This window comes from Pseudomonas sp. NPDC087615 (assembly GCF_044743445.1).
Classification (GTDB): domain Bacteria; phylum Pseudomonadota; class Gammaproteobacteria; order Pseudomonadales; family Pseudomonadaceae; genus Aquipseudomonas; species Aquipseudomonas baetica_A.
Genome location: NZ_JBIUWM010000006.1, coordinates 1 through 111842 on the forward strand (window position 1 = coordinate 1; position 111842 = coordinate 111842).

Annotated in this window: 109 protein-coding genes and 1 pseudogene (1 of these 110 running past the window's edge); 63 read left to right on the forward strand and 47 right to left on the reverse strand. The window is 58.3% G+C overall.

Features of this window, described 5'->3' with window-relative positions:
* The 18 genes from ACIOU6_RS04880 to fabF form a co-directional block, all read left to right on the forward strand.
* Window positions 1-608, forward strand: a 608-nt coding sequence (locus ACIOU6_RS04880) for a S1 RNA-binding domain-containing protein (protein WP_401134303.1), incomplete at its 5' end; no start/stop codon positions are given.
* A 215-nt stretch (window positions 609-823) separates the two neighbouring features.
* Window positions 824-1102, forward strand: coding sequence for a hypothetical protein (locus tag ACIOU6_RS04885; RefSeq protein WP_339431149.1), 279 nt, complete (start codon window positions 824-826; stop codon window positions 1100-1102).
* 153 nt (window positions 1103-1255) lie between these two features.
* Window positions 1256-1552, forward strand: coding sequence for an integration host factor subunit beta (ihfB, locus tag ACIOU6_RS04890; RefSeq protein WP_003189779.1), 297 nt, complete (start codon window positions 1256-1258; stop codon window positions 1550-1552).
* 27 nt (window positions 1553-1579) lie between these two features.
* Window positions 1580-1819 carry a lipopolysaccharide assembly protein LapA domain-containing protein gene (locus tag ACIOU6_RS04895; protein ID WP_339538256.1) on the forward strand — a complete coding sequence of 80 codons (240 nt, stop codon included), beginning with the start codon at window positions 1580-1582 and terminating at the stop codon, window positions 1817-1819.
* A gap of 226 nt (window positions 1820-2045) precedes the next feature.
* Window positions 2046-3122 carry a dTDP-glucose 4,6-dehydratase gene (gene rfbB / locus ACIOU6_RS04900; protein WP_401134307.1) on the forward strand — a complete coding sequence of 359 codons (1077 nt, stop codon included), beginning with the start codon at window positions 2046-2048 and terminating at the stop codon, window positions 3120-3122.
* The gene (gene rfbD / locus ACIOU6_RS04905) at window positions 3119-4012 is read left to right on the forward strand and encodes a dTDP-4-dehydrorhamnose reductase (protein WP_401134309.1); all 894 of its coding nucleotides are present in this window, start codon (window positions 3119-3121) and stop codon (window positions 4010-4012) included. The genes rfbB and rfbD overlap by 4 nt, the downstream gene beginning before the upstream one ends.
* On the forward strand, window positions 4009-4899 hold the full coding sequence (gene rfbA / locus ACIOU6_RS04910; RefSeq protein ID WP_339431153.1) for a glucose-1-phosphate thymidylyltransferase RfbA: 891 nt from the start codon (window positions 4009-4011) through the stop codon (window positions 4897-4899). Before rfbD ends, rfbA begins: the two co-directional genes overlap by 4 nt.
* A gap of 49 nt (window positions 4900-4948) precedes the next feature.
* Window positions 4949-5872, forward strand: coding sequence for a glycosyltransferase (locus ACIOU6_RS04915; protein WP_339431154.1), 924 nt, complete (start codon window positions 4949-4951; stop codon window positions 5870-5872).
* Complete coding sequence (locus ACIOU6_RS04920; RefSeq protein ID WP_401134312.1) at window positions 5869-6828, forward strand: UDP-glucose 4-epimerase family protein; 960 nt, start codon at window positions 5869-5871, stop codon at window positions 6826-6828. Before ACIOU6_RS04915 ends, ACIOU6_RS04920 begins: the two co-directional genes overlap by 4 nt.
* The gene (locus tag ACIOU6_RS04925) at window positions 6825-7850 is read left to right on the forward strand and encodes a glycosyltransferase family 4 protein (protein WP_401134314.1); all 1026 of its coding nucleotides are present in this window, start codon (window positions 6825-6827) and stop codon (window positions 7848-7850) included. The genes ACIOU6_RS04920 and ACIOU6_RS04925 overlap by 4 nt, the downstream gene beginning before the upstream one ends.
* Window positions 7851-8045: 195 nt before the next feature.
* Complete coding sequence (locus ACIOU6_RS04930; protein WP_401134317.1) at window positions 8046-9143, forward strand: acyltransferase family protein; 1098 nt, start codon at window positions 8046-8048, stop codon at window positions 9141-9143.
* Between the two features lie 71 nt (window positions 9144-9214).
* Window positions 9215-10003: an ABC transporter permease gene (locus ACIOU6_RS04935; protein ID WP_401134319.1), complete on the forward strand. Its 789-nt coding sequence runs from the start codon at window positions 9215-9217 to the stop codon at window positions 10001-10003.
* Window positions 9922-11262 (forward strand): ABC transporter ATP-binding protein, encoded by a 1341-nt coding sequence (locus ACIOU6_RS04940; protein ID WP_401134321.1) that lies wholly within the window; start codon window positions 9922-9924, stop codon window positions 11260-11262. Before ACIOU6_RS04935 ends, ACIOU6_RS04940 begins: the two co-directional genes overlap by 82 nt.
* 3 nt (window positions 11263-11265) lie before the next feature.
* The gene (locus ACIOU6_RS04945) at window positions 11266-15126 is read left to right on the forward strand and encodes a glycosyltransferase (RefSeq protein ID WP_401134323.1); all 3861 of its coding nucleotides are present in this window, start codon (window positions 11266-11268) and stop codon (window positions 15124-15126) included.
* A 285-nt stretch (window positions 15127-15411) separates the two neighbouring features.
* Window positions 15412-17406 (forward strand): nucleoside-diphosphate sugar epimerase/dehydratase, encoded by a 1995-nt coding sequence (locus ACIOU6_RS04950; protein WP_339431271.1) that lies wholly within the window; start codon window positions 15412-15414, stop codon window positions 17404-17406.
* A 111-nt stretch (window positions 17407-17517) separates the two neighbouring features.
* Entirely contained in the window at window positions 17518-17853 is a 336-nt protein-coding gene (locus ACIOU6_RS04955; RefSeq protein WP_401134325.1) for a ComEA family DNA-binding protein, read from the forward strand.
* A gap of 211 nt (window positions 17854-18064) precedes the next feature.
* Window positions 18065-18859: an SDR family NAD(P)-dependent oxidoreductase gene (locus tag ACIOU6_RS04960; protein WP_401134328.1), complete on the forward strand. Its 795-nt coding sequence runs from the start codon at window positions 18065-18067 to the stop codon at window positions 18857-18859.
* Between the two features lie 32 nt (window positions 18860-18891).
* Window positions 18892-20166 carry a beta-ketoacyl-ACP synthase II gene (gene fabF / locus ACIOU6_RS04965; protein ID WP_339431163.1) on the forward strand — a complete coding sequence of 425 codons (1275 nt, stop codon included), beginning with the start codon at window positions 18892-18894 and terminating at the stop codon, window positions 20164-20166.
* Window positions 20167-20278: 112 nt separating this feature from the next.
* On the opposite strand, the gene ACIOU6_RS04970 is transcribed toward fabF, so the two are convergent.
* Both ACIOU6_RS04970 and eat read right to left on the reverse strand, forming a co-directional pair.
* Window positions 20279-20446 carry a DUF2897 family protein gene (locus ACIOU6_RS04970; protein ID WP_064503201.1) on the reverse strand — a complete coding sequence of 56 codons (168 nt, stop codon included), beginning with the start codon at window positions 20444-20446 and terminating at the stop codon, window positions 20279-20281.
* Between the two features lie 129 nt (window positions 20447-20575).
* A complete protein-coding gene (eat, locus tag ACIOU6_RS04975) occupies window positions 20576-21940 on the reverse strand; it encodes an ethanolamine permease (RefSeq protein WP_401134331.1) in 1365 nt (454 codons plus the stop codon).
* A gap of 425 nt (window positions 21941-22365) precedes the next feature.
* Between eat and kdpF the strand changes: the two genes are divergently transcribed.
* The 7 genes from kdpF (at window position 22366) to ACIOU6_RS05010 (ending at window position 31216) form a co-directional block, all read left to right on the forward strand.
* Window positions 22366-22455 (forward strand): K(+)-transporting ATPase subunit F, encoded by a 90-nt coding sequence (gene kdpF / locus ACIOU6_RS04980; protein ID WP_221729235.1) that lies wholly within the window; start codon window positions 22366-22368, stop codon window positions 22453-22455.
* Window positions 22456-22463: 8 nt separating this feature from the next.
* Window positions 22464-24173, forward strand: a complete 1710-nt coding sequence (gene kdpA / locus ACIOU6_RS04985) for a potassium-transporting ATPase subunit KdpA (protein ID WP_401134334.1) — start codon at window positions 22464-22466, stop codon at window positions 24171-24173.
* Window positions 24174-24183: 10 nt separating this feature from the next.
* Complete coding sequence (gene kdpB / locus ACIOU6_RS04990; protein WP_401134337.1) at window positions 24184-26241, forward strand: potassium-transporting ATPase subunit KdpB; 2058 nt, start codon at window positions 24184-24186, stop codon at window positions 26239-26241.
* 130 nt (window positions 26242-26371) lie between these two features.
* Window positions 26372-26917 carry a potassium-transporting ATPase subunit KdpC gene (kdpC, locus tag ACIOU6_RS04995; RefSeq protein WP_401134340.1) on the forward strand — a complete coding sequence of 182 codons (546 nt, stop codon included), beginning with the start codon at window positions 26372-26374 and terminating at the stop codon, window positions 26915-26917.
* A 129-nt stretch (window positions 26918-27046) separates the two neighbouring features.
* Window positions 27047-29698 (forward strand): DUF4118 domain-containing protein, encoded by a 2652-nt coding sequence (locus tag ACIOU6_RS05000; protein WP_401134342.1) that lies wholly within the window; start codon window positions 27047-27049, stop codon window positions 29696-29698.
* Window positions 29699-29746: 48 nt separating this feature from the next.
* Window positions 29747-30463, forward strand: a complete 717-nt coding sequence (locus ACIOU6_RS05005; protein WP_401134345.1) for a response regulator — start codon at window positions 29747-29749, stop codon at window positions 30461-30463.
* A 162-nt stretch (window positions 30464-30625) separates the two neighbouring features.
* Window positions 30626-31216: an Ig-like domain-containing protein gene (locus ACIOU6_RS05010; protein WP_401134347.1), complete on the forward strand. Its 591-nt coding sequence runs from the start codon at window positions 30626-30628 to the stop codon at window positions 31214-31216.
* A gap of 83 nt (window positions 31217-31299) precedes the next feature.
* On the opposite strand, the gene ACIOU6_RS05015 is transcribed toward ACIOU6_RS05010, so the two are convergent.
* The gene (locus ACIOU6_RS05015; protein ID WP_401134350.1) at window positions 31300-32337 is read right to left on the reverse strand and encodes a patatin-like phospholipase family protein; all 1038 of its coding nucleotides are present in this window, start codon (window positions 32335-32337) and stop codon (window positions 31300-31302) included.
* A gap of 216 nt (window positions 32338-32553) precedes the next feature.
* Here ACIOU6_RS05015 and ACIOU6_RS05020 point away from each other — a divergent pair, with 216 nt between their 5' ends.
* The 3 genes from ACIOU6_RS05020 to ACIOU6_RS05030 all read left to right on the forward strand — a co-directional run bounded on the left by ACIOU6_RS05020 (window position 32554) and on the right by ACIOU6_RS05030 (window position 34612).
* A complete protein-coding gene (locus ACIOU6_RS05020) occupies window positions 32554-32832 on the forward strand; it encodes a hypothetical protein (RefSeq protein WP_221729228.1) in 279 nt (92 codons plus the stop codon).
* 79 nt (window positions 32833-32911) lie between these two features.
* Window positions 32912-33676, forward strand: coding sequence for a CHAD domain-containing protein (locus ACIOU6_RS05025; RefSeq protein ID WP_221729227.1), 765 nt, complete (start codon window positions 32912-32914; stop codon window positions 33674-33676).
* A 141-nt stretch (window positions 33677-33817) separates the two neighbouring features.
* A complete protein-coding gene (locus ACIOU6_RS05030; protein ID WP_401134354.1) occupies window positions 33818-34612 on the forward strand; it encodes an acyl-CoA thioesterase in 795 nt (264 codons plus the stop codon).
* A 19-nt stretch (window positions 34613-34631) separates the two neighbouring features.
* On the opposite strand, the pseudogene ACIOU6_RS05035 reads toward ACIOU6_RS05030, so the two are convergent.
* The 3 genes and pseudogenes from ACIOU6_RS05035 to ACIOU6_RS05045 all read right to left on the reverse strand — a co-directional run.
* A pseudogene (locus tag ACIOU6_RS05035) lies at window positions 34632-34862 on the reverse strand (terminase); the annotation flags it as partial.
* A gap of 213 nt (window positions 34863-35075) precedes the next feature.
* On the reverse strand, window positions 35076-36557 hold the full coding sequence (locus tag ACIOU6_RS05040; protein ID WP_401134357.1) for a methyl-accepting chemotaxis protein: 1482 nt from the start codon (window positions 36555-36557) through the stop codon (window positions 35076-35078).
* 198 nt (window positions 36558-36755) lie between these two features.
* Window positions 36756-37562 (reverse strand): TatD family hydrolase, encoded by an 807-nt coding sequence (locus tag ACIOU6_RS05045; protein ID WP_401134360.1) that lies wholly within the window; start codon window positions 37560-37562, stop codon window positions 36756-36758.
* 236 nt (window positions 37563-37798) lie between these two features.
* Between ACIOU6_RS05045 and ACIOU6_RS05050 the strand changes: the two genes are divergently transcribed.
* The 3 genes from ACIOU6_RS05050 (at window position 37799) to ACIOU6_RS05060 (ending at window position 40320) form a co-directional block, all read left to right on the forward strand.
* A complete protein-coding gene (locus ACIOU6_RS05050) occupies window positions 37799-39220 on the forward strand; it encodes a transglycosylase SLT domain-containing protein (protein WP_401134362.1) in 1422 nt (473 codons plus the stop codon).
* A 108-nt stretch (window positions 39221-39328) separates the two neighbouring features.
* Window positions 39329-39763 carry a DoxX family protein gene (locus ACIOU6_RS05055; protein ID WP_221729222.1) on the forward strand — a complete coding sequence of 145 codons (435 nt, stop codon included), beginning with the start codon at window positions 39329-39331 and terminating at the stop codon, window positions 39761-39763.
* A gap of 248 nt (window positions 39764-40011) precedes the next feature.
* Window positions 40012-40320, forward strand: coding sequence for a class I SAM-dependent methyltransferase (locus ACIOU6_RS05060; RefSeq protein WP_339431177.1), 309 nt, complete (start codon window positions 40012-40014; stop codon window positions 40318-40320).
* 5 nt (window positions 40321-40325) lie between these two features.
* Here the strand turns inward: ACIOU6_RS05060 and greB are convergent, their stop codons facing one another.
* Genes greB through ACIOU6_RS05075 form a run of 3 tightly spaced genes read right to left on the reverse strand, consistent with a single transcriptional unit; the run spans window position 40326 to window position 44045 of the window.
* Complete coding sequence (gene greB / locus ACIOU6_RS05065; protein WP_003226818.1) at window positions 40326-40823, reverse strand: transcription elongation factor GreB; 498 nt, start codon at window positions 40821-40823, stop codon at window positions 40326-40328.
* Window positions 40824-40857: 34 nt separating this feature from the next.
* A complete protein-coding gene (locus ACIOU6_RS05070; RefSeq protein WP_401134367.1) occupies window positions 40858-43362 on the reverse strand; it encodes an ABC transporter permease in 2505 nt (834 codons plus the stop codon).
* On the reverse strand, window positions 43362-44045 hold the full coding sequence (locus ACIOU6_RS05075) for an ABC transporter ATP-binding protein (RefSeq protein ID WP_221729218.1): 684 nt from the start codon (window positions 44043-44045) through the stop codon (window positions 43362-43364). Before ACIOU6_RS05075 ends, ACIOU6_RS05070 begins: the two co-directional genes overlap by 1 nt.
* A gap of 10 nt (window positions 44046-44055) precedes the next feature.
* Here ACIOU6_RS05075 and ACIOU6_RS05080 point away from each other — a divergent pair, with 10 nt between their 5' ends.
* From ACIOU6_RS05080 to ACIOU6_RS05090, 3 genes are all read left to right on the forward strand, one after another.
* Window positions 44056-44661, forward strand: a complete 606-nt coding sequence (locus tag ACIOU6_RS05080) for an arylesterase (RefSeq protein ID WP_339431181.1) — start codon at window positions 44056-44058, stop codon at window positions 44659-44661.
* 57 nt (window positions 44662-44718) lie between these two features.
* Window positions 44719-45012 (forward strand): hypothetical protein, encoded by a 294-nt coding sequence (locus ACIOU6_RS05085; RefSeq protein ID WP_007955656.1) that lies wholly within the window; start codon window positions 44719-44721, stop codon window positions 45010-45012.
* Window positions 45013-45147: 135 nt separating this feature from the next.
* The gene (locus tag ACIOU6_RS05090) at window positions 45148-46119 is read left to right on the forward strand and encodes a L,D-transpeptidase family protein (RefSeq protein WP_221729216.1); all 972 of its coding nucleotides are present in this window, start codon (window positions 45148-45150) and stop codon (window positions 46117-46119) included.
* A 124-nt stretch (window positions 46120-46243) separates the two neighbouring features.
* On the opposite strand, the gene ACIOU6_RS05095 is transcribed toward ACIOU6_RS05090, so the two are convergent.
* On the reverse strand, window positions 46244-46495 hold the full coding sequence (locus ACIOU6_RS05095) for an Lpp/OprI family alanine-zipper lipoprotein (RefSeq protein WP_401134371.1): 252 nt from the start codon (window positions 46493-46495) through the stop codon (window positions 46244-46246).
* Between the two features lie 637 nt (window positions 46496-47132).
* Here ACIOU6_RS05095 and ACIOU6_RS05100 point away from each other — a divergent pair.
* Window positions 47133-47414, forward strand: coding sequence for a GNAT family N-acetyltransferase (locus ACIOU6_RS05100; RefSeq protein ID WP_003226804.1), 282 nt, complete (start codon window positions 47133-47135; stop codon window positions 47412-47414).
* Between the two features lie 63 nt (window positions 47415-47477).
* On the opposite strand, the gene ACIOU6_RS05105 is transcribed toward ACIOU6_RS05100, so the two are convergent.
* Complete coding sequence (locus ACIOU6_RS05105) at window positions 47478-48554, reverse strand: 3-deoxy-7-phosphoheptulonate synthase (RefSeq protein ID WP_221729215.1); 1077 nt, start codon at window positions 48552-48554, stop codon at window positions 47478-47480.
* A gap of 142 nt (window positions 48555-48696) precedes the next feature.
* Window positions 48697-49140, reverse strand: a complete 444-nt coding sequence (locus ACIOU6_RS05110; protein ID WP_221729214.1) for a PilZ domain-containing protein — start codon at window positions 49138-49140, stop codon at window positions 48697-48699.
* Between ACIOU6_RS05110 and ACIOU6_RS05115 the strand changes: the two genes are divergently transcribed.
* From ACIOU6_RS05115 to cysB, 5 genes are all read left to right on the forward strand, one after another.
* Entirely contained in the window at window positions 49139-49525 is a 387-nt protein-coding gene (locus tag ACIOU6_RS05115; RefSeq protein WP_401134375.1) for a thioredoxin family protein, read from the forward strand. The two genes, ACIOU6_RS05110 and ACIOU6_RS05115, sit on opposite strands and share 2 nt — an antisense overlap.
* Entirely contained in the window at window positions 49526-50479 is a 954-nt protein-coding gene (locus tag ACIOU6_RS05120) for a putative 2-dehydropantoate 2-reductase (protein ID WP_401134378.1), read from the forward strand.
* Between the two features lie 27 nt (window positions 50480-50506).
* On the forward strand, window positions 50507-51412 hold the full coding sequence (locus ACIOU6_RS05125) for a 5'-nucleotidase (RefSeq protein WP_401134380.1): 906 nt from the start codon (window positions 50507-50509) through the stop codon (window positions 51410-51412).
* Between the two features lie 98 nt (window positions 51413-51510).
* Window positions 51511-52014: a universal stress protein gene (locus ACIOU6_RS05130; protein WP_221729210.1), complete on the forward strand. Its 504-nt coding sequence runs from the start codon at window positions 51511-51513 to the stop codon at window positions 52012-52014.
* A 113-nt stretch (window positions 52015-52127) separates the two neighbouring features.
* Window positions 52128-53102 (forward strand): HTH-type transcriptional regulator CysB, encoded by a 975-nt coding sequence (gene cysB / locus ACIOU6_RS05135; protein WP_401134383.1) that lies wholly within the window; start codon window positions 52128-52130, stop codon window positions 53100-53102.
* A gap of 9 nt (window positions 53103-53111) precedes the next feature.
* Here cysB and ACIOU6_RS05140 read toward each other — a convergent pair whose 3' ends face one another.
* Both ACIOU6_RS05140 and ACIOU6_RS05145 read right to left on the reverse strand, forming a co-directional pair.
* The gene (locus ACIOU6_RS05140) at window positions 53112-53594 is read right to left on the reverse strand and encodes a GreA/GreB family elongation factor (RefSeq protein ID WP_221729208.1); all 483 of its coding nucleotides are present in this window, start codon (window positions 53592-53594) and stop codon (window positions 53112-53114) included.
* A 2-nt stretch (window positions 53595-53596) separates the two neighbouring features.
* A complete protein-coding gene (locus tag ACIOU6_RS05145) occupies window positions 53597-54004 on the reverse strand; it encodes a hypothetical protein (RefSeq protein WP_221729207.1) in 408 nt (135 codons plus the stop codon).
* A 123-nt stretch (window positions 54005-54127) separates the two neighbouring features.
* Between ACIOU6_RS05145 and earP the strand changes: the two genes are divergently transcribed.
* Both earP and ACIOU6_RS05155 read left to right on the forward strand, forming a co-directional pair.
* Complete coding sequence (gene earP / locus ACIOU6_RS05150) at window positions 54128-55270, forward strand: elongation factor P maturation arginine rhamnosyltransferase EarP (protein ID WP_221729206.1); 1143 nt, start codon at window positions 54128-54130, stop codon at window positions 55268-55270.
* Window positions 55271-55318: 48 nt separating this feature from the next.
* Window positions 55319-55888: an elongation factor P gene (locus ACIOU6_RS05155; protein ID WP_028619992.1), complete on the forward strand. Its 570-nt coding sequence runs from the start codon at window positions 55319-55321 to the stop codon at window positions 55886-55888.
* 187 nt (window positions 55889-56075) lie between these two features.
* On the opposite strand, the gene ACIOU6_RS05160 is transcribed toward ACIOU6_RS05155, so the two are convergent.
* The 3 genes from ACIOU6_RS05160 to ACIOU6_RS05170 all read right to left on the reverse strand — a co-directional run bounded on the left by ACIOU6_RS05160 (window position 56076) and on the right by ACIOU6_RS05170 (window position 58220).
* Window positions 56076-56495: an organic hydroperoxide resistance protein gene (locus ACIOU6_RS05160; RefSeq protein ID WP_401134388.1), complete on the reverse strand. Its 420-nt coding sequence runs from the start codon at window positions 56493-56495 to the stop codon at window positions 56076-56078.
* 240 nt (window positions 56496-56735) lie between these two features.
* Window positions 56736-57191 carry a MarR family winged helix-turn-helix transcriptional regulator gene (locus ACIOU6_RS05165; protein WP_221729204.1) on the reverse strand — a complete coding sequence of 152 codons (456 nt, stop codon included), beginning with the start codon at window positions 57189-57191 and terminating at the stop codon, window positions 56736-56738.
* A gap of 72 nt (window positions 57192-57263) precedes the next feature.
* Window positions 57264-58220: a LysR family transcriptional regulator gene (locus tag ACIOU6_RS05170; RefSeq protein WP_401134391.1), complete on the reverse strand. Its 957-nt coding sequence runs from the start codon at window positions 58218-58220 to the stop codon at window positions 57264-57266.
* A 110-nt stretch (window positions 58221-58330) separates the two neighbouring features.
* Between ACIOU6_RS05170 and ACIOU6_RS05175 the strand changes: the two genes are divergently transcribed.
* The gene (locus tag ACIOU6_RS05175) at window positions 58331-59080 is read left to right on the forward strand and encodes a sulfite exporter TauE/SafE family protein (protein ID WP_401134394.1); all 750 of its coding nucleotides are present in this window, start codon (window positions 58331-58333) and stop codon (window positions 59078-59080) included.
* Here the strand turns inward: ACIOU6_RS05175 and ACIOU6_RS05180 are convergent.
* A complete protein-coding gene (locus tag ACIOU6_RS05180; protein WP_339431273.1) occupies window positions 59070-59924 on the reverse strand; it encodes a LysR substrate-binding domain-containing protein in 855 nt (284 codons plus the stop codon). The genes ACIOU6_RS05175 and ACIOU6_RS05180 overlap by 11 nt on opposite strands.
* Window positions 59925-60021: 97 nt before the next feature.
* Between ACIOU6_RS05180 and ACIOU6_RS05185 the strand changes: the two genes are divergently transcribed.
* Both ACIOU6_RS05185 and ACIOU6_RS05190 read left to right on the forward strand, forming a co-directional pair.
* The gene (locus tag ACIOU6_RS05185; RefSeq protein ID WP_221729201.1) at window positions 60022-60237 is read left to right on the forward strand and encodes a DUF1127 domain-containing protein; all 216 of its coding nucleotides are present in this window, start codon (window positions 60022-60024) and stop codon (window positions 60235-60237) included.
* 64 nt (window positions 60238-60301) lie between these two features.
* Complete coding sequence (locus ACIOU6_RS05190; RefSeq protein ID WP_401134396.1) at window positions 60302-61528, forward strand: winged helix-turn-helix domain-containing protein; 1227 nt, start codon at window positions 60302-60304, stop codon at window positions 61526-61528.
* A gap of 111 nt (window positions 61529-61639) precedes the next feature.
* Here ACIOU6_RS05190 and ACIOU6_RS05195 read toward each other — a convergent pair whose 3' ends face one another.
* The gene (locus ACIOU6_RS05195) at window positions 61640-62986 is read right to left on the reverse strand and encodes a class II 3-deoxy-7-phosphoheptulonate synthase (protein ID WP_401134399.1); all 1347 of its coding nucleotides are present in this window, start codon (window positions 62984-62986) and stop codon (window positions 61640-61642) included.
* Between the two features lie 151 nt (window positions 62987-63137).
* Between ACIOU6_RS05195 and ACIOU6_RS05200 the strand changes: the two genes are divergently transcribed.
* Window positions 63138-63893 carry a spermidine synthase gene (locus tag ACIOU6_RS05200; protein WP_401134401.1) on the forward strand — a complete coding sequence of 252 codons (756 nt, stop codon included), beginning with the start codon at window positions 63138-63140 and terminating at the stop codon, window positions 63891-63893.
* A 109-nt stretch (window positions 63894-64002) separates the two neighbouring features.
* Here the strand turns inward: ACIOU6_RS05200 and ACIOU6_RS05205 are convergent, their stop codons facing one another.
* Complete coding sequence (locus ACIOU6_RS05205; RefSeq protein ID WP_401134404.1) at window positions 64003-64794, reverse strand: crotonase/enoyl-CoA hydratase family protein; 792 nt, start codon at window positions 64792-64794, stop codon at window positions 64003-64005.
* Window positions 64795-65215: 421 nt separating this feature from the next.
* On the opposite strand from ACIOU6_RS05205, the gene ACIOU6_RS05210 reads away from it, so the two are divergent.
* Window positions 65216-66889 (forward strand): DEAD/DEAH box helicase, encoded by a 1674-nt coding sequence (locus tag ACIOU6_RS05210; protein ID WP_221729196.1) that lies wholly within the window; start codon window positions 65216-65218, stop codon window positions 66887-66889.
* A 115-nt stretch (window positions 66890-67004) separates the two neighbouring features.
* Here the strand turns inward: ACIOU6_RS05210 and ACIOU6_RS05215 are convergent, their stop codons facing one another.
* Window positions 67005-67772, reverse strand: coding sequence for a DODA-type extradiol aromatic ring-opening family dioxygenase (locus ACIOU6_RS05215; protein ID WP_401134408.1), 768 nt, complete (start codon window positions 67770-67772; stop codon window positions 67005-67007).
* Between the two features lie 103 nt (window positions 67773-67875).
* Here ACIOU6_RS05215 and ACIOU6_RS05220 point away from each other — a divergent pair, with 103 nt between their 5' ends.
* On the forward strand, window positions 67876-68532 hold the full coding sequence (locus tag ACIOU6_RS05220) for a thiopurine S-methyltransferase (RefSeq protein WP_401134411.1): 657 nt from the start codon (window positions 67876-67878) through the stop codon (window positions 68530-68532).
* Window positions 68533-68661: 129 nt separating this feature from the next.
* Here ACIOU6_RS05220 and htpX read toward each other — a convergent pair whose 3' ends face one another.
* Together htpX and ACIOU6_RS05230 are read right to left on the reverse strand one after the other, a co-directional pair.
* On the reverse strand, window positions 68662-69549 hold the full coding sequence (htpX, locus tag ACIOU6_RS05225; protein ID WP_221729193.1) for a protease HtpX: 888 nt from the start codon (window positions 69547-69549) through the stop codon (window positions 68662-68664).
* A gap of 304 nt (window positions 69550-69853) precedes the next feature.
* A complete protein-coding gene (locus ACIOU6_RS05230; protein WP_042560257.1) occupies window positions 69854-71065 on the reverse strand; it encodes a pyridoxal phosphate-dependent aminotransferase in 1212 nt (403 codons plus the stop codon).
* A 224-nt stretch (window positions 71066-71289) separates the two neighbouring features.
* On the opposite strand from ACIOU6_RS05230, the gene msrB reads away from it, so the two are divergent.
* The 3 genes from msrB to ACIOU6_RS05245 all read left to right on the forward strand — a co-directional run bounded on the left by msrB (window position 71290) and on the right by ACIOU6_RS05245 (window position 72793).
* Window positions 71290-71685, forward strand: a complete 396-nt coding sequence (msrB, locus tag ACIOU6_RS05235) for a peptide-methionine (R)-S-oxide reductase MsrB (RefSeq protein WP_221729192.1) — start codon at window positions 71290-71292, stop codon at window positions 71683-71685.
* 164 nt (window positions 71686-71849) lie between these two features.
* The gene (locus ACIOU6_RS05240; protein ID WP_401134416.1) at window positions 71850-72335 is read left to right on the forward strand and encodes a glutathione peroxidase; all 486 of its coding nucleotides are present in this window, start codon (window positions 71850-71852) and stop codon (window positions 72333-72335) included.
* Entirely contained in the window at window positions 72332-72793 is a 462-nt protein-coding gene (locus ACIOU6_RS05245) for a MarR family winged helix-turn-helix transcriptional regulator (protein WP_221729190.1), read from the forward strand. The genes ACIOU6_RS05240 and ACIOU6_RS05245 overlap by 4 nt, the downstream gene beginning before the upstream one ends.
* On the opposite strand, the gene ACIOU6_RS05250 is transcribed toward ACIOU6_RS05245, so the two are convergent.
* Window positions 72777-75098: a response regulator gene (locus ACIOU6_RS05250; RefSeq protein WP_221729189.1), complete on the reverse strand. Its 2322-nt coding sequence runs from the start codon at window positions 75096-75098 to the stop codon at window positions 72777-72779. The genes ACIOU6_RS05245 and ACIOU6_RS05250 overlap by 17 nt on opposite strands.
* A gap of 166 nt (window positions 75099-75264) precedes the next feature.
* Between ACIOU6_RS05250 and ACIOU6_RS05255 the strand changes: the two genes are divergently transcribed.
* Both ACIOU6_RS05255 and ACIOU6_RS05260 read left to right on the forward strand, forming a co-directional pair.
* Window positions 75265-76155 (forward strand): ATP-binding protein, encoded by an 891-nt coding sequence (locus ACIOU6_RS05255; RefSeq protein ID WP_221729188.1) that lies wholly within the window; start codon window positions 75265-75267, stop codon window positions 76153-76155.
* Complete coding sequence (locus ACIOU6_RS05260; RefSeq protein WP_221729187.1) at window positions 76152-76634, forward strand: GAF domain-containing protein; 483 nt, start codon at window positions 76152-76154, stop codon at window positions 76632-76634. Before ACIOU6_RS05255 ends, ACIOU6_RS05260 begins: the two co-directional genes overlap by 4 nt.
* Here the strand turns inward: ACIOU6_RS05260 and ACIOU6_RS05265 are convergent, their stop codons facing one another.
* From ACIOU6_RS05265 to ACIOU6_RS05300, 8 genes are all read right to left on the reverse strand, one after another.
* Window positions 76635-79580 (reverse strand): HD domain-containing phosphohydrolase, encoded by a 2946-nt coding sequence (locus ACIOU6_RS05265; protein ID WP_221729186.1) that lies wholly within the window; start codon window positions 79578-79580, stop codon window positions 76635-76637. It abuts the gene before it with no gap.
* Window positions 79581-79627: 47 nt separating this feature from the next.
* Window positions 79628-83272: a transporter substrate-binding domain-containing protein gene (locus ACIOU6_RS05270; protein ID WP_401134421.1), complete on the reverse strand. Its 3645-nt coding sequence runs from the start codon at window positions 83270-83272 to the stop codon at window positions 79628-79630.
* Between the two features lie 8 nt (window positions 83273-83280).
* Complete coding sequence (locus tag ACIOU6_RS05275) at window positions 83281-83907, reverse strand: response regulator transcription factor (RefSeq protein ID WP_103304761.1); 627 nt, start codon at window positions 83905-83907, stop codon at window positions 83281-83283.
* Window positions 83908-84291: 384 nt separating this feature from the next.
* Window positions 84292-85620 carry a deoxyguanosinetriphosphate triphosphohydrolase gene (locus ACIOU6_RS05280; protein ID WP_221729184.1) on the reverse strand — a complete coding sequence of 443 codons (1329 nt, stop codon included), beginning with the start codon at window positions 85618-85620 and terminating at the stop codon, window positions 84292-84294.
* Between the two features lie 70 nt (window positions 85621-85690).
* Window positions 85691-86854, reverse strand: a complete 1164-nt coding sequence (locus tag ACIOU6_RS05285; protein ID WP_221729183.1) for an EAL domain-containing protein — start codon at window positions 86852-86854, stop codon at window positions 85691-85693.
* A gap of 126 nt (window positions 86855-86980) precedes the next feature.
* Entirely contained in the window at window positions 86981-87319 is a 339-nt protein-coding gene (locus tag ACIOU6_RS05290; protein WP_221729182.1) for a hypothetical protein, read from the reverse strand.
* Entirely contained in the window at window positions 87316-87702 is a 387-nt protein-coding gene (locus tag ACIOU6_RS05295) for a phage holin family protein (protein WP_221729181.1), read from the reverse strand. Before ACIOU6_RS05295 ends, ACIOU6_RS05290 begins: the two co-directional genes overlap by 4 nt.
* Before the next feature lie 2 nt (window positions 87703-87704).
* Complete coding sequence (locus ACIOU6_RS05300; protein WP_221729180.1) at window positions 87705-88019, reverse strand: YqjD family protein; 315 nt, start codon at window positions 88017-88019, stop codon at window positions 87705-87707.
* Window positions 88020-88324: 305 nt separating this feature from the next.
* Here ACIOU6_RS05300 and ACIOU6_RS05305 point away from each other — a divergent pair, with 305 nt between their 5' ends.
* The gene (locus ACIOU6_RS05305) at window positions 88325-89533 is read left to right on the forward strand and encodes an ammonium transporter (protein ID WP_401134428.1); all 1209 of its coding nucleotides are present in this window, start codon (window positions 88325-88327) and stop codon (window positions 89531-89533) included.
* Here the strand turns inward: ACIOU6_RS05305 and ACIOU6_RS05310 are convergent.
* Entirely contained in the window at window positions 89530-91242 is a 1713-nt protein-coding gene (locus tag ACIOU6_RS05310) for a cation:proton antiporter (protein WP_401134431.1), read from the reverse strand. The genes ACIOU6_RS05305 and ACIOU6_RS05310 overlap by 4 nt on opposite strands.
* Window positions 91243-91450: 208 nt before the next feature.
* Between ACIOU6_RS05310 and ACIOU6_RS05315 the strand changes: the two genes are divergently transcribed.
* The 3 genes from ACIOU6_RS05315 (at window position 91451) to ACIOU6_RS05325 (ending at window position 93079) form a co-directional block, all read left to right on the forward strand.
* Window positions 91451-91687, forward strand: a complete 237-nt coding sequence (locus tag ACIOU6_RS05315; protein ID WP_221729177.1) for a glutaredoxin family protein — start codon at window positions 91451-91453, stop codon at window positions 91685-91687.
* Between the two features lie 112 nt (window positions 91688-91799).
* Window positions 91800-92117 carry a transcriptional regulator gene (locus ACIOU6_RS05320; protein WP_003226726.1) on the forward strand — a complete coding sequence of 106 codons (318 nt, stop codon included), beginning with the start codon at window positions 91800-91802 and terminating at the stop codon, window positions 92115-92117.
* A 71-nt stretch (window positions 92118-92188) separates the two neighbouring features.
* Complete coding sequence (locus tag ACIOU6_RS05325) at window positions 92189-93079, forward strand: pseudouridine synthase (protein WP_401134434.1); 891 nt, start codon at window positions 92189-92191, stop codon at window positions 93077-93079.
* 81 nt (window positions 93080-93160) lie between these two features.
* On the opposite strand, the gene ACIOU6_RS05330 is transcribed toward ACIOU6_RS05325, so the two are convergent.
* Together ACIOU6_RS05330 and mobA are read right to left on the reverse strand one after the other, a co-directional pair.
* Window positions 93161-93382: a YgdI/YgdR family lipoprotein gene (locus tag ACIOU6_RS05330; protein ID WP_221729174.1), complete on the reverse strand. Its 222-nt coding sequence runs from the start codon at window positions 93380-93382 to the stop codon at window positions 93161-93163.
* Between the two features lie 78 nt (window positions 93383-93460).
* Complete coding sequence (gene mobA, locus ACIOU6_RS05335) at window positions 93461-94063, reverse strand: molybdenum cofactor guanylyltransferase MobA (protein WP_401134436.1); 603 nt, start codon at window positions 94061-94063, stop codon at window positions 93461-93463.
* Window positions 94064-94144: 81 nt separating this feature from the next.
* Between mobA and moaB the strand changes: the two genes are divergently transcribed.
* A complete protein-coding gene (moaB, locus tag ACIOU6_RS05340; RefSeq protein ID WP_401134438.1) occupies window positions 94145-94684 on the forward strand; it encodes a molybdenum cofactor biosynthesis protein B in 540 nt (179 codons plus the stop codon).
* Window positions 94668-95894 carry a gephyrin-like molybdotransferase Glp gene (glp, locus tag ACIOU6_RS05345; RefSeq protein ID WP_221729171.1) on the forward strand — a complete coding sequence of 409 codons (1227 nt, stop codon included), beginning with the start codon at window positions 94668-94670 and terminating at the stop codon, window positions 95892-95894. Before moaB ends, glp begins: the two co-directional genes overlap by 17 nt.
* A 61-nt stretch (window positions 95895-95955) precedes the next feature.
* Here the strand turns inward: glp and ACIOU6_RS05350 are convergent, their stop codons facing one another.
* Entirely contained in the window at window positions 95956-96264 is a 309-nt protein-coding gene (locus tag ACIOU6_RS05350) for a hypothetical protein (RefSeq protein ID WP_221729170.1), read from the reverse strand.
* Window positions 96265-96577: 313 nt separating this feature from the next.
* On the opposite strand from ACIOU6_RS05350, the gene yegS reads away from it, so the two are divergent.
* Window positions 96578-97495, forward strand: coding sequence for a lipid kinase YegS (gene yegS / locus ACIOU6_RS05355; protein ID WP_401134442.1), 918 nt, complete (start codon window positions 96578-96580; stop codon window positions 97493-97495).
* On the opposite strand, the gene ACIOU6_RS05360 is transcribed toward yegS, so the two are convergent.
* From ACIOU6_RS05360 to ACIOU6_RS05370, 3 genes are all read right to left on the reverse strand, one after another.
* On the reverse strand, window positions 97479-98138 hold the full coding sequence (locus ACIOU6_RS05360; RefSeq protein WP_160058885.1) for a response regulator transcription factor: 660 nt from the start codon (window positions 98136-98138) through the stop codon (window positions 97479-97481). The genes yegS and ACIOU6_RS05360 overlap by 17 nt on opposite strands.
* Window positions 98135-99028 (reverse strand): sensor histidine kinase, encoded by an 894-nt coding sequence (locus tag ACIOU6_RS05365; protein ID WP_221729419.1) that lies wholly within the window; start codon window positions 99026-99028, stop codon window positions 98135-98137. The genes ACIOU6_RS05360 and ACIOU6_RS05365 overlap by 4 nt, the downstream gene beginning before the upstream one ends.
* A gap of 488 nt (window positions 99029-99516) precedes the next feature.
* Window positions 99517-99987 (reverse strand): hypothetical protein, encoded by a 471-nt coding sequence (locus ACIOU6_RS05370; protein ID WP_221729168.1) that lies wholly within the window; start codon window positions 99985-99987, stop codon window positions 99517-99519.
* A 453-nt stretch (window positions 99988-100440) separates the two neighbouring features.
* Here ACIOU6_RS05370 and ACIOU6_RS05375 point away from each other — a divergent pair, with 453 nt between their 5' ends.
* Together ACIOU6_RS05375 and ACIOU6_RS05380 are read left to right on the forward strand one after the other, a co-directional pair.
* Window positions 100441-101376: a chemotaxis protein CheV gene (locus ACIOU6_RS05375; RefSeq protein ID WP_221729167.1), complete on the forward strand. Its 936-nt coding sequence runs from the start codon at window positions 100441-100443 to the stop codon at window positions 101374-101376.
* Window positions 101377-101467: 91 nt separating this feature from the next.
* Entirely contained in the window at window positions 101468-102274 is an 807-nt protein-coding gene (locus ACIOU6_RS05380) for an MOSC domain-containing protein (protein ID WP_401134446.1), read from the forward strand.
* A 72-nt stretch (window positions 102275-102346) separates the two neighbouring features.
* On the opposite strand, the gene ACIOU6_RS05385 is transcribed toward ACIOU6_RS05380, so the two are convergent.
* The 8 genes from ACIOU6_RS05385 to ACIOU6_RS05420 all read right to left on the reverse strand — a co-directional run bounded on the left by ACIOU6_RS05385 (window position 102347) and on the right by ACIOU6_RS05420 (window position 111604).
* The gene (locus ACIOU6_RS05385) at window positions 102347-102631 is read right to left on the reverse strand and encodes a pyrimidine/purine nucleoside phosphorylase (RefSeq protein ID WP_221729165.1); all 285 of its coding nucleotides are present in this window, start codon (window positions 102629-102631) and stop codon (window positions 102347-102349) included.
* Between the two features lie 71 nt (window positions 102632-102702).
* Window positions 102703-103245, reverse strand: coding sequence for an exonuclease domain-containing protein (locus tag ACIOU6_RS05390; protein WP_401134449.1), 543 nt, complete (start codon window positions 103243-103245; stop codon window positions 102703-102705).
* A gap of 70 nt (window positions 103246-103315) precedes the next feature.
* Window positions 103316-105277 carry an acetyl/propionyl/methylcrotonyl-CoA carboxylase subunit alpha gene (locus ACIOU6_RS05395; protein WP_401134451.1) on the reverse strand — a complete coding sequence of 654 codons (1962 nt, stop codon included), beginning with the start codon at window positions 105275-105277 and terminating at the stop codon, window positions 103316-103318.
* 52 nt (window positions 105278-105329) lie between these two features.
* Window positions 105330-106127 carry an enoyl-CoA hydratase/isomerase family protein gene (locus ACIOU6_RS05400; RefSeq protein WP_221729162.1) on the reverse strand — a complete coding sequence of 266 codons (798 nt, stop codon included), beginning with the start codon at window positions 106125-106127 and terminating at the stop codon, window positions 105330-105332.
* Window positions 106124-107281, reverse strand: a complete 1158-nt coding sequence (atuD, locus tag ACIOU6_RS05405; protein ID WP_401134454.1) for a citronellyl-CoA dehydrogenase — start codon at window positions 107279-107281, stop codon at window positions 106124-106126. Before atuD ends, ACIOU6_RS05400 begins: the two co-directional genes overlap by 4 nt.
* Window positions 107282-107311: 30 nt before the next feature.
* On the reverse strand, window positions 107312-108928 hold the full coding sequence (gene atuC / locus ACIOU6_RS05410) for a geranyl-CoA carboxylase subunit beta (protein WP_401134457.1): 1617 nt from the start codon (window positions 108926-108928) through the stop codon (window positions 107312-107314).
* A 3-nt stretch (window positions 108929-108931) separates the two neighbouring features.
* Complete coding sequence (locus tag ACIOU6_RS05415; protein ID WP_401134460.1) at window positions 108932-109801, reverse strand: SDR family oxidoreductase; 870 nt, start codon at window positions 109799-109801, stop codon at window positions 108932-108934.
* 12 nt (window positions 109802-109813) lie between these two features.
* Window positions 109814-111604 carry an acyclic terpene utilization AtuA family protein gene (locus ACIOU6_RS05420; protein WP_401134463.1) on the reverse strand — a complete coding sequence of 597 codons (1791 nt, stop codon included), beginning with the start codon at window positions 111602-111604 and terminating at the stop codon, window positions 109814-109816.
* A gap of 184 nt (window positions 111605-111788) precedes the next feature.
* On the opposite strand from ACIOU6_RS05420, the gene ACIOU6_RS05425 reads away from it, so the two are divergent.
* Window positions 111789-111842, forward strand: partial view of a TetR/AcrR family transcriptional regulator gene (locus tag ACIOU6_RS05425; RefSeq protein WP_221729157.1) — the 5' portion only. 570 nt of this gene lie beyond the right edge of the window; 54 of the gene's 624 nt are visible here — the first part of the coding sequence; its start codon is at window positions 111789-111791; the stop codon falls past the right edge of the window.

Genomic DNA, 111842 nt, shown 5'->3' on the forward strand with positions numbered 1-111842 from the left:
TCTCTGGCCAGTTCAACAAGGGCGATAAAATCTCCGGCACCATCAAGTCGATCACCGATTTCGGTATCTTCATTGGTCTGGACGGCGGCATCGACGGTCTGGTTCACCTGTCCGACATCTCCTGGAACGAAGTGGGCGAAGAAGCCGTACGTCGTTTCAAGAAGGGCGACGAGCTGGACACCGTTATCCTGTCGGTTGACCCAGAGCGCGAGCGTATCTCCCTGGGTATCAAGCAACTGGAAAGCGATCCGTTCTCCGAGTACGTCTCGGTTAACGACAAAGGCGCAATCGTTACTGGCACCGTGAAAGAAGTTGACGCCAAAGGCGCCATCATCGTTCTGGCTGACGACATCGAAGCGACCCTGAAAGCCTCCGAAATCAGCCGTGACCGCGTTGAAGACGCGCGCAACGTGCTGAAAGAAGGCCAGGAAGTTGAAGCCAAGATCATCAGCGTTGATCGTAAGAGCCGCGTGATCCAACTCTCCATCAAGTCGAAAGATGATGCTGAAGAGAAAGAAGCTATCCAGAGCCTGAACTCTGTTCAGGAAGCTCCAGCCGATACCACTATGGCTGCTCTGCTGAAGCAAGCAATGGCCAAACAGAACTAAGTTCTGCTTGATCATTAAAAAGGGCGACTTCGGTCGCCCTTTTTTGTGTCTGTGATTTGATGAGTCCTGGTTTTCTTCTGCGCGAATCAGTGCTGCCTGTGAAACCAATCCAATCGCCAGATTGTCTGTTTCTTTAATGGGATCAATCGCCTATTCGCGACTAAGCTTGGTCTTAAGCGTGTAGTAGTCGGGCGTTGCCTGGCATAAGGAAATGGATGAACAAGTTTATTGTCCTCATAGCGGTACTGGTTTTTGCAGGCTGTACTACAAATGCCAAGACCCATGCGGTGCGTGGTGTCAGCGGCATTGAAGTTGATTGCTCTGGGCTGGGTTCTGGCTGGGAGAGGTGTCAAAAGCGAGCGGCGAAGGAGTGTAAGGGGGCGGGTTACAAGGTGATCACTCGATCTGATGATGCCAAAGACGAAGATGAGTTTCCGTTTGGTTTCAATCCTGCTGGGTACGTGACCCGGACCATGCTGGTGATATGCCGTTGAGCGTGGGGTGATCCTGGCGAGTTAGTTTATGCCCTGAAAGCGGGCGTTTCAGCGCTGAAGAAGATATGTCAATCCCTGGGCTGTTCAAAATCTTCCGGGCATGCTAAAACCTTTCAAGCGCTGATCTAGCTGCTTGAAAAAGAAGGGAAAAATATGACGAAGTCGGAGTTGATCGAACGAATTGTCACCCATCAAGGGCTGCTCTCATCCAAGGATGTGGAGTTGGCCATCAAGACCATGCTTGAACAAATGTCCCAATGTCTGGCCACCGGTGATCGCATCGAGATCCGTGGGTTCGGCAGCTTCTCCTTGCACTACCGTGCGCCGCGCGTTGGTCGCAATCCAAAGACCGGCCAGTCTGTAAGTCTGGATGGTAAATTCGTTCCGCATTTCAAGCCGGGTAAAGAATTGCGTGATCGAGTGAACGAGGAAGAGGAGGAGGGGGTTTGACAGTCGCTATCTCTCAAGGAGTTACTCATGCGTAACCTCAAGCGCATACTTCTTGGCGTTTTTATTCTTTTGCTGGTGTTGGTGATTCTCGCGTTTGTTCTGGAAAATCAGCAATCGGTGTCGTTATTGTTTCTAGGCTTTTCCGGGCCTCAATTGCCGGTCTCGCTCGTAGTGGTTTTGGCATTGCTCATCGGTATGTTGATTGGCCCGATACTAGGCTGGTTTCTGGGACGTTCGTCCAGGGCCGCACGCAAGCGAATTGTCTGAAAACGACAGGTGCATGGCATCTGTCGAAATTGCGCCTCAGCCTGTCTATATCCATTAGTAAAACGTTCATTAAGCTGTAAAATGCAGCCCTTGTTCGATAGTGGCACATTCCCACATCGATTCAGACTGACTCTGACAGAAGCCACAGGTTTTGATGGCTTCTGCATTCATGGATTAGGCGGTGATCGTTGGTGTCACTGTCCGCAGCTCAAGGGTATGGTTTCGCGTGAAAATTCTAGTTACCGGCGGCGCCGGGTTCATCGGCTCGGCAGTCATTCGCCATATTATCTCCAATACCGCCGATTCTGTCGTTAACGTCGACAAACTGACTTACGCCGGTAACCTCGAGTCCTTGGCTGAAGTCAGTCAGGATTCGCGTTATGCGTTTGAGCGAGTTGATATCTGTGATCGTGATCAGGTCGACCGTGTTCTGCGTGAGCACCAACCAGATGCAATCATGCATCTGGCGGCAGAGTCCCATGTTGATCGTTCGATCTCTGGTCCATCCGAGTTCATCCAGACCAATATCATCGGAACGTACACTTTGCTCGAAGCCGCGCGCCATTACTGGGCTGCACTGGATGATGTACGTAGAGCCAACTTCCGCTTTCACCATATTTCGACGGATGAAGTTTACGGAGACCTCGAAGGTCCGGAAGAGCTCTTCACTGAAACCACGCCGTATCAGCCAAGCTCGCCATACTCGGCCAGCAAGGCCAGTTCTGATCACTTGGTGCGAGCATGGGCGCGCACTTATGGTTTGCCGACACTGGTCACCAACTGCTCGAACAACTACGGTCCATGCCACTTCCCGGAGAAGCTGATCCCACTGATCATTCTCAATGCGCTGGAAGGAAAACAGTTGCCGGTCTATGGCAAAGGTAATCAGGTGCGTGACTGGTTGTATGTCGAAGATCACGCGCGAGCACTGTACAAAGTCGTGACCGAAGGCGTCATTGGCGAGACTTACAACATCGGCGGACACAACGAAAAGCAGAACATCGAGGTAGTCCATACCCTGTGTGCATTGCTCGATGAATTGCGACCAGATTCCGCTCACCGTCCGCACGCAAGTTTGATCACCTATGTACAGGATCGCCCGGGCCATGATCAGCGCTACGCGATCGATGCCAGCAAGATCCAGCGCGAGTTGGGCTGGACCCCAGAGGAAACCTTCGAGACGGGTATTCGCAAGACTGTCGAGTGGTACCTCAGCAACTCTGAATGGGTTGCTCATGTGAAGAGCGGCAGTTACCAGCAGTGGATCGACCAAAACTACACCGGTCGTTCGGATAAGGCATGAAGATTCTCCTGCTGGGAAAAAACGGCCAGGTCGGCTGGGAGTTGCAGCGCTCCCTTGCACCGCTAGGGGAATTGGTTGCCCTCGATCGGCACCTAGTCGATGGTTTGAGTGGTGATCTGTCTGACCTCGATGCACTGCGCGCCACGATCCGCAAAGTAAGGCCCGGCGTTATCGTCAATGCTGCGGCCTACACGGCGGTCGATAAAGCCGAGTCCGAAACCGAACTGGCTGACCGTGTAAACAGTGAGGCCAGTCGAGTCATGGCGCAGGAGGCCGCATCCCTGGATGCCTGGCTGATTCACTATTCGACCGATTACGTATTTAGCGGCGAAGGCTCGACGCCTTGGCAGGAATCCGATGCCGTCGCACCTGTGAACCACTACGGCGCCAGCAAGCTGGCAGGTGAACAGGCCATTTCGGCCTCCGGCTGTAAGCATCTGATCTTTCGTACCAGCTGGGTCTATAGCGCTCGCGGCAACAACTTTGCCAAAACCATGTTGCGTCTGGCCAAGGATCGCGAATCACTGGGCGTCATTGCCGATCAGGTAGGCGCCCCGACCGGTGCTGATCTCATTGCTGACGTGACCGCACTGGCGATCCAGCAGGTCGTGCATCGCCCGGCGCTGTCCGGCGTCTATCATCTGGCGGCTGCCGGTGAAGTATCCTGGCACGGTTATGCGAGCCTGGTGATCAGTTTTGCCAAGGCTCATGGCGAAGAGCTCGCTGTCACGACAGTCAATCCGATTGATACCACCGCCTATCCAACACCGGCGCGCCGCCCGTTGAATTCACGTTTGAGTACACAAAAGCTGCGCGACAATTTTTCTCTACACTTGCCGGATTGGCAAAGTGGTGTAATCCGAATGCTTAGGGAAGTTCTGAATAAATGACCACGACAAATCGTAAAGGCATCATTCTCGCCGGTGGCTCGGGCACACGCCTGCACCCGTTGACCCTTGGCGTCTCGAAGCAGATGTTGCCGATCTACGACAAGCCGATGATCTTTTATCCGCTGTCGGTTTTGATGCTGGCTGGGATGCGCGAAATTCTGATTATTTCCACCCCGGAAGATTTGCCTTGTTTCCGCAAGTTGCTGGGCGACGGCAGCGTTTATGGCATCAAGCTCAGTTACGCCGAGCAGCCGAGCCCAGATGGTCTGGCGCAAGCCTTTATCATCGGCGAAGAGTTCATTGGTAAGGATCCGTGCTGTCTGATCTTGGGTGACAACATCTTCTACGGTCAGCACTTCTCCGACAATCTGCGCGCAGCGACTGTACAGGAGCAAGGTGCCACGGTATTTGGCTACCACGTTTCCGATCCCGAACGTTTCGGCGTGGTTGAGTTCGATGCCACGGGCCGGGCGCTAAGCATTGAAGAGAAGCCGCTGAAGCCGAAGTCCAACTATGCGGTGACCGGGTTGTATTTCTATGACAACCAAGTGGTCGATATTGCCAAGAGCATCAAGCCTTCACCACGCGGCGAACTGGAAATCACTGATGTCAATCAGGCTTACCTGGCGCAGAAGTCGTTGAATGTTGAAATGCTTGGGCGTGGATTCGCCTGGCTCGATACCGGCACCCACGATTCCCTGCTGGAAGCCAGTCACTTCGTGCACACCATTGAGCAGCGTCAAGGCTTGAAAGTCGCATGCCTGGAAGAAATCGCCTTCAATAACGGCTGGATTGACGCCAAGCAGTTGGCAAAACAGGCCGAAAGCCTTAAGAAAACCGGCTATGGACAGTATTTGCAGAAACTCCTTGATTCCAGCACTCGCTGAAAACCCGTTGTCTCGCTCACTTTGTCAGAACCGTGCAAGCAGGAATGGAATGCCAGTAACAACTCCTCAGGTTGCGGTTTTGCTGGCTGCCTACAACGGAATGCAGTGGATCGAAGAGCAATTGGCTTCGATCCTCGGACAATCGATGGTGCAGGTCACCGTTCATATCAGTGTTGATGCCTCCACCGATGGTACGGAAGCTTGGTGCACGGATTTTGCAGCCAGGCATTCGAATGTCTTCCTTTTGCCCTCGGGTACTCGCTTCGGCGGAGCATCGCGCAACTTTTTTCGCCTGATCCGCGATGTCGATTTGCAGGCCTATGATTACGTCTCCTTTGCCGATCAGGACGATGTCTGGCATCAGGACAAACTGCAGCGCGCGATCACTTCTATTCGCGAGCGGGGAGTCGATGCGTGTTCCAGTAACGTGACTGCGTTCTGGGAGTGCGGCAGGACTCAACTGCTGAACAAGGCGCAACCGCAGACAAGCTGGGATTTCCTGTTTGAGGCTGCTGGCCCCGGCTGTACCTACGTGCTGAGTAGGGCTTTGGTGCAAGCGATGAAACAGTCGATGTTGGCTCAATGGGGAAACCTGCAAAATGTCAGCCTGCACGATTGGTACTGTTATGCCTTCGCTCGCAGCCATGGTTTTCGTTGGTATATCGATCCGCGCCCTTCGATGGATTATCGGCAGCACGAAAGTAATCAGGTCGGGGCGAACACAGGCCTCAGCCCGATGATTGCCCGCTATAAAACCATTCACGATGGCTGGTGGTTTAACCAGGTGGCGTTAATCGCGCGTCTGACGGGGCAGGCTGGTGATCCCTTCGTCGGGTCCTGGCTTGCGTTGCGTCGCTGGCAATTGATCAAACTTTCGTTTTCCGCTTGGCGCTGTCGGCGCCGAGTCAGAGATCGTGTCTTGTTTTTCCTGATCTGCTGGGCGACTGCCTTTGTCGGGAAGTCTGCCCAATGAATGTGCCAAAAGTATGGATCACCGGGGCGAGCGGTTTTGTCGGTGAGGCGCTGGTCTTGCGTTTGCTGCTTGGGCGAAAGTTTGCACCTGTAGCTGCTGTACGGAGCGCCACTCGACTTCTGGGATTGTGTCCTGTTGCCCGTTTTGAATTGGGAACAAACTCGGCCTTGCAGTTGGCTGGCGTGCAGATTGTCGTGCACGCGGCGGCCCGGGTGCATGTCATGCGCGAGACGGCGCAGGACGCTCTGGCCGAATTTCGTCGTGTGAATGTCGACGGCACATTGCAGTTGGCTCGCTCGGCTGCACAGGTCGGGGTCAAGCGCTTCGTTTTCATCAGCTCAATTAAGGTCAATGGCGAAAGCACGCCTTTCGGGCGTCCTTTTACGGCGCATGACGTACCGGCACCACAAGATCCTTACGGGATCTCCAAGCACGAAGCGGAGCAGGCGCTGCGCTTGCTTGGCAGTGAAACAGGCATGGAAATCGTGATTATTCGCCCGCCGCTGGTTTATGGGCCGGGCGTAAAGGCCAACTTTCTTAGCCTGCTCAAATGGCTGGAAAAAGGTGTGGTGTTGCCGTTGGGCGCCATTCGCAACCAGCGCAGCATGGTCGCAATCGGCAACCTCGTCGATTTGATCGAAACCTGTCTGGAACATCCGGCAGCGGCAGGGCAAACCTTTCTGGTCAGCGACGGCGATGATCTGTCGACACCTCGCTTGCTGCGTCGTTTGGCCTCGGCGCTGGGGAAAAAAGCGCGGTTGCTGCCCGTTCCTTCGAAACTGCTGCTGATCTGTGCGGCTGTTGCCGGTAAGCGCGCGATGGCTCAGCGAGTCTGTGAGTCGTTGCAGGTCGATATCAGCAAAAACCGCGAAGTGCTGGGTTGGGTTCCTCCGATTGATGTAGACACCGCCATGCGTCGTACCGCAGGCCATTTTCTGGATACGCAAAAATCATGATTGCTGGTGGGTTGCTTCTTACCGTTTTTCTGTTGTCCTGGGCTTTGACTTGGGGGGGGCGTCACTACGCGCTCTCCAAAAGCTTGATGGATATTCCCAATGAGCGCAGTTCGCACTCGGTGCCAACGCCTCGCGGTGGCGGTGTGGCGATCGTTATAGGTTTTTTGTTGGCCCTGCCTGTTTTGGGTTGGCTTGGGCTGATGGATCGCTCTGCACTGTTCGCGCTGTCTGGCAGCGGAATGTTGGTGGCGCTGATCGGATTTGCCGATGATCACGGGCACATCGCCGCGAGATGGCGTCTGCTGGGGCATTTCGCTGCGGCCATTTGGGCGTTGTTCTGGTTGGATGGGCTGGCCCCGATTGCCCTGTTCAATGGCACCCTTGATCTTGGCTGGCTGGGTCATGCGCTTGCGGCGGTGTATCTGGTATGGATGCTCAATCTTTATAATTTTATGGACGGCATTGACGGGTTGGCGAGCGCTGAAGCTCTCTGTGCCTGCCTGGGCATCACGCTGATTTACTTGTTGGTGCGTCAGATTGAGCCTGTCTGGGGCGTGTTGGCGCTGAGTGCTGCGGTTGGCGGTTTCCTTTGCTGGAACTATCCCCCGGCACGAATCTTCATGGGTGACGCCGGCAGCGGTTTTCTGGGTATTGCGTTGGGCATTCTGTCGCTGGACGCGGCGACCCATTCACCAGAGCTGTTGTGGAGTTGGGTCATTCTCCTTGGCGCGTTTGTGGTTGATGCAACGTGGACACTGTGCCGGCGACTGCTCAACGGTGAAAAGGTCTATCAGGCCCATCGCAGTCACGCTTATCAGTACGCATCGCGACAATTCAAAAGCCACAAGGCTGTCACGCTCGCGGTGGTCGGTTTGAATCTTTTCTGGTTATTGCCTTGGGCCGCCGTGGTTGCCTTGGGCGTTGTACCGGGAGTCGTCGGACTGATCGTCGCTTATGTTCCGTTGCTCTGGCTGGCCGCGAGGTTCAAGGCCGGTACCCGGGAAGCGCCGCCAATCCCTTGAGGCTTGGCCAAGCGTGGGAGGCGGTATCGGATAATGCTATGATTCGCGACCCCGCGCGCGCGTTACGCGTTACGCGTCGGGAGCGAAGTTGTCGGGCATCGTGAATGTCGATGTCTGAATCCGCATCCGGTGTCTTTCGTAGCAACCCGGTCAATTTTATTGTGATCAGTTCAATCAGCGTTGGAGCGCTATTACATGCAGCATAGGGATAACAATTTAAACCTGCTTCGGCTGATTGCTGCGCTGATGGTTCTTTACGCACACTCGTTTGCTTTTTATGGCAATCCACCAGCCGGCTTCCTGGGATTGACCTCCTATGGAGGGCTAGGTATCGATATCTTCTTCATCATCAGCGGTTATCTGATCGTCAAGAGCTGGGATTTCACTCCCTCAGCTGCCAACTTTCTGATCAAGCGGTCCTTGAGGATTTTTCCAGCGCTGATCGTGGTTGTTCTGATCTGTATGTTTATTCTTGGGCCGATGTTTACGACTTTGACGGTAAGCGATTACTTTGCGCATCCGCAATTCTGGCCTTATCTGAAAAATATCATCTTGAGCCCGGTGTTCTATCTGCCCGGTGTGCTTGAGCATGCCAGGGTGGCCAACGCTGTCAACGGTTCGTTGTGGAGCCTGCCCGTCGAATTCTTTATGTACCTTGTGGTCATTGGGCTGGGGCTGCTCTTTCGGAGTGGGCGCTGGGTCTATGCCGCCGCGGCGGCATTTTTCGCTCTGATGGTGATTTTCTGGTGTTGGCGCGATGCTCCTGTGACGGTTGTTTATGGCACTGATGTGCGACAAATTTTCCTTACAGGCATCTACTTCATGATTGGCGCCTGCTTCGCGAAATGGCGGCTCGAACGCTGGTTCAGTCTGTCGGGTGTTTGCGTATTGATTGTCGCAACTATCCTGGTGGTTCCATACGCACCGATTTCCAAAGTAGTGTTGTGGTTCACCTTGCCTTATGTCGTTCTTGCCTACGGTCTGTCCAGTAGTCGCTTGGGGCGTTGGATCAATCGTGTCGGTGACTGTTCCTACGGTGTTTACATCTATGCCTTTCCGGTGCAGCAGTTTGTTCTGCTCAAGTTTCCGGAAATCTCGTACCCGGTATACCTGTTCGTCACGATTGCTATCACGCTGGTGCTCGGATATGCGTCCTGGCATCTGGTCGAAAAACGTGTGCTGAAGTACAAGCCCAAGGATAAGTCCAAGGCTCAGGCTAGCATCGAAGAAGCCAAACCAGTGTTTGTGCCTGAAGCCAGTGAACGTCTCAAGTCGATGAACCCGGATCGTTAAATGGAATTCATGATGTCGTGCGGTGGTTTTAAAGCGGTGGTGAATGTGGTTGTGATTTTTGGAGATATGCGATGAGTTGGCTCAGGGGAATGCTGGCGGATCGCAGGATTCTGTTGAGTCTGGTTTCAAATGATCTTCGAGCCCGTTATTTGACCAACTATCTTGGTTTTCTGTGGGTCTTTATCCAGCCTTGCGCAACCACATTGATTTTATGGTTCGTATTTCAGTTCGGCTTCAAAGCGGCGCCTCACGGGGACTTTCCCTTCGTTCTGTGGCTGGTTTGTGGGCTGGTGCCGTGGTTCTTCACGGTTGAGGCGCTTAACTCAGGCTGCACGGCGGTCAAGGAAAACAGCTTTTTGGTGAAGAAGATCGTCTTCAAGGTTTCCTTGTTGCCACTGGTCAAGCTCACCTCGGCTGTACTCGTTCACGTGTTCTTTGTGTTCATTCTCCTGCTGTTGTTCGTCATCTATGGCTACGAACCGAACCTTTACTGGTTGCAGGTTGGTTATTACATCGCATGCCTGTTCATGTTGTTGCTCGCGATTGCCTGGATTACCAGTTCGGTGGTGATCTTCTTTCCCGATCTGAGTCAATTGGTGAGCATGGCCACACAGTTCGGTTTCTGGCTGACCCCGGTGTTCTGGGACATTGATGCAATCCACGGCCGTGCGGCTTCCTACCTGCGTCTGAACCCGTTTACCTACATTGTCGAGGGATTCAGGGATTCGCTGATTCGCGGAATCTGGTTCTGGGAACGCCCCACGCAAACCCTGATCTTTTGGGGAGTATTGATAGTCCTCGCGCTGGTGGGCTGGCGCACATTCAAAAAACTGAGACCCCACTTTGCGGATGTTTTGTAATGAATGCAGTGAATGAGAGCGCAATCAGCGTCCGTAATGTCAGCAAGGTGTATCGGCTTTACAACAAGCCGGTTGACAGGCTGGTCGAAGCTCTTTCGCTATTCGGCAAGCACCGGCACCATGATTTTCACGCGCTGACGGATGTTTCCTTCTCTGTTGAGAAAGGCCAGACAGTGGGGATTCTGGGCAAGAACGGTGCCGGCAAAAGCACCCTGCTGAAAATCCTCACCGGGGTACTGACGCCATCCAGTGGCGAGGTCACCGTCGTGGGTCGGGTCGCCTCATTGTTGGAGTTGGGTGCCGGCTTCAACCCGGATTACACCGGTGTGGAAAATATCTATTTCCAGGGTTCCCTGATGGGGTACTCCCATGCCGAAATGCAAACCCGTATTGCGGCCATCCTCGAGTTCGCAGACATCGGCGATTTTGTCAATCAGCCGGTTCGGATGTACAGCAGCGGGATGTTTGCGCGTCTGGCGTTTTCCGTGGCGATCAACGTCGAGCCTGACGTTCTGATCGTGGACGAAGCGTTGAGCGTGGGCGATGCCGGGTTTCAGCTCAAGTGCATGCTCAAGATGAAACACATGCAGGAGCGCGGCACCACGATCCTGTTCGTCTCTCACGATACCCAATCGGTTATTCGCTTTTGCCAAGCGGTCATCGTGATGCAGAACGGCCAGATCATCGACTACAGCACCGATGTTCTGACCGCGACCAAAAATTACGAAAAAAAGGTCCGTAACAGCAGTGCCGCGGCGGCGCCAGCAGTAGAGGAACTGCACGTCGACATGTCTTATGAGACGGAACTCGGCGATATCTCGGAAGTTCGATTCGGTTCCGGCGCAGCGAAGATCAATGCCGTGGATTTTTACAGTGCCGACGGCACGCAGACCAATCACTTCGAACCGACCGAAGACGTCAATATGCATTGCTACGTCCAGTCCGCCTCGGCGCTCAAGGAAGTGGTCATGGGGTACTCGTTACGCGACGCCAAAGGTGTCGACGTGGCAGGGGATAACACGTTACTGGCCGGGTGCAAGTTCGATCTTGATGCTGGCGCCTACAAAATCAGCTTTTCCTTCCCGCTCAATGTCGCTCCAGGCGAATATTTCCTGTTTATCGGAATGGCCAGTCTGGACGGCGAGCGCGTTGAACTGGATCAACGTTGGCCAATGCGAAAAATCAGCGTATCGGGCGGGCGTCAGATCGTGGGAGTCGCTTATTGCCCGTCTACAGTCAACGTTGTAAAGGTTGCTTGAATCATGCTTAAGATCGGTAATGCGGTTGTTGCAGACACAGTCAGATTTCACGTTGACGACACGGCTGAATGCGTCATCGAGGACGGTGTCCAGTTGCGCGACAACGTCGTCATCGAGTGCGGTGCCGGCGGCTACCTGAGCATCGCCTCGGGTACGGTCGTCAATTACGGAACGTGGATCAACGGTAGTGGCAAGGTCACCATCGGCAAAGATGTGTTGATCGCTCCCAATGTCTCCATCACCTCATCGACTCATCGTTATGACTTGCATGTGCCCATCAAGGATCAGGGATTACGCTTGGCAAACGTGAGCATTGGTGACGACGTCTGGATCGGCGCCAACGCATCGGTGTTGGCCGGCTCTGACGTCGGTCGGGGCTCAATCATTGCCGCGAACTCGGTGGTGAAATTCAGCGTGCCGGCGCAAAGCATTGCGGCGGGGGATCCGGCTGTCAAAGTGGCTTCACGCAAATACAAACACGTGGTTTTTTACACCTTGCCGTTGGTTTTGCGCGAGCGTCCTACGCTGTTCAGCAGCATTGTTGATGTGTATCTGCCGTTGGCCAACAAGTTCGCTGACGAAGGCTGGGAGTGTTTTTTTGTCGGCTCCGACGAACTGAAAAGCGAGTATCCCGACTTCAGGCATACTTGGATCAGCCCGGCTACTTACGAATGTGAATATCCGCAACCTGGCAATCCAGGCTGGTTGAACGACTGGAAGCGCTTGCTCAACGGAGAGCCCCTGGCGTTTCATGACCGGTTTGTTGCGTCCCTGATCGATAATGTTGACCCTGATCTGGTGTTCTGCTGGAACCATGATGGCAGTCTCGAGACGGCCTGTGCGTCGAAGGATATTCCGCTGATCTTCAATGAGTTGGGCATGTTGCGCGCGCCTAATCCCATGGCTTATTACTCGGACGTCCGTGGCGTGAATGTGCGCAGCGGCTTCAGCGCCGAGTTTGCCGAGTATCAGCAACAGTCAGCCGGTCTGCCGACAGAGGTCGCGAAGGCAAGACTTGCGCAAATGGAAGAGAGTTACCACTTCAAAGGTGTCAACCGAACCCCGACTGTGCTGATCCTGCTCCAGGTACAGGATGACTCCAACATCATCATGGGATCGCCTTTCGCCAGCATGTCCGAGTATGTCAAGCATGTGCTCGCTGCCGTCGAAGGCGGGTCCTTCACAGTCATCGTCAAACCTCATCCTCTGGATGAAGTGCCGGATCTTCCCGAGCACGTTCAGGTGGCAGGCAAGGAAGACAGCATTGCCGATCTGATCGCTGGCGCCGATGTGGTGTTCACCCTCAATTCCTCGGCCGGTTTCGAAGCGGCGCTGGCAGGTAAGACCGTCTATGCACTGGGCAAGGCGCCTTTCTGGGGTACAGGGCTGACCATTGATGTCGAGCAACCGCACGATCTTGACGCGTTGTGGCAAGCGCATGGTGCGGTAACGCCATGCTCGGCGGAGTTGCGCGCGCAGGTTCTGGATTTTGCACAGTCGCGCTACTTCTTGAGCGAGGCGCAGTTCAGCGAGCCTTCGGCGCACCTTGCCCGATTGGCACGCACGACGCCCGTTGATCCCCTGAGAAACGGCTTTGATCCGGATCTGGAAAGTTACCGCCAGCAGTCCTATATCGCTTGGCTGGAAGGAAAAGTTCAGGAGGCCCAGGATGAGTTGACATCAATCAATGACATCTTTTTGGCCTCGAGAAACGAGTTGTCAACTGTTAGGGAAGAGCTGCTTTTGACCAAGGATCAACTTTCGGATGTGAACGACAAATTCACAGCAGTGTTGGACGACAGGTATCTGCAAGATAATGATGAGTTGGTGCAGATTCAAAACCGCCTGCTAGTGGAGCAGGAGCAACTGAATCTCGAGATAGCCGCACTCAAGCAAGATCTGCAAAACGTCTATGCCTCGAAATCCTGGCGCATGACCCGACCTGTGCGCTGGGGAATGCGGGTGCTGTTTCGTGGCTACTGGAAGCTTCGTAGCCTCTTCACGAACCCGCGTGCCGTGCTGCGGCCGATTTATCAGAAGCTGCCATTTCTGATCGGTATGCGCATGCGCCTGCGGCATTTGGTGACTGCGGCGCGAGCCCAAGTGATGCGCGCCATCAATTCCCGGAACAACCTCAAGGCTCTACAGAGCATCGCCGATCGGCGTTTTGGTTACGCGCCGAGTGCACCGGTGTTCGACGTGCAGCCAGTCGTCGATGTTTCGATTGTGACCTACAACAGCAGTAAGTGGGCCGATGGGTTCTTTGCTTCTTTGAAAGCGCAAGATTATCCGCTGCACAAACTTAACCTGTGCTTTGTCGACAATGGCTCCAGGGATAGCACTGTTGAGGATCTGCAGCGCTGGAAAACTCAGATGGACGCCGAACTGGCAGGTTTTGAGATCATCCAGGGCGAGAACGTCGGTTTTGGTCTGGGCCATGACAGGGCGATAAAGACCGGGCATTCGGAATTCGTGTTGATCAGCAACATCGACATTGTCTTCGCACGTGACTCGATCTCCCGAGTGGTGGCAGCGGCTCATGCGGATACTTCGGGTGCTTTTGCCTCATGGGAATTGCGCCAGGCGCCGTATGAACATCCGAAATATTATGATCCGGTAACCCAGGAAACCAACTGGTCTTCCCATGCATGCATTCTGGTTCGACGTTCCGCTTACGCCAAAGTAGGTGGTTATGAACATGAAATCTTCATGTACGGCGAAGACGTCGAGTTGTCCTACCGGTTCCGTTCCTATGGTTATCAGTTGAAATACTGCCCGTCTGCGGTGGTGTATCACTACACCTATGAACACGAAAACCATGTCAAGCCGATCCAGTTTACCGGCAGCACGCTGGCGAATGCCTACCTCCGCCTGCGTTACGGGAGCTTTAGCGACAAATTAGGTGCACTCATACTGCAAACGGCCCTGTTGTTCCGGCCCGAAGTGTATGCGGGTGCTCGCCGAGACCTGATCGGCAACATGGGCAAGATACTGCGCAAGGCACCTCACTTTCTGTCGGGCAAGGGCTCCAGCATAGAGGCGGCTTATCCTTTCCGTGGTTTTGATTACGAGATGATCCGTGACGGTGCGTTCTGGAGCGTAGGCGAGCCGCTGGCTGAAGCGCCATTGGTGACGATTGTCACCCGTACCTACCGCAACCGGAACGAATTCCTGCGCCAGGCGATCATGTCTGTCCTGAATCAGACTTATCCGAATGTGGAACTGGTGGTCGTGGAGGATGGCGGCGAAACCATGAAAGATCTGGTAGCTGAGTTCCAGTCCCCGGAAGGTCGCCAGATCCGCTTTTACGGAATGGACAAGGTGGGGCGCTCGGTGACGGGCAACTATGGTCTTGAAATGGCCAAGGGCACCTATTGCATGTTCTTGGACGACGATGATCTGTTGTTCTCCGATCACGTCGAAGTGCTGGTCGCGGCATTGGCGAAAAACCGTGAATCGGTAGCGGCTTATTCGCTGGCCATGGAAGTCGGGACAAACACTACAGAGGATGGCCGTTACACAGAGGTCACCCATGAAACGCCGTCGTACTACAAGCACGAGTATGACTACGATATTCTGCTGGATCACAATTTCATCCCGATCCAGTCACTGCTCTTTCAACGTGCTCTGTACTTGCAACGGGGCGGTTTTGAGACGGATATGAGCAATCTGGAAGACTGGAACCTGTGGCTCAGATACGGTTATGGCAATACGTTTACGTATGTGGCCAAGACCACGTCTCTGTTCCGTACTCCGGCTGATCCAAATGTCCGTCTGGGGCGGCACAAGTTGTTGCACGAGGCTTACAACATGGCCAAGGACAGGGCGGCAAAATCCTGCGAAAGTTACAGCCCGTTGAACTGAAAGCTGATCGCAAATTGATCATCGACGGAAAGAGAGCCATTTCAATATGGCTCTTTTTTTCGGGGGGCTTCATGGACGAACGGGTTTTAAGCGGTAGCCTCGATTAGCGGTTTTTTTGGGATTTACCGGGGTTAGAAGCCGGGCCGGTTCGTCGGAACATCGTATTCATTGTCGTAACCACGCCCAAGCTATACCGGTTAGGTTTAAAGTGTGGGGGACGAAGGTAAAATTCGTCCGGATCTTGTTGCCCGCTGAAGGGAGTTCTCGTAGGTGCTAGATATCAATATGGGCAGGATGAGGCTGTTTTTGCTGGGGCTGCCGCGCCGGCAAAAAAGAATGCTGCAAGTTATCACGGACATCGTCCTTGTTTGGGCTGCCTTGTGGATGGCTTTTGTGGTGCGACTGGGTGTGGACGAAATGGTCAACCCCTTCAAAGTTCATCTGTGGCTGTTTGTCTGCGCACCTTGCGTCGCCATCCCCCTGTTCGTGCGTTTTGGCATGTATCGTGCGGTCATGCGCTATTTCGGCAATGACGCCCTAGTTGCGATCATCAAGGCTGTCAGTCTTTCGTCTCTGGTATTGGCGCTGGTTGTCTATTGGTACAGCAATCACGAAGCCGTCGTACCGCGTTCGATCATTTTCAATTACTGGTGGTTGAGTCTCGTCATTATTGGCGGTTTGCGCCTTTGCATGCGTCAGTACTTCATGGGCGACTGGTTCACTGCAGCGCAACATGTTCCCTTTACCAGTCGCGACGACGGTTTGACCAAAGTAGCGATCTATGGCGCCGGCGTGGCTGGCAATCAACTGGTGGCGGCGCTGCGCATGGGACGCGTGATGCGTCCGGTTGCCTTCATCGATGACGACCCGGGGATTTCGGATCGCTCGATATCCGGCCTTCAGGTTTATAAGCCTAAACATATTCAGCAAATGATCGATGTGACAGGCGCGCAGGAAATCCTTCTCGCATTGCCATCGTCGACCCGTGCCCGGCGCCGGGAAATTCTCAATTTGCTTGAAGGGTTTCCGCTGCATGTTCGAAGTGTTCCGAACTTTACCGATCTAGCCAGCGGACGAGTCCGGGTGGAAGACATCCAGGAGGTCGATATTGCCGACTTGCTGGGGCGTGACTCGGTTCCGGCTCAACCTGACCTGCTGGCCCGGTGTATCAAGGGCCGGGTAGTGATGGTGACTGGCGCTGGCGGGTCCATCGGCTCGGAGTTGTGCCGGCAGATTTTTGCCCTGGGTCCGACCACGCTGATTCTGTTCGAACATAGCGAGTTCAATCTCTACAGCATTCTTTCGGAGCTTGAGCAGCGCGGTAATAGGGAGTCGGTATCAGTGCGGCTGTTGCCGATTCTCGGATCAATCCGCCATCAGGATAAACTCCTTGATGTGATGAAAACATGGAAAGTCGAGACTGTTTATCATGCGGCAGCTTACAAACACGTGCCGATGGTAGAGCACAACATTGCCGAGGGCGTGCTGAATAATGTAATTGGTACACTCAACACTGCTCAGGCTGCCCTGCAGTCTGGTGTTTCAAATTTTGTGCTGATTTCTACTGATAAAGCCGTTCGTCCAACAAACATCATGGGCAGTACCAAGCGTCTTGCGGAATTGACGTTGCAAGCTCTGAGTCGCGAACTTGCCCCAGTTCTGTTCGGTGACAAGGCAAATGTTTCCCGAGTCAATAAAACCCGTTTCACCATGGTTCGTTTCGGTAACGTTTTAGGTTCGTCCGGTTCGGTGATTCCGTTGTTTCACAGCCAGATCAAGTCCGGCGGGCCGCTAACGGTCACTCATCCCAAGATAACCCGCTACTTCATGACCATTCCCGAAGCGGCACAGTTGGTCATTCAGGCAGGTTCTATGGGGCAGGGCGGTGATGTGTTCGTCCTCGACATGGGCGAGCCGGTGAAGATCGTAGAACTGGCAGAGAAAATGATTCATCTCTCGGGGTTGAGTATTCGTTCGGAGCGTAATCCGCAAGGTGACATTTCCATCGAGTTCACCGGCTTGCGTCCTGGCGAAAAGCTCTACGAAGAGTTGCTGATAGGCGACAATGTTGCTGCGACTCCGCATCCGATGATCATGACGGCCAATGAGGATCACCTGGCTTGGGACGTCTTGAAGTCACGGCTGGTTGAGTTGCTCGCGGCCGTCGAAACTGATGACTACTCCCGAGTCCGCCAACTCCTCCGAGAAACCGTCAGCGGCTACACCCCCGACGGCGAGATCGTTGACTGGATCTACCAGCAACGCCGTCTCGAACCCTGATTGTTTCACATTCTGTAACGTACGCATCTTTGACATGTGTTCCTCGTGACCTACTTTTGAGGAGCAGCTTCGGAAAAGCTGCTTTCTCAAATGATGATGGAGCGTCACTTTATGCGTACCGGTTACTTCTACTCGCTGATTTTTGCCCTGCTTACCAGCGCCTCTATTTTGGCGGTTGCCGCGCCGGCTGCAACGCCGGAAATGCCTAAGGCGCCGCTGGTGATGGAGGCGGTAGCCACTTCCTCGAAGGAAAAAATCGATCTCAACGACGCCGACGCGACGATCTTGCAGAAAGAGTTGTCCGGAGTTGGGGAGGCCAAGGCCAAGGCGATTGTTACATATCGCGAAACAAATGGGCCGTTCGCGTCAGTGGATGAATTGTTGGAAGTGAAAGGGATTGGCAAGGCGATCCTGGATCGCAATCGCGATAAGCTGGAAGTGAACTAAGCTAATTGTTCAACGCCAAGGGGCCGGTCATTGACCGGCCTTTTTGTTTTTCTGTTCGCGGGTTTGGCAGGGAAGGCGAAGGGGACGCTCGTCGGATAGCAAAAAATTACGGCTATCATATTAGTATTGGATTATGCCTATAATAATTTCCGTGCGATCTGCATCATCGAGATCCGGATAGCGATCCCTCAAGCATTTAAGGAGTACGGTCATGAATTCTTTTGCAGCCCAAGGTACGGCTCTTGTCACCGGTGCGTCGTCCGGTATCGGTGCGATTTACGCTGAGCGGTTGGCAGCGCGCGGGTTCGATTTGTTGTTGGTCGCCCGTGATCAGGAGCGGCTGGAGAGTGCCGCGAGCGAATTGCGCGAGGCGCATGGCGTTCAGGTCGAAGTGCTCAAGGCGGATCTGACACAGAAAGATGATGTGCTCAAACTTGAGCAGCGCCTGCGCAGTGATTCAAGCATCACCCTTTTGGTCAACAACGCTGGTGTTGCTGCCGACGGTCTTTTGGCCAATGCCGATCTGGATAAGCTGGAGCGTTTGATCCAGCTCAATATCACCACGGTCACCCGACTGGCCTCCGCCGCTGCCGCAAGTTTTGCCAAGGCAGGTCGCGGCACGATCATCAACATCGCCTCGGTGGTGGCGTTGTTCCCGGAACGTTTCAACGCCACTTACAGCGCCAGCAAGGCTTACGTGTTGAGCCTGACCCAATCGCTGAATGCCGAACTCGACGGTACCGGGGTCAAGGTGCAAGCGGTACTGCCCGGCGTTACCCGCACGGAAATCTGGGAACGCTCGGGTATTGACGCCAGCGGCATCCCGGCAGAAATGGTGATGGAGGCCGGCGAAATGGTCGATGCCGCGCTGGCAGGTCTGGATCAGGGCGAACTCATCACCATCCCTTCGTTGCCGGATGCGGGCGAATGGCAGGCGTTTGTGGCCGCGCGTCATGTGATGGCACCGAACCTGTCGCGCAGTTCGGCAGCGAGTCGTTACAAGTAAGCTTTTCTGAATCGGTCAGAGGTAAACGCGGTATGAATCAGCGTCGAGTAGTCGTCACGGGCATGGGCCTGGTTTCACCTTTGGGCAGCGGAGTCGAAGTTGTCTGGCAGCGCCTGCTGGCCGGGCGTTCGGGATTGCGCAGCTTGCCAGAAGCGGTGGTCGCTGATTTGCCGGCAAAAATCGGTGGGGCTGTGCCGTCTCTGGAGGATGACGCCGAGGCCGGGTTCGATCCGGATCGCGCCACGCCCCCCAAGGAACAGAAGAAGATGGACCGCTTCATCATGTTCGCCATGGAGGCTGCACGGCAGGCATTGGAGCAGGCCGGTTGGCATCCGGCGGAGGAAAAGGATCAGGAGCGCACCGCGACCATTATCGGTTCCGGTGTCGGCGGATTCGGTGCCATTGCCGACGCGGTACGCACAACCGACAGTCGTGGCCCGCGCCGGCTGTCGCCGTTCACCATTCCTTCCTTTCTGGTCAATCTGGCTGCCGGTCATGTATCGATCCAGCATGGTTTGAAAGGTCCATTGGGCGCTCCGGTGACAGCGTGCGCCGCCGGAGTTCAAGCGATTGGTGACGCCGCTCGATTGATCCGAGCCGGTGAGGCCGATATTGCCGTTTGCGGCGGGGCAGAGGCGGCGATTGATCGGGTCAGCCTTGCGGGTTTCGCAGCGGCGCGGGCGTTGTCCAGTGGCTATAACGACACACCTGAACGCGCCTCACGTCCATTTGATAGCGGTCGTGATGGTTTCGTGATGGGTGAGGGGGCCGGACTGCTGGTGATCGAGTCTCTGGAACACGCCTTGGCTCGCGGCGCGAAACCCTTGGCCGAACTGGTCGGTTACGGCACGACTGCCGATGCTTATCACCTGACGGCCGGGCCTGAAGATGGCAGTGGTGCGCGGAGGGCGATGGCGTTGGCAATGGCTCAGGCTGGCGTCACGCCCGATCAGATCCAGCATCTGAACGCTCACGCTACCTCCACGCCGGTCGGCGATCTAGGCGAGTTGGCAGCAATTAAAGCGCTGTTCGGTGTGCAGAATAAAATCGCCGTGACCTCGACCAAATCCGCCACGGGCCATTTGCTGGGCGCTGCGGGCGGGCTTGAAGCGATCTTCACGCTGTTGGCCATTCGTGATCAAGTGGTACCGCCCACCCTCAACTTCGACAATCCCGATCCTGCCAGCGAAGGGGTTGACATCGTCCATGGTCAGGCGCGCTCGATGCCGATCGAGTATGCATTGTCCAACGGGTTTGGCTTTGGTGGGGTGAATGCGAGCGTGCTGTTCAAACGCTGGCAGGGCTAATGTCGTCGGGAAACCAATGAAAAAGGTGGCTGGACCTCTGCGTCTATCAAACCGGCAGACAGGTTCAGTGCAGAGCTGAAAAACCAACCCCGCCAATCAGGCGGGGTTTTTGTCAGCGGTCTTGCGCTTCTTTAGCGTCCGCTTCGGCATTGCGCTCAGCAACACGTTTACGCTCTTCATCGGTCAGTTCGACCTTGTTGGCGGTGTCGCGCAACATCATCAATCCGCCAACGATCGAGCCGATTGCAACAACCAGAATCAACCAGGCATACCAAGGCATAACGGCTCTCCTTAAGGGCAGATCGACAGGCGAGGATTTCGCCGTGCGATGCTGCATACCACATTGGAGCGAAGCGACTTCGCAGTGGTTCCATTCTAGGCCTGTTATGCCCGGTGTACCCGAAGTCCCTTAATGCCCGGTCAACATCGCATCGGCTGGCGCGTTGGCACGCAACTGTCCGGTGAGCAGAAAGTAGCCGAAACCCACCGCCATAAAGCCGAGGAAAATCAGTCCGATCAGCGCGTTGAACCACGCCATGGCCACCAGGCACACCACCGCGAGCACCAGTGCGATCATTGGCACCAGCGGATAGCATGGCGCGCGAAAGGTGCGCTCCAGATTCGGCTCGGATTTACGCAGTTTGAACAGGCTAAGCATGCTCATGATGTACATCACGATGGCGCCGAATACGGCCATGGTGATCATCGCCGCCGTGAGGGTCATGCCGCCGAGGTTGATCAGGCCGTCGCTGTAGATCGCGGCGATGCCAATGATGCCGCCGACAATGATGGCGCGGTGCGGGGTCTGGAAACGCGACAGTTTGGCTAGTGAAGCAGGCAGATAACCGGCGCGGGCAAGGGCGAAGAACTGGCGCGAGTAGCCGAGGATGATCCCGTGGAAAATCGCCACCAGCCCGAACAGGCCGATCCACACCAGCATGTGCAGCCAACCGGAATTGTCGCCGACCACCGCTTTCATCGCTTGCGGCAGCGGGTCGTTGATGTTCGCCAGCGTGCGCCAGTCACCCACGCCACCCGCGAAGAACATCACGCCCATGGCCAATAACACCAGGGTCAGGATGCCGCTGATGTACGCCTTGGGAATCGTGCGTTTCGGGTCCTTGGCTTCTTCGGCAGCCATCGCCGCGCCTTCGATGGCGAGGAAGAACCAGATCGCGAACGGGATGGCAGCGAACATGCCGGCAATCGCGGGCGCACCAAACACATCCGAGCCGGCCCAGCCATTGAGCGCGAAATTACTGAAGCTGAACGCTGGCGCGACCACGCCCATGAACACCAGCAGTTCGGCGACGGCCAGTACGCAGACGATCAGTTCGAAGGTCGCTGCCAGCTTCACGCCGAGAATGTTCAACCCCATAAAGACGATATACGCACCAACCGCCGCGTGTTTCGGATCGAGCGCCGGAAACTGCACATTCAGGTAGGCGCCGATGGCCAAGGCAATTGCCGGCGGCGCGAAGACGAATTCGATCAGCGTCGCCAGCCCGGCGATCAATCCACCTTTTTCGCCGAAGGCACGGCGGCTATAGGCAAACGGTCCGCCCGCGTGGGGAATCGCAGTGGTCAGTTCGGTGAAGCTGAAGATGAAGCAGGTGTACATGGTCGCGACCATGAACGAGGTCACCAGAAAGCCCAGTGTCCCGGCGACGCCCCAGCCATAACTCCAGCCGAAGTATTCGCCGGAAATCACCAGCCCGACGGCAATGCCCCACAGGTGCAGGGTGCCCAGCGTGGGTTTGAGTTGTGTGTTCATGTGTTTGCTCCCTGAACGGTTTGGAAAGCTCGGGGGAGGGTGTGTGCAGTGGGCGTGCCATTGCGCCGGAACATGTCGCAATAGGCTGAAAGCTGTCGTTATCCAAGATGTTCATTACTGATGGGCACATTTTTGTGCGCCAGTTGGGTGCGGTGTCGTTTGTGCTGCCGTCATCGCGGGCAAGCCCGCTCCCACAGGTTTTTGCGTCGTCCGCAGAGTTTGATTCCAGCGCGAAACCTGTGGGAGCCGGGCTTGCCCGCGATGAGGCCTGCCCAGACGCCACAAAACAGCGCTGTAACGAACGCATAAACCCACTCTTTACGCTTTCTTTATGCCCAGCCAACCCCCTCGCTCTCGTTCCTTTACAGCCTCCTTTCCGACAATGCCTGCACACACGGCAATACGCCGTAACACGGAGATCTTCCATGAGCGTTCTGGACGGGGTGTCACTGTTTTTGGCAGTGGGGCTGTTCACTTATCTGTTGGTTGCGCTGTTGCGCGCGGATCGGAACTAGGAGCGGCTATGCACAGTTATGACTATTGGCTGATCCTCGCGTTTTTCGCGGTGGTCTTGCTGCCGGCGCCGTTTCTCGGGCGCTTCTACTACAAAGTGATGGAAGGCCAGCGCACCTGGTTGACGCCGATTCTTGGCCCGGTCGAGCGCGGCTGTTTTCGCGTGGCCGGGGTCAATCCGCAGGATGAACAGAGCTGGCAGAAGTACGCGCTGGCGCTGCTGGCGTTCAACCTGGCCGGTTTCCTTGTGCTGTTCTCGCTCCTGTTGTTCCAGGATCATCTGCCGCTGAACCCGCAGAACCTGCCGGGCATGGAATGGACGCAAGCGTTCAACACCGCGGTCAGTTTCATGACCAATACCAACTGGCAGTCCTACAGCGGCGAAGCGTCTCTGAGCTACCTGAGTCAGATGGTTGGCCTGACCGTGCAGAACTTCGTCAGCGCCGCCACCGGCCTGGCCGTGCTGGTGGCGCTGTGCCGTGGTATCGGTCGCAAGTCGGCGAAAACCCTCGGCAACTTCTGGGTCGACATGACCCGCGCCACCCTCTACGGCCTGCTGCCACTGTGCCTGCTGCTGGCGCTGTTTCTGGTCTGGCAAGGCGTGCCGCAGACTTTCGCGCATTACGTGAATGCGGTGACCCTGCAAGGCGTTGATCAAGTGATCCCGCTCGGCCCGGCCGCCAGCCAGATTGCGATCAAGCAACTGGGCACCAACGGTGGCGGTTTCTTCGGCGTCAACTCGGCGCACCCGTTCGAGAACCCGAGCGCCTGGAGCAACTTGTTCGAGGTGTCTTCGATCATTTTGATTCCGGCAGCGCTGGTCTTTACCTTCGGCCACTACGTCAAAGACCTGCGTCAGAGCCGCGCGATCATCGCCTGCATGCTCGCTCTGTTTCTGATCGGCGGCGCGACTTCGCTGTGGGCCGAGTACCAACCCAATCCTGCGCTGAACAACGTCGCCGTCGAACAGACCGCACCGCTCGAAGGCAAGGAAGCGCGCTTTGGCACCACCGCCACGGTGCTGTGGTCGGTAACCACCACCGCCGCGTCGAACGGTTCGGTCAACGGTATGCATGACAGTCTCAACCCGCTCAGCGGCATGGTTGCGCTGGTCAACATGATGGTCGGCGAAGTGATCTTCGGCGGTGTCGGTGCGGGTCTCTACGGCATGTTGCTCAACGTGCTGATCGCGGTGTTCCTCGCCGGCCTGATGATTGGCCGCACACCGGAATATCTGGGTAAAAAACTCCAGGCGCGCGAAGTGCAGTTGTTGGTGGTCACGTTGCTGGTGATGCCGATTGGCGTGCTGGTGCTCGGTGCGATTGCCGCGAGCCTGCCAGGTCCGGTGGCCGCAGTGACGAACCCCGGGCCACACGGTTTCAGCCAGTTGCTCTACGCCTACACCTCGGCCAGCGCGAACAACGGTTCGGCGTTCGCAGGCTTCGGTGCCAACACCCCGTATCACAACCTGATGCTGGGCTTCGGCATGTTGCTCGGCCGCTTCGGTTACATCCTCCCGGTGCTGGCACTGGCTGGCAGCCTGGCGATGAAGAAGACCGCACCGATTAGCCAGAACAGCTTCCCGACTCATGGCCTGCTGTTCGTGACCCTGTTGACCGTGACCATTTTGCTGGTGGGCGGCCTGACCTTCTTGCCGACCCTCGCATTGGGCCCAATCGCCGAACATTTGAGCATGGCTGCCTTTGGTATAGGGAGCTGAGGAGTCAATGATGAATATGCCCGCAATCAAACCCGTTGCCGTCAAAGCACCGGAACAAGCGAAAACCGCGATCTCGGCCCTGTGGCGCCCGGCGCTGGTGCAAGCCTTTGTCAAGCTCGACCCTCGGCAGTTGGCGCGTTCGCCGGTGATGCTGGTGGTCGAACTGACCGCCATTTTCACCACCGTGCTGTGCTTCATTCCAGACAGTCAGGTGCCGACCTTCGTTGCCGCGCAGATCGCCCTGTGGCTGTGGTTCACCGTGCTGTTCGCCAACTTCGCCGAAGCCTTGGCTGAAGGTCGCGGCAAGGCCCGCGCCGACAGCCTCAAGGCCGGCAGCGAAGGCCTCAGCGCCCGGCGCAAACAGGCCGATGGCAGCTTTCAGGTCGTCCCGGCCACCAGCCTGCGCAAAGGCGATGTGGTGCGCGTCGATGCGGGGGAGATGATCCCCGGCGACGGCGAAGTCATCGAAGGGATCGCCGCAGTCAACGAAGCGGCAATTACCGGTGAATCGGCCCCGGTGATTCGCGAGTCCGGCGGCGACCGCTCAGCCGTCACCGGCAACACTCGATTGGTGTCCGACTGGCTGCTGGTGGAGATCACCGCCAACCCCGGTGAATCGACCCTCGACCGCATGATCGCACTGGTCGAAGGCGCCAAGCGCCAGAAGACGCCGAACGAAGTGGCGTTGGACATCCTGCTGATCGGCCTCACCCTGATCTTCCTGTTGGTGGTGGTGACCCTACAGCCGTTCGCTCACTTCGCCCACGGCAGCCTGCCACTGGTGTTCCTGGTGGCGCTGCTGGTCACATTGATTCCGACCACCATCGGCGGTTTGCTCTCGGCCATCGGTATCGCCGGGATGGATCGTCTGGTGCGGTTGAACGTGATCGCCAAGTCCGGCCGAGCAGTCGAAGCGGCAGGCGATGTGCATGTGCTGCTGCTCGACAAGACCGGCACCATCACCTTCGGCAACCGTCGTTGCAGCGCGGTGTATGCAGCGCCAGGCGTCAGTGCTCGCGATCTGGCCGAAGGCGCACTGTTCGCCTCGTTGGCGGACGAAACCGCCGAAGGCAAGTCCATCGTTGAGTACCTGCGTGGCCTGCATCCGCAGCCTGAGCCGGCCCCGGAAACCCTGACCGCCGTGCCGTTCAGCGCCGAAACCCGCTTGTCCGGTGTCGATTATCAGGGCCGCGTGTATCGCAAAGGTGCGGTCGATTCGCTGCTGAGTTTCCTCGGGCAACAACGCTCCGATCTGGCCCCGGCCCTGTCGCGGGAAATCGACAAGATCGCCCAGAGCGGCGGTACGCCGTTGCTGGTTTGCGTCGACGGCAGGCTGCTTGGCGCGATCCATCTCAAGGACGTGGTCAAGCCGGGCATTCGCGAGCGCTTTGCCGAACTGCGCAAGTTGGGCATTCGCACGGTCATGGTCACCGGTGATAACCCGCTGACCGCTGCGGCCATCGCGGCTGAAGCGGGCGTTGATGACGTGCTTGCCGAAGCCACCCCGGAGAAAAAACTGGCGCGTATTCGTCACGAGCAGAACGACGGTCGTCTGGTCGCGATGTGCGGCGACGGCGCCAACGACGCCCCGGCACTGGCGCAGGCTGACGTGGGAATGGCGATGAACGACGGTACGCAAGCGGCGCGGGAAGCGGCCAACATGGTCGATCTCGACAGCGACCCGACCAAGCTCTTGGACGTGGTGCAGATCGGCAAGGAATTGCTGGTGACACGCGGTGCGCTGACGACCTTTTCCATCGCCAATGACGTGGCCAAGTACTTCGCGATTCTGCCGGCGCTGTTCGCCTCGATTTATCCGCAACTGGGCGTGCTGAACATCATGCACCTGACCAGCCCGCAGAGCGCGATTCTGTCGGCCATTGTGTTTAACGCCTTGATCATTGTGGTGCTGATTCCGCTGGCATTGCGTGGCGTTCGTGTGCAGGCGGCGAGTGCGGCGGCGTTGCTGCGGCGCAATCTGTTGATCTATGGATTGGGCGGGATTGTGGTGCCGTTTGTGGCGATCAAAGCCATCGACATGTTGCTCACGGCGTTGCATCTGGTTTGACGCCATAGCGAGCAGGCTCGCTCATACATTTGAAGTGCGTTCCCCTGTGGGAGCCAGCCTGCTGGCGATGAACTCGACACGGTCCAACTGATTAACGCGGTATCTGCTTTTTGAATTCGAGGATTTTGAAATGTCCACAATGATACGTCCGGCCCTGAGCCTGCTGGTGCTGATGACCCTGGTCACTGGCGTTGCCTATCCACTGGTGGTGACCGGTGTCGCGCACGTTGCGTTCCCCGATCAGGCCAACGGCAGTCTGGTACACGACGCTGAAGGCAAAGTCCGTGGCTCGTCACTGATTGCCCAGGATTTTGTTGGCGATGCCTGGTTTCATCCGCGTCCTTCGGCGGGTGCGTTTGCGACGGTTTCCAGCAGCGCAAGCAACCTGGCCCCGAGCAATCCGGCACTCGCCAGCCGGGTGATCGACGACGCCAACAAGCTGCAAGTTCCAGGGCAAGGCCCGGTGCCGCTGGCGCTGCTGACCACCTCCGGCAGCGGCCTCGATCCGCACTTGCCACCGGCGGCAATTGCCTATCAACTGGCGCGTGTCGCGGCAGCACGCAACCTGCCGGTAGCGACCGTGCAGCAACTGCTCGATGCGCACATCGAACAGCCGCTGGTGGGGTCGCCGGTGGTGAACGTGCTGGAATTGAACATGGCACTGGAAAAACTCTGAACCGGCGGCGCGGCCATTCGCGAGCAGGCTCGCTCCCACAAGTGCAACACTGAACCTGTGGGAGCGGGCTTGCTCGCGAAGAGGCCACAACAGTCACCGCATAACTATCAGGAAGAGAGAGCATCAAGCATGAGTGACTCCGGCCGCGCCGACGCGCTGTTAGCAGATCTGCCCCGCGACGGCCGTGGCCGGCTCAAGGTTTTCCTCGGCGCCGCCCCCGGCGTTGGCAAGACCTACGCCATGCTCCAGGCCGCCCACACCCAACTGCGCCAAGGCGTGAAAGTCATTGCCGGTGTCGTCGAGACCCACGGTCGCGCTGAAACCGAAGCGCTGCTCGGCGGGCTGCCGCAGCAACCGTTGGTGCGCTCGGAATACCGTGGCGTGATGCTCGAAGAAATGGACCTCGATGGCCTGCTTGCGGCCAAACCGAAACTGGTGCTGGTCGATGAACTGGCCCACAGCAACGCCCCTGGCAGCCGTCATACCAAACGCTGGCAAGACATTCAGGAACTGCTCGCCGCCGGCATCGACGTGTTCACCACGGTCAACGTCCAGCACCTGGAAAGCCTCAACGATCAAGTGCGCGGCATCACCGGCGTGCAGGTGCGCGAAACCTTGCCGGACTGGGTACTGCAAGAGGCCTATGAACTGCTGCTGATCGACTTGCCGCCGCGTGAGTTGCTCGAACGTCTGCGCGAAGGCAAGGTCTACGTGCCGGAGCAGGCGCGGGCCGCCATCGATGCATTTTTCACCCAGACCAACCTCACCGCGTTGCGCGAATTGGCCATGCAAACCGCTGCGGCGCAAGTCGATAACGATCTTGCCCAAGGCTATCGCCAACTCGGCCAGGCCGCCCCGGCGGTTCGCGGTCGTTTGCTGGTGGGCGTCGATGGCGATACGCAGGCTGAACGCTTGGTGCGTCACGCCAGTCGGGTCGCGCAACGTCGGCATTTGCCGTGGAGTCTGGTGCACATCGACAACGGCGGTGTGCGCGACGAGCAATCGCGCTTGCGCCTGCAAAGTGCTCAGCAGTTGGCCGAACGCCTGGGCGGTGAGGTGGTGTTGCTGCGTGCCGGTGAGGTGGCGAAAACCCTGATCCAGCATGCCGCCGAGCGGCGTGCGAGTCTGTTGCTGGTTGGCCAGTCCCGCCCGCGTCTGCGTCGTCGCTTGTTTGGTGGAGGACTGGCCGCCCGGTTGTTGCGTCAGGCCCCTGGCCTGGAAATCAACGTCCTCGACAGCGATCAGCAACAGCATCAACCACGCTTGCGATCAGCGCCGACATGGGTCTGGTTCGACTATGCGCTGGCGCTGTTGGCGACGGTGTTGGCCAGTGCCTTGGCGTGGGCGGTGTCGAGTGTGTTGGCGCTGCCGAACATCTCGCTGGTGTTCCTCGCGGCGGTGTTGTTGGTGGCAGTGCGCAGCAGCCTTGGCCCGGCGCTGGCCTGTGCGGCGCTGTCGTTTCTGACCTATGACTTTCTATTCATACCGCCGAATTTCTCTTTCAGTATTCAGCGTGAAGAAGACGTCCTGACGTTGCTGTTCTTCCTGTTGATGGCGGCGCTCACCGGCAACCTCGCGGCGCGTCAGCGTCGACAGTTGCAGGCGTTGCGCGACACTCAGGAAGAGACCAGCGAGCTGCTCGACCTGTCGCGCAAACTGACCGCCGCCACCGATCGCCAAGCGGTGGTTAACGCCGCCGCGCAGCACCTCAATGGCTGGAGCGATTTGCAACTGTGCCTGCTCAATCGCAACGGGCAGGGCGTCTGGAAAGTCGAAACCGGCGCCCCGCTCGAATTGACTGAGTCCGAACGCGCTGCCGCCGATTGGGCCTGGCAGCACGATCAACCGGCCGGCATGGGCACTGGCACCTTGCCGCTCGGGCGCTGGTGGTGGTGGCCGCTTTCCGTCGAGGACGGCCCCTTGGCGTTGCTCGGTGTCTGCGCCAAAGAAGGCCAAACGTTGAGCGGGCAGCGGCGGCGCTTGCTGACGGCGTTGAGTCAACCGCTGGCGCAAGCGTTGGCCCGGGCGCAATTGGCCGACGATCTTGAAGCGGCGCGCTTGCACGGCGAAACCGAACAATTGCGCAGTGCGCTGCTGGCCTCGGTGTCCCACGACCTGCGCACGCCGCTGACGTCCATGCGCGGCAGCATCGACAGCCTGCTGGCACTGGGCGAAGCGATCCCGCTGGAGGATCGCCGCGAACTGCTCGAAGGCACTCGCGATGAAGCCGAACGCCTCGACCGCTACATCCAGAACCTGCTGGACATGACGCGTCTGGGCCATGGTGCGTTGAAACTGGCGCGGGACTGGGTGTCGCCGGCCGACATCGTCGGCAGTTCGCTCAATCGTCTGCGCGCCGTGCTGGCGCCGTTGCAGGTCAGTACCGATGTGCCGTCCGAGTTGCCGCTACTGTTTGTGCATGCCGCGCTGATCGAGCAGGCACTGGTCAATGTGCTGGAAAACGCCGCACGGTTCTCGCCAAGCCACGGTCGCTTGCAACTGAGTGCGGGGGCGAATGACGACGAGATTTTCTTCTCGGTCAGCGATGAAGGGCCGGGTATTCCCGAAGACGAGCGGGCGAAGATTTTCGACATGTTCTACACCGCCGCCCGCGGTGATCGGGGCGGGCAGGGCACCGGTCTGGGGTTGGCGATTTGTCAGGGCATGGTCGGCGCTCATGGCGGGCGCATCAGCGTTGCCGACGGTATCGATGGACGCGGCACCTGCATCACCTTGCACCTGCCGCTGCAGACGCAACCGGGGATGGACAGTGAAGCCTGAATCCGACTGCGCTACTCTCTCGCCAATCCTTTGTGTTGATGTGAATTCATGAGCCAGACCGCGACCATTTTGGTCATCGACGACGAACCGCAGATCCGCAAATTCCTGCGCATCAGCCTGGCTTCCCAAGGCTACAAAGTGCTGGAGGCCGGCACCGGCGCCGAGGGGTTGGCGCAGGCGGCGCTGAACAAACCCGATCTGCTGGTGCTCGACCTCGGCCTGCCGGACATGGACGGCCAGCAAGTGCTGTGCGAGTTTCGTGAGTGGGCGACGACGCCGGTGCTGGTGCTGTCGGTGCGCGCCAGTGAAGGGCAGAAAGTCCAGGCGCTGGATGGTGGCGCCAATGACTACGTGACCAAGCCGTTCGGCATTCAGGAGTTTCTCGCCCGGGTGCGTGCATTGTTGCGTCAGGCGCCAGCGGGAGAGGTGCAGCAGGCCGCGCTGAGTTTCGGCCCGCTGACGGTGGATCTGGCCTACCGGCGCGTATTGCTCGACGGCGTCGAAGTGGCGCTGACCCGCAAGGAATACGCAGTGCTGGCGCAACTGGCGCGGCATCCGGGGCGGGTGATCACCCAGCAGCAATTGCTCAAGGATATCTGGGGGCCGACGCACACCGAGGACAGTCATTATCTGCGGATTGTCGTCGGGCATTTACGCCAGAAACTGGCAGATGATCCGACGCGGCCGCGGTTTATCGTGACGGAGGCGGGAGTGGGTTATCGGTTGCTGGAGCGGGAGGGCTCAATCGCTAGTGAAGGTTGCTGAGTAAAAGCTGAGCGTATTCTCCCCTATGCCATTCATCGGGACTGTCATTTCTATCAGGTGCCAATTGTCCATTGCCGGTTGTAGGTTCTTCTTGTCGAACTCGCCACACTCAAACCGTGTGCGAATCGGTGATGAACTCAACCAGCGTACAGCGGAGCACCTATGGACGGCCTAAAAAAATTTGAAATGGATGAATCTGATGCTTCCATAACAGGATCAGCTCATTCTTTGCAGGCTCATTCTGGTTTGATGCCTCAAGCATCTCCGGATACGATTTTTCAGCGCAAGCCTACCGGCGGCAAAGAACCGTACACCTACAAGGTTGGCGACCCACGCATTGCACATGTTGATGATCAGGGTCTTGTCACCGCACTCAGCGCGGGTCAGGTCAGAGTGACGGCTTCAGATGCGACAGGGCAGGAGAAAAGCTACGTTTTGAGCATTCCTAACGGTTATCGCTATTTCTCTTTTGGCGCGGGGCGATTGAGCAACTTACAAAGCGATGCGAACCGCGAAAGAGTCAGGTTGGCAGATATCAATGAGTTGAGGATTCTTCATCAGCGCTTTGGCTATGCGTGGCCGTTGAACGATGGGCAGTTCTGGTCGACGACGGGATCTGCTGATAAGCCAGAGCCTGCGCCTCCATATCCCATTGAAACGGGGAACAATGTGTACACGAAAAACATGAAAACCGGTGTCGAGCAGACAAATGACACGGGTCATGTTTTTGATTCCCTGGGCAGAAACCTGTAACGGTTTGCTTTCGGTGAGTGAACGCTGTTCAGGGAGCTGGTAACCAGTCCCCTGAACCATGCATTGCAGCTGCGTCGGTGCGCTCATCCCTGCTCGCTGTCATATCGATCCAGCGTATCCCGAGCAATTTCTCTGCCCAGTGCGATCAACTCCGGCGCTTTGTAGAACTCGAAAAACCGGCAAACCCGCTTCGGTACGTTGATCAGGATATCCGGTGGGTACCCGGCGATCTTGTACTGCGCCAGCGAGGTCTGCATCACCTCGAAGCTCTGGTTGATCAAGTCCAGCAATGATGCTGGCCCGACGTTATCGATGATGAACGAGCCGGTCGCGGATTTCGGTGCGCCTTCGCGTTCGGGGGCGGCAGCGGGTTGTTGGGCTTCGGGTTCGACACCTTCGAGCCACGGATTGATGTCCGCCGCTTCGGCCCTCAGGGCTTCCTGTTCCAGGCGCAGTAATTGCTCGGCCTGGGTGCGACGGAACGGCATCTTCGACCCCAGCGAACTGATCAAGCTGTCGAAGCGCGAGCGAAACGCCGGCGGACGCTGGATCACCGGCAATTTGTAATGCCGCTGGTTGGTCGAGTTGAGATTGACCGCGATGATCAGATCACAGTGGCTGGACACCACCGGCACGATCGGCAGCGGATTGAGAATCCCGCCATCCACCAGCATGCGGTTGCCCTGCATCACTGGGGTGAACAGGCTGGGAATCGCCGCTGAGGCGCGCATGGCCTGGTGAAGGCAGCCTTCCTGGAACCAGATTTCCTGTTGATTGGTGAGGTCGGCGGCGACGGCGGTGTAGGGAATGCGCAGGTCTTCGATGTTGATTTCGCCGACGATCTTGCGGATCTGGCCGAAGACTTTCTCGCCACGAATCGCTCCCAGCCGAAAACTCACATCCACGAGCCGCAGCACGTCGAGGTAATCCAGGCTTTCGATCCAGTTGCGATATTCGTCGAGTTTGCCGGCGGCGTAGATCCCGCCGACCACGGCACCCATCGAACACCCGGCAATGCAGGCGATTTCGTAGCCGCGCTTCTCGATTTCTTCAATGACGCCGATATGGGCATAGCCCCGGGCACCACCGGAGCCCAGTACGAGTGCGACACGCTTTTTCATCAAACTTCCTCCGGACAGGGGGCCACAATGCACTCATCGAGCGGGCGGCTCAATCGCCAAGGTCGTTCAGTGCGCCGGGAGCGTCGTTTTTTACGGCGGTGTGCCCCTCTGGCGCTATCCTCTTCATCCGCGCGGTTTCATATGCCGGTAAGGCACTTTTTCGCTGCCTGACCGTCTTAACTGCACGACTGTTGACCTAACGTTGAGGTGTGAGTGATGAAAGCCTGGATCTGTGTTCCGTTGATTGCTTTGGCATTGGCCGGTTGCGCCGGTAAAACCGCTTACCGCGACAGTTGCGGCAGCCAGCTCGACACCGCATGGCATGAGCTGGACTTGGCCAAGGCCGAAGGCTTTGCCGGTACCGTCAGTTACTCCAAAGCCCTGTCGCTGCTGACGGCGGCCAAGACCCAACAACAATTCGAGGGTTTTGAGGGTTGCAGCAAGAAAGCCGAGAAGGCCCGTTTCTACATTCGCGAATCCCGCGCCGGGCGCTAAGCTGCTGACATAGCGCAGGGAGGTGGTTTTGCCATGTCGGCAGGCGCTTCCCCCGAGCCATTTGAATCAGGAGCAAGTGATGTCAGCGTTGGTTGGCCGGTTGGTGGCCCATGTTCTGAGCCTGGAAGTGCGACTGCTGGCCTGTCAGGCGCGGTTGACTGCGCGGACCGATCCCGAGGCGTTACACGATTTGCGCACGACGGTGCGCCGCTTGCGCAGTCTGTTGCGACCCTTGCGTGGCTTGCCGGGTGTCGAGCAACTTGAGGGCGCTGCCTCGGCCGTCGGTCAATTGACCACTCCGTGGCGCGACCGCGAGGTGTTGGCGGCGTACTTGCTCCAGCACGATCAACCCGAAGCCGCGCAACGGCGCATGGCACAGATGGCCGAGGCCTATCCGACGCTGGCGGCGAGCAGCGAGGTGGCTTCGCTGCTGATGATTCTCGACGCGTTCCCGCGTTTTCTGCGTGCGTCCCAGCGTCAGGGGTTGCTCAAGGGGCTGGAAAAGCGCATCGAAAAACGCCTCGGCAAGCAATGGGAAAAACTCGATGAGGCGCTGCACGATCCGGCCCACGACCGTCATCGCTTGCGCTTGCTGATCAAGCGTGTGCGCTATGGCATCGAAGCCTACCCTGAACTGGACCGTTTGCCGCAAGCGGCGCTGGCGCGATTGAAGTCGGCGCAAGGCGCCTTGGGCGATTGGCACGATTGCTGGCAGTGGCTGGCAAAAGCCGAACAGGAAGCGGATCTGCAGCCCTGCGTCGCGACGTGGCGGGCGACCATGATCAAAGCCGAAAGCAAGGCCGATCGCGTACTCGAAAAACTCAGTTCAACCTGCTTCAAATAATCCTCAGTCCTAAATACATCCACTTTGGGAGTGGGCTTCATCATGTCCGAGATGTCAGTCTATTTGACCGGAATAGACGCTGCGGCGCTCTGCCTGGCTGGTTAAGATCCCTGCATTCACTTTTCGTTTTCTGAGGTTGCCATGCGCTTTTGCGATTTGCTCGAAGCGGTCCGCCGCGAACCGGAACTGACCATCCCAGCCGAATGGGCGCAGGGCCGCGCCAGTTTCGGTGGTCTGGTTGCCGCGCTGCAATACGAAGCCATGCGCGCAAAGGTGCCTGCCGATCGCCCGGTGCGTTCGTTGGCGATCACGTTTGTTGGTCCGGTCGAGCCCGAAGTACCGGTGACTTTTCAAGTCGATGTGCTGCGCGAAGGTAAAGCCGTCAGCCAGGTGTTGGGCCGGGCCATGCAGAACGGTCAGGTGGTGACGCTGGTGCAAGGCAGCTTCGGCGCCTCGCGAGCATCGCAAGTGGCCGTGCCAGCCCTTCCTGCCCCAGAGATGAAGCCTTTGGACGACTGCCAGGAACTGCCGTACATCAAAGGTGTGACCCCTGAGTTCATGCGCCATCTGGCGATGCGCTGGAGTGTGGGTGGCCTGCCATTCACGGGCAATCCATCGCGAGACATGGGCGGTTGGGTGCGTTTGCGTGGCGATGTGAAGGACGAACCTGTCACTGAATCGCACATTCTGGCGCTGGTGGACGCGTGGCCGCCGTCATTGTTACCGCACCTGAAGACAGTGGCGGCGGGCAGTACGCTGACCTGGACCGTCGAATTCGTGCAGCCGTTGCGCGATGTGAACACGCTGGACTGGTGCAAATATCGGGTGGAAACCGAGTACGCCGCCGACGGTTACGGGCATGCCGCCGCCAAGCTCTGGAGTGCTGAAGGGGAACTGATCGCGATGAGCCGCCAGACCGTCACGATTTTTGCCTGAAGCCCGCAACGCGGGCTTACGCCTCCAGGCTGTGGTTACGGCGCTGCAAACCCAGTGCCGCAACGACACCAACCACGCCAATGGCCACGCTGGCCAAGCTCAGGCTGAACACCCCGGACACGATCAAAAGAAACGCAACGATAAACAAAGGTACGGCAATCAGTTGCAGCGCCTGGTGGGTCGACTGCTGCTGATTGGTCGGGTACGCGCGCCATTGCCACGCGGGAAGGTTGGGATGACGTTTGCCCATGTTTACTACTCCTCGATCCATGTTGAACACATGGGTTGAAGCATAGGCCTGAGTGGGAAGGGCGGCGAATCAAGGTTGGCTATGGACACGATAGGGACGACGCTGGGATGCGATGTTGGTTGATCTGACGCCTTCGCGAGCAAACCCGCTCCCGCAGGGAACTGTGTCGTTCACAAGTTCAATGTGGAAGCGAGCTTGCTCGCGAAGAAGCCCTCAGAGTTTCAACTGCCCAATCGCCTTGCTCAGCTCTCCAGCCAATTTCGCCAACTCATTACTGGTCGTCGCTGAATCCACGGTCTGCTGCACGGTGTTTTCGGTCACATCACGGATGCTGACCACTGCGCGATTCATGTCCTCGGCCACTTGGCTCTGTTGCTCCGCCGCCACGGCGATCTGCGTATTGCTTTCACGCATCTGCGCCACTGCGCCGGTGATATGCGCCAGTGCTTCGCCAGCCTCCTGCGCTTGCTGCACACAGTCGTCGGCCTTGTACGAACTCTCCTGCATGAAATCCACCGCATCGCGCGTGCCGGCCTGCAAAGCGCAAACCATGCTGGTGATCTCGTCGGTCGAGGTCTGCACCCGTTTGGCGAGGTTGCGAACTTCATCGGCGACCACGGCAAAACCACGGCCCATTTCGCCGGCCCGGGCGGCCTCAATGGCGGCATTGAGCGCCAGCAGATTGGTTTGCTCGGCGATGCTGTGAATCACGCTGACCACGCCGTTGATCTTTTGACTGTCCTCGGCCAGGCGCTGGATCATCTCGGCGGTCTGTTGTACACCGCTGGACAGACCGGCAATCGAATGCTGCACCCGCGCAACCACTTGCTGACCACTACCAGCCAGGCCGTCGGCGGTCTGCGACAGATCGCGAGTGGCGCCTGCGTGCTGGGCGATGTGATAAACCGTGGCAGTCATCTCGTTGATCGCGGTGGCAGCCTGATCGGTTTCGCTTTGCTGGCCGAGCATGCCGTGGCGCACTTCGTTCATGCTCGACGCCAGACGCGCAGCGCCGACATCCAGTTGCTGCGCAGTGTTGGCAACGGTGGTGACGACGCGCTGATAACCGGCCTGCATCGCGTTGAACGCGTTGGCCATCTGCCCGACCTCATCCTTTCCGGCCAGCGGTACACGGGCTGAAAGATCGCCGCTTTTCTCGACGTGCAACATCACGTCTTTCAACGTGTTGAGCTGGCTGAGCAGGAAGCGGATCAGCAACTGCGAAGCGCCGAGCATCGCCAGCATCAGGATGAACACCGCCACGGCATAGTTGGCGAAGCGCTCGCCGAACACTTGCGTCAGGCTTGGGCCGTAGGCGATGACTGCTATTTGCTGGCCGTCGGCACGGCTGAACACTTCGGCGCCCATCAACGGGTTGTCGCCGAACAGTGGCAGGTGGTTGATCTCGTTCCAGCCGTTGTTGTCGGTGATCTCCAGCAGTGGTTGGTCATTGAGACGTGGGGCTTCGCCGCGTTTAAACGTCAGCACCTGATCAGTCTTGGGCAGCGCCTGCCCGGCCGGCCAGGCCTTGAGCAGTTGCGCCTGGGCTTGCGCCGACGCTTGCGACGCGTGACTGCGGGCCTGCTGTTCGAGTTGCACGGCGTACAACACCAGCAGCAGGGTGGTGACAAAGGCGACCGCGTTGACCGCCCAGAATTTGTATTTCAGCGAGATATTGCTAAGCCAGGCACCCATGGAGGTTTTCTCTGATAGCGGAAACAGCATTGGCAAGGTGCCAGCATTGTGCCGCTATGCAGCTCTGCAGATCTTGATGTGCGTCAACAGCCGATGCTGTCCGGCTGTACTCGCAAAAGCGTTGTGTCAGTCGCTATTTATTTATCTGACTCAGCGCTTTCGCGAGCAAGCCCGCTCCCACAATGGTTGTTATGTGTGTCAGGGGAGGGAGGGGAGGTTGAAGAATGCCCGGGCACAAGCGGTCGAGTGCGCGGCGAGATCTTCCTCGGTTTCACTCCGATGCAACGCCACTTCGCGCAGCACTTCGCTCAGGTACGCTGGTTCATTGCGGCCATTCTTCGGTTTCGGGCGCAGGGTGCGCGGTAGCAAGTAAGGCGCATCGCTTTCCAGCATCAGCCGGCCGCGCTTGATCTCTTTGACTAATGGATGCAAGTGCGTGCCCCGGCGCTCGTCGCAAATCCAGCCCGTGATGCCGATATGCAGATCCAGATCGAGGTAGCTGTACAACGCCTTTTGCTCGCCGGTAAAGCAATGCACCACGGCCGCAGGTAGTTGATCGCGGAAGTCTTTGAGTATCTCCAGCAGGCGCACACTGGCGTCGCGTTCATGCAGGAATACCGGCAATTGCAGCTCAACGGCCATTGCCAGATGTTCTTCGAGGACTTTTTCCTGTTGGGTGCGCGGTGAGAAATCGCGGTTGAAATCCAGCCCGCATTCGCCCACGGCGACCACGTTGTCTTCTTTGAGCAGGCTGCGCAGGCGCCGGGCGCTGTCGGCATTCCAGTCACTGGCTGAGTGGGGGTGAATCCCGGCGGTGGCGAACAGCCGTTGCCCACTGTCATCCAGTTGCTGGCACAGTTCCAGTGCCTGTTCGCTCCCCTCCACACTGGTGCCGGTCAGCACCAGTTGGCAGACCCCGGCGGTGTAGGCGCGGTCGAGTACGGCCTGGTGTTTGTCGGCGAAACTTGGGTTGGTCAGGTTGACGCCGATATCGATGAGTTGCATGGTTGCTACCTCGGGCCGAAGGCCGGAAAGCATACCAGAGCTGTAGATTCATCATAAAAGCCAAGAACTACAACGGCTTATGACTGTCTGTTGAGGCCACTAGACGGCTAGTGTTGGTATGGTGGCCACTACTGTGCCACTCTCTCGCACTTTGCCTGCGCTCCAGGCGCTCTGTTTTCGTCGGTGATTTTGACCTCTCAGCGGTGAAATCGCCCCGTATTCTTTTCGGAGAGTGGATGATTCGTCCCTCGGTTTTGCTGCTGTTGTGTGGATCGCTACTGCTGCCGATGACGGCGGTAGCGCGCCTGCCCGGGCCGCTGCAAGCCGTGCCGGCCGCCAAGGTGCGGGACTTGTCCGAGATTCGCAGCAGTCGCGTGCTGCGGGTGCTGGTCAACCAGAGCCGTAACAGCTCCGGCGAAGTCCAGGGTCAGGCCATCGGCATCGAATACCATCGCCTGCGCGCCTTCGAGCAATACCTCAACGGCCATGCGCGTGACGGCCAGGAAATCACCCTCAAGATCATTCCTAAAGCCAAGGATCAACTGCTCGGTGCCTTGCAGCGCGGTGAGGGTGATCTAGTTGCGCCCGGTGAATTGCTTGATTTGCAACCTGGCCGTGCGGTCGCCAGCAGTGAGCCGATAGCCAGCAACGTGCCGCTGGTGCTGGTCGGCATCAAGGGCGAGCGGCGCTACACAAAGCTTGAGCAACTCGCCGGCAAAACCCTCGCCCTGCCCACCGGCAGCGCGGCGGGGGAAGCGGTCAGCCAACTCAATCAGAAACTGGCGCTGCATAAGCTGGCACCGATCAAGATTGAATGGGTCGATCCGACACTGGCGGTCGAGGATGTACTGGAAATGGTCCAGGGCGGCATCTTTCACCTGACCATCGTCGAGCAACCGATTGCCGAGCGCTGGGGCAAGATCCTGCCCAGGCTGCGCGTTGATCGGCAACTGAGGGTCGGCGATCCTGGCGAGGAATACTGGTTCGTACGCCGGGATGCATCCATGCTGCGGGCGAGCATTGATCGCTTCCTCAGCGGTTACAAGAAACCGTCGAACGAAGACGTAGCGTTTCTGCGCATCTATCGCCGTCTGTATAGAGTCCACTATCCATTGGCCAAGGCTGACCGTCAGCGTCTGGAGAAATTGCGCCCCGTGCTGCAAAAGCATGCTGCGGCGCAAAACATGGACTGGCTGAACCTGGCAGCGTTGGCATTCAAAGAGTCGCGCCTGCAGCCCAATGCCCGCAGCGGCAGTGGCCCGACCGGGCTGATGCAGATCACCCCGTCCGCAGCGCGACGGGTCGGTGTGAACAATATTCAGAATCTCGATGCGAATGTGCAGGCCGGGGCCAAATACCTGGCGATGATCCGCCGCAAGTTCTTCGCCAGCCCCAAGCTCAATGAGCGCGAGCGCATGGCGTTCACGCTGGCGGCTTACAACATCGGGCCGGAGCGGGTCCAGGGTATGCGTGCCGAGGCCCGGCGGCGGGGGCTAAATCCTGATCAGTGGTTCTTTCAGGTCGAGCGCATTGCCATGGAGCAGGTAGGAATGGGGCCGGTCAGCTATGTTAATAGCGTGAACAAGTATTACTTGGCGTTCGACCGGGAGCGGGAATCGTTGGAGCCCGGTGGGCAGAAAGTTGTCTCACGCAAATAATCTAATAAATCGATTGTTATGGCGAAATATTTGCGCTTTTAACATAGAATTTACTGATTAATATAGCGGCCAATCCACACACACTTCTCGCAAAACAAGGAATGCCCCATGAGCTCTCTGATCAACAAGGTTCTGTTCACCCGCGCAGGCTACGGCTTGACCCTACTGCGCATCGCTGTCGGCGTGATCTTCGCCGCCCACGGCTCGCAGAAACTCTTCGGTCTGTTCGGCGGTTACGGTCTGGCTGGCACTGCGCAGTACATGGAAAGCCTCGGTCTGACGCCTGGGTATGTGATGGCCACGCTGGCCGGCGGTACCGAGTTCTTCGCCGGCCTGGCCTTGATCATCGGCCTGCTGGTTCGTCCGGCGGCGCTGGGCCTGACGTTCCTGTCGCTGGTTGCGATCTTCACCGTGCACATCAGCAACGGTCTGTTCATGGCCAACAATGGTTACGAGTTCGCGCTGGCGTTGCTCGGTGGCAGCCTTGCCGTTCTGATCGAAGGTGCTGGCAAGCTCTCGGTGGATCGCGCCATCGCCGGTTGAGCGCTCTGACTCACGCCTAAGGCTCGCATTGTGCGAGCCTTTTTTGTTGCGGCTGATTCTTGACACTGATCGGTCACGTTCTCTAGGATGCTGCTCATGCGCCGATTTAAACAGCTACTTGCGGGGCGCCAGGTGACTACAACAGTTGCCGTCAGAAGCCGGAACAGGGCTTCGAAATACCGCTAAAGCGCTGGTTCGGTGTTGCCTCTCACCTGCCACGCAGACTTTTGAGGCAGAGACACGACACGATGAATGCACTACGCCCTCCAGCACGTCCCGCGCCGATCACGGCACATATCACCCAACGCAATCCAAAAATCCTGCTTGGTGGCAAACATCAGCCGACGCTGTTGCGTTATCTCGATGGCTGGCCACGTCGCAGCGGCGGCCCCGCCGCGTTTCTGATCCAGTTTGTCGAGGACGGCGAGTCGCTGGCACGGTTTGCCACTGACAGTTTTGATCTGGCCGTGATTCAGGCGCCGAGCCAGGAAGACGTGCCGCACATGATCACGCAACTGGTCCGCGTCGCACGGCAAGGCTTGATTACCCGTCGCTAGGGTTTTCAGGGGTAGTCGATTGCCACGATGTACACGAACTGTTCGCCAGTCGGCGTCTGTACCCGCACTTCTGCGTCGAGCGCCTTGCCGATCAGGGCGCGGGCCAGCGGCGAGTCGATGCTGATCAGGCCCAGTTTCAAATCCAGTTCATCCGGGCCGACGATGCGGTAGCGTGATTGCTTGCCGTCCTCGTCTTCGATGGTTACCCAAGCGCCGAAGTAGACCTTGTTCGGGTCGCTGGGCTTTTCGCTGACAACCTTCAACGCTTCCAGCCGTTTGGTGAGAAAGCGCACACGGCTGTCGATCTCGCGCAGCATCTTTTTGCCGTAGGTGTATTCAGCGTTCTCCGAGCGATCACCCTGAGCCGCCGCCTCGCTGACCGACTGCGTGACCTGTGGACGGCGCACATGCCACAGTTCATGGAATTCAGCGCGCATCCGCGCTTCACCTTCGGGTGTGATCAGCGCGGTGCCGGCGGTACGGGGAGGGCGATAACGGCTCATGGCAGCTTCTTGTGAGTTAGACGGCTGGAGTCTATCAACCCTCGCGCAACACTGTCAGCGGACTTGCGTTGAGTGCCCGACGTGTACCGAATACGCCCGCGCCCCCGATCAGCGCCGCGCCAATCAGCGGCAGCACCAGCAGCCATGGGTGCGGATGCCACGGCAGATCGAAGGCGTAGCGATACAGCACCAGGCTCACCGCTTCCGAACCAATGGCCGCGAGCAGTCCGCTGACCGCGCCGAGCAAACCGAACTCAATGCGACGTGCCTTGATCAGCAACTGCCGCTCCGCGCCCAGTGCTCGCAGCAATGCACCTTGGCGAATACGCTCATCCAGCGTTGCCTGCAACCCGGAAAACAGCACCGCCATTCCCGCAGCTAACACAAACAACAACACGTACTCCACAGCCAGTGTGACCTGAGCAAGGATGCTGCGCAGTTGTTCGAGCAGGGCTTCGACCTGAAGAATGGTCACAGCCGGGAAGGCCCGCGACAGATCGACGATCTGCTGGTCGTGTCCAGGCGCCAGATAGAAGCTGGTCAGGTAGGTCGCCGGCAGATCCTTCAATGTGCCGGGCTGGAAGATCATGAAGAAGTTCGGCTGGAAATTGTCCCAGTTGATCTCGCGCAGGCTGGTGACCTTAGCTTCTCGATTGACCCCGCCAACGCTGAACACCATGTGATCGCCGAGTTTGAGCTTGAGGCTCTCGGCGACTTTGCCTTCCACCGACACCCCGGGAACATCGTCAGTGGGCTGTTCAGTCCACCACGACCCGGCGGTGAGCTTATTGCCGGGCGGCAAGTCGGCGGCCCAGGTCAGGCTCAAGTCGCGTTGAATGGCACGGTCGCCAGCAGAGTCCTTGCTGACGATCTGCTGCACCGCTTCGCCATTGATGCTGATCAGGCGCCCTGGCACCACCGGATACAGTGGCGCCGCTTGCGCTGATACGTTGATCAGGTGATCGGTAAAGGCCTGTTTGTTCGCCGGCAAAATGTTCAGGGCAAAATAGTTGGGCGCATTTTTCGGCAGTTGATTTTGCCAAGTATCGAGCAGTTCACCACGCAGCAGGGCGATCAAGGCCATGGACAGCAGGATCAGCCCGAATGCCAGCGATTGGCCGGCTGCTGCGAGCGGATGACGCAGCAATTGACCCAGGCCCAGACGCCACGGCAAAGAAGCGCGGGCGAGCATGCGCCTCAGGCTTTTGAGCAACAACAAAAGCAAGCCACCCAACACCAATGCGGCGACCACGCCACCGCCGAGCAAGGCAAACGTCAGCAACAGATCAAGGCTCAGGCGCCACATGATCAGGCCCAGCGCGCCGAGCGCCGCGCCATAGACCATCCAGGTGCTCGACGGGATCGGGAGCATGTCGCGGCGCAAGACTCGCAGTGGCGGCACTCGTCCCAACGCCGCCAGTGGCGGCAGAGCGAACCCGGCCAGTGCCACCAGCCCGGTCGCGATCCCGGCAAGGGCCGGAAACAGGCCACCTGGCGGAACATCACTCGGCAGCAGATCATGCAACAGCGCGAACAAGCCCAGTTGCGCCAGCCAACCGAGTAACGCACCACTGAGGGCGGCGAACAGCCCAAGTGCCGTCAGTTGAATACTGAACAGCAGCATGGTTTCCCGTCGCGACAAGCCGAGGCAGCGCAGCAATGCACTGGCATCGAAACGACGACTGGCAAAACGGTTCGCCGACAACGCCACCGCCACGCCAGCCAGCAGCACCGCAACCAGACTGGCCATGTTCAGATAGCGCTCGGCCTTGCCCAGCGCGCCGCCAATCTGCCGATTGCCATCGCGGGCATCTTGAATTCGCTGATTCGCCGCCAGCCCTGGCTTGATCAGTTGTCGATAGGTTTCCAGTGCTTGCGGTTCGCCGCGCCACAGTTCGCGATAGCTCACTCGGCTACCGGGCTGCACCACGCCGGTCGCGGCGAGATCGTCGAGGTTGATCAGCACGCGTGGCGTCAGGCTATAAAAGTTACCGGCTCTGTCCGGTTCGTAAGTCAGTACCCGTGTGAGCTTCAGGGGTTTCATGCCGACGTCGATGCTGTCGCCGATCTTCAGGTCCAGCGCGGTCAGCAGGCGTGACTCGACCCAGGCCTCGCCGGGCTGTGGTTCGCCGCCGGGCTCTTGCGTGGCGAAGGGCGCCGGGGCGCTTTTCAGTTCGCCGCGCAATGGATAGGCGCGGTCGACCGCTTTGATGCTCGACAACTGAATGCCGTTGTCAGTCGCGATGACACTGGAAAATTCCACGACCTGCGCGTGATCAAGGCGTAATTCGGTGCCGGTCCTGATTTGTTCCAGGCGGGCCGGTGAGCTGCCTTCCAGTACCAGGTCGGCGCCGAGAAACTCGGTAGCGCGCAGCATCATGGCGCCATTGAGGCGGGCGCCGAAATAGCCGATGGCGGTACTTGCCGCTACGGCAACCACCAAGGCGAAGAACAACACCCGCAGTTCCCCGGCGCGGGCATCGCGCATGAGTTGACGGATGGCGAGACTGAACAGTCGCAGCAGCGGCAGGCGTGCCATCAAGGCTCCAGAGGGGCGACCAACAGCCCGGCTTCAAGTCGGATCAGGCGCCGGCAGCGATGGGCCAGGCGTTCGTCGTGGGTCACCAGCACCAGTGTGGTGCCGCGCTCCTTGTTCAATTCGAACAGCAAATCGCTGATGCGCTCGCCCGTGTGGCTGTCGAGGTTGCCGGTGGGTTCGTCGGCGAACAGCACGTCAGGCTCGGCGGCAAAGGCTCGGGCAATCGCCACGCGCTGTTGTTCGCCGCCGGAGAGTTGGCGCGGCGAGTGAGTCAGACGCTCACCGAGGCCGACCCGTTGCAGCAGTTCAGTGGCGCGCTCGCGGGCGTCTTTACGGCCATCAAGTTCGAGCGGCAGCATGACGTTTTCCAGCGCGTTGAGACTGTCGAGCAATTGAAACGATTGAAAGACGAAACCCACATGTTCGGCACGCACCCGTGCGCGCTGGTCTTCGTCGAGATTACTCAGACACTGGCCGGCGAGGGTGACCTCACCGCTGCTCGGTAAATCGAGACCGGCAAGCAGGCCGAGGAGGGTGGATTTGCCGGAACCGGACGCGCCGACGATGGCCAGGCTGTCGCCCTTGTTCAGTTCCAGGCTGAGTTCGTGCAGGATAGTCAGTTCACCTTCCGCGCTGGGAACCACTTTGCTGAGGTTCTTCGCGGTGAGAATGCTTGCGCCCATGGAGAATCCGATGCGTGTGTGGTTTTTGAGTGCTGGCCTGGCCTTGATGTGCATGGCCCAGAACGCAGCGGCGGGTACTGTCCTGATCGTTGGGGATAGTATCAGCGCCGGTTTCGGGCTGGATACCCGCTTGGGATGGGTGTCGTTGCTAGAACAACGGCTCAAACAGGAGGGTTTCGACGATAAAGTGGTGAATGCCTCCATCAGTGGTGACACCAGTGCCGGAGGCCAGGCGCGGCTGCCCGCGCTGCTTGCAGAGCATAAGCCCGACCTGGTGATCCTCGAACTGGGTGGCAATGACGGCTTGCGCGGAATGCCGCCAATTCAATTGCAACAAAATCTTGCCTCGATGATCGACAGCTCCCGCCAGAGCGGTGCCAAGGTGCTGTTGCTTGGCATGCAACTGCCGCCCAACTATGGCAAGCGTTACACCGATGCTTTTGCCCAGGTGTACGGCAAACTCGCCGACGCAAAAAAGATCCCGCTGGTACCGTTTTTCCTCGACGGCGTGGGCGGTCATCCAGACTTGATGCAGGCTGATGGTTTGCACCCGGCAGTCGGGGCTCAGGGCAAGTTGCTGGAAAATGTCTGGCCTACGCTAAAACCGTTGTTATGAGGCTTTTCTAGCGGCAGGCTTTCGGCTAATGTGGCGCCCCCTTATTCGGAGCCCCCAATGCCACGTTCTGCCTGGTCCCTTTTTGCCTACCAACTGATCGAGCCTGACGAACAGCTGGATCTGTTCGCCTGCCAGGAAGTGCGGGTGCATCTGGTGACCCGTCAACTGGAACTCGGTGGCTCTGCGGATCGGACCCTGTGTGGCAGCCTCCTACCGGCGCAGCCGCGCTGGTCGAGCGTGGATCGTCGGGTGTTTCAGGATCAGCGCCTGTGCTCGCTGTGCCGGGCGATTCTGGAGTCGCAGAAGCGCGGCACCTCGCCGATCTGGCCTGAGTTGCGCTTCGAACTCTAAGATCTTGAGTCAATAAGTTGACCGCGGCGTGGTAGCCAGCCACCTCGCCGCAGGTCTTGTGGCTCCCCGAATTCCCGAGGTGCGGTGTACAATCGCGCTCTTATACCCTTGTTGATCATGCGAAGGATGTTCCGGATGTTGCCGCGCTTTCCTGCCGTCACCCGCTGCCTGTCTCTTGCCGCCCTGTGTGTGGCCGGTCCCGTTGCTGCATTGGAGTTTCCCCTGCCACCGCCTGGTGAAGACATCATTGGTCAGGTGCAGGTGATCAAAGCCAAGTACGAAGACACCTTCGCTGATCTGGGCACCGCCTACGATCTGGGCTATTCGGAAATGCTCGCGGCCAACCCGGGCGTCGATGCCTGGTTGCCCGGCGCCGGCACCGAGATCGTTCTGCCTACCCGTTTCATTCTGCCGCCGGGTCCGCGTGAAGGCATTGTCATCAACCTGGCCGAATACCGTCTCTACTATTACCCGAAAGGCCGGAACGTGGTGTACACGTTCCCGCTGGGGATCGGTCGTGAGGGCTGGGGTTCGCCAATCGCGCACACATCGATCATTGCCAAGACGCCGAACCCGACCTGGACACCTCCAGCCTCGATCAAGGCTGAACATGCTGCTGATGGTGATCCGCTGCCAAACGTGGTGCCGGCCGGTCCGGACAACCCGCTGGGGCCTTTCAAATTCACCCTCGGCACGCCGGGCTATCTGATCCACGGATCGAACAAGAAATTCGGCATTGGCATGCGTACCAGTCACGGCTGTTTCCGCATGTTCAACAATAACGTGCTCGAGATGGCCAGCATGGTGCCGGTCGGTACCTCGGTGCGTATCCTCAATGAGGCGTACAAGTTCGGGAGCAGTGGCGGCAAGGTTTACCTGGAGGCGCACACACCGATCGACGACAAGGGCGATCCGTCGGTGGTCGACAAGCACACAGCGGTGATCAACGCGATGCTCAAGCGTGATGACATCACTAATAACCTGCGCGTGAACTGGGATGTGGTGCGTGATGTGGTGGCGGCCGAGGATGGTCTGCCAACCGAAATCGGTACGCCAAACACGTCGGCGCCGATTGTTTCGAACACGCCGATCGACCTGCTGCAGTAAGGTCGGATTCGAACCCGTCGATGCTTGAGGCATCGACGGGTTTTTTATGGCCAGGACAAAAGTACCGACAATAAAAAAGCCGACCCAAAAAATGGGTCGGCTTGATAATAATCCCGAGGGACTATTACTTGCGGCTAGCTTTGTCGAGCATGCGCAGAGCGCGCTCGTTAGCTTCGTCAGCAGTCTGTTGTGCTTTTTGAGCAGCAGCCAGAGCTTCATCAGCTTTACGGTAAGCTTCGTCTGCACGAGACTGGGAGCGAGCAGCTGCGTCTTCAGTAGCGGTCAGACGTGCTTCGGTTTCTTTCGATACGCTGCTGCAACCGGTAGCCAGAACTGCGGCCAGAGCCAGAGCAGAGAATTTCAGAACGTTGTTCATCGTGTTCCCCTTCAAGGACTTTCAATTAAGTGGCTGTCTCCTCGGATTGAGGAAATAGCCGGCGTACATACTACCCATTACTTGTAGTAAGTAAACTGACGTAGCGCAAGAAGCAAAAAAAATTGTAGGCGCTGATTCTTTTTCGAGCAACTTTTAACTGCCCTGTATAAAAAACATCCAGCTACAAGCCCCGCGCTGAGCGAGTCAATGAGAAAAAGTTCCCGTTGCCATGTGCTGTTTTTGCAGAGTTGTCTAAAGTCTGTCTAGATGAATCCGTCCATACTTTTGTTCCGATTTTGCGCGCTGCTTCGCTTATCTTTGTCCATGTTGAGGTGACTTTATAAAAGGCGGCACGTCTTAAGTCTCAACATCCGGCAATGTTCAGGTGAGCGGCCCGGGAGATATCTTCTCCAGTCCATCCCTGCGTCCATCGGAGCTCCCCCCGTCAAGTCGCGTGATGACGAGCGTACCTTGAGCATTTTTGCCAATGGTGCCTACTATTTAGCAGGTGCTCGGTTGCGTGGGATCGGTGTGGCTCTTCTCGTTGTCCATCAGGCACGGGGTGGCGTAGATGTTCCTTCGCCGGAAAAACATCGGTAAGGTAGGGGTCAAAATTCAAGACCCGCGAGGAGTAGTGATGAGCGAGGCGTTGTCCATCCACCATGACCAGGCTGGTCATCAGTTCGAGACCAATGTGGACGGTCATCGTGCCTACCTGACCTATATGGATCTGGGTAAACAGACCCTGGATATCTATCGCACGTTTGTGCCCAACGCCCTGCGTGGCCGTGGCATTGCCGCAGCGCTGACGGAAAGCGCATTGCAATACGCCGAGGAAATGGGCTACACGGTGATTCCGTCGTGCTCCTACGTCGAGCGCTACATGGAGCGTCATCAGCGCCGCGCTGCGAAAATCTGAACAGCACACACAAAAACGCCGGGCAATGAATGCCCGGCGTTTTTTATGCCTGTAAAACGCGGATCAACTGCGCTCGCGCTTTGGCAACACATCCTTGAGCTTGGCGTGCATGCTGCGCAGGGTGTTCTCGGTGGCGGACCAGTCGATGCAGGCATCGGTGATCGACACGCCGTATTGCAGGTCGGCGAGGTCTTTTGGAATCGCCTGGCAGCCCCAATTCAGATGACTCTCGACCATCAGACCGATAATCGACTGGTTGCCTTCGAGGATCTGGTTAGCGACGTTCTCCATCACCAGCGGTTGCAGGGCCGGATCCTTGTTGGAGTTGGCGTGGCTGCAATCGACCATGATGTTCGGCTTGATCTTGGCCTTGTTCAGCGCCTGCTCGCACAGGGCGACGCTGACCGAATCGTAGTTCGGCTTGCCGTTGCCGCCGCGCAATACCACATGACCGTAGGCGTTGCCTTTGGTGGTGACGATCGATACGCCACCTTCCTGGTTGATTCCGAGGAAACGATGCGGGCTGGACACCGACTGCAGGGCGTTGATCGCTACAGTCAGGCCGCCGTCGGTGCCGTTCTTGAAGCCGACGGCCGAAGACAGGCCGGAAGCCATTTCACGGTGCGTCTGGGATTCGGTGGTGCGCGCGCCGATAGCCGACCAACTGATCAGGTCCTGCAGATATTGCGGGGAGATCGGGTCGAGGGCTTCGGTGGCAGTGGGCAGGCCTTTCTCGGCCAGATCCAGCAGCAACTGACGACCGATGTGCAGACCGTCCTGGATCTTGAACGAGTCGTCCAGATACGGATCGTTGATCAGGCCTTTCCAGCCGACGGTGGTGCGCGGCTTTTCGAAATATACGCGCATGACCAGGTACAAGGTGTCGCAGACTTCCTCGGCCAGCACCTTCAGGCGTTCGGCGTATTCGTGGGCAGCCTTGATGTCGTGGATCGAGCACGGGCCGATCACTACGAACAGACGGTGGTCGGTACCATCAAGAATGTTGCGAATGACTTCGCGGCCCTTGGTGACGGTGCGCAGGGCAGCGTCGCTCAGAGGGATATCACGCTTGAGCTGATCAGGAGTGATCAGGGTCTCGTTAGAGGCGACGTTTAGGTCGTTGATCGGTAAATCAGCCATCGTTTACTCGTCAGGTCACGGGTGCCGGCCGCCAGCGACCCCCGCGCGGCGGAGCACAGCAGATTTAAGCGCGTCGGGGAGCGGAACCTTAGCGCGTTAGACGCCTGCTCGACAATGGGCAAGTCACTGTTTAGAACAGAGCCTAATCCAGCAATGGCTGCGCGAAAGCCTTGCGAACGCTGTCGTGGGAGAACTCGTCGGCATGTTGCTCGACCCAGTGCAGGGCTAACGCCTGAATATCCTGCAGGGCATCGTGAGCATCGTTTATTCGGCAATAGCGTTCGATCTGACACACTTGCTCACCCATTCGCGCACTGAACAGCGCCTGTTCATCGGTGAAGGCGATGCCCACCAGATACCCCTTTTTACGCCGCAGACACCACGCCACATAGCCGGGATAACAGATATTGGCATTGAGCGTCGGCATGCGGATTTGCAGCGCCGTGCCATGGCGCCAGGCGCGGTGATAATTGCAAGCGATCCCGCCGAGGCTGATAGTGTGCAGCTGTTGTCTGGAAATACACTCAGGCTTGAGCAAGGTTAATTCAACCGGCACTTCGTCCGGATGAGGAATGAAACGTCCCATGAGCACAGACTCCCTGTGTCGGCCATTTGACATTGTTTCCCCCAGTATAGTGGTCGAATCGCAGCTGACCGATTTCGACGCTGACCAGCGGCTGTTGGCGATGAGTGGCGTTTCGCTGGTGATTTTCACCAGCGTCGGTTGCGCCAGTTGCCGGTATGCCCGTGAGGTCTTGCCCGGTTTAGATCTGACGGTGGATCGCTTGTGCTGGATCGACGCCGGCGAAAACGGTGGCTTGGTGGCGCGTTATCAGGTCTTTCATTTGCCGGCGCTGTTTGTCGTGCGCGACGGCGAGTTCTTTGGGGCATTGCACACGCGCCTGACGGTCGATGCACTCAACGAGGCATTGGCACAGGCCTTGGTTCGAATAGCAGAGGAGTTGCCATAAATGGGGACAATCAGCAAACCGGTGGTGGGGATTATCGGCACCGGCGCAATTGGTGGTTTCTACGGTTTGATGTTGGCGCGCGCCGGATTCGATGTGCATTTCCTGTTGCGCAGCGAGTTCTCGGCGGTGGCCGAGCGCGGCTTGCACGTTAACAGTGCGGTGCATGGTCCGCTGACGTTGAACCCTGTGCAGGCCTATGCTTCGGCCGAAGACATGCCGCCGTGTGACTGGTTGTTGGTCGGCGCCAAGACCACCAGCAATGTTGGTCTTGCCCCGTCGATCATTCAAGCCTCGAAGCCCGGCGCGAAAGTGCTGTTATTGCAGAATGGTCTGGACGTCGAGGACAGTCTGCGTGAACGACTGCCCGATTCGTTGCACCTGCTCGGAGGTCTGTGCCTTATCTGTGTACACCGCGAAGGGCCTGGGCAAATAGCTCATCAAGCTTTGGGTGCTGTGAATGTCGGTTACCACAGCGGCCCGGCCATCGATGATGCCGAGCGCATGGCGATTGTCGAAGAGGGCTGCACTTTGTTCCGCGCCGCGGGTATCGACTCGCAGGCGATGCCCAATCTGCAGCAGGCACGCTGGCAGAAACTGGTCTGGAATATCCCCTACAACGGTCTTTCGGTGTTGCTCGGCGCGAGTACCACGCCGCTGATGGCCGACGCCGACAGCCGTGCGTTGATCCAGGCGTTGATGACCGAAGTGGTGCATGGGGCGAAGGCTTGTGGGCACGACATGCCGCCCGGTTACGCCGAGTACCTGTTCATGATGACCGAGAAAATGCCCGATTACTGGCCGAGCATGCACCACGACTTTTTGCATAAGCGTGCGCTGGAACTCGAGGCGATTTATGTCCGGCCACTGTCGGCTGCGAAAGCGGCGGGCTGCGAGTTGCCACGTATCGAAGCGTTGTATCGCACGTTGGGTTTTATCGACCGCCGCAACGTTTAAGTTTTTTTTGTGAAAGGGCGGGTAGGCATGGCCAAGAACATCGATGACAAACTGGTGCTGGCGATTTCATCGCGCGCCTTGTTCGACCTGAGCGAGAGCCACAAGGTCTACTTGTCGAGCGGCGTTGAAGCCTATCGGCAATACCAGATCGAGCACGAAGACGAGACTCTCGCGCCCGGCGATGCGTTCCCATTGGTGGAAAAACTCCTGAGTCTTAACAGTCGCCTCGGTCGTGCTCGGGTCGAGGTGATTTTGGTGTCACGCAACAGCGCCGACACCGGCCTGCGAGTGTTCAACTCGATTCACCATTACGGTCTGGCGATTTCCCGTGCGGCGTTTGTCGGCGGGCGCAGTCCTTATCCGTATCTGAAAGCGTTCGGCTGCGATCTCTTTCTCTCCACCCATGCCGAGGATGTGCGTGCGGCACTGGATGCCGGTTTCGCCGCCGCGACGATTCTATCCGGGGGCGCCAGCCGTGCGGCCAGCGACGAGTTGCGCATCGCCTTCGACGGTGACGCGGTGATCTTTTCCGACGAGTCTGAGCGCGTCTATCAGTCCGGCGGGCTGGAGGCGTTTCAAGCCAAGGAGCGTGAGTCGGCCCGTGAGCCTTTGCGCGGTGGACCATTCAAGGGCTTTCTCGCCGCGCTCAATTTGCTGCAGCGCGAGTTCCCTGACGACGACTGCCCGATCCGCACGGCGTTGGTGACGGCGCGTTCGGCGCCGGCGCATGAACGGGTGATTCGCACGTTGCGCGAGTGGGATATCCGTCTCGACGAATCGCTGTTCCTCGGCGGCCTGACCAAGTCGGCGTTTCTTGAGGCCTTTGTTGCCGACGTGTTCTTTGATGATCAGACCGGCCATTGCGAACTGGCCCGCGAAGTCGTCGCTACTGGCCACGTGCCTCATGGCATCAGCAACGAACCGTCGATCTAAAGCCCCGGTGCTTCAAGACGTTGCGTCACACGTCGTACTCGTCAAGGCACTGCTAAGCTGAATCAAATCTGCGCCATGTTGGCTTGCGAGGGGGTCATATGATTCGTTCGATGCTGTATGCCACTGACCTCGGTCTGTACGCACCGTTAGTGATGCAGCACGCCTTGGCTTTGGCGCGAACGTTCGATGCCGACCTGTACGTCGTGCATGCGGTGGAGCCGATGGGGTTGTTTGCCGAATCGGTGTTGCAGAGTTATCTCGACGAGCAGGCGTTGAACGAATTCCACAGCCAGGGTTTGAAAACAGTCATCGCCAATATCGAGCAGCGGGTACTGGAAAGTTTTCGCGAAGAACTGGGAGACGAGGGCGAACTGGATCTGCAGCGCATTCGAGCGGTGCGCGTGCTGCAGGGCGATCCGTCGCAGGTGATTCTCGATCAGGTACAGAAACTCTCTGTCGATTTGCTGATCGTAGGAAGTCACAGCCACGGGGTGGGCGCGGAAACGCCGTTGGGGCGCACGGCGGCTCGAGTCCTGCAATTGGCCAAGGTGCCGGTGTATCTGGTGCCGCTGGTGGAGCGTCGGCGGCGGGAGGATCGCTGAAGCAGGAATAATGGCGCTTTGATAAAAAAGTTCTAGATTTATTATTCGAACCATTAATATAGTTATATATCGTCGCTGATGCCCGTGGCGTCTACCTGCTTTGAGGGATACATATGAAGCTTCAACAATTGCGCTACATCTGGGAAGTGGCGCACCACGCCCTCAACGTTTCCGCTACAGCCCAAAGCCTCTACACCTCGCAACCGGGCATCAGTAAACAAATCCGTCTGCTGGAAGACGAACTCGGCGTCGAAGTGTTTGCCCGTAGCGGCAAGCACCTGACCCGCGTGACGCCGGCCGGCGAGCGCATCATCACCACCGCCGGTGAGATTCTGCGCAAAGTCGAAAGCATCAAGCAGATCGCCCAGGAATTCTCCAACGAGAAGAAAGGCACCCTGTCGATCGCCACGACTCACACCCAGGCGCGTTATGCATTACCGCCGGTGATCAGCAATTTCATCAAGCAATACCCGGACGTGGCGCTGCACATGCACCAGGGGTCGCCGATGCAGATCGCCGAAATGGCCGCTGACGGCACCGTTGATTTCGCTATCGCCACCGAAGCGCTGGAGCTGTTCGGCGATCTGGTGATGATGCCGTGCTACCGCTGGAACCGCTGCGTGGTGGTGCCGCAGGGCCACCCGCTGACCAAGCTGCCGAAGCTGACCCTCGAAGCGCTGGCTGAATACCCGATCGTGACTTATGTGTTCGGTTTTACGGGGCGTTCGAAACTCGACGAAGCCTTCAGTCATCGTGGCCTGTCGCCGAAAGTGGTGTTCACCGCCGCCGACGCCGACGTGATCAAAACTTACGTGCGCCTGGGGCTGGGCGTAGGCATCGTGGCGAAGATGGCGGTCGACACCAAACTCGACAACGACTTGGTGGTGCTCGATGCCAGCGAGCTGTTCGAATCGAGCGTGACCAAGATCGGTTTCCGTCGTGGTACTTTCCTGCGGGGGTTCATGTGCGACTTCATCGAGAAGTTCGCACCACACCTGACCCGCGAAGTGATGGCCAAAGCTATCCAGTGTCACAACAAGCAGGAACTGGAAGATCTGTTCGACGGTGTCGAACTGCCCGTTCACTAAGCGCCTGCCTCAGAGCACCTCGGTGACAGTGAACTGTTGCCGGGTGCCCGCCACCAGAATCTCGACCTCATCACCTTCCAGCTTGCCTAGCAGGCTTTTGCCCAGTGGCGAGCGTGGGGTAATGACGGTAATTGGCTGACCCACCACATCGACTTTCAGGCCCGCCGCATCCGGGGCCAGAAACAGCCACTGCTCGCGCCCCTTTTCATCTTCCAGGCCGAGCAGGGCGCCCACTTCTATACCTCGGTTTTCGTCGTGGGCGCGCAGCGTCAGGTTCTGGCACAGCGCCAGTGACTGGCGAATTTCCTCGACCCGTTTCGCTTGCCCTGCCGCCAGATACGATGCCTCAAGCCCGAGGGTGTCGTACTTGTTTTCGGCGATGTTTTCTTCGTGGGTGGCGGTTTCGTAAGCGGTCTGCGCAGCGCGTTCGGCGATGTCGAGGTCGATGCGCAGTTTGTCGAGAATCAATTGGTGGACAGTGTGCTTGTTCATGATCAATCGCAGAATTGTAAAACGTTGGCGCGGCTTTTTTCGCTTGGCGCGGTCTGGTCCTGTTGCAGCCAGAACTGGCATTTCGGGTTTGACTGGTTGCGGCCGCTGCTGCGTGCCTGATCAAGGCGATTTTGCTGCTCGTTCTTGCGCAGATTTTCTTCGTACTGCTCGAACAGCGGACTCTGCGGGGCAATGTCCGGTTGTGTCTGGACGGCTGGCGGGTTGGCCAATTGCTGTACAGCCTGAGCGACCGGCGCCAGTTGTTCGTTGAACAGAACGCGTGAAGCCAGCCAGCACGTCAGCGCTATGGCAAGAAAACCCAGCCATATGCCCAGGGCAATGCTGCCGGTCAAATGCAGCGCGCTCAGCTGGACCGGCAAGGGGCGACGCGGGTTAGGACGGTAGGGCATGGCTGCCTCCTGGCGGATGGGTGCGGGCAAGTGGTGATTGTCGCACGAAGATTAATCGCCGTCGGCTCTTCTGCATGAGGTCATTTATGCGGACAATCGGTGTTTTGCCAACGGGAGTCTTGAATGCCGGAACCGAAAACCCGCTGGGATATTTTTTGCACCGTGGTCGATAACTACGGCGACATTGGCGTGACCTGGCGCTTGGCCCGGCAACTGGTGGCTGAGCATTCGCTGACAGTGCGGTTGTGGGTCGATGACTTGCGCGCATTCGAACGCATTTGTCCGCAAGTCGATATCAACGCCGCGCAACAATGGCAGCAAGGTGTGGAGGTGCGACACTGGCCAGGCGAATGGTTAGAGACGGACGCCGCTGATGTGGTGATCGCCGCGTTCGCCTGCCAACTGCCGAGTGATTACATGAGCGCCATGGCCGAGCGGGAACAACCGCCGTTGTGGATGAACCTCGACTATCTCAGCGCCGAAGACTGGGTCGTGGGTTGCCACGGCCTGCCATCGGTGAAGTATAAGTCGGTGCAGAAGATATTCTTCTTTCCGGGATTCCGTCCAGGAACGGGCGGATTGTTGCGTGAGCGAGGTTTACTCGAACAGCGTCGGCAGTTTCAGCAAGATCCCCAAGTGCAGCGAGAATTCCTGCACGGTCTTGGGATCGACCGCGCGCCTGAAGCTCAGCTGATTTCGCTGTTTGCCTATGAGAACGCCGGTTTGGCCAGTTGGCTCGATGTGCTGGCAACCGATGCAAAGCCAACCCATCTGCTGGTGCCTGAAGGTCGGATACTCGGCGACGTCGCGCGATGGCTTGGGATGGAAAATCTCGACGTCGGGGCGATTCATATTCGTCAATCGCTGACGGTGCAGGTGCTGCCGTTCGTCCGCCAGGATCAATACGATCATCTGCTCTGGTGCTGCGATTTCAATGCGGTGCGCGGGGAAGACTCGTTCGTGCGGGCGCAATGGGCGGGGCGGCCAATGCTCTGGCACATTTATCAGCAGGACGAAGACATCCATCTGGACAAGCTCGATGCCTTCCTTGCGTTGTACACAAAGGAACTCTCGCCGGCCGCTGCCGAGGCGATGAGCGGTCTCTGGCGGGCGTGGAGTGCCGGTCAGCCGATCGGCGAACACTGGCTCACGGCCCGTCATCATTGGCCAGAACTGCAGAATAATGCCGAAGCGTGGTGTCTGGAACAGGGCTTGCAGGCCGATCTTGCCGCGGCGCTGGTACAGTTTTACCTAAATTGGATATGATACGCGGCCTAGATTTTTGTAAATCCCATCCAAATTCGGATATTCGCAATGAAAACTGGTAAAGAACTGAAACCCGGTACCGTGATCCGTCTCGAAAACGATCCTTGGCTGGTTCAGAAAGCTGAATTCACCAAGTCGGGCCGTAACAGCGCGATCATGAAGACCAAGCTGAAAAACCTGCTGACCGGTTACAAGACCGAGATCGTTTACAGCGCTGACGACAAACTGGACGACGTAATCCTCGACCGCAAAGAAGCGACCCTGTCCTTCATCAGCGGCGACACCTACACGTTCATGGACACCACTGACTACACCATGTACGAGCTGAACGCTGAAGACATCGAAGCCGTTCTGCCTTTCGTTGAAGAAGGCATGACCGATGTTTGCGAAGCGATCTTCTTCGAAGAGCGTCTGGTTTCCGTAGAGCTGCCGACCACCATCGTGCGCGTAGTTGACTACACCGAAGGTTCGGCTCGCGGCGACACTTCCGGCAAAGTCATGAAGCCAGCCAAGCTGAGCAACGGTACTGAGTTGCAGGTTGCTGACTTCATCGAAATCGGTGACAAGATCGAGATCGACACCCGCGAAGGCGGTTCCTACAAAGGCCGTGCCAAATAAGCACAGTTTTTTGCGGAAAGAAAAAACCCGACCATTGAGTCGGGTTTTTTGTGCCTGCGATTTATGCCGTTGCTCATCCTCTGTGGGAGCGGGCTTGCTCGCGAATACGTTGTTGCATCCAGTGAAGGGTTGACTGACAGGACGCCTTCGCGAGCGAGCCCGTTCCCACAGGTTTTTTGCGTTTATCTCAAACGGTGGTGTGCAGACGTACATCAACATTGCCGCGGGTGGCGTTGGAGTACGGGCAGACCTGGTGGGCTGCGTCGACCAGGCTTTGCGCGTCGGCCTGATCGAGGCCCGGCAGGCTGATGTGCAAATCGATGTCCAGACCGAACCCGCCAGGGATCTGACCGATGCCGACGTGGGCGGTGATCGAAGCGTCGTCCGGGATTTTGCGTTTGGTCTGGCTGGCGACGAATTTCAGTGCGCCGATGAAGCAGGCCGAGTAGCCGGCAGCGAACAGTTGTTCAGGGTTGGTCGCCGCGCCGCCGGCACCGCCGAGTTCTTTCGGGGTCGCGAGTTTGACGTCGAGGATGTTGTCGCTGGAGATTGCGCGACCATCACGGCCGCCGGTGGAAGTTGCGATTGCAGTGTAGAGAGTTTGCATGGTGTGAGCCTCGTGTAGTGTCTTTATTTGCGCTAATTGTTTGCGCGCTAAGTAAGTGCGAGATGAATGTAGCTCGCAAATATTTTGTGCGCAAGATAAATTTTTGAAAAAATATCAGCCCTGACGTGTGAACAGTCCGCTAATCGTCAAAAGTGCATGATCTGAAAGGAATTTTTGAATTGGCGCAGAAACATTGTGGGAGTGGGCTTGCGCGCTCCCACAGAGGGGAAGGTAGTGGATTCAGGTGAGGCTGTCTTGCAGGTGGCTGCGCAGCGCCTGGAGTTCTGCCTGCAGATTTTGCAGGCGCTCCAGGGTGAAGCCGCTGGCGCCTAGAATGCATTGCGGAACTGTTTTGGCTTTTTCCTTCAGTGCCCGGCCCTGCTCGGTCAATTCGACAATCACCACGCGTTCGTCTTCACGACTGCGGGTGCGGCTGAGCAAGCCTTCGCCTTCCAGGCGTTTGAGCAATGGCGTCAACGAACCCGGATCCGTCAGCAGTCGTGTGCTGATTTCTCCGACAGTCAGACCATCCTTCTCCCACAGCACCATCATCGCCAGATACTGCGGATAGGTCAGGCCCAGCGCTTGCAGCATCGGTTTGTAGACCTTGGTCATCATCAGTGAGGTCGAGTGCAGGGCGAAGCAAGCCTGATTGCCCAGCAGCAGGTCGTCGCAGGTGTCGCGTTCGGATGTCATGTCAAAGCCTTGATCGGGAATGGTCATGAATCTAGCGTCCGAATGTTTAATGCGCCAGATAATTCTCCAGTTCTAATGGCGGCCCAGATCACGCTGGAGTGCCAGATCCCACGGCGGCACAGGGCTGAATCGGGTCTTGAGGTATTCCAGCAACAAATGACTGCGCGAATGGGTTTGCCGTTCCATGCGCAATGCGTAGATGCCCGCGGATTCCGGCGCAGGCAGGCCGTGCTCGCAGAACAGCGGCAGCAACTCGCCGCGCAACAGGTATTCGCTGGCCAGCCAGGTTGGCAGGTGCGCAATCCCAAGCCCGGCCAAGGCGCCACACACCAGTGCCTCGGCGTTGTTGGCACTCATGCGAATGCGTGCGGGACGGTGCAGTTGCATCTTCCCGTCTGCCTCGAAACGCCAGGCAAAGGGCGGGGCGAGGCCTTCCCAGTCCAGACCGTCATGTTCACTTAATTGCGCGGGATGGTTTGGCACGCTTCGGCGTTTGAGATAGTCAGGGCTGGCGCAGGCAATGCGCACTATGCTTGCCAGTGGAGTGGCCACCAGCCGTGTGTCGGCCAGTTGTCCGGCCCGCAGCACCAGATCCACTTTGCCCAGGTTCGAACCGCTCATATCGACGAAGCTGTCGATCAGGTGCAACTGCACATCCAGCCCTGGATACAGAACGAGGAAGTCAGCAATGACCGGCGCCAAGTGCCGCCGCCCGAACGCTGCCGGGGCATCGATGCGAATCAAGCCTTCTGGCGCACTGCTCAGGGAAACGACTTCGGCACGGGCCAGTTGCAGTTCGGCGACGATCCGCCGCGCCCGTTCGGCAAAGGCCATGCCTGCGGGGGTGGCGCGCACGGCGTGTGTGCTGCGGATGAACAACTGGCTGCCGACCGCGCTTTCAAGGCTGTCGATGCGTCGAGCGACTGCCGAAGGCGTCAGTGGATGAAGGCGTGAAGCGGCGGAAAAACTGCCGCTTTCCAGCACATCGAGAAACAGTCCGAGTTGATCGGTCAATTGATTGGGGTTCATGTCGGTTCAACGCTTTTGCGAAATCGGCATAGCCATTGTGCGTTGCTGTGCGTTTCCCTGCCAGCCGCGACTGCGTAGGATGAATCGCCTGACGTAAGAGGAATTTGGCTGTGATGGACTTCTTGTTGTACCTGCTGTTCGGCGCGGCCCTCGGCACACTCGGTGGCATCTTTGGCATCGGTGGCGGCCTGATTGCCATTCCTTTGCTGGGCGTGTGGTTTGGGCTCGACCAGCAGATTGCCCAAGGCACCGCGCTGGTGATGGTGGTGCCGAACGTGATGCTGGCGCTGTGGCGTTACCATCAGCGCAATCGCATCGAACTGCGGCATGCGTTGCCGCTGGCTGTCATGGGCTTCTGTTTTGCCTGGATCGGCTCGATCTGGGCGGTGGGCATCGATGCGCAGACGATGCGCATCGGTTTTGTCGCCTTTCTGGTCGTGTTATCCCTCTATAACCTGGTGCGCATATTAGGCGCGCGGCCAGCAACGACATCCCGGATGCGCTATTCCTGGCCATGGCTGGGTGTACTCGGCGCGGCGTCCGGAACCATGGGCGGGTTGTTCGGTGTCGGTGGCGCTGTGGTGGCGACGCCGGTGCTGACCAGCGTGTTCGGTGCCACTCAGGTGGTTGCTCAGGGCCTGTCGCTGGCGCTGGCGTTGCCAAGCACTGGCGTCACCCTGGTCACCTACGCGGTGCATCACGAAGTTGACTGGATGATCGGCCTGCCACTGGCCATCGGCGGTCTGGCGAGCATCAGTTGGGGCGTGAAAGTTGCCCACGCAATGCCGGAAAAAATTCTGCGTGGGCTGTTCTGCGGCTTTCTGGTGCTGTGTGCGGTGATGCTCGCGATTAAAGTTTGAAGCCGTCGACGATGTGCTCGGCCAGGCACTCGGTAATCGGCGAAGGCTTGTTCAGGTTGCGGATCAGCATGATGCTCGCCTCGGGCAGCAGCGGCAGGTTTTCGTCGGCACCGAGAATACGCATGTCCGGGGTGATCAGGCTTTCCAGTTGGGCGGTGATCGCCAGACCCGCGCTCACCACCGCCATCAGCGCCGACAGGCTGGTGCTGTTGTAGGCGATGCGGTAATCGCGGCCCATTGCGTCCAGCGCATTGCATGCCCACAAGCGACAGAAACAATCGCTGTTGAACATCGCCAAAGGCAACGGCGTCTGTTCGTGGGCGCTGAAGTTTTGCGCCTCGGCCCAGACGAAGCGCTCCTTGCGCAGCAGTTGACCAATCTCGTTGCCCGGCTCGCGGGTCACGATCGACAGGTCCAGGTCGGTGCGCTGCAATAGCTGTCTGGTCGATTCGCAATGCACTTCGATCTGGATCAGCGGATAGAACTGCGCAAACCGCGACAGGATTCCCGGCAGAAAGCGCATCACGTAATCATCCGGCGTGCCGATGCGCACGGTGCCGACCATGTGCGGCTCGCGCAAGGTGTTGAACACTTCGCTATGCAGTTTGAGGATGCGCCGCGCGTAACCGAGCAGAACCTGACCCTCTGCAGTCAGCCGCACCTGACGGCCATCACGCTCGAACAGTTGACGCTGCAAAACGTCTTCTTCCAGACGCTTCATCTGCATGCTCACCGCTGATTGCGTGCGGTTGACCATCTCGCCAGCGCGGGTGAAACCGCCCTGATCGGCAATCGCGACAAAGGTGCGCAGGACATCGGTATCGATACTGGGGTAGGCCGACAATTGATGAATCTCCGTGATGAATGCCATCAGAAACATTCGTTGGATTGATCTTAGCGCCGGCGCGAGACTTGGGCCATCCACAACGGAGGGCAATACGATGAAAGGTCAAAAAGTCTATGCAAGCGATGCAAGAGTTCCTGTTCATCTCATCTCGGATCTGCTGAACAAGTTTAGCCGTTGGTACGAGCTTCACCGCGAACGCGAGTTGCTCGCCAGCCTGAGTGACGAAGCGCTGAAAGACATCGGCGTCAGTCGCGCCGACGTCGAACATGAGTCGGTGCGGCCATTCTGGGACGATCCGATGCACAAATGATCAGGGCATTACTACACAAACCACTTTCAGGTGAGGTAGGTTGCGAGCAGACAAGGAGATGCTCATGCCCGCGACACTGTCCTTTTCCCTCAAACAGGCTCGACGTCTGGCGCTGGCTGCCCAAGGGTTCAACGGGCGCCAGCCGCCGACCGTCAAGGCATCGCACCTTAACCGGCTGATCGAACGGCTGGGCCTTTTGCAGATCGACTCCGTCAATGCCGTGGTGCGCTCGCACTATCTGCCGCTGTTCTCCCGTCTCGGTTCCTATTCTTCTGACTTGCTCGACCAGGCGGCCTGGAGTTCGGGACGGCGTCGCACGTTGTTCGAATATTGGGGGCATGAGGCATCGTTGCTGCCGCTGTCGATGTATCCGTTATTGGCGTGGCGGATGCAGCGCGCCAAACGTGGCGAAGGCATCTATCAGCAGTTGGCGAAGTTCGGTCGCGAGCAGCAGGGCACGATTCGTCGGGTGTTGGCGTCTGTTGAAGCACAGGGTGCTTTGGGTGCCGGCAGTCTGTCGACTCGCGAAGACAAGGCTGGGCCTTGGTGGGACTGGAGCGCGGAGAAACATGCGCTGGAATGGTTGTTCGCCACCGGCGAAGTGACAGTGGCGGGGCGGCGCGGATTTGAGCGTTTGTATGATTTGCCCGAGCGGGTAATGCCGGCGTCGATCCTGCAGCAGACCCTGCCTGATGAGGCCCAAGCGCAGCGCGGATTATTGCTGCATGCCGCTGAAGCACTGGGCGTCGGCACGGAAAAAGATCTGCGTGACTACTTTCGTTTGAATCCGGCAGATGCCCGTCCGCGCTTTGCCGAACTGGTTGAGGCCGGACAGTTGCTCACCTGTGAAGTGGCCGGTTGGCGGCAAATCGCCTATTGCCTGCCGGAGCCGAAAGTCCCGCGCAAGGTAGCGGCCAGCGCGCTGTTATCACCGTTCGATTCATTGGTCTGGGAGCGCAGTCGCACCGAGCGTCTGTTCGATTTCCGCTATCGACTGGAGATCTACACGCCTCAGGACAAACGGGTTTACGGGTACTACGTGTTGCCGTTTCTACACAACGAACGGATTGCTGCGCGGGTCGATCTGCGTTCCGAGCGGGGATCGGGGCGACTGGCGGTGCAGGCGGTATACGAGGAGGCGCCGGGGCTGGATGACGAGGGGATGCTGGCGCTGGCGGGGAATTTACGGCGGATGGCGGATTGGCTGGGGTTGGAGACGGTGAAGCTTAATTGTGAGCGCGAGAGTGCGGGGCGGTTGCGGGTGGCATTGGCGCAAATTGATGTTGATTGATTGGGACTCTTCGCGAGCAAGCCCACACTGGATTTGTGTTGTTCACTAAACCAGTGTGGGGGCGGGCTTGCTCGCGAATGCGGCCTGTCAGACGCTAGATGCCAGACTGATTCAACGGCGAACCTGCTTCAGCGTCTCAGCAATCAAAAACGCCAGTTCCAGCGACTGATCGGCATTCATGCGCGGGTCACAGTGCGTGTGATAACGATCCGACAAGCCATCTTCAGTGATCGGCCGCGCCCCACCAATGCACTCGGTGACATTCTGCCCGGTCATCTCGATATGAATCCCTCCGGCATAAGTGCCTTCGGCTTCGTGCACCTGGAAGAACTGTTTCACCTCGCCGAGGATCTGCGCAAAATCGCGGGTCTTGTAGCCGCTGCTGGCCTTGATCGTGTTGCCGTGCATCGGGTCACAGCTCCATAGCACCTGCTTGCCTTCACGCTGCACCGCACGGATCAGTGCTGGCAGGTGATCGCCGACCTTGTTCGCGCCCATTCGCGCGATCAGGTTCAGGCGACCCGGATCGTTGTCGGGGTTGAGCACGTCGATCAGGCGGATCAAATCGTCGGGATCCATGCTCGGGCCGACTTTCACCCCGATCGGGTTGTTCACACCGCGCAGGAATTCGACGTGAGCGCCGTCGAGCTGACGGGTGCGGTCGCCGATCCACAGCATGTGCGCCGAGCAATCGTAGTAATCGTTGGTTAGGCTGTCGCGACGCACGAAGGCTTCTTCGTAGTTCAACAGCAGTGCTTCGTGGGCGGTGAAGAAACTGGTTTCGCGCAATTGCGGCGAGCTGTCCATGCCGCAAGCGCGCATGAAAGCCAGGGTTTCATCGATGCGGCCAGCGAGGTGGCTGTACTTCTCGGCCAGCGCCGAGTTGGCGATGAAATCGAGATTCCACTTGTGCACTTGATGCAGGTCGGCAAAACCGCCCTGGGCGAAGGCGCGCAACAGGTTCAGTGTCGCGGTGGACTGGTGATAAGACTGCAGCAGGCGTTCCGGGTCAGGCACACGGCTTTTTTCGTCAAAACCGATGCCGTTGACGATGTCGCCACGGTAGGCCGGCAGGGTCACGCCGCCGATGGTTTCGTCGTTGGCTGAGCGCGGCTTGGCAAACTGGCCGGCCATACGCCCAACCTTGACCACCGGGCAACCCGCGGCGAAGGTCATGACGATCGCCATTTGCAGCAACACTTTAAACGTGTCGCGAATTTTCGCCGCGGAAAATTCGGCAAAGCTTTCGGCGCAGTCACCGCCCTGCAGCAGGAACGCCCGCCCCTGAGTCACCTCGGCAAACTGACGACGCAGTTCGCGTGCTTCGCCGGCAAACACCAGTGGCGGATAGCTGGCCAATGTCTGCTCGACCTGGCGCAAGTGCGCGGCGTCGGGGTATTGGGGTTGTTGCTGGATCGGCAGGGCACGCCAGCTATCAGGGCTCCAGGGTTGGTTCATCACGGTCTCTAAGGTTCTACGCACGGAAGGCCATGGTATCAGCAAATTAGTGCGTGACCTGTTCCTGCCCCTTCGCCGACAATCGCCGCTTTGCCACGGCGCCAAAGCGGTGCCATCGCGTCACCGCGCCCGGTGACCATCAGGAGACGAAATGACTGAGGAACGCGTCGAGCATCTGCTCGCCGAAGTACAGGATGAGTTCGGCGTGATTCGCGTGCTGGAAGTGGCTGATTACCGCTTTCTCGAATTCGGCGATGCAATCGAGCAGAGCTGCGTGTTCACCGCTGATCCGAGCTGGCTGGAATACGACTACACCCGGGCGATGCTGATTGGCGCGTTGTGCCATGAGCGGCCGGAGAGTGCGCTGTTCCTCGGACTGGGCGCCGGTACGCTGACTCAGGCCTGCCTCAAGTTCCTGCCTTTGGAGGATGTCGAAGCGATTGAGCTGCGTCCCGACGTGCCGCGTCTGGCCATTGAATACCTTGGGCTGGATGATGATCCGCGTCTGTACATTCGCGTTGGCGATGCGCTCGAGTTGCTGCCAACCGCCGAGCCGGCGGATCTGATTTTTGTCGACCTCTATACCGATGTCGGGCCGGGTGTCGGGCACCTTGCCTGGCGTTTCCTGGGTGACTGTCAGAAGCGTCTGAATCCGGGCGGCTGGCTGGTGATCAATCAGTGGGCCACCGATGACGGCAAGCCGCTGGGCGCGGCGTTGTTGCGCGGGCTCTATCATCGACATTACTGGGAGTTGCCGGTGAAGGAGGGCAATGTGATTCTGATTGTCCCGGCGGATCTCGATCAGGCACTGGACATGCAGGCGCTGACGGCCCGGGCCGAAGCACTGGCGCCGCAGTTGGGGTATTCGTTGCAGTCGTTGATCAAAGCCATTCGTCCGGCGACTTGAGTCTTCAGTGCTGACCCCTTCGCCAGCAAGCCCGCTCCCACACTTGAAATGCATTCCAAATGTGGGAGCGGGCTTGCTCGCGAAGAGGGCCTGAAGAGCACCACATTTCTCAGATCCCTTTGAAGATGCCCGGGCGCCGTTCAACCAGCGACTTGATACCTTCCTTGGCATCCTCACTACTCAGCAACTTTTTCACCAGCGTCGGCAACCCCTGCGCCGCCGCCGTCTCACCTTCATAGCGCGCCTGTCGCGCCGATTGCAACGTCGCCTGTACCCCCAACGGCGCCTGTCGGGCAATCCGCTCAGCCAGTTCAATCGCCCGTGGCAGCAGATCTTCGCTGGCCATCACTTCCTGCACCAACCCCAGCCTTAATGCGTCGTGGGCATCAAACTCATCCCCGGTCAGCAACCAACGCATGGCATTGCCCCAGCCGGCCACCTGATGAAAACGTAAAGTCGCGCCACCAAAAGGAAAGATCCCACGCTGAACTTCCATTTGCGCGAAGCGGGTATTGCTCGCACACAGGTTGATATCCGCCGCCAGCATCAACTCGATACCAATGGTCAGGCAGTAGCCTTGCACCGCGACAATCACCGGTTTGCTCACCCGTGGGCCGACGAACACCCCCCATGGATCACAACCGCCGGTCGGAACTTGCCAGCCTTGCGCAAGGGCGGCGCTCGCATTCACCAGATCCAGACCAGCGGTAAAGTGCTCGCCATGCCCGAACACCACCGCCACCCGCGCCTCGCTGTCGGCCTCGAACTCGCCGTAGGCAAGGCTCAAGTCATTGAGCAGGTCGAGGTCGAACGCATTGCGCTTGGCCGCTCGGTCGAGGCCGATCAGGTGGACATGGCCACGACGTTCTCGGCTGACACGGCCGGGGCAGGGCTGATTCATGGCTAAATCCTCAGGCGGGAAGGGCGGGCAGCGACGGTATGCCGCACATCGGTGAATCGTTTTAGCGTCATCACCCGTAGGGCCGGGCCTTTGAAAAATAGACCTTGGCGCGATTATCCGCAAAACCCCACTACACAGCGGTGACGCACGCATTCAGGCGATAAAAAAAGCTCCCTTTTTGGGCAAAATCCGGTATAGTGCGCGCCGGCCTTTAACCGGGCCGCGTTTAGGTAGCGCAATTTCCCGAAGTCAGCTTCGGCTGCACGTCCGCATTGCGGGCTCTTCCCGGACGATTCTTTTTCTCATTCATTCGTTTTCGCAAATCCCCGCCGACAAAGCTGCCAGGGCGACTCTTGAGTCTCAACACGGCATGCGCAGCTTTGGAGCATGGGTCTTTGCGGATGCACTTAGAGGCAGACCCATGACCCAGGAAACCGGCGGATTCGCCGCTTTTAATCTTAACCCGAATATTCTTGCAGCCGTCGCAGCGACCGGCTACGAAGAGCCTTCGGCGATTCAGCAGCAATCGATCCCGATCATCATGGCCGGCCAGGACATGATTGGCCAGGCGCAAACCGGTACCGGTAAAACCGCCGCGTTCGCACTGCCTATTCTGCACCGCATCGATCCTGCCAAGCGCGAACCGCAAGCCCTGATCCTGGCGCCAACCCGAGAGTTGGCGCTGCAAGTAGCAACCGCTTTTGAAACCTACGCCAAGCAAATGCCAGGCGTCACCGTTGTCGCCGTTTACGGCGGCGCGCCGATGGGCCCGCAACTCAAGGCTATCCGTAACGGCGCACAGATCGTTGTCGCCACTCCGGGCCGTCTGTGCGACCACCTGCGTCGCGACGAGAAAGTGCTGTCGACCGTGAACCACCTGGTTCTCGACGAAGCTGACGAAATGTTGAAACTGGGCTTCATGGATGACCTGGAAGTCATCTTCAAGGCTCTGCCAGCGACCCGTCAGACCGTTTTGTTCTCGGCTACCCTGCCGCAGTCGATCCGCGCCATTGCCGAACGCCACCTGCGCGATCCGCAACACGTCAAGATCCAGACCAAGACCCAAACCGTTACCGCGATCGAACAGGCTCACCTGTTGGTTCACGCTGACCAGAAGACTTCGGCCGTTCTCAGCTTGCTGGAAGTGGAAGATTTCGACGCTCTGATCATGTTCGTGCGCACCAAGCAAGCGACCCTGGATCTGGCCAGTGCCCTCGACGCAAAAGGCTACAAAGCCGCTGCGCTGAACGGTGACATCGCCCAGAACCAGCGTGAGCGCGTAATTGACTCGCTCAAGGATGGCCGTCTGGACATCGTTGTAGCGACCGACGTTGCTGCTCGTGGTCTCGACGTTCCACGTATCACTCACGTGTTCAACGTTGACATGCCGTACGACCCAGAGTCCTACGTGCACCGTATCGGCCGTACTGGCCGTGCCGGTCGCGAAGGTCGTGCACTGCTGCTGGTGACTCCACGTGAGCGCCGCATGCTGCAAGTGATCGAGCGTGTAACCGGTCAGAAAGTTGCCGAGGTTCGCCTGCCGGACGCTCAGGCAGTTCTCGATGCGCGCATCAAGAAACTGACCAACAGCCTGGCGCCGCTGGTTGCCGATGCTGAATCGACTCACGGTGAGCTGCTGGATCGTCTGACTGCAGACATCGGTTGCACGCCGCGTGCTCTGGCTGCTGCTCTGCTGCGCAAGGCCACCAATGGTCAAGCGCTGACGCTGGCTGCGATCGAGAAGGAACGTCCACTGGTGCCTAACAACGCACCGCGTGGCGACCGTCCTGAACGTAGCGGTGACCGTCCGGACCGTGGTGATCGCGAGCGTCGCGCGCCAATTCCTTTGGGCGAAGGCCGTGCTCGTTGCCGTACCGCGCTGGGTGCGCGTGACGGTATCGCCGCTAAAAACCTGCTGGGCGCCATCCTCAACGAAGGTGGTCTGGCCCGTGAAGCGATCGGTCGCATCCAGGTGCGTGACAGCTTCAGCCTCGTTGAGCTGCCGGAAGATGGTCTGGACAAACTCCTGACCAAGCTGAAGGACACTCGCGTTGCCGGTAAGCAGCTGAAACTGCGTCGCTATCGCGAAGATTGATCCGCCCTGGGCTGATTGATCGAACATAAAAAATCCCCGACTGGTTCGGGGATTTTTTTTGCCTGTTTTTTATGCTCCCACAAAACCTGTGGGAGCGAGCCTGCTCGCGAAGGCGTCAGCCGAAACGATAAATATCCATACCCAGCGCACCCATCGTGAAGCCCTGATGCGCCACACTGAATTCACCCCCGGCACCCCGAGCGAAGTACAACGGCAACAAATGCTCATCACTTGGATGGCTGCGCACCGCGTTAGGCGCCTGCTGGCGGTAGTCATGCAGCGCCGCTTCATCTTCGGTCGCAAGCTTGTCGATCACCCAGTCACGGAATTCCCTTGCCCACGGCTCGACGCTCTCCGGACCGGCATGCCAGTCCAGCTCACGCAGGTTGTGAGTGATGCTGCCAGAGCCGATCAGCAAAATCCCTTGTTCGCGCAGGCTTGCCAGCGCACGGCCGACGCGTGTTTGCAGTGCCGGACCGCCGCGACTCGGTAACGAAACTTGCACCACTGGAATATTTGCCTCGGGATACATCAGAGACAGCGGCACCCAGACGCCGTGATCGAACGGGCGCTGTGGGTCGAGGCGCACGGGGAGACCGTTGATGGTCAGCAGATCGGCGACCTCGGCAGCCAGTTGCGGATTGCCCTGCGCCGGGTACTGCACTTCAAACAGGGCGCTCGGGAAACCGCCGAAGTCATGCAATGTCTCGGGTTGCGGATGGCTGCTGACCAGCAATTCGTGACTCTCCCAGTGTGCGGAGACAATCACGATGGCTTCGGGCCTGGGCAATTCGGCGGCCAGTCGTGCGAGGGCAGGGCCGCTGGCGCCGGGCTCCAGCGCGAGCATGGGCGATCCATGGGAGATAAACAGGCTGGGAAGCATGGACGGGTTCCTGAGCGGTAAGATGAGCCATCTTCAGTCAGTTCATTGATCTAAATCTAATATAAGTTTTAACGCTTTTTGATCGATTTTTTAGGAGCGACACATGCAGCCTGAGTTTTGGCACAAGAAGTGGGCATCTGACCAGATCGGCTTTCATCAGCCTGAGGTGAACCCCCATTTGCAGCGGCACTGGCCGGATCTGCCGATCCCTGTATCGGCCCGCGTACTGGTGCCACTGTGTGGGAAAAGTCTGGATTTGCTGTGGCTGGCCGGGCGTGGCCACAAGGTTTTAGGGGTTGAGCTGTCGGAAAAAGCTGTCGAGGATTTTTTCAGCGAGCAGCGGGTGTCCCCGCAAATCAGCGAGAGGGGCGTATTCAAGGTATATCGCGCTGGATCTATCGAGCTGTGGTGTGGTGATTTCTTTGCACTGAAAGCGGACGATGTCGCCGATTGCACAGCGCTGTACGACCGGGCAGCGATGATCGCGCTCCCGCCACCGATGCGTGAGCAGTATGCGGCGCACCTTCAGCAGATCTTGCCGCAGGGCTTGCAAGGGGTGTTGATTACGCTGGATTACGATCAGTCACAGATGTCCGGGCCGCCGTTCGCGGTGTTGGACGATGAGGTGCAGCGGTTGCTGGGCGGTGGCTGGCAGGTGCAAGTGCTGGAACAGCAGGATGTGCTGGGGGAGAGCTGGAAGTTCTTGCAGGCTGGCGTGACGCGGTTGGAGGAGAGGGTTTACCGTATTTCCAGTCATTAGTTTTTTTGGGGGGCAGTACTGATGTCATCGCTGACTTGCCAGCGATGACGTCAGCAAAAGCAGCCCATTACTCGAAGCAATAAAAAAGACCCGCATCACTGCGGGCCCTCTTTTTTTATATGGGCAGGTTCAACCGCGACGACGCAAAGCGTCGATACGCTCTTCCAGCGGCGGGTGGCTCATGAACATGCGGGCGAAGCCCTGCTTGATGCCACCGTTGATGCCAAACGCATTCAGGGTGTCCGGCATATGTACCGGCAGGCCCTGTTCGGCGCGCAGGCGTTGCAGTGCACCGATCATCGCGCTGGTGCCGGCCAGACGTGCACCGGCTTCGTCGGCGCGGAATTCGCGTTTGCGCGAGAACCACATGACGATCGCACTGGCCAGGATGCCCAGTACCAGTTCGGCGAAGATGGTGGCCACGTAGTAGGCAATGCCCCGGCCTTCTTCGTTCTTGAAAAAGAACTTGTCGACGAAGTTGCCGATGATCCGCGCGAAGAACATCACGAAAGTGTTTACCACGCCCTGGATCAGCGCCAGGGTGACCATGTCGCCGTTGGCAACGTGGCCGATTTCGTGGGCCAGCACGGCTTTCACTTCATCGGGCGAAAAACGCTCGAGCAGGCCCTGACTGACGGCGACCAGTGCGTCGTTCTTGTTCCAGCCAGTGGCGAACGCGTTCGCTTCGTAGGCCGGGAAGATACCGACTTCGGGCATCTTGATCCCGGCTTCGCGGGACAATTGCTCGACGGTTTGCAGCAGCCATTGCTCATGCCGGGTACGTGGCTGGCTGATGATCTGAGTGCCGGTGCTCATCTTCGCCATCCACTTGGAGATGAACAGCGAGAACAGGGAGCCGGCGAAACCAAAGACCGCACAGAAAACCAGCAGCTGACTGAGGTCGAGATCAACCCCGTTGGCCGCCATGAACCCGTTGAAGCCGAAAAGGCTCAGGGTGATGCTGGCTATCAGCACGACCGCCAGGTTAGTGGCCAAAAACAGCAGGATGCGCATCATGGTTGTAGAAATCTCCTCAAGCTAAAGATGTAGCGTACTGCGGGGTATATAAGGTGCTGCACCCGGCTATTCAACCGGGTGACTATTTCAAACTGTGTCCTACAGCGATTTCTTCGGCGCACGCCCCATTTCCCACAACAGACACTGACACGGACGACACACAGCCGCGACCCGTCGCCATTGCGTCAGACGTATATGACCGGTGCGAATCGCAAGTGTAGAGGGCGTGTGGAGGAGGGGAGCGCAGAAGTGTTGCTGAATCAGACAGTGCGCAACGTTCGGGCCGTTGCGCACTGCTGGCCATCTACTGGCGGTAGGACTTGAGGAAGTTGCCGATGCGGCCGATGGCCATTTCGAGCTCGTCGACCCGGGGCAGGGTGACGACGCGGAAGTGATCCGGCCACGGCCAGTTGAATGCCGTGCCTTGCACCACCAGCAACTTTTCGGAGAGCAACAGGTCAAGGACGAATTTTTCGTCGTTGTGGATCGGGCAGACCTTCGGATCGATCCGTGGGAACGCGTAAAGCGCGCCCATCGGTTTGACGCAACTCACCCCCGGGATGTCGTTGAGCAGTTCCCAGGTACGGTTGCGCTGTTCCAGCAGGCGACCTTGCGGCAGTACCAGATCATTGATGCTCTGATAGCCGCCCAGTGCGGTCTGGATCGCATGTTGGCTTGGCACGTTTGCGCACAGACGCATGTTGGCCAGCATGTCGATGCCTTCGATGTAACTCTGGGCGTTGTGTTTCGGTCCTGAAATCGCGATCCAGCCGGAACGGAAGCCAGCCACGCGATAGGACTTCGACAGACCGTTGAAGGTCAGGCACAGCAGATCCGGGGCCAGGGACGCGGTGCAGATGTGCACCGCGTCGTCGTACAGAATCTTGTCGTAGATTTCGTCGGAGAACACCACCAGGTTGTGCTGACGGGCCAGTTCCAGCATGCCCAGCAACACTTCCTTCGAATACACCGCGCCGGTCGGGTTGTTCGGGTTGATGATCACCATGGCCTTGGTATTCGGGGTTATTTTGGCCTTGATGTCGGCCAGGTCCGGGAACCAGTCGGCGCCTTCGTCGCACAGGTAGTGCACCGCGTTGCCGCCGGCCAGGCTCACGGCAGCGGTCCACAGCGGATAGTCTGGCGCCGGCACCAACACTTCGTCGCCATTGTTGAGCAGCGCCTGCAGCGACATCACGATCAACTCGGAAACGCCGTTACCCAGGTAGATGTCTTCGATGCCGACACCTTCGACCTGTTTCTGCTGGTAGTACTGCATCACGGCCTTGCGCGCACTGAACAGACCTTTGGAATCGCTGTAGCCTTGCGCGGTCGGCAGGTTGCGGATCACATCCTGAAGGATTTCGTCCGGCGCTTCGAAACCGAACGGCGCCGGATTGCCGATGTTCAGCTTGAGGATGCGCTGGCCTTCCTCTTCCAGTCGTTTGGCGTGCTTGAGCACCGGGCCGCGAATGTCGTAGCAGACGTTGGCGAGCTTGTTCGATTTGCTGAACTGCATGGCGATGTGATCCCGAAAATGAACGATCCAGACGGTGGATGGACAACCGTGCTGGGATTCCTGCGTCTTCGTACAGGCGAATGTCTTGAGGCGTAGTGCCCAGAATCCGTTTGAATGCGCCCGGTCTGGCTGCCAGACTGGCGTGTGACGAGGCGCAATCATACGTGCCGCCCGATCCGTGGAAAAGGTACAGATCGGGCTTTTTCAGCCGCTGAGGTGTGATGATGGAAAAGTTGGAAAAAACCCTGGAAGAATGGAAAGCCATGCTCGATCCGCAGCAGTACGAGGTTTGCCGCCTCAGTGCGACCGAGCGACCGTTCTCCGGCAAGTACAACGCCACCAAAACTGATGGTGTTTACCACTGCGTCTGCTGTAACGAGCCATTGTTCGACTCCACGACCAAATTCGATTCCGGTTGCGGTTGGCCTAGCTTCTACGCGCCAATCGGAGAAAGTGCCATGACCGAAATCCGCGATATCAGCCACGGCATGATTCGTACTGAAGTGAAATGCGCGCGCTGTGATGCGCATTTGGGGCACGTCTTCCCGGACGGCCCGCCGCCGACTGGTTTGCGCTATTGCATCAACTCGGTGTGTCTGGAACTGGTACCCCGCTCGTAACGCGCCCCCCGGGAACTGACGAAGGTAGCGATCTTTTGATCTTTCAAAATCACAGATCGCAGCCTTCGGCTGCTTCAGGGCAGGGTCGATCCCATTAATTAAATTGCATGCAATTCAATTGCTCGCTATGTTTTCGTCTTCTTCCTGATTTCAGAGCGCGCCCCATGAGCGACAACCTGCTTAATATCCCTTGCACCACCATCAAGGGTGAGCAAAAAACCTTGGCTGATTTCGCCGGTAAAGCGGTGTTGGTGGTCAACACTGCCAGCAAGTGCGGCTTCACCCCACAGTACAAAGGGCTGGAGGAACTCTGGCAGACCTACAAGGATCAAGGTCTGGTAGTTCTGGGCTTTCCATGCAATCAATTCGGCAAGCAGGAGCCGGGCAATGAAGGCGCGATCAGTCAGTTCTGCGAACTGAATTTCGGTGTCAGCTTCCCGCTGTTCAAAAAGATCGAAGTCAACGGCGCCAGCGCCCACCCATTGTTTGTGCAATTGAAGAAGCGCGCTCCGGGTCTACTCGGTTCTGAGGGCATCAAGTGGAACTTCACCAAATTCCTGATTGGCAAGGATGGCCAGTTGGTCAAGCGCTTTGCGCCGGCCACCAAACCGCAGGATCTGAGCCGCGAGATCGAAGCCCTGCTCAAATGAACAGCCTGTCCGTCGATTCCCTGAACCTCGACAGTCAGTTGTGCTTCAAGCTGTATGCCGCTTCCCGTGCGGTGATCCGCGCCTACAAGCCGATGCTCGATCAGCTTGGCCTGACCTACCCGCAATACCTGGCGATGCTGGTGTTGTGGGAATGGCAGGCCAGCGCGCCAGAGCAACCGACGGTCAAGGCACTTGGCGAACGACTGGCGCTGGATTCCGGCACCTTGACCCCATTGCTCAAGCGGCTGGAGCAATTTCAACTGGTACAGCGTCAGCGCTCGGTGCGCGATGAGCGTGAGGTGCATTTGAGCCTGACGGCGGCGGGACAAGCGCTACGCGAGCAGGTCGGGCCACTGAAGGCCCGTCTGCTGTGCGACAGCGGTGTGGATCTGGATCGATTGAGTGACTTGCGCGACGGACTCGATCACTTGCTGGGCCAAATCAAAGCGCTGGCGTAGTCGTAATCCATTGGTCCAGCAATGCCGCCAGCTCTTCACGGCGAAACGGCTTGGCCAAGTAGTCACTCATGCCCGCCGCCCGACAGCGTTCGCGCTCCTCGGACATAGCGTTGGCGGTCAACGCGACAATCGGCAGGTTTGGCCAGCGTCCGCTCTGGCGAATCTGTCGGCTCGCTTCATAACCGTCCATCACGGGCATGTTGCAGTCCATCAGCACCAGATCGAATTCCTGATACTCCAACTGATCCAGCGCTTCGGCGCCATGGGCAGCCACCACGACATCACAGCCCAGTTTGCCGAGCATGCCTTTGGCCACCAGTTGATTGACCGGGTTGTCCTCGACCAGCAGCACGCGCCCGCGTCTGACGGGGGGCGAAGTTTCGAGTTGTGCATCGTTGATGGTGGCGACCTCCGGGTTCAGGGTGCGCCGCAGATTCTGATAGAGCGCGTTACGCGCCAGTGGTCGGGCCTGCTGTTGCAACGGGGCGAGGGCTGCCGCTTCTTCGCTGGGCAGGAAACTGCCGTAGGCGGTCACCAGCAGGATCGGAGCGGTGAGTGTCGGACGCAGTCCGAACAGGCACTCAGGGCAGTCAGTGATCAGCACATCGGGCGAAAGCCCCAGCAGCGAGTCATCAATAGTGCGTTGTTCGTATGCAAGGCCCCAGACCGGCAGCAGATTTTTCAACAACTCTGCCAAGCCACTGCTGGCGGCGGTAATGGCGAGGACTTTGCCTTGAAGAAGAACCGGAGCCAGTGCTCGGGTATGGCAGGGCAGCGGAAGCTCGGCGCAGAACTGGCTGCCGAAACCTGTCTCGGAACTGATACTCAGGCGTCCCTGCATGGCTTCGCAGAGGTTGTAAGTCAGCGCCAATCCCAGTCCTGTGCCTCCGTACTGGCGGGTAATGCCGGCACCTGCCTGAGTGAACGGCTGGAAGATCTTCACCTGTGCTTCCTGTGCGATACCGATACCGGTGTCGCAGACTTCGATACGTACGCCATCCTTGTAGGTCGACAATCGCACATCCACCCGCCCGAATCGGGTAAATTTCAGGGCGTTGGACAGCAGGTTGCTGACGATCTGCCGAACCCGGGTCGGATCGCCCAGCACCAGTGCGGGGAAGTGCGGATCAATCAGGCAGGTCAGCTCGACGCTCGGCGCCGCGTTCTGCGACAGCAGGTTGGCGGTGTCCTCGATCAATGAGCCGAGATCGAACGGGATGTGCTCGAGTTCCAGTTGCCCTGCATCGAATTTAGAGAGGTCGAGAATATCGTTAAGCAACTCCACCAGCACTTTGCCCGAGTCGTGGGCGATTGATAGCTGTTGTTGTTGCTCGGCATTCAGCGGTCCGTCGAGTGATAGCGCAATCATCCCCAGCAGACCGTTGAGTGGCGTGCGGATCTCATGGCTCATGTTGGCCAGGAACGCCGACCGTGCTTCGGCCATCTCCAGCGCAGTGCCGCGGGCGACTTCAAGCTCCTGATTAGACTGGCTGAGCCGGGTATTGATCGCTTTGAGTTCGGCGGTCCGTGTCGAGACGATGTCTTCCAGTTGGCCGAGGTATTCGGTCAGACGGTTTTCGGCGTTGCGCCGCTGCTGGATCTCGGTGGCGATGTTCTCGAATTGCTGATTGGCGACTTTGACCAGTACGCCGATTTCATCGTTGGCATGCCCGGCCGGGCATTCCAGCGTGGCCGCTTCGGCGCTGCGAGGGTCACGTCCGCTGAGCTCGCGAATGACGCGAACCAGCGGTTTGGTCAGCATCACGTAAAACAGCGCCAGCAGAATGCCGGTCAGGATCAGGCTGCGCGCGAAGCCATTGAGCAGTGTGACCTCGGCCCGGCGCAGGAAGCGGCTGCCGTACGTGTAGGTGTCGACTTCAAGACTCAGGATTCCCAGCGATTCGTTGGGCAGGTGATCCAGATACAGGCGATCTTCGAATTGACGCTTGGCGCCGAAGAGGAAATCGCTGATCACCCGATAGCCGTTTTGCAGCTCAGGGCGTTTTACACTGGCCAGCACCGTATTGTTGTTGTCGATCAGTTGCGCAGAAATGATTGCCGGTGAGCGCAGCAGGCCCAAGGCGAGTTCCTGGGCCAGTTCGGCATCGATGTTGTAGGCAATGCGTGATGCCGGGTTATGGCTGATCTCCAGCAAAGACAGGATTTCACGGTTGATGGCGGCGTCTTCACTGGCATAATCGATGCCGATTTGCAGTAGGCTGAGCAGCGTGCCGAGAATGAACCCGACCAGCACAGTAAGCCTGGCTTGTTTGTATGACAGCCGGTGAGTGAATTTGATATCCATGGGGTGTTGAACCACTTCCGTTTCCCTTCGCTGCTCAAGCATAGTCGATCATGTACGGATACCGAGGTTCCCGAATCGCCTTGTAACAAGGCTCGGCGCGGGAATTTTGATCTGAGTGTCGTCGCTGGATCGCCATCATCACTGTGAAAGTGTCCGAGGAGAAGACGTGGATTCCCGATTGAATGCTTTTCTTGAACGTGCCGAGTCTGTTCTGGCGCGGATCGAACCGTTGTTGCCGGTCCCTCGTCCCGTCATCGACTGGGGTATTTGCCTGGCTGCGCGCTGGCAGCGTGACGGACGCAGCGGTTTTCTGCTGCCGCTGGAAGTCAGCCTCGACATGCGGCTGTCCGACCTGATCGGTGTTGACCGTCAGCTTGAGCAACTGGGGCGCAACACCCGGCAATTCCTCGACGGCATGCCGGCCAACCACGCTTTGCTCTGGGGCTCGCGCGGCACCGGCAAATCCTCGCTGGTACGCGCGTTGCTCGCCGAGCACGCCAAGGCTGGCCTGCGCCTGATCGAGATCGAGCGCGACCATCTGGCCGACTTGCCGCGTGTGGTCGAGCAGATTGCCAAACTGCCGCAACGTTTTGTGCTGTTCTGCGATGACTTGTCGTTCGAATCCGGTGAAGGTGATTACCGCATTCTCAAAAGCGTGCTTGACGGCTCTCTGGAGCAGGCGCCGGACAACGTCTTGCTGTACGCCACTTCCAATCGCCGTCACCTGGTGCCGGAGAAGGAAAGCGACAACGAGAACTGGAAACGCGTCGACGGCGAGCTGCACCCCAGTGAAGCGGTGGAAGACAAGATCGCGCTGTCGGATCGTTTCGGTCTGTGGCTGTCGTTTTATCCGTTTACCCAAGAACACTTCCTGAATGTTGTCGAACACTGGATCGGCCAGTTGGCCGCCAAGGCTGGCCTGAGCTGGCAGCGCGACGAAGCACTGGACATCCTTGCCGTGCGTTGGGCCACCGGCCGCGGCAATCGCAACGGACGTTGCGCGTACCAATTCGCCCGTTATTGGGTGGGACTGAAATTGTTGGAGCACAAGGCATGATTGATTTGCAACAAAGCGGCCAGGGCCTCGAAGGCTATGGCATGTTGGCCGCGCAACTGGAGTCGCTGCTGGCGGATGAGCGCGATTTTATCGCCAACGCTGCGCAGTTTTCCGCGTTCCTGTTCAACCAGCTCGAGGATCTGAACTGGGCGGGTTTCTACCTCAATCGCCACGAAGAACTGGTGCTCGGCCCGTTTCAGGGCCAGATCGCTTGCGTGCGTATTCCGTTCGGGCGCGGTGTGTGTGGCGCCGCAGCGGCCACTCGGCAGACCCAGCGGGTTGAAGACGTTCACGCGTTTCCCGGTCATATCGCCTGCGACAGCGCCTCGAACAGTGAACTGGTCGTGCCGCTGGTCAAGGAGGGGCGCCTGATCGGTGTTCTTGACCTCGACAGCCCGAAGCTTGCGCGATTTGGTGCCACCGATCAGACGGGTATCGAGCAACTGGCGGCGATCTTCCTGCGCCTGACCGACTGCTGATCACCCGCCAAGGCCAGCCTTTTGCAACAGGCTGGCCGTATCCACCGCATCAATCTGGTGTGGATCGAGAAAACGTTCGGCGTACTGCATGTACACGCCGTCGTTGATGAATAATCCAAACAACTGTGCATCGATGTGCGCCTCGCGGCACATGGTAGCCATGATCCCCAGGGCCTCGCTCAACGACTTGGCTTTCTTGTAGGGACGATCGGCCGCAGTGAGTGCCTCGAAAATATCGGCGATCGCCATCATTCTTGCTGGCAGGCTCATCTCTTCGCGCTTCAGGCGTTTCGGGTAACCGGTGCCGTCCATTTTTTCATGATGGCCACCCGCGATTTCGGCAATGCTGTCGAGGTGGCCGGGGAAGGGCAGGTGGCTGAGCATCATGATCGTCTGCACCATGTGGTGATTGATGATGTAGCGCTCTTCGCGGGTCAGTGTTCCGCGCACGATGCTCAGGTTATACAGCTCGCCGCGATTGTATTTGTAGCGCGGCACATCCAGCTTGAAGCCCCATGGATTGTCGTCCGCAATCAACTCGTTTGCGTCGCGTTCAAGTAAATGTTCGGGTTTGTCCGCCAGCAACTTTTCGTGCGCTGGCAAACTCTGCACTGGCGTTTTCGCCTGGCGCTTGTTTTCTTCCCATGACACGCCCAAACGGTCATCCAGCGTCCGCACCCATGTGCGTTGGGACAGATCCTGCAGGCGCTGCAGATCCGCTTCGGCCATCGCTTCACTGCCCAGGTTGCAGCGGGCCACAAAGGCAAAGTCTTCGTCCAGTTCGCACAGGGTTGCATCGCGCCGTTCGACCAGTGAGGTTTCGTCTCCACCCAGGGCCAGGGCCTGCCAGTAAATGATCCAGGCATCGCGCTTGAGCACTTCGAAACGGGTGCGGATTTCGTGGATGCGGTCGTTGAGGGTTTCCAGTTTGGTGGCCTTGTCGACCACGTATTCCGGCGTCGTGACCTTGCCGCAGTCGTGCAGCCACGCGGCAATGTGCAAGGCTTCCCATTCATCCTCGGTGGGCTGATAGGCCTTGAAGGCGGGCGCCTGGCTTGCCGCAGCGGCCTGGGCGAGCATCAGGGTCAGCTCCGGCACTCGCTGACAATGCCCGCCGGTATAGGGGCTCTTGGCGTCGATGGCCCCGGCGAGTAACTGAATGAATGCATCGAGCAGTTGTTTCTGTCTGGCTTGCAGGCGTTGGCTCTCGATACTGACAGCAGCGGCACCGGAGACTGCCTGCAAGAAGGCAATGCGGTCGGGTCGCAGTTTTTCGAGGTCGGCCGGGGTGCCGCTGTCGTTGATCAGCAGAATCAGCAGCCCGATGGTTTCGTCGTGGCGGTTGTGCAGGCGGATGCCGATCAGATGGATGCGCGGCGAGGCCATTGCCAGCAAGACTTTCTGCAGATCCCCGGCCTGATCGACACCAATGTTGCTCACCACATTGTCGGCGCTGACCAATTGTTCAAACCATGCGGGGCCCTGGCTTTCGTGCAGGTCGTGCCCCTGAATATCGAACGCCTCCAACGCTTGAGGTGTGCCATTGATCACCAGCCCGTAAGGCTCCATGCGGCTGTCATCATTTTCACGCAGATAGATCAGCCCTGCCTGTGCCTGGGCGATCTGCACCGTTTCGAACAGTACCCGTTGCAGCAGCGGTGCGAACCGGGTTTCGGCCCCCAGGGTGTCGGTAATCCGGAAGAAACTTGCCAAGGTATCTTTCATTCGGGCCATCGACACGCTCAATTGGTCGACTTCAAGTACCGGAGAGCGCCGTGCCAGCGGAAAGTTGAAATCGAAACTGCGGATCGCGTCCGCTTCCTTCACCAGCGCATGCAGCGGTTTGACTAGAATTCGCGAGATCACCCAACCCAATGGCAGGCACAACAACAAGGTGCCCAAGGTGATCAACGCACCTTGCCAGCGCATGCGATAGGCATCGACTAACAGTTCGTCTTCCGGCACGAGCAGCGCCAATTGCAAACCTTTCGGGCCGCCTTCCTGAATGCTGCTGCGTGCGACGATCCATTGCCGGCCATTCGCTTCCAGTCGATTGCCTGTGTGTGCACCAGACAGCAGCGCATGGAGGCTCGGGCTCAAGTCGGCCGCCCTGGCCAGATGCGCGGTGCGATCATCGACGATCAGGCGGCTGCTATCGGGATAAGCCACGGCATTGCCGTCGGCATCGAACAGGACAATTTCGGTGGAAGGCGTGACGACATGCTTGCTCAAGGTGGCAGACAGGGCGGCCAATGTCAGGTCGGCGCCAATCACCGCATTCTCGCCACTGCGTCGGGCCAGCGTGGTGCCGACATTGAGGGTGGAGAAAAACACATAGGGTTCGGTGGTGATCTGCTCGGTTTGCTGGCGGGCGTCGAGGAACCAGGCGCGGCTGCGCGGATCGTAGGCGTCTTCGGTATTGTCCTGGCGGCTGATTGGCGTCAGGGCGAGGTCGAAGAACAGCGATTGCGAATGCATCTTGCCCTGCTGGTCATGCTCGATGCTCCAGACCTGATACGCCGCCGCTTCCGGAGCCTTGAGCAGTGTCTTCAAGGCAGTGGTGCGTAGCGGGCGGACCATGAAAAAATCGCCATTGGCATAACCCAGATAGAGCGAGGCCAGGTTCGGGTTGTCTGTGAGCGACTGGCTGAACGGTCTGAGCAGCGGCAAGCGTTGATCAAGACGCGTGGCCTGTGTGGCGGGATTGTCCGCCAGCAGGCTCAACAGGTGCCGGATTGGCTGATAGGTCGCGGACATGTCCAGGCGCACATCCTGTTCGATCCTGTTGAACAGCTTTTCACTGCTCGACAGGATGATCTGCGTCGTCTGGCGATAATTGAACAGTCCCAGTACCACGCCCGTGAGCAACAGGAGAAACGTGAACATGACACTGATGTGCACGTGCAGCGGGAACCGGCGTTGTTCCGGGCGCAGTGGGCTGGGCATTTCCGGTTCTCCTTGATGGTTAACTCACTGCTCAGCGCCAAGCATAGTTAAGGCACGCTCATTGTGCCTTGATCGGACAACGCTAATTGTTGTTGCAAGGCTTGTTCCAGTTCGAGTATTGCCCGGTTGCTCGCTTCGCAACGGCGGGCGATCTCGTCCGTTGCCAATGCCTGCGCGCAGGCCTGTTCAAGGGCATCACAGCATTCGATTACGCGCGTTGCCTGAGCGATGCGCGCGGCGCCTTTGATCTTGTGAGCGACCACCGCCAAGGCTCCGGGATTGTCTTGCGGCGACAACGCGAGCAGTTCCTGTCGGTCGAGACGGCTGCTTTTGAGCAGTTCAACCAGCAGCCGCCGAGCCTGTGCAGGATTGCCGCCGGTCAACATGTTCAGACTTTGCAGGTTGAATGCAGGGGGGTGTGAAACCGGGACGATGCCATCGAGCCACTGGCTGAGCAGACTCAGGCTCAGGGGTTTGAACAGGCAATCGTTCATGCCGGCCTGTTTGCAACGTTGTATTTCTTCGGGTTGTGCATTGGCGGTGAAGCCCAGCACCGTGCAGGGTGGGCAGCGGCTCTGCAGCTCTTGCTGGCGAATGGCGCGGGTCAGTTCATAGCCATTCATCAGGGGCATGTTGCAGTCAACAATCACCAGGTCGAACCCGCCATCCTTCCACAGTTCAAGTCCGCAGCGACCGTTCTCGGCGATGCTGAAGTGATGACCGAGGAACTCCAGTTGCTGACACATCAACAAGCGGTTGGCAGGGTGATCGTCCACCACAAGTACGCGCAGGGGCGCCAGCGAAGTTTTGACAGGGGGTTCACTTCGGGCCGTACTCACCTGGGCCGGCAAGGTTTCCAGCGGCAAGGAAATGCATACCTGAGTGCCGATACCGGGCTGGCTGCTCAATTGCAGTTGTCCGCCCATCATTTCGCACAGATTGCGACTGATGACCAGGCCCAGACCTGCGCCGCTTCTGGCCTGCTGATGGCTGTTCTCCGCCTGGGCAAAGGGTGCGAACAAACGCTGCTGATCCTCGGCACTGATACCGACGCCGCTGTCCTGTACGGTCAGTTGCATCAGCGCACGAGCTGGCACCTCCGTGCTCATGAGGTCAAGGGTGATCCTGATATGTCCTCGCTCGGTGAACTTGATGGCGTTGCTGACCAGATTGGACAGCACTTGCTTGAAGCGCAGTGGGTCCAGGTGCACGTCGACCGCCAGATCCGGCGGATTGAAGATGATTTGCAGGGCGAGATTTTTCTGCCGGGCGAGGCCGTCGAAAATTCTGGCAACAGACGCCACCGTGTCGACCAGATTGACCCGTTCCGGACAAAGGCTCAGGCGTCCGGATTCGATCCGTGCGATGTCGAGAATGTCGCCGATCAAGCCCAACAGATCCTTGGCCGAATGGTAGGCGGTGTCGATCGATGAACGGTCCGGATGCTGTTGATCCATGCGTTTGAGCGTCAGTTCGAGCATACCGATCACAGCATTCATCGGTGTGCGGATCTCGTGACTCATGGTGGCAAGAAAAGTGCTCTTGGCACGGTTCGCCTCATCTGCCTGCTCTTTGGCGGTGCGCAACTCGTCGAACAGTTGGCGACGCTCGCTGATGTCGATCCAGCCACCGATGATGCCTTTCACTTCGCCGCTGGAGTCGCGATACGGGATGATCCAGTGATAGATCGTCAGCCGGCGGTTACCGATGTGCAGGGGACGATCCAGTAACTGGGGAATGCCTTCGTTCACTACGCGCTGGTAATCGGCTTGAAACGCCTGCGCTTCGAAGGCGTTGCTCAGAGTGCCTTGCATGACGCTTTTGCCGATAACGTCCTCGCGTCTGGCATTGAACACTTCGAGGTAGCTGTCGTTGCAGCTTTGCAACAGACCTTTGCGGTCGCGAACGTAGATCGGGTGTGGTGTGCCGTTGACCAGTGAGCTCATGAACTCGAACTGGTCGCTCAAGGCTCGCTCGGCTGCCTGGCGCTGTTTGATCTGGTGTCGCATGTAGGCGTTCCAGGCCAGCAGGAGCAGCAGGACCAGACAGGCTCCTGTGATCACTTGATAGAACAGGCGCTGATAGTTGCGCCAGATGTTCTGCGAGGCGCTGGAGTAACCGCGCCACCGGCCGTTGATCACGCCGAGCTCTTCGGGGGCAATGCTCAGCAACGCTTTGTTGATGATCGAACCCAGTTCCTTGTTATCACGGGCTGTTGCCAGGGAGAACGCTGCCTGACCGGTGCCGATGGTGGTGGTGATTTGCAACGCGCGTTCGAAGATCCGCGAAGAAATGAAGTAGTTGGCGATCACCAATGAATTCACCGCGCCGTCAACGTGACCTTCGGCGAGTAGCGAGACGGCGCTGAATGTATCTTCTGTTTCGATCAACTGGATACGTGGGAACTCGCGTCGCAAATACTCGACCATCGGATTGCCTTGGGCAATCGCTAGCCGCTTGTCTTTGAGCTGACCCAGATTGGATGGGCTGTCAGCGCTTTTGCGTGTCAGCAAGACGTAAGAGTTTTCCAGATAGGGCCGACTGAAGTTCAGGGTTTTTTCCCTCTCGGCAGTTGGTAGTAGTGCTGCTATGAGATCGGCCTTATGGCTGTCGATCTGTTTGATCATCTGCGCGTCGTTACGGCTGCGATGGATCTCGAAGCGCAGGCCGGTGCGCAGGCGGATCAGTTCGAGAAGGTCTGCGCTGATTCCTCGAAAATTGCCGTCGCCGTCGAAGAAGGTCAGCGGCGCGTATGCTTCATTCACCACCACACTCACCACGGGATGCTGTTTGAGCCATGTTTCTTCGCGTCTGGTCAATTGCAGCTTCTGATCGGTGAGGAGCAGGTCGCTGCCTGCGCTCCAGCGCTTGGCGATGTTGTCCCGTTCGCTGCGTGGAACCGCTTTGAGCACGGCGTCGATGATGCCCAGCAATTGCGGATTGTTACGCCGTACGGCGAAGCTGAATCCGAGGGCTTCCTGCTTGCCGAAATTGGCCATGCGGACGTTGTTCAGGTGGCCCTTGTTGATCATGTAATGGGTGGAAAGCGTGTCACCGAGAAATACATCGGCCTGATCGAACGCGACGGCGTTGATCGCGTTTTGATAGGAGGGGTAGCAGGTAATGAGCGCTTTGGGATAAAGCATCTTGACGTCAGGGGGCGGCAAGTAGTGATACACCATGCTCAGTCGCAGGCCTGCCAGGCCTTCGGTCAGGGAGCGGTTTTCGTCTTCGCGGGTAACGAGCACTGGCTGATCAATTGCGTACGGTTCGGATAGCGTGATGTCGGCATTACTGGCTTCGAACCCGTTCGCCGTACCCAGCAGGTCAACCTGGCCGTCGATGAGCGCGTGAATCGCGGCCTCCCGGGAGGGAAAGCGTTTGACCCGGATCGGCAAACCGATGGTTTGACTGAGAAGCCCCGCATAGTCGGCGGTCAGCCCCTCGTAATCGCGACCGCTGGCGGTCATGTCGAAGGGGGGGTAATCGGGAGCGGAGGTGCCCAGTACCAACTCGCTACGGGTTTGCAGCCACTGTCGTTGAGACTGTTCGAGTGCCACTGGCACCGATTCGCTCGCCGAGCGGCTGAGCAAGTTATAGTCCGGTGAATCAAAAGGCATGGCGAACACATTGCTGCTCAAGAACAGACCGGCACTCAACGTAATTAAATAGTCTTTTAAACGACTGGGCATGCTGGCTCTCACACGAGTGCGTTACGTTTGGCCATCTCGATAAGCTCTACAAGGGACTTGGCTTTGAGTTTCTGCATAAGGCGTTTTTTGTAGGTGCTGACGGTTTTATTGCTGAGAAACATGCCTTTGGCTATTTCCTTGTTGGTGCGTCCTTGGGCAAACAGTTGCAATACCATCAACTCGCGATCGTTGACGGACTTGAAGAGTTCCAGTTCTGTATAACGAATATCGTCGCTGCGAACCGGATTCAACGCTTGGCTGGGGAAATAGTTGTAACCGGAAAGTACCGCCTTTATAGCACTGACCAATTCGCTTAGGTCTTCCTGTTTACATACATAGCCCGACGCACCGGATTGCATGCAGCGAATTCCGAATAAAGTCGGGCATTGCGCGGTCAGTACCAGGGTTTTCAACGGCGAACTCATGGCGTTGAATCGCGCCAGCACCTCCAGACCGTCGAGTTTTGGGATGCTGATGTCGAGAATGATCAGGTCCGGCATGCACTCGCGCACCATCTGCATGGCATCGACCCCATTGTCGGTCTCTCCGACGACCTTATAACCTTCATGTTCCAGCAGCATGCGAACGGCGAGACGGATGACCGGGTGATCGTCGACAATAAAAACGGAGTTCATAATCAAATCCCATACAAGCACGAATAAAGCGCGCACCTTAGCCCAGATAGATGAAGGCTCGCATGAACTGACTTGGCTTCAGTCGCGTTATCGGATTATTCCTACAGTTAATGAGGAAAGGTACTACGGTCGAACTAGGTTGGGCGTAAGGATGTACAGGAATTGCAGTGGCTTATAGTTCGGCTTGAATGTTTTGCAAGTGCTGGTTGTTAATGGTTTTTTATAGGTGTTTAAGTGTGCTGATTCGTGGCTTGTTTGTTTTTGTTTGTTTTGCCGTTACGTCGCGCCATAAAACTGCTGAATGTGCCCGTCTCATAAGCGATTGAGCAGAGAAAGTGATCGCCAGACATTCAGCCGGCTGAATGCCGACCGAATGGGTCCGAATCAGCGACTGGAGCGACCGGTCATCTCCAGCGCCATTTCGCTGGCGTAGCTGTCGGTCATGCCGGCAATGAAATCGATCATGCGTAAAAATGAAGTGTGCAACGAACCCTGCGGATCCGGTGCGTTATTGCCCAGCAAATCGAGAATACGTCGACTCTTGAACGACGGCGTGCGCCCGTTGTGTTGTTCCAGTGCAGCACCGCAGAACGAGTTGAGCAGAATCTCCAGCGTCGTGTAGGCGCCGATTTCGTGCAGGGTTTTGCGTTTGTCCTGAAAGATCTTCTTGCGGGCAATGTCCTTGGCGTTCAATACACAGCGCTTGGCCGGGCCGTGCATGTGCTCGACCAGATCGCCGTGCAACGTGCCGGCGAGCAGTGCGTCCTGTTGCTCGACAAAGGCCCGCGCCGCCGCGTTGGTCAAATGCTCGATGGCCTTGCCACGCAGGATTGCCAGTTTGCGTCGACGCGAATCCTGCGGGCCAAGCTGACGATAGGTTTCCGGCAGATCATCACCCACCAGTCCGAGCAGCAGCGATTCGACTTCGGCGTATTCCAGCAACTCCATCTCAAGACCGTCTTCGAGGTCGATCAGGGCATAGCAGATGTCGTCGGCGGCTTCCATCAGGTACACCAACGGATGGCGCGCCCAGCGCTGGTCTTCCAGTTGCGGCAGTCCAAGCTTGTGAGCGATCTGTTCGAGCAGTGGCAACTCGCTCTGATAGCAACCGAATTTGTGTTTTTTGTATCCAAGGGAGTCAGCGTGACGGGCTGTCCACGGGTATTTCAGATACGTGCCAAGCGTGGCGTAGGTCAGGCGGGTGCCGCCGTCGAACTGATGGTACTCAAGCTGCGTGAGCACCCGGAAACCCTGGGCATTGCCTTCAAAATTGAGGAAGTCGGCGCGTTCGGCTTCACTCATGCCATCAAGCCAGCCACGCCCGGCCGCCTGTTGAAACCAGTGGCGAATGGCATCTTCACCTGAATGGCCAAACGGCGGGTTGCCGATGTCGTGAGCCAGACAAGCCGATTGCACGACCATCCCCAGGTCGGCGGGATCGCACCAATCGGGAAGGGCATTGCGCAGGGTTTCACCGACGCGCATGCCCAACGAACGGCCGACGCAACTGACTTCCAGTGAATGGGTCAGGCGCGTGTGGATGTGGTCGTTGCTCGACACCGGATGCACTTGGGTCTTGCGACCCAAGCGGCGGAAGGCGCCGGAGAAAATGATGCGGTCATGGTCTTTATGGAAAGGGCTGCGGCCGAGCTCTTGCGGGCTGTGCAGGGGCTTTCCGAGGCGTTCGCGGTTGAGCAGGGTGTGCCAATCCAAGGCTGATTCTCTCCGTCTGGTGACTGAATTGCCCTAGCTTCCCGGTTCACGGCGGCACCTGCAAGCGGAACTACAGCCCCGCCGCATCGATGTCGATCAACAGCAACCGTTCGCCGTTGTCGAAAAACTGTCCGGCCGTCAGGCAATACTGGTTGCTGGTGGCATCGCGGTAGGTGTTGGACAGGGTCAGGCGCCTTTCCTCCCAGCCTTCGGCGAGCAAATGGTAGAAGTACGGGCGCCATGACCAGTTGTGCCCCAGATAACGGTTATCGGCGACCCAGCCGTTGTTGCGCCATTCCAGATTGGGAGTCAGTTGCGTGCCGTGACGGTCGCATTGATAAAACCGCAGCAGCCATGGGAAGGCCTCCAGTTGTGGTAATGCACTGAGTGGCGCGTGAGCCTGAGCCCAGTTTTGCAGGATTGCCATTAATTCACTGAGTTGCTTGCGCATCTGCATCAACCGTCCGCGTTCGGCGAGTTTCTGTCGAACGTACCGCTGGCGTAACTCGGCAAAACGTTGCACAAAAGCGTCTGTCGGATAGAAGGCTTCCTGGGCCCGGGCGAACAGAAAACCCTGCACGTAACGTGAACCGCACTCGAGGGCGAAATTCAGTTGGGCTTCGGTCTCGACACCTTCGGCGATGATCCAGCAGCCGGTTTTCTCGGCCATTTGTGCAAGCGCTTTCACAACATCACTGCTCGGGCCGCCTAGGGCGGCGGCCTGAAATAAACGCATGTCGAGTTTGAGGATATCCGGTTGCAACGCCAGCACTCGATCAAGTTGCGAATAACCGGCGCCAAAGTCATCGATGGCAATCCGCGCACCGGCCTGGCGATAGCGCGCGACCACTTCGGCAAGGCGCTCACCATTGCCCCCCAATTCGGTGATTTCGAACACGATACGTTGCGGATCAACATTATGGCGTGCCAGTTGTTTAAGGCTGGGTAGCGCTTGATCGGAGCGCAGTCGACTGATCCAGCGCGGCGACATGTTCAGGCTGAGAAACCAGTCAGCCGGGGCTTCATGCAAGCGACTCAGGGCGTTGTCACGAATCTGCCGATCAAGGCGGCGCAGCGCGATGGCAGGCGTGCGGCTGTCGGCGAACAATGGCCCGACCGAGGTCAGTTGACCGTCAGCCTGACGCAGGCGTCCTAACGCTTCGACGCCTGCTATGCGTCCGGTGGCCGTGTCGATGAAAGGCTGAAAGCAGGCGAGCGGTTGCCCGTCGATCACGGGGCCTCCTTAGTCGTTCTTGTTCTGGTTGGACCCCGTCTACCGGGTAGGCGCGAGAGGATTGAACCTCCGGATACAGGAGGTTCATCTCGCGGCTATTGCAAGAATGTAGCCAGATGCGTCCGTTCAGCGTTTGCCCGAGCCCTGCATGACCAGTTTGATCAGCGGCCCAAGGCTGGTGCCCAGACGAATCAATCGGGTCAGCCCCCCGACGCCGCCGCTTTTCGCGCCTTTTCCGGTAATAAAGCCCAGCAGTGTGACAGCCGCCACGCCCCACAGCGGCGCGTGCTTGATGCCCAAGCCACCCTGCAGGTTTTGTGTCATGCCGCGCATCCGCTGCAGGGGCTGCATCACCTGACCGGCTTCATGGCGGATTTCCTGCCGGTGCATTTCCATGCGAAGGCGGATAAGCGCTTTGCGCATTTCCCGGCGTGAGCTGTTATGAGGAAGTTCAGGCAGGCTCATGGCAGCAGGCGCTCCCGGTCATTGGCCAGCTCTTCGAGCGTGCCGTGGAAGGGCGAGGATTCATCGAAGATCGCAGCCTTGAGGCGCAAGCCACAGAAGATTGCCGCCAAGGTGTAGAACACGCACAGGCCGATGATCGCCGGGAGACGGTAGGTGTCCCAGAACACAATCAACACCAATGTCGACAAACCGACCAGCAACAGCAGGGCAAACACCAACGCCAGGCCCGCAAAGAGCAACAGGCTAACGGTGCGTGCTTTCTGCTCTTGCAATTCGATGCCGAACAGCTCGACATGACTGTGCAACAAGCCAAGGACGGCAGCGCCCAAACGCCGCGTGGAGGAGGCGGTGCCCGCAGTCGGGCCGGATTCACCGATCGACATGATCAGCGCCGAGTGGCCAGCAGGCCGATCAGGAAGCCGACGCCTGCCGCGATACCAACGGACTGCCAAGGGTTGGCCGATACGTAATCTTCGGTGGCAGTGACAGCGGCCTGACTACGATCGCGCAGAGTGTCTTCGGTCAGTTTCAGGGTTTCCCTTGCACGCAGCAGACTGTCGTGGATCTGATCACGCAGTTCATCGGCCTGATCGCCCGCCAGACTGGCGGTGTGCTCGAGCAACCGTTCGGTGTCGGCGACTAATGTCTGGAAGTCGTTGATCAGGATTTCTTGAGCAGTCTTTGCCTTGATGCTGGCCATGGTGGATCTCCGTAGGTGGCGTCTGAATCGTTCGAGTATGAGCCCTGCGCGAAGGTTCAGTACAAATGACTGGTACAACTTTTGCTGTGTCGTGGTGCGTCGCCCAGCTGTCGTGCGCGGTTGCTGGGCACGCAAGCAGAAAAAACCTAATTCCAACAATCCATGTTCGTGTCAGGACATCGACCTTGTGCGCCAAAGTGGTTCATCAGCCCCTAGGGTTAATGACGGCTTGGTCGCAACTTGGTGCATGAAATGCCCGCATGAACTGCTTTGGTGCCTTTTTAAGCCCTCAGGTCTGCCTCTTTATGGAAAATCTGCAAAGCGCTGTGGACACGCTGGTTCACAGCTCCAATACGTTGTTCATTTTGATCGGTGCGGTGATGGTGCTGGCAATGCACGCCGGTTTCGCTTTTCTGGAGGTCGGTACGGTCCGCCAGAAAAACCAGGTCAACGCATTGTCGAAAATTCTCAGCGATTTCGCCGTCTCGACCCTGGCCTATTTCTTTATAGGCTACTGGATTTCTTACGGTGTGACCTTCATGCAACCGGCGGCGGTGTTGAGCGCCGATCATGGTTATGGGCTGGTGAAGTTTTTCTTCCTGCTGACTTTTGCAGCGGCGATTCCGGCGATCATTTCCGGCGGCATTGCCGAGCGAGCACGCTTTGTTCCGCAATTGTGCGCCACGGCGCTGATCGTGGCATTCATCTATCCGTTTTTCGAAGGGATGATCTGGAACGGCACCTATGGCCTGCAAGCCTGGCTGACGGCGCAGTTCGGTTCGCCGTTCCATGACTTCGCCGGTTCTGTGGTGGTGCATGCCATGGGCGGCTGGCTGGCGCTGGCGGCGGTGTTGTTGCTCGGCCCGCGCAACGGGCGTTATCGCGAAGGGCGACTGGTGGCCTTCGCGCCGTCGAGCATCCCGTTTCTGGCATTGGGCTCGTGGATCCTGATTGTTGGCTGGTTCGGCTTTAACGTGATGAGCGCGCAAACGCTGCAAGGGGTCAGTGGTCTGGTGGCCGTCAACTCGTTGATGGCGATGGTCGGTGGCACCGTGGCGGCATTGATCGTCGGACGCAATGACCCGGGTTTTCTGCATAACGGCCCGTTGGCCGGGTTGGTGGCGATCTGCGCAGGCTCTGATCTGATGCATCCGGTCGGCGCGCTGATAACCGGGGCCATTGCCGGTGCACTGTTTGTCTGGTGCTTTACCGCTGCGCAGGTCAAATGGCGCATTGACGATGTGTTGGGTGTGTGGCCATTGCACGGTTTGTGCGGCGTTTGGGGTGGGATTGCGTGCGGGATCTTCGGCCAGACAGCGCTCGGCGGTCTCGGTGGCGTGAGTCTGATCAGCCAATTGATTGGCTCCGCACTCGGCGTTGCAGTGGCGCTGATTGGTGGTTTCGCCGTGTACGGTGTGATCAAGGCATTGCATGGGCTGCGCCTGAGTCAGGAACAGGAGTATTACGGCGCCGACCTGTCATTGCACAAGATCGGCGCGGTGAGTCAGGACTAAGTTTCCTCATGGTCGGCACCGGGGTAAAAACCGTGCAGCAGGCGATAGCGATCAATGCGTACCAGATCGACTTTTTCCTGTACCTGATGCGCCGGCAAACCGAGCATGATCAAGGCGTGCGAGGCCAGCATCAGGCTCGATTCCAACAGTTCCGGCACCACTTCGGTGGCGCCGGCGGCTTTCAATTCGGCCCATTGACTGTCGTCGCGGGTGCGCACCAGAGTCGGTACATGTGCGTTGAGCCGGCGGGCTTCCTTGAGGATGCGCAGGGCGACATCGCTCTGATCCACCGCGATCACCAGCAGCCTTGCGCGAAGCAGGCCGACGGCGGTCAGGAGATCTGCGCGTGAGCAATCGCCATAATGCACGCCACTTTCCCCGGTTGCGGCTTCCTGTACCCGCACCGGGTCGTTGTCCAAGGCAATGTAGGGTTGCTGCGCGTTGCGCATGAAGCGGCCGATCGATTGACCGACGCGGCCGTATCCACAAATAACCACATGCTTGTCGAGTTCGGCGTTGAGCGCGCTGATCTCCTCGATCTGTGCTTCCTGGTTGGGTTTGCGATGCAGGGCCGCAGCGATGCGTGGAGCAGCCCGCAGCAACAGTGGTGTCAGTAGCATCGAGCAGAAGGTTGCCGCGAGCAGCATCGCCCCCAATTCCTCGGGCATCAGGCTGTTTTGTTGCATTTGCGCCATCAGTGCGAAACAGAATTCGCCGCCCTGGGCCAGGGCCAGACCGCTGCGCCACGCGGTTTCGCTGTCACTGCCGCGCCACTTCACCAGAAGCGCCACAACTATGCCCTTGATGACCATCAATCCGAGTGTGAGGCCGAGAATCAACAGGCTGTGGCTGACGAACAATTGCAGATCGATCAGCATGCCGATGCTGACGAAAAATACCCCGAGCAGAATGTCGCGGAAGGGCCGGATATCGGCCTCGATCTGATGCCGATAGTGGCTTTCACCCAGCAGCATGCCGGCGAGGAAGGCGCCAAGTGCAGGGGACAGACCCAGCAGGTGAGTCAGCCATGCAGTCAGTAGCACAATTACCAGCGCCAACAGCACAAACAACTCTGCAGAGCGCGAAGCGGCCACTTCTTGGAACAGCCGAGGCAGCAACCAGCGACTGGCGAACAGCAGGCCGACAAACAGCACCCCGGTTTTCGCCAGGGTCAGCGGCAATGCCCAATACCATGCTTGATCGCTGCTGCCGGCGAACACCGGCACCAGCGTCAGCAGCAAAACGGCGACAACGTCCTGAAACAGCAATACGCCGACTGCATTCTGGCCGTGGCTGCTGAATACCTCGCCGAGGCTGCCGAGCTCTTTGGTCACGATCGCCGTGGACGACAATGACAGTCCGGCGCCGAGCAGCAGCGCTGGAGTCATCGGCATGCCCAGCAGCATCAGCAGCAGACCCAACAGCGCTGCGCTGATCAGCACCTGCTGGCTGCCCAGGCGAAACACCACCTGGCGCAACGCAATCATCTTCGACAGGGAAAACTCCAGGCCCAGCGAAAACAGCAGAAACACGACGCCCAGTTCGGCCACGTCTGGCAGGTGTTCACTCTCGTTGACCCAGTCGAATGCGCTCGGCCCGACCAGCAGCCCCACGCACAGGTAACCCAGCACCGGCGGTAGCCGCAGACGACGGAACAGGGCAATCATCACGAGGGATGAGGCGAGGATGATCAACAGGTTGGCAAACACTAGGCACTCCGATGTCAGGCTCTGGCTTCTCAAGCGTAGAGGCAAAAAGAGCGGGAGCATCGCGTAATTGGTTATTGCGTGAACTGATTTGCGTCAGGGTTTTGCGAGTGAAGCGCCAAAGAGGCGCTGAAGCCTTTGGGCGGTGGTGGCTCGACGGGTTTCCAGGGGAGGCCTAGAATAATTTCATTAAATTTTTGGTTGAGTAACCATGCCTCCTGAATGTCAGTTGTTCGGCACCCTGGGGTGTCATTTGTGTGAAGTCGCTGAAGCCGAATTGATGCCCTTTGTCGAGCACGGCCTGCTTGTCGAACTGGTGGATATCGCTGAGGACGAGCGCTGGTTTGAGGCCTATAGCCTGCGGATTCCGGTGCTGCGCCGAGTCGACACCGGTGCGGAACTGGGCTGGCCGTTCAGTGCCGATGAGGTCGCGGCGTTCCTTGGTTGAGGAGCTTTGCCGGATTATCCCGCTGGTCGCCGATGCGAATCCATCCCTTGGCACTTTACGGTTTATTCGGTTACTGTATGGGCATACAGTAATTGGGTCAGAGGGACGAACCGTGGTCAATGTCGAACAGTTGAAGAACAGCGTGAACCGGATGTCGGTTGACGTGGTGCGCGAGGCCGTTCTCGAATTGCGCCTTGACGGACTGGTCACGGAAGGCAAGACGCCATTCAATAAACTGCATTTCAACACTTGTTTTGCCGAGATTGAGGCCTTGTTTCAGCGCGCCGGTTACCACAAGCAATTGGATGTGGTTGGCTATCAGGGTTTGCTCTACGCCTTGTATGACCCGGGTCGCTGGGAGGCTGTCGATGTGTTGCGCTGGCTCAAGGAATTCACCGAGGCGGCGGCACTCAAGTCGATTCCTGCCTGACGATTCTGCGCTAGGTTCGCTTCCTTCATTGCTGGATAATGCCAGCCTGCCTTGAGGGTCCGAATTTCCGTATGTCCATATCTACATTCTCTGCTGCGCAAAATCAGGCCAGCACGCTTTATCTGCCGCCCGGTAAGTGGCTGACCGTACTCGATTGTCTGTGCGAGCATTTCAGCGCCATTGGTCGCGAGCAATGGCTGGACCGAATCGCCCGGGGGCGGGTACTCGATGGTCATGGGCAGCCAATAGCGGTGGACTTGCCCTACAAGGAAGGCTTGCGGATTCACTATTTTCGCGAAGTGCCGGACGAAAAACCGATCCCGGTGGTCGAGTCGATTCTCTATGCCGATGAGCACTTGGTGGTGGCTGACAAACCTCACTTCCTTCCGGTTACGCCGGCCGGCGAGTATGTCGAGCAAACCTTGCTGCGCCGGCTGATCCGGCGTCTGGATAATCCCCATCTGGTGCCATTGCACCGTATCGACCGGCATACGGCGGGGCTGGTGATTTTTTCGGCCAATCCACAAACCCGCTCGGCGTATCAGTCGCTATTTCCGACGCGGCAGATAGACAAACGCTACGAAGCCATTGCCCCTGCCTTACCTGAACTGAATTTCCCGTTGGTGCATGAAAGCCGCTTGATCGATGGTGAACCGTTTTTCCGCATGCAGGAGGGGCCGGGAGTCAGTAACACCGAAACGGCTGTCGAGGTTCGGGAGAAGAATGGCGATCTCTGGCGCTATGGCCTGTTTCCGGTGACCGGCAAGAAACATCAGCTGCGTGTCCACATGACCGCGCTGGGGGCAAGTATCTGCAACGATCCGTTTTACCCGGATGCGCTAAAAGACGTTGAGGACGACTATGCCAATCCGCTGAAGCTCTTGGCGCAAGGACTTCGTTTTATCGACCCGGTAACAGGTGAGGAGCGCGAGTTCGAGAGTCGTATCACCCTGCAATGGTGATGCCGTCCGTACTTTTTGAGTGTTCATGAAAAAGCCCGCATGGAAATGCGGGCTTTTCTGTATCCGTTGTCGACGTGGAGCTTACAGCTCTTTAACGGTACGAACCTGATCCTTGTTGAGGCGAGTTTCTTTACCGTCCAGCTGTTTGAACTCGTAGAAACCTGAATCTTCATCGTATTGCGGGGTGTCGACGGCCTGGATTTCGCGACCGTCATTCAAGGTGATCACTGTTGGCGACGAGCAACCGGCAAGGGTAGCGAGGCCCAGTGCGAGCATGAAAGTGGCGAGGGTCCGTTGAGTCATGAGTGTGTCTCCGAATGTGAATTCTTTTGGTTACTGAGCTTGAGACGTACACAAGACGTCAGAGTTCCTTCGATAGTGTCAGTCTGACACGGTGTTGTGCGAATTTAACAGGTCCAGGGTGTTCAGGTTAGCCAGTCGCGGGTCGTTGTCGGGGCATTGCAGGGCGGTGGCGCCCAAGCTGCGCATCACTCGGCCAGGGCTGCGTTCACCGGCGCGCCAGGCGTCTTCGAAGGCTGGTAAAAGTGCGGCCGGAATCACGCAGAGCAAAGGTTCCCAGTGCTTGCCGTGGCGCAACATTAAAGGTTTGTCAGGATTCTGGTTGGCGGTTTCGCGCATGTCGTGCAGCAGTGCTGCGTCGATACTCGGGACATCGCATGGCAATACCAGTAGGTAAGGATGGCTTGCGGCTTTCAGGCCAGCACGAATGCCCGCCAATGGTCCTGGAAAGTCGCTCTCGTCGTCCATCACCAATTGATCGGCGAACAGCGCATAACGCTCGCGATTGCGATTGCAGGAGATGATCAGGTCATCAGTCAGTGGGCGAGTCTTGCGCTGCAAATGTGCGATCAGCGGTTCGCTCTGCCACTCCACCAGACCTTTGTCCTGACCGCCCATGCGCTGGCCGCGTCCGCCTGCCAGGAGAAGAATGGAGCAGGGCGGCAGTTGCGTCTTCAAGGTCATGGCTGCTCTCCAGAGGGGCGGTAAAAAAAGGGGGCGCTGTGATATAACACCGGGCTGTTTCCCCTACAACTGGACGAGCCTATGAAAGCCAAGGCTGATGTACCTTTCGTGCCGCTCAATATTGCGGTTCTGACTGTCAGCGATACCCGAACCCTGGAAACTGACACCTCGGGTCAGGTCTTCGTCGACCGCTTGACTGCGGCTGGCCACATTCTGGCTGAGCGTGTCTTGCTTAAAGATGACCTCTACAAAATTCGCGCGCAAGTCGCCAACTGGATTGCCGACGATGTCGTGCAGGTTGTGCTGATCACAGGTGGCACCGGTTTCACCGGGCGTGACAGCACGCCTGAAGCCGTCGCGTGCTTGCTCGACAAGCAAGTGGATGGGTTTGGCGAGTTGTTCCGGCAGATTTCGGTGGCCGATATCGGCACCTCTACCGTGCAGTCCCGTGCGCTGGCCGGCCTGGCGAATGGCACACTGGTTTGCTGCTTGCCGGGTTCGACCAACGCCGTGCGCACTGGTTGGGATGGCATTCTTGGCGAGCAACTGGACGCTCGCCACCGCCCGTGCAATTTCGTGCCTCATCTGAAAAAGGCGATGCCTTGTGAGTCCCGTGGGTAAGCCGGGCAAGATGGGCTCGCTGATGCCGGTCGAGGAAGCGCTGGCGCGTTTGCTGGATATGGCCGAGGCCTCGCCAATCGTCGAGCATGAGTATTTACCACTGGCGCTGGTCGAAGGTCGGGTGCTGGCCGAAGATTTGATTTCGCCTCTCGATCTGCCACCTTGGCCCAATAGCGCCATGGATGGATATGCCCTCAACCTGGCCGACTGGACCGGCGAACCTCTGCCAGTCAGTCAAAAGGTGTTTGCCGGGCAGTCTCCCGAAACTCTGAAACCCGGTACCTGTGCGCGCATCTTCACGGGAGCGCCGGTACCGCCCGGCGCAGATTGCGTAGAAATGCAGGAAAACGCTGACGTTCAGAGCGATGGAACCGTACGCTTCATCGAACCTATGAAGATCGGCCAGAACATTCGCCCACAAGGCCAGGAAACAACTGTCGGTGAGTTGATCCTGTCGGCCGGAACCCGGCTTGGCCCGATTGAGCAAGGTTTGGCTGCTTCGCTGGGCTGCGCCGGTCTGACGGTTGTGCGCAAGGTTCGAGTGGCGGTGATTTCCACCGGCGACGAATTGGTCGAACCGGGTCAACCGCTGGGGCCAGGGCAGATCTACAACAGTAATCGGGTGCTGCTGTGCAGCTGGTTACAGCGTCTGGGCTGTGAAGTGATCGACGCGGGCATTCTTCCGGATGATCTGGCGGCCACCCGTGCTCGCTTGGGTGAGTTGCAGGATGTTGATCTGATTCTTTCCACTGGAGGCGTATCGGTGGGGGAGGCTGATTTTCTGGGTATCGCTTTGCGAGAAGAGGGCGAACTGGGCCTTTGGAAGCTGGCAATCAAACCCGGAAAGCCGCTGACATTTGGCCATTTCCGCAATGCGCCCGTTATCGGGTTGCCCGGTAACCCGGCTTCGACGTTGGTGACCTTCGCGTTGCTTGCTCGGCCTTACCTGATGAGGCGCCAAGGTGTGCGGGATGTCGGCCCTCTGAAGTTCAAGGTGCCAGCAGGCTTTGTCTGGCCTGTTGCCGGCAACCGGCGTGAATACTTGCGGGGTCGTCTTGAGCAGGGGCGGGCGACTATCTACCGCAACCAGAGCTCAGGTGTGCTGCGCAGCGCCGTGTGGGCAGACGGATTGGTTGAAGTATTGGAGGGGAGCACTCTGCTTGAAGGAGACGAAGTCGTCTTCATTCCGCTGAGTGATCTCCTGGGCTGACCCCCGCCCCGCAAATGCAGGCGTCGACTGATCCTGTCGACGCCTGCAATGTTTCGTTCGGTCAATGGCTGATCAGTGCAACAAGCTGGTCGAATCGGCTATTGGCCACCCAACCCAGCAGACACAGCACTACGGCTGTTGCGCCCGCCGAGTAGGCGAGACGGTGTTTGATCGTTCTGACGTCACTCCGGACTTCGTCCATGTCCCGTCGAATGTATTTGAGGTGGGTTTCCAGCTCGGTCACACGAGGTTCCATATCAGTTTCTCCAGTGGTCTTGGTGCTGTTTTTGAAATCGGACTTGTGACTCGCACGACATTCGGCGAGAGGGGCAACCGGACTCACTGGCATTCTGGCTTCATGGCTTGACATGGACATATCCACTTGCTGTTTCAAATGTACGCCAGCTACCTTTTTCATCTTTCGAGCTATTAAAAAACTTTGGGGAGTTTCCACTCATTACATGCACGTCCTTGTGTTGTCGGATTGATGATTGATACCGCCGGCACACGTTGACCCAACTGTCCTGTGTGGTCAATTGAGCCGATTCCGCATGTTTCGTAAGAAAAAGTACCTGTGTGTAGGACGCTTCGGCCGGCAATTGAATTAATTGTCATTCCTGTGGCTTTTTTGCGCGACACGGCGGTCAACATGTTTCAATCGATTCAATTCAGGGAGTGACGCTATGAGTGAACGCCGGGCGCTGTTGGTTCTGCATGGCAAGCAGGCACTCAACGAGGCCGTTCGCACCGCGGTAGAGAACAAGCGCAAGCAAGGCTGGGATTTGGCGGTGCGCTTGACCTGGGAAGCGGGGGATGCCCAGCGATGGGTGGAGCAAGCGTTGGCGGACGGTTACACGAAAATTATTGCTGGCGGCGGAGACGGCACGTTGCGCGACATCGCCGAAACCCTCGCGGCGCATCCGGGTAAAGCCAGTCTGGTGCTATTGCCTTTGGGAACCGCCAACGACTTTTCCCGCGCAGCAGGGATCCCGCAGGAGCCGGCCAATGCGCTTGAGCTTCTCGATGTACCGCCGTGTGACATTGATCTGGGGGAAGTGGGCGGGCAGGTCTTCCTGAATATGGCTACCGGCGGTTTCGGCAGTCAGGTCACGGCCAATACTTCAGAGGAGCTGAAAAAAGTATTGGGTGGTGCAGCCTACCTGTTCACCGGTTTGTCGCGGTTCAGTGAGCTGCATGCCGCTTATGGTGAGCTGCAAGGGCCGGATTTTCACTGGAGCGGCGAGTTGCTGGCATTGGGAATCGGCAACGGGCGTCAGGCGGGTGGCGGACATGTATTGTGTCCGCAGGCGCTGGCCGATGACGGTTTGCTTGATATCAGCATCTTGCCAGCACCACAGGAGTTGGCCGGCACATTGAAGTCGCTGCTCAGCGATGGTTTCGGTATCGACAACATGTTTGTAAGAACCCGATTGCCTTGGGTCGAAATCAAGGTCGCTGAAGGGCTGTACATCAATCTTGATGGTGAGCCGCTGGAAGGCAGCAGCATGCGGTTCGAGGCACGGCCAGCGGCGTTGCAGGTTCACCTGCCGAGGAGTTCGCCGCTATTGACCATCAAGCCGTCAGTCAGTCGTCCAGACTGATGATCTGTTCGCGCACGGCGAACAGTACAAGGCCCGCCACATCGTAGATTTGCAGGCGTTTCATGATCTGCGAACGGTGGGTCTCGACAGTCTTGATGCTCAAGCCCAGGCCATTGGCGATTTCCCGGGTGGATTTGCCGCGCACGATCAAACGCAGGATTTCCAGCTGTCGGGCAGTCAGGTTGTGCGAGTCGGCGGTTTCCGGCTGCTGCTTCTGATTGCGGGTCAGCGCTTGGTTGATCACGGTGTGGGCGATGGCCGGACTCAAGTAACGTTCGTTGTTGCGCAAGGCTTCCAGCGCGTGCTCGAGTTCGGTGGCTGTGGTGTCTTTGAGCAGGTAGCCGTGGGCGCCGGACTCCAGTGCCTGCATGATCAACGCAGGGTCGGTGTGCATCGACAGGATCAGCACTTTGCTCTGCGGACGCACGCGCTTTAGCCGTTGCAAAGCTTCCAGCCCGCCGGTTTCTTTCATGGAAATATCCAGCAGCACGATATCGGGACTCAGTTGCTCGACCATTTCGAGCAGTTGCGAGCCGTCATTGGCCTCGCCAATCACCGCGTAACCGGGAATGTCCAGCACCAGAGCGCGCACGCCGGCCCTGATCAGCGAGTGGTCATCCACCAGAAGTAAGTTGCAAGTCAACGCATAACCTTATTCGTACTGGCCCGTTCGAGTGCACGGGGCGCCCAGGGGAAAAGTGCTTCGATTCGAGTGCCTTTGCCCGGCTCACTGATAACGTTCAGGGTGCCACCCAATTGCTCGATCCGTTCGGCCATCCCGGCCATGCCTCGCTGTCCTTCACGACCTGGATTGGCGGCAGGGGCAAAGCCCAGTCCGTCATCGCTGATCAGCAACGTCAGGCCCTCTGGCAGGCGTTGCACGCGTATTACCAGATTTTTCGCCTGCGCGTGACGCAGGATATTGGTCACAGCCTCCTGGGTGATGCGAAAGGCGGCGACCGCCATTTCTTCCGGGATGCCGTTAAGGCGTTGCTGGCAGTCGAGGCTCCAGTGCACGCTTGTATGAGTCAATGTCTTGAGCAGGTGTGCTCGCAGGCTGGCTTCAAGGCCAAGGCTGGTCAATTGGCGAGGATTGAGAATGGCCGATACATCACGCACCTTGTCGAGCGTTTCCTCAAGGGTTTCGCACAGTGCGGTGCATTGGTCCTGCAAGTCTTCCGGCATCCGCCGTTTTAGCCAGTCGCTCTGCAGCTTGGCGGCGGTCAGCAATTGGCCGATATCATCGTGCAGCTCGCGGCTAAGGCGGTGGCGTTCGTTTTCCTGGACTTCGAGCAGGCGGTCGGCGAGTTCCTGAGGCTGAAATTTGATTGATTTGCGTGACAACCGATATTGCACCCAGACACAGGTGGTAGCCGCGACGTCAAGCAACAACAGTCCGAGGCCAAGGTGTGCGGAAAAGCCATAGGTCAACAGGCTGCCAAGTGTGGCCGCGACACAAAGGATGAGTGTGAACCGGCGGGCGTTTTCCCGAGAGGGTGGCCATGTGGTGATTGACTTGAGACTGGCGTACATAACGGATGGAGCCAATGGATGTTCGCTGCGGGTAGACCGGCCGGTGGCTGGCGGGTCTCTGTCTGAAAATGCTGTCAATTATGTTATTGATTTCAACGCGGTCAGTGATCGTGTTTGGCTGCCAACTTCGGTGGAGTGCCTATATCTGGATATCACTGTGCCATTAATTTGAGAGCAACTAATGGGCGGCATAATACCACTTAAGATACCGTTGGTCGCGCTTGCTATATATGTCCGAGGAGTCAGGAATATGCGTGATATTGGACGCGAGTGCCATAATTGAAAAAGTCAATCTATTGTGTTCGATAGATGTCAGCGTGCCTGAAGTTGATTTTTAACACACAGGCAAACCCTGAGCCCGACCGGAAATATCCATTGTTGTCAGGTGCGATGATTTAATTCGATTTGTCGCTAACAGGCATGAACTATTCAATTACGACATTCAGCGACACAGTGTGGCGACCTCTTCAGTCATGGCGCGCGCCGTATCAGGCCTGTCGCTCCGAATAGGCCAAGAGGGGCAAACGTTTGGCGGTGGGGGCTGGCTGAAACCGAGTTTGACCGACCTGAAAGGCGAAGGCATCGATCAGCGAGGCCTGTTCACTTTTATCGAGGCTCAGCTGCCCGGTGCTCTGATCGACCAGTTCAAGTTGCCAGGCCATCAGCGTGAAACAATCCTTCAAGGCAACCAGGGCCTGTTCGTTAAGGTCGACGTGGTCCTGCACCAGGTTGAGCAAGTCGTAAAGGTGCCGGGAGAACTCGGAAATAGCCTCAAGCGCCAGGGCCTCAGCCCTGCTTGCAAGCTTGAGCAGCGTGCTGAGCATGCAGTCGATGGCGTCCTTGTCGTTGCTGATCAGTTGCAGATGGCTGAGGCATTCTTCGGACTTGGCCAGGAGCGTTTCGGCCTCGACCAGAAATTCGGGGAAGCGTTGCGCCCACTCTTTACGGTCGATCGGCATGCTTATCTCCACAACGTCATGTCTGGTGAGGGAGTGCCGTGTGTGACGACGATCATGAATCGTCGGGAGATCGCGCCCAGACGTGCAGGTGCACAGACTGAGAGGTTCCAGAGGGTTTGTTGCCACTGAACTGCGATCGCACACAATAGCCTGACTCCGTTCATGCAATGAGAATGGCGTCACATTAATGGCTATTGGATATTGCGAATATCAGGTTGGTCCTGATTGTTACTAGGGGAATCCCTTAGACGCGGGAACCTACAGTGCAAACCGAGGTCGCGCCGCAAAGAATGTAGCAGATGAAAATCACGGCGCCAGTAAAGCATGATGTTAATGTGACATCAATGGTGCGTTATGGCATTTTGATGGTGAATTTTGCGGGAATCAAGATTCGTCATAGACAGCCGATAACCCCTTTTAGTGAATTCATCAGAACAAGCCCAGGAGTCATTGATGGCCGGCATTCTCGACACGGTAGACCAACGCACGCAACTGGTGGGTGAGAATCGCCTGGAAATTCTCATGTTCCGACTGGCCGGGCGCCAATTGTTCGCGATCAACGTGTTCAAGGTTCAGGAAGTGCTGCAACTGCCAAAGCTGACCCTGATGCCTCAGCGTCACCCGTTCGTCTGCGGCGTGGTCAACCTGCGTGGGCAGACTTTGCCGGTGATTGACCTGTCGCAAGCGATCGGTATGCGTCCATTGGTACCAGGTCCGAACAGCACCATCATCGTCACCGAGTACAACCGTTCGGTGCAGGCATTCCTTGTCGGTGGTGTGGATCGCATCGTCAACATGAACTGGGAAGCCATTCTGCCGCCGCCGGCCAGCGCTGGCCGTCAGCACTATTTGACGGCGATCAGCAAAGTCGACGATCAACTGGTGGAGATCATCGATGTCGAGAAAGTGCTTGCAGAGATCGTCCCCTACAACGCCAAGGTCTCGCGTGACAAACTCGACGATCCGGTGCTGGAACGCGCCCGTGATCGCGAAGTGCTGCTGGTGGACGACTCCAACGTGGCACTCTCGCAATTGCGTGACACCCTCGGCCAGCTCGGCGTGAAAATGCACATTGCCAGCGATGGTCTGAAGGCACTGAACATGCTCAAGGCGTGGGCTGATACCGGCGTGAACATGACTGACAAACTGCTGATGGTATTCACCGATGCGGAAATGCCAGAGATGGACGGCTATCGCCTGACCACCGAAATTCGTAACGATCCACGCCTGCGTGGTCTGTATGTGGTGTTGCACACCTCGTTGTCCGGCAGTTTCAACGAATCGATGGTGAAGAAGGTCGGCTGCGACAATTTCCTCTCCAAGTTCCAGCCGGACAAACTGGTCGACGTGGTACGCCAGCGTCTGATGCTCGACGAAGTTCCAGCGTGATGGATCTGTTCGAAGGCTGACCTCTCGTCAGCCTTTGATTCGCGGGTGAAGCTCGTATAGGGTGGCGTTTTTGCCCACAAGGGAGCTGGCCATGCTGCGTCTGAGCGCGCTTTATCGTTACCCGTTGAAATCTGGCAAGGCCGAGGTTCTGCAAGGGATCAGCGTGGACAAGCTGGGACTGGAGGGTGATCGACGCTGGATGTTGGTCGACGAAGCCAGCGGCCGTTTCCTGACCCAACGCGCCGAAGCGAAAATGAGCCAGCTGTCCGCGCTTTGGAATGCTCAGGGTGGCCTCACCTTGAGCGCGCCTGAGCATGCTTCAATCGACATCACCTTGCCTGCCAGCGATGCGCAGTTACGTGGCGTGACCATCTGGCGCGACACGTTGCGTGTGCCGGATGCCGGTGACGAAGCGGCAAATTGGGTCAGCGAATTCATCGGTAAACCGACCCGTCTGGTGCAAGTGCCGCTGGACCGAGCCCGCACGACTCAGGCCGGTTTCGGCAAGGACGACGATCAAGTCGCCTTCGCCGATGGTTTTCCACTGTTGCTGATCGGTGAAGCCTCGTTGCAACACCTGTCGCAACAGGTCGGGCGGCCGTTGGAAATGCTGCGTTTCCGGCCGAATCTGGTGATCGAAGGCAGCGAGGCGTACGCCGAAGACAGCTGGAAGCGTATCCGTATCGGCGATGTCGAATTCCGTGTGGTCAAGTCATGCTCGCGTTGCATTCTGACCACGATTGATCCGCAGACCGGCGAGCGCAGCGCTGATCGTGAACCGCTGGCGACCCTGCAGAAAACCCGCGCCCAGGCCGATGGCGCGATGTTCGGTCAGAATCTGGTCAACGACGGCAATGGTCGTCTGGAAGTCGGGATGTCAGTGGACATTCTCGAGTAATCAATGCCAGAACGAAAAATGCCCGTGTCCTTGGACACGGGCATTTTTTTATCGCGCAGGAACCCGATGGGTTTAGCCGCGGTATTCGCACAGGTAAGCGGTGTCGACCGCGACTTTCAGCTGGAATTTGCTGTTGGCCGGCACGTTGAACTGGCTTCCGGCGGCGAAGGTTTCCCAGTTGTTGCTGTCCGGCAGTTTGACGGTCAGTGCGCCAGACACTACGTGCATGATTTCACGCTGGCTGGTGCCGAATTCGTATTCGCCCGGGGCCATGACGCCGATGGTCGCCGGACCTTCAGCGGTGCCAAAGGCGATCGACTTGACGGTGCCGTCGAAGTACTCGTTGACTTTAAACATGGGCGATTCCTCGAAAAGGGCTAAAAAGTGAGGCGGCCAGTATGCACAAGGCTTTTAACGCCGTCACGCCCCTAAAGCGGCAGAACCAGCGGCAGCAGGCGCGCGGTGTTGCGTGCATCCTCCAGCGCTCGGTGTTGCTGACCGCTGAACTGCATCCCGGCCAGTTGCAGCGCGCCATTAAGGCCCAGCGGCCGCTCCAGGCGCCGGGCCTTGGCGAAGCGTTGCTTGAGGTTCATGTGCGGTACCCGGCTTAAGACGCTGTCGAATTGCAGCCGCTGCCATTCCTGAAGTAACTGTTTGCGGTCGTAATCGCCCCAACTCACCCAGCCTTCGAGGCGCGTCTGATGCTGACCGAGCCAGCGTTCGAAGGCCGGCCAAACCTCGGTCAACGGCAACGCTGCGTCGATATTGGCTTGAGTGATGTGCGTGAGTTCGCGACAGAACGGCGTCAACAAGGGCCGTCGCGTCGGTTTGACGAAGCGCTGGAAGTGATCCTGCTCGCGTCCGGCACGATCAACCAGTGTGGCGCCGATCTCGATAATTTCCATCTCGGTGACCGGCCAGCCACCCTCGTCGGTGGTGGCTTCCAGATCTATGACCAGCCAGTGAGGCATCGCAGGGTTCCTGATTTCCGCGTCCTGATTCATCAGAGCGTAGTCAAACCCTGCGTTTGCGCCTGGCGACTCACTCCACTTGCAACAGGATCTGACGATTTTTTACCTGATCGCCGACCTTGACCTGCACCCGCTTGAGCACGCCGTCAATGCCGGCCTTGAGCGGGTGCTCCATTTTCATTGCCTCCAGCACCACCAGCAACTGACCTTTGCTGACCGCGCTGCCTTCGCTGACCAATACGTCGACGATGGCGCCGTCCATCGGTGCTTTTAGCGTGCCGGAGCTGACGCTGGTCTGACTGCCGATGACCGCGTGAGTTCGATCCTCAAGGCGCAGGTTGCCGGGATGGGTGAACAGCCAGAGTTGCTCAGCATTGAGCCGATAGGCGTGTCGCTGGCGCAAACCGTCGATCTCCAGCGTCAACGCCTGTGGCGTGTGGTCGATGATTTTCAATTCCAGGGGCTGTTGCGCCACTTGCACCTGGAAGGTGTTTTGACCCCGGGGGAGTAGTTGCAGCGTCCAGTCCTGCGATTCAAGCCCGAGGCGATAGTGCAACGGCACATTGGCATTGTTGCGCCAACCCGCTAATGCCGTGCGGTGGAGGCGGGCGCCTGCCTGATAGAACAGCACCGCGGCGATTGCCAGTTGTTCGGCACTTGGCACGTATCTGTGCAGGCTTTCGTGATCTGAAAAGTGCTGGGCAATGAACGCCGTGCTGAACGCACCCCTGACAAATTGCGCCTGTTGCAGCAGGCTGACCAGCAAACGCTGATTGCTTTGCACGCCCAGCAACACCGTGTCCTGCACGGCACGCAACAGTTTGCGCCGCGCCTCTTCGCGGGTGGCGCCATGGGCAATCAGTTTGCCGAGCATCGGGTCGTAGAACGGGCTGATCGTTTGACCTTCGAGCAGGCCATGATCGATGCGTGCGCCGTGCTCAAGCGCCGGCTCCCAAGCTTCAATGCGCCCCGTTTGCGGCAGAAAGTCCTGTGCAGGATCTTCGGCGTAGAGCCGCACTTCCATGGCATGGCCATTGAGTTGCACCTGATCCTGAGTCAACGGCAGCGGCTGTCCTTCGGCGACCAACAGTTGCCAGGCGACCAGGTCCAGCCCGGTAACCAACTCAGTCACCGGGTGCTCCACTTGCAGGCGCGTGTTCATCTCCAGAAAGTAGAACTGCCCGCGGGCATCGAGCAGAAACTCCACGGTACCGGCGCCGACGTAGTTCACTGCGCGTCCGGCCTTGAGCGCGGCCTCACCCATGGCCTGGCGCAGTTCGGCGGTCATCACCGGGCAGGGTGCTTCTTCGATGACTTTCTGATGACGACGCTGGATCGAGCAGTCGCGTTCGCCGAGGTAGATAAGGTTGCCGTGCTGATCGCCGAACAGTTGCACTTCAACGTGGCGCGGCTCGATCAGCGCTTGTTCGAGGATCAATTCGTCACTGCCGAATCCGTTCAATGCTTCCGAGCGTGCTGTACGCAATTGCGCCGGCAATTGCGACGCGTCGTGCACCAGACGCATGCCGCGTCCGCCTCCGCCAGCGCTGGCTTTGATCATCAATGGATAGCCGATGCGTTCGGCTTCGCGCAGCAATGTGCTGTCGCCCTGTTCTGCACCTTGGTAGCCGGCGATGCACGGCACGCCGGCTTCGAGCATGGCGATTTTCGACAGACGTTTGCTGCCCATCAGTTCGATGGCGTCGGCACTTGGTCCGATGAAGGTCAAACCAGCCTGTTCGCAGGCGCGGGCGAATGCGGCGTTTTCCGAAAGAAAACCATAGCCGGGGTGGACGGCATCGGCGCCGCTGCGGCGGGCGGCATCGAGAATGGCCGGGATGTTCAGGTAGGACTGTTGCACTGGCGCCGGGCCGATGGGCACGGCTTGATCAGCCATTTTTACGTGCAGCGCATCGGCGTCGGCGTCACTGAACACGGCGACGGTGCGGTAGCCCAGGGCCTGTGCGGTGCGCTGGATACGGCAGGCGATTTCACCGCGGTTGGCGATCAGAATTTTCTGAATGGCGGGCATGGGCTGTTCCCTCGAAAGTTGCGGTGTATGTGCTGGCCTGCTCGCGAAGCTTTTAGGTGGCCCACCCGGGTTTGCGTTTTTGCATGAACGCCATGGTGCCCTCGATGCCTTCAGCACTCGTCACGGCTTCGCTGAACCACTGCGCGGCTTCATCGAGTAATTCACTTGACGGTTGCCCGGCACTGGCCAGCAGCAATTTCTTCGTCGCAGCATTCGCCTCCGGCGCGCAACACAGGACATGCTGTAGCACCTCATCCAGGCGCTCGGCCAGGGCCTGCGCATCCTGCTCGACAAAATGCACCAGCCCCAAACGGCGTGCCTGATGGCCGTCGAAACGTGCTGCTGTCAGCGCCAGTCGGCGGGTTTCAGTCAGGCCGATGCGCTGCAATACAAACGGTGCGATCTGCGCGGGGATCAGGCCCAGGCTGGTTTCCGGCAAACCGAATTGCGCCTTGTGATCGGCAATCGCGATATCGCTGACACAGGCCAGTCCGAAACCGCCGCCCATCACGGCGCCTTGCAGCACGCAAACCAACACTTGTGGCGCGTGCTGCGCCTCTTCCAGCAATGCCCCGAACGCACGGTTCAAGTGGCGGTAGGCGTCTGCACCCTGAGTGCGGGCGTTGGCCATGTCCTTGATGTCGCCGCCTGCACAAAAATGTCCACCGGCCCCACTGAGCACCAAGGCTCGAATGGCACGTTCATCGCGAACCGTCGCCAGCACCGCTCGCAGTTCGGCGACCATCTGCAGGCTCATTGCATTGCGGCTCTGCGGGCGATTGAGGGTGACGTGCAGTACGCCGCCGTGCCGCTCCAATAGCAGTGTCTGGCAATCGGGCAGGGGGCTCATTTCTTTTTCCCCGGCAGGATGCCCATCAGTTTGCAGATGATCCCCAGCATGATTTCGTCGGCGCCGCCGCCAATCGACACCAGCCGCACATCGCGGTAAGCACGGGCCACCGGGTTATCCCACATGAACCCCATGCCGCCCCAATATTGCAGGCAACTGTCGCTGACTTCGCGACCCAGACGCCCGGCCTTGAGCTTGGCCATCGAGGCCAGGCGCGTGACGTCCTGGCCTTTGATGTATTGCTCGGTGGCCTGGTAGACCAGTGCCCGCAGGCATTCGATTTCGGTCTGCAATTCGGCGAGGCGAAAGTGGATAACCTGATTGTCGATCAGGGCGTTGCCGAAGGTTTTGCGCTCCTTGCAGTACTCGATGGTGCTGTCGATGCAGTATTCCAGGCCCTTGAGCATGTTCGCCGCACCGAACAGACGTTCTTCCTGAAACTGCAGCATCTGCATCATGAAGCCGGCGCCTTCATGGCCGATGCGGTTGCGCTGCGGGATGCGCACGTTGTCGAAGAACACCTGAGCGGTTTCCGAGCTGCGCATGCCGAGTTTGTCCAGATGCGAGCTGAGACTGATCCCGGGTGTGTTCATCGGCACCATGATCAGCGATTTGTTGATGTGCGGCTTGTCGTCGGAGGTATTGGCCAGCAGACAGATGAAATCAGCGCTTGGTGAGTTGGTGATCCACATTTTGCTGCCGTTGATCACGTAGTCGTCGCCGTCCTTGCGGGCGGTGGTTTTCAGCCCGGCGACGTCGGAGCCAGCGCCCACTTCCGAGACACCGATGCAGCCGACCTGCTCGCCGCTGATGGCCGGGCGCAGGAATGCTTCACGCAGTTCATCGGAGCCGAAGCGGGCCAGCGCCGGGGTGCACATGTCGGTCTGCACGCCGATCGACATCGGAATGCCACCGCAGTGAATGGTGCCGAACTCTTCGGCCACGACAATCGAGTAGCTGTAATCGAGGCCCATGCCGCCGAATTTTTCCGGTTTGGAAATCCCCAGCAAGCCCAGATCGCCCGCCTTGCGGAAAATCTCGTGGATCGGAAAGCGTCCGGCCTTTTCCCATTCGTCGACATGCGGATTGATCTCGTGCTCGACGAATTGGCGGACAGTGCGGCGCAGTGCTTCGTGTTCCGGGGTGAAGATCATTTTTATTGTTCTCCGTAAGATCCGTGGCGGTCAGAACCGGCTGACGCCGAAGCTGTTGGGTTGCAGTGCGCGTATGTCGGCTTCGTGGCAGATATCCAGCAGATAGCCGAGCAGGGTGCGGGTGTCACGCGGGTCGATCAGGCCGTCGTCCCACAGGTTGGCGCTGCCATAAAGTGCTGTGGATTGGCTGTCGAGTTTCTGCGCGGTGGCCTGTTCGAGCATGTCGAGCATTTTCGGATCAGGCGTCAGGCCGTCCTTGAGCTGCTTGGCTTCGGTGACGATGCGCAGGACTTTACCCGCCTGAGCCCCACCCATCACGGCCGTGCGGCTGTTGGGCCAGGCGAAAATGAAGCGCGGATCGAGACCGCGCCCGCACATCGCGTAGTTGCCGGCGCCGTAAGAGCCGCCCACGACAATCGTCAGTTTAGGCACCCTGGCATTGGCCACGGCTTGAATGAGTTTCGAGCCATGTTTGATCACGCCTTGCTGCTCCGACTCGGTGCCGACCATGAATCCGGTGGTGTTGTGGAAAAACAGCAGCGGCGTCTGGCTCTGATCGCACAGTTGAATGAATTGCGCCGCTTTGCTCGCGCCGTTGGGGGTGATCGGGCCGTTGTTGCCGATGAACCCGCAGGCACGTCCCTGAATTCTCAATTGGCCGCAAAGGGTTTGCTGATCGAATTCGCCTTTGAATTCGAGGAAGCAGGATTCGTCGGCGATGCGCGCGATGATTTCACGCACGTCGTAGGGCTTTTTCGGGTCGTCCGGTATCAGCCCCAGCAACTCGTCGATGGGGTAGAGCGGCTCTTTATATTGCGGTTCCGGCAACCACGGCAGTTGCTCGTTCCACGGCAGCATGCGCAGGATTTCGCGCACCTGGCGTACCCCGTCGGCATCGTTTTCGGCCAGGTATTCGGCAGTCCCGGCAACTTGCGCGTGCATCTCGGCGCCGCCCAATTCTTCATCCGTGGCGACTTCGCCAGTGGCGGCTTTAAGCAAAGGGGGGCCGGCGAGGAACAGCTTGGCCTTGCCGCGCACCACCACCACGTAATCCGACAACCCGGGTTGGTACGCGCCGCCAGCCGTGGCCGAGCCGTGTACGACGGTAATCTGCGGTAAACCCATGGCCGACATCCGCGCCTGATTGGCAAAACTGCGTGCGCCTTCGACGAAAATCTCCGCGGCATAATTGAGGTTGGCGCCACCGCTTTCGGCGAGGGTGATGACCGGCAGTTTGTTCTCCTGAGCGATCTGTTGCAGACGCAGGGATTTTTTCAGACCGCTCGGCGAGATCGTGCCGCCCTTGATCGCACTGTTATTCGCGACCACCAGCGCACGAATGCCAGACACGTAACCGATGCCGGCAATCAAGCCGCCACCGGCCGCGCTGCCATCCTTGTCGTCGTGCAGTTTGTAACCGGCGAGGCTGGCCAGTTCGAGAAACGGAGCACCGGGGTCGAGCAGCAGGTTCAGGCGTTCTCGGGGCAACAGTTGGCCGCGCTTGTCGAATTTCGGCTTGGCTTCGGCGGCCTTGTTCAACAGGTTCTGTTCGAGTTGCTGGACGTGTTCGATGGCGGCGATCATCGCTGCGCGGTTGCGGGCGAATGCTTCGCTGTGCGGGTCAAGTTGGGACTGGATCTGCGCCATGGCTTACTCCTTGTCCTGCAAAACGTCGGGAAGGTACGCACGGTGGAAACCGTTGAATGACTCACTGTGGGTCGCCTTGTGCAACGGCCATGCACGGCAGCCGATGCTGGCGGCACCATCGATTTTCAGCGTGCTGCCACTGATGAATGCCGCTGCCGGGCTGAGCAGAAACACAATCGCCGCGCTGACTTCCGATTCGGTGCCGATGCGCTTGAGCGGCACATGTTCGCGCAGGGTCGGGATCACCGCTTTGAACGCACCTTCGTAGGTGTCCATGCCACTGGAGGCGATCCAGCCCGGCGCGACCGCGTTGACTCGCACCCCGGCGTATCCCCACTCGAAGGCGGCAGTTTTGGTGAAGTTGTCCATGCCTGAACGCGCGGCGCCCGAGTGGCCCATGCCGGGCATGCCGCCCCACATGTCGGCGAGCATGTTGACGATGTTGCCACCGTGTTTGCTCATCGACTGGTTGAACACTTCCCGGGCCATCAGGAAACCGCCGACCAGATTGGTGCGTAGCACGGTTTCGAAACCTTTCTGATTGATCGAGGCCAATGGCGACGGATATTGGCCGCCGGCATTGTTGACCAAACCGTGGATCGGCCCGTGCTCGGCGATCATCACCTTGACCAATTCCTTCACCGCCTCTTCATCGCGAATATCGCAAGCCTTCCAGTGTGCACGGCCACCGTCCTCGGTGATTTCGGCGGCGACCTTCTGCAGCTTTTCAGGTTTGCGTCCGACCAGCAGCACCTTGGCACCGAGCGCCGCCAGTTCATGGGCGGTGCAGCGACCGATGCCGCTGCCGCCGCCAGTGACGATGATGGTTTGGCCGCTGAACAAATCGGCTCTGAAAATCGACGCGTAAGCCATGCAAACAATCCTCTAGTCGAGCTGTTCGGCGATGCTCTGCGGCACCGGGATCTGGATTTCCAGCAGTTGCTGGGCGAAGGCTTTGCCTTGCGGATCGATACGCAGACTGGCCACGCCACCGCCGCCGAGAGCGTTTTCCAGGAGAAAATTCAAACTGTGGGTGCCCGGCAGGTACCAGCGTTCGACCCGACCGTGGAGCGGGTCGAGGACGTGGCTCATCCAGTCGACGATGACCGCTGGGGTCAGCGCTTCAGCGATCCATGGCAGGTATTCAGGCTTGCGCGGCATCACACCGATGTTGCTGTGGTTGCCCTTGTCGCCAGAGCGCGCCACGGCGAGTTTCACCAACGCGACGCTGGCGTCGGCGCGGCCCTCAGGTTTTGGTGGTTGATCGGCGATGGGCAGGTTCTGGCTGTCGAGAGCAATCAATGCGGGCAGGGCGCAGGGATGGCGCTCGCCGGCCATGTCGATTTGCAGGGTGCAGGCACTTTTATCAATCAGGAACGAGAACAGACGAATGACCGGGTACACCGTCGGCCGGCCGCCGACGATGCCGGTGAGACCCGGCGCCATACCCGTGGCAGCCTGGGCGATCTCCCGGGAGAACAGGATCAGCGCTTGCTTGTTTGGATGGCGTACAGCCAGTTTGATCACCACCTCTCGCGTGTCGCGACGCTGGCCGTGGGGGCCATAAGTGGCTTCACTGCCGAGCAGTTCGAGGCTGGTTTCGCTGTAGGGCATCCAGCCACGCTGGCTGAACATTTGCGCAGTCTTGTCGATAATGGCCTGACCAACGCGGCGTGCCTTTGCCACCGCGTCAATGCCGGCGATCAGGCAACTGGCGGTGCAGCGGAAACCGTCCGGGTACGTGGCACTGACTTTGTATTTGTCACTGGGCGGCAGGCCTTTGGCACCCTGTACATGCACCCCGTTTTTGCCCTGCTGCTGTAGTTTGACCTGACTGAAATCGCAGATCACATCGGGCAACAGATACGCCTGTGGATCGCCGATTTCATAGAGCAACTGTTCGCCGACGGTCAGCGGTGTGACCAGTCCGCCGGAGCCCTCGGGCTTGCTGACGATGAATTGGCTGTCGGCGCTGACCTCTACGATCGGGAAGCCGATGTGCTCGTAATCCGGAACATCGCGCCAATCGGTGAAATTACCGCCGGTACATTGCGCACCGCATTCGATGATATGCCCGGCCAGCGCGGCTTGGGCGAGTTTGTCGTAGTCATGCCACGACCAGCCGAACTCGTGCACCAGCGCTGCACTGACCACGGCACTGTCGACCACCCGCCCGGTGATGACGATGTCGGCGCCCAGGCGCAGTGCCTCGACAATGCCCGGCGCGCCGAGGTAGGCGTTGGTCGATACGCACATCGGTGGCAGCGGGGCGCCGCTGAACATCTCGGTGATGCCTTGGCCGGTGAGTGACTTGAATTGCGCTTGCAGGTCATCGCCCAGCAGCACGGCGATTTTCAATGGGGTGCCAACCTTGTCGCAGGCGGCTTGCAGGGCGGCGGCGCAAGCCAGTGGATTGACCCCGCCGGCATTACTGATGACACGGATTTTCTGCTCGGTCAGTTGCGGCAGTAGCGGCGTCAGCACGTCGATGAAATCGCTGGCGAATCCTGCCTGTGGGTCTTTCATGCGTGCGCCAGCCATGATCGACAGGGTGATCTCGGCCAGGTAATCGAACACCAGATAATCCAGGCGTCCTCCTGCCACAAGCTGAGCGGCGGCGGTCGACGTGTCACCCCAGAAGGCACTGGCGCATCCGATGCGGACGGTGGTTGGCATTTTTATCTCCGACTCAGGAACCTGCGACAGAAGTGTCTGGAGGCTACCAAGCAAGCGCTTGGTTTGTAAACACTTGAAACTATCTTCTGCCCGAGCGCTTGCTTGGTCGCCGCCAGCGGCTTAAATTGCGCGCAACCCTGCGGTTTCAGGGGGCAACAGACTGATCGACTGTAGGAGAGAACGGGTGGACGAGCAAAAAGCCCTCAGGGTCATGCGCGAATTGGTCGATGCAGGCCAA

Excerpts from the sequence above, each read along its gene's own strand:
- ACIOU6_RS04925 (WP_401134314.1), top strand. The coding sequence starts at position 6,825 with ATGATTGCTGGTGGGTTGCTTCTTACCGTTTTTCTGTTGTCCTGGGCT.
- ACIOU6_RS05000 (WP_401134342.1), top strand. The coding sequence starts at position 27,047 with ATGAGTGACTCCGGCCGCGCCGACGCGCTGTTAGCAGATCTGCCCCGC.
- ACIOU6_RS05375 (WP_221729167.1), top strand. The coding sequence starts at position 100,441 with ATGGCCGGCATTCTCGACACGGTAGACCAACGCACGCAACTGGTGGGT.
- ACIOU6_RS04920 (WP_401134312.1), top strand. The coding sequence starts at position 5,869 with ATGAATGTGCCAAAAGTATGGATCACCGGGGCGAGCGGTTTTGTCGGT.
- ACIOU6_RS05290 (WP_221729182.1), bottom strand. The coding sequence starts at position 87,319 with ATGAGCCTGCCTGAACTTCCTCATAACAGCTCACGCCGGGAAATGCGC.
- ACIOU6_RS05040 (WP_401134357.1), bottom strand. The coding sequence starts at position 36,557 with ATGGGTGCCTGGCTTAGCAATATCTCGCTGAAATACAAATTCTGGGCG.
- ACIOU6_RS05245 (WP_221729190.1), top strand. The coding sequence starts at position 72,332 with ATGAACAGCCTGTCCGTCGATTCCCTGAACCTCGACAGTCAGTTGTGC.
- ACIOU6_RS05025 (WP_221729227.1), top strand. The coding sequence starts at position 32,912 with ATGTCAGCGTTGGTTGGCCGGTTGGTGGCCCATGTTCTGAGCCTGGAA.
- ACIOU6_RS05350 (WP_221729170.1), bottom strand. The coding sequence starts at position 96,264 with ATGTCAAGCCATGAAGCCAGAATGCCAGTGAGTCCGGTTGCCCCTCTC.
- ACIOU6_RS04970 (WP_064503201.1), bottom strand. The coding sequence starts at position 20,446 with ATGCCTTGGTATGCCTGGTTGATTCTGGTTGTTGCAATCGGCTCGATC.
- ACIOU6_RS05275 (WP_103304761.1), bottom strand. The coding sequence starts at position 83,907 with ATGAACTCCGTTTTTATTGTCGACGATCACCCGGTCATCCGTCTCGCC.
- ACIOU6_RS05030 (WP_401134354.1), top strand. The coding sequence starts at position 33,818 with ATGCGCTTTTGCGATTTGCTCGAAGCGGTCCGCCGCGAACCGGAACTG.
- ACIOU6_RS05010 (WP_401134347.1), top strand. The coding sequence starts at position 30,626 with ATGGACGGCCTAAAAAAATTTGAAATGGATGAATCTGATGCTTCCATA.
- ACIOU6_RS05085 (WP_007955656.1), top strand. The coding sequence starts at position 44,719 with ATGCCACGTTCTGCCTGGTCCCTTTTTGCCTACCAACTGATCGAGCCT.
- ACIOU6_RS05095 (WP_401134371.1), bottom strand. The coding sequence starts at position 46,495 with ATGAACAACGTTCTGAAATTCTCTGCTCTGGCTCTGGCCGCAGTTCTG.
- ACIOU6_RS04935 (WP_401134319.1), top strand. The coding sequence starts at position 9,215 with ATGAGTTGGCTCAGGGGAATGCTGGCGGATCGCAGGATTCTGTTGAGT.
- atuD (WP_401134454.1), bottom strand. The coding sequence starts at position 107,281 with ATGATCTTCACCCCGGAACACGAAGCACTGCGCCGCACTGTCCGCCAA.
- htpX (WP_221729193.1), bottom strand. The coding sequence starts at position 69,549 with ATGATGCGCATCCTGCTGTTTTTGGCCACTAACCTGGCGGTCGTGCTG.
- ACIOU6_RS05195 (WP_401134399.1), bottom strand. The coding sequence starts at position 62,986 with ATGAACCAACCCTGGAGCCCTGATAGCTGGCGTGCCCTGCCGATCCAG.
- ACIOU6_RS05115 (WP_401134375.1), top strand. The coding sequence starts at position 49,139 with ATGAGCACAGACTCCCTGTGTCGGCCATTTGACATTGTTTCCCCCAGT.
- ACIOU6_RS05140 (WP_221729208.1), bottom strand. The coding sequence starts at position 53,594 with ATGAACAAGCACACTGTCCACCAATTGATTCTCGACAAACTGCGCATC.
- ACIOU6_RS05215 (WP_401134408.1), bottom strand. The coding sequence starts at position 67,772 with ATGCTTCCCAGCCTGTTTATCTCCCATGGATCGCCCATGCTCGCGCTG.
- ACIOU6_RS05110 (WP_221729214.1), bottom strand. The coding sequence starts at position 49,140 with ATGGGACGTTTCATTCCTCATCCGGACGAAGTGCCGGTTGAATTAACC.
- ACIOU6_RS05100 (WP_003226804.1), top strand. The coding sequence starts at position 47,133 with ATGAGCGAGGCGTTGTCCATCCACCATGACCAGGCTGGTCATCAGTTC.
- ACIOU6_RS05300 (WP_221729180.1), bottom strand. The coding sequence starts at position 88,019 with ATGGCCAGCATCAAGGCAAAGACTGCTCAAGAAATCCTGATCAACGAC.
- ACIOU6_RS05365 (WP_221729419.1), bottom strand. The coding sequence starts at position 99,028 with ATGTACGCCAGTCTCAAGTCAATCACCACATGGCCACCCTCTCGGGAA.
- ACIOU6_RS05265 (WP_221729186.1), bottom strand. The coding sequence starts at position 79,580 with ATGCCCAGCCCACTGCGCCCGGAACAACGCCGGTTCCCGCTGCACGTG.
- ACIOU6_RS05240 (WP_401134416.1), top strand. The coding sequence starts at position 71,850 with ATGAGCGACAACCTGCTTAATATCCCTTGCACCACCATCAAGGGTGAG.
- ACIOU6_RS05270 (WP_401134421.1), bottom strand. The coding sequence starts at position 83,272 with ATGCCCAGTCGTTTAAAAGACTATTTAATTACGTTGAGTGCCGGTCTG.
- ACIOU6_RS05220 (WP_401134411.1), top strand. The coding sequence starts at position 67,876 with ATGCAGCCTGAGTTTTGGCACAAGAAGTGGGCATCTGACCAGATCGGC.
- ACIOU6_RS05260 (WP_221729187.1), top strand. The coding sequence starts at position 76,152 with ATGATTGATTTGCAACAAAGCGGCCAGGGCCTCGAAGGCTATGGCATG.
- ACIOU6_RS05130 (WP_221729210.1), top strand. The coding sequence starts at position 51,511 with ATGATTCGTTCGATGCTGTATGCCACTGACCTCGGTCTGTACGCACCG.
- ihfB (WP_003189779.1), top strand. The coding sequence starts at position 1,256 with ATGACGAAGTCGGAGTTGATCGAACGAATTGTCACCCATCAAGGGCTG.
- ACIOU6_RS05185 (WP_221729201.1), top strand. The coding sequence starts at position 60,022 with ATGAAAGGTCAAAAAGTCTATGCAAGCGATGCAAGAGTTCCTGTTCAT.
- ACIOU6_RS05400 (WP_221729162.1), bottom strand. The coding sequence starts at position 106,127 with ATGAGCCCCCTGCCCGATTGCCAGACACTGCTATTGGAGCGGCACGGC.
- ACIOU6_RS05230 (WP_042560257.1), bottom strand. The coding sequence starts at position 71,065 with ATGCAGTTCAGCAAATCGAACAAGCTCGCCAACGTCTGCTACGACATT.
- ACIOU6_RS05165 (WP_221729204.1), bottom strand. The coding sequence starts at position 57,191 with ATGACATCCGAACGCGACACCTGCGACGACCTGCTGCTGGGCAATCAG.
- cysB (WP_401134383.1), top strand. The coding sequence starts at position 52,128 with ATGAAGCTTCAACAATTGCGCTACATCTGGGAAGTGGCGCACCACGCC.
- kdpA (WP_401134334.1), top strand. The coding sequence starts at position 22,464 with ATGCACAGTTATGACTATTGGCTGATCCTCGCGTTTTTCGCGGTGGTC.
- ACIOU6_RS05415 (WP_401134460.1), bottom strand. The coding sequence starts at position 109,801 with ATGGCTTACGCGTCGATTTTCAGAGCCGATTTGTTCAGCGGCCAAACC.
- ACIOU6_RS05205 (WP_401134404.1), bottom strand. The coding sequence starts at position 64,794 with ATGAATCAGCCCTGCCCCGGCCGTGTCAGCCGAGAACGTCGTGGCCAT.
- ACIOU6_RS05015 (WP_401134350.1), bottom strand. The coding sequence starts at position 32,337 with ATGAAAAAGCGTGTCGCACTCGTACTGGGCTCCGGTGGTGCCCGGGGC.
- ACIOU6_RS05045 (WP_401134360.1), bottom strand. The coding sequence starts at position 37,562 with ATGCAACTCATCGATATCGGCGTCAACCTGACCAACCCAAGTTTCGCC.
- ACIOU6_RS04945 (WP_401134323.1), top strand. The coding sequence starts at position 11,266 with ATGCTTAAGATCGGTAATGCGGTTGTTGCAGACACAGTCAGATTTCAC.
- ACIOU6_RS05295 (WP_221729181.1), bottom strand. The coding sequence starts at position 87,702 with ATGTCGATCGGTGAATCCGGCCCGACTGCGGGCACCGCCTCCTCCACG.
- ACIOU6_RS05090 (WP_221729216.1), top strand. The coding sequence starts at position 45,148 with ATGTTGCCGCGCTTTCCTGCCGTCACCCGCTGCCTGTCTCTTGCCGCC.
- ACIOU6_RS04930 (WP_401134317.1), top strand. The coding sequence starts at position 8,046 with ATGCAGCATAGGGATAACAATTTAAACCTGCTTCGGCTGATTGCTGCG.
- ACIOU6_RS04915 (WP_339431154.1), top strand. The coding sequence starts at position 4,949 with ATGCCAGTAACAACTCCTCAGGTTGCGGTTTTGCTGGCTGCCTACAAC.
- ACIOU6_RS05170 (WP_401134391.1), bottom strand. The coding sequence starts at position 58,220 with ATGAACCCCAATCAATTGACCGATCAACTCGGACTGTTTCTCGATGTG.
- earP (WP_221729206.1), top strand. The coding sequence starts at position 54,128 with ATGCCGGAACCGAAAACCCGCTGGGATATTTTTTGCACCGTGGTCGAT.
- kdpC (WP_401134340.1), top strand. The coding sequence starts at position 26,372 with ATGTCCACAATGATACGTCCGGCCCTGAGCCTGCTGGTGCTGATGACC.
- ACIOU6_RS05315 (WP_221729177.1), top strand. The coding sequence starts at position 91,451 with ATGCCTCCTGAATGTCAGTTGTTCGGCACCCTGGGGTGTCATTTGTGT.
- ACIOU6_RS05055 (WP_221729222.1), top strand. The coding sequence starts at position 39,329 with ATGAGCTCTCTGATCAACAAGGTTCTGTTCACCCGCGCAGGCTACGGC.
- ACIOU6_RS05250 (WP_221729189.1), bottom strand. The coding sequence starts at position 75,098 with ATGGATATCAAATTCACTCACCGGCTGTCATACAAACAAGCCAGGCTT.
- ACIOU6_RS05020 (WP_221729228.1), top strand. The coding sequence starts at position 32,554 with ATGAAAGCCTGGATCTGTGTTCCGTTGATTGCTTTGGCATTGGCCGGT.
- ACIOU6_RS05325 (WP_401134434.1), top strand. The coding sequence starts at position 92,189 with ATGTCCATATCTACATTCTCTGCTGCGCAAAATCAGGCCAGCACGCTT.
- ACIOU6_RS05005 (WP_401134345.1), top strand. The coding sequence starts at position 29,747 with ATGAGCCAGACCGCGACCATTTTGGTCATCGACGACGAACCGCAGATC.
- ACIOU6_RS05120 (WP_401134378.1), top strand. The coding sequence starts at position 49,526 with ATGGGGACAATCAGCAAACCGGTGGTGGGGATTATCGGCACCGGCGCA.
- ACIOU6_RS05075 (WP_221729218.1), bottom strand. The coding sequence starts at position 44,045 with ATGGGCGCAAGCATTCTCACCGCGAAGAACCTCAGCAAAGTGGTTCCC.
- ACIOU6_RS04895 (WP_339538256.1), top strand. The coding sequence starts at position 1,580 with ATGCGTAACCTCAAGCGCATACTTCTTGGCGTTTTTATTCTTTTGCTG.
- kdpB (WP_401134337.1), top strand. The coding sequence starts at position 24,184 with ATGAATATGCCCGCAATCAAACCCGTTGCCGTCAAAGCACCGGAACAA.
- ACIOU6_RS05200 (WP_401134401.1), top strand. The coding sequence starts at position 63,138 with ATGACTGAGGAACGCGTCGAGCATCTGCTCGCCGAAGTACAGGATGAG.
- kdpF (WP_221729235.1), top strand. The coding sequence starts at position 22,366 with ATGAGCGTTCTGGACGGGGTGTCACTGTTTTTGGCAGTGGGGCTGTTC.
- moaB (WP_401134438.1), top strand. The coding sequence starts at position 94,145 with ATGAAAGCCAAGGCTGATGTACCTTTCGTGCCGCTCAATATTGCGGTT.
- fabF (WP_339431163.1), top strand. The coding sequence starts at position 18,892 with ATGAATCAGCGTCGAGTAGTCGTCACGGGCATGGGCCTGGTTTCACCT.
- ACIOU6_RS05370 (WP_221729168.1), bottom strand. The coding sequence starts at position 99,987 with ATGCCGATCGACCGTAAAGAGTGGGCGCAACGCTTCCCCGAATTTCTG.
- ACIOU6_RS05155 (WP_028619992.1), top strand. The coding sequence starts at position 55,319 with ATGAAAACTGGTAAAGAACTGAAACCCGGTACCGTGATCCGTCTCGAA.
- ACIOU6_RS04955 (WP_401134325.1), top strand. The coding sequence starts at position 17,518 with ATGCGTACCGGTTACTTCTACTCGCTGATTTTTGCCCTGCTTACCAGC.
- ACIOU6_RS05420 (WP_401134463.1), bottom strand. The coding sequence starts at position 111,604 with ATGCCAACCACCGTCCGCATCGGATGCGCCAGTGCCTTCTGGGGTGAC.
- ACIOU6_RS05330 (WP_221729174.1), bottom strand. The coding sequence starts at position 93,382 with ATGACTCAACGGACCCTCGCCACTTTCATGCTCGCACTGGGCCTCGCT.
- ACIOU6_RS05390 (WP_401134449.1), bottom strand. The coding sequence starts at position 103,245 with ATGCCTCACTGGCTGGTCATAGATCTGGAAGCCACCACCGACGAGGGT.
- yegS (WP_401134442.1), top strand. The coding sequence starts at position 96,578 with ATGAGTGAACGCCGGGCGCTGTTGGTTCTGCATGGCAAGCAGGCACTC.
- atuC (WP_401134457.1), bottom strand. The coding sequence starts at position 108,928 with ATGGCGCAGATCCAGTCCCAACTTGACCCGCACAGCGAAGCATTCGCC.
- msrB (WP_221729192.1), top strand. The coding sequence starts at position 71,290 with ATGGAAAAGTTGGAAAAAACCCTGGAAGAATGGAAAGCCATGCTCGAT.
- ACIOU6_RS05080 (WP_339431181.1), top strand. The coding sequence starts at position 44,056 with ATGCGTGTGTGGTTTTTGAGTGCTGGCCTGGCCTTGATGTGCATGGCC.
- greB (WP_003226818.1), bottom strand. The coding sequence starts at position 40,823 with ATGAGCCGTTATCGCCCTCCCCGTACCGCCGGCACCGCGCTGATCACA.
- rfbA (WP_339431153.1), top strand. The coding sequence starts at position 4,009 with ATGACCACGACAAATCGTAAAGGCATCATTCTCGCCGGTGGCTCGGGC.
- ACIOU6_RS04885 (WP_339431149.1), top strand. The coding sequence starts at position 824 with ATGAACAAGTTTATTGTCCTCATAGCGGTACTGGTTTTTGCAGGCTGT.
- ACIOU6_RS05210 (WP_221729196.1), top strand. The coding sequence starts at position 65,216 with ATGACCCAGGAAACCGGCGGATTCGCCGCTTTTAATCTTAACCCGAAT.
- ACIOU6_RS05160 (WP_401134388.1), bottom strand. The coding sequence starts at position 56,495 with ATGCAAACTCTCTACACTGCAATCGCAACTTCCACCGGCGGCCGTGAT.
- ACIOU6_RS05145 (WP_221729207.1), bottom strand. The coding sequence starts at position 54,004 with ATGCCCTACCGTCCTAACCCGCGTCGCCCCTTGCCGGTCCAGCTGAGC.
- ACIOU6_RS04960 (WP_401134328.1), top strand. The coding sequence starts at position 18,065 with ATGAATTCTTTTGCAGCCCAAGGTACGGCTCTTGTCACCGGTGCGTCG.
- ACIOU6_RS05385 (WP_221729165.1), bottom strand. The coding sequence starts at position 102,631 with ATGTTTAAAGTCAACGAGTACTTCGACGGCACCGTCAAGTCGATCGCC.
- ACIOU6_RS05050 (WP_401134362.1), top strand. The coding sequence starts at position 37,799 with ATGATTCGTCCCTCGGTTTTGCTGCTGTTGTGTGGATCGCTACTGCTG.
- ACIOU6_RS05060 (WP_339431177.1), top strand. The coding sequence starts at position 40,012 with ATGAATGCACTACGCCCTCCAGCACGTCCCGCGCCGATCACGGCACAT.
- ACIOU6_RS05105 (WP_221729215.1), bottom strand. The coding sequence starts at position 48,554 with ATGGCTGATTTACCGATCAACGACCTAAACGTCGCCTCTAACGAGACC.
- eat (WP_401134331.1), bottom strand. The coding sequence starts at position 21,940 with ATGAACACACAACTCAAACCCACGCTGGGCACCCTGCACCTGTGGGGC.
- ACIOU6_RS05070 (WP_401134367.1), bottom strand. The coding sequence starts at position 43,362 with ATGGCACGCCTGCCGCTGCTGCGACTGTTCAGTCTCGCCATCCGTCAA.
- ACIOU6_RS05190 (WP_401134396.1), top strand. The coding sequence starts at position 60,302 with ATGCCCGCGACACTGTCCTTTTCCCTCAAACAGGCTCGACGTCTGGCG.
- ACIOU6_RS05305 (WP_401134428.1), top strand. The coding sequence starts at position 88,325 with ATGGAAAATCTGCAAAGCGCTGTGGACACGCTGGTTCACAGCTCCAAT.
- rfbD (WP_401134309.1), top strand. The coding sequence starts at position 3,119 with ATGAAGATTCTCCTGCTGGGAAAAAACGGCCAGGTCGGCTGGGAGTTG.
- ACIOU6_RS05125 (WP_401134380.1), top strand. The coding sequence starts at position 50,507 with ATGGCCAAGAACATCGATGACAAACTGGTGCTGGCGATTTCATCGCGC.
- ACIOU6_RS05380 (WP_401134446.1), top strand. The coding sequence starts at position 101,468 with ATGCTGCGTCTGAGCGCGCTTTATCGTTACCCGTTGAAATCTGGCAAG.
- mobA (WP_401134436.1), bottom strand. The coding sequence starts at position 94,063 with ATGACCTTGAAGACGCAACTGCCGCCCTGCTCCATTCTTCTCCTGGCA.
- ACIOU6_RS04950 (WP_339431271.1), top strand. The coding sequence starts at position 15,412 with ATGGGCAGGATGAGGCTGTTTTTGCTGGGGCTGCCGCGCCGGCAAAAA.
- ACIOU6_RS05395 (WP_401134451.1), bottom strand. The coding sequence starts at position 105,277 with ATGCCCGCCATTCAGAAAATTCTGATCGCCAACCGCGGTGAAATCGCC.